At 38.8% G+C, this 115,343-nt stretch carries 99 protein-coding genes and 1 tRNA gene (1 of these 100 running past the window's edge); 42 read left to right on the forward strand and 58 right to left on the reverse strand.

Annotated elements, in window-relative coordinates; all coding sequences use genetic code 11:
* Both EFY79_RS12955 and EFY79_RS12960 read right to left on the reverse strand, forming a co-directional pair.
* Window positions 1–3,610, reverse strand: a 3,610-nt coding sequence (locus EFY79_RS12955) for a beta strand repeat-containing protein (RefSeq protein ID WP_148041920.1), incomplete at its 3' end; no start/stop codon positions are given.
* A gap of 380 nt (window positions 3,611–3,990) precedes the next feature.
* Window positions 3,991–4,440 (reverse strand): hypothetical protein, encoded by a 450-nt coding sequence (locus tag EFY79_RS12960; RefSeq protein WP_123121153.1) that lies wholly within the window; start codon window positions 4,438–4,440, stop codon window positions 3,991–3,993.
* A gap of 16 nt (window positions 4,441–4,456) precedes the next feature.
* Between EFY79_RS12960 and EFY79_RS12965 the strand changes: the two genes are divergently transcribed.
* Window positions 4,457–6,676: a M28 family metallopeptidase gene (locus tag EFY79_RS12965; RefSeq protein ID WP_123121154.1), complete on the forward strand. Its 2,220-nt coding sequence runs from the start codon at window positions 4,457–4,459 to the stop codon at window positions 6,674–6,676.
* Window positions 6,677–6,786: 110 nt separating this feature from the next.
* Here the strand turns inward: EFY79_RS12965 and EFY79_RS12970 are convergent, their stop codons facing one another.
* The 3 genes from EFY79_RS12970 to EFY79_RS12980 form a co-directional block, all read right to left on the reverse strand.
* A complete protein-coding gene (locus EFY79_RS12970) occupies window positions 6,787–7,068 on the reverse strand; it encodes a helix-turn-helix domain-containing protein (protein WP_233577999.1) in 282 nt (93 codons plus the stop codon).
* 82 nt (window positions 7,069–7,150) lie between these two features.
* Window positions 7,151–7,417, reverse strand: a complete 267-nt coding sequence (locus tag EFY79_RS12975; protein ID WP_233578006.1) for a type II toxin-antitoxin system RelE/ParE family toxin — start codon at window positions 7,415–7,417, stop codon at window positions 7,151–7,153.
* A gap of 35 nt (window positions 7,418–7,452) precedes the next feature.
* Window positions 7,453–8,655, reverse strand: a complete 1,203-nt coding sequence (locus EFY79_RS12980) for a thiolase family protein (protein ID WP_123121156.1) — start codon at window positions 8,653–8,655, stop codon at window positions 7,453–7,455.
* 210 nt (window positions 8,656–8,865) lie between these two features.
* On the opposite strand from EFY79_RS12980, the gene rlmN reads away from it, so the two are divergent.
* The 5 genes from rlmN (at window position 8,866) to EFY79_RS13005 (ending at window position 13,181) form a co-directional block, all read left to right on the forward strand.
* Window positions 8,866–9,960: a 23S rRNA (adenine(2503)-C(2))-methyltransferase RlmN gene (rlmN, locus tag EFY79_RS12985; protein WP_233578000.1), complete on the forward strand. Its 1,095-nt coding sequence runs from the start codon at window positions 8,866–8,868 to the stop codon at window positions 9,958–9,960.
* Window positions 9,961–10,101: 141 nt separating this feature from the next.
* Window positions 10,102–10,398 carry a type II toxin-antitoxin system HigB family toxin gene (locus EFY79_RS12990; protein WP_123121158.1) on the forward strand — a complete coding sequence of 99 codons (297 nt, stop codon included), beginning with the start codon at window positions 10,102–10,104 and terminating at the stop codon, window positions 10,396–10,398.
* 5 nt (window positions 10,399–10,403) lie between these two features.
* The gene (locus EFY79_RS12995; RefSeq protein WP_123121159.1) at window positions 10,404–10,772 is read left to right on the forward strand and encodes a helix-turn-helix domain-containing protein; all 369 of its coding nucleotides are present in this window, start codon (window positions 10,404–10,406) and stop codon (window positions 10,770–10,772) included.
* Between the two features lie 70 nt (window positions 10,773–10,842).
* The gene (locus EFY79_RS13000) at window positions 10,843–12,111 is read left to right on the forward strand and encodes an aspartate kinase (protein WP_123121160.1); all 1,269 of its coding nucleotides are present in this window, start codon (window positions 10,843–10,845) and stop codon (window positions 12,109–12,111) included.
* Between the two features lie 227 nt (window positions 12,112–12,338).
* Window positions 12,339–13,181, forward strand: a complete 843-nt coding sequence (locus EFY79_RS13005) for a hypothetical protein (protein ID WP_123121161.1) — start codon at window positions 12,339–12,341, stop codon at window positions 13,179–13,181.
* Here the strand turns inward: EFY79_RS13005 and EFY79_RS13010 are convergent.
* On the reverse strand, window positions 13,175–13,525 hold the full coding sequence (locus tag EFY79_RS13010; RefSeq protein ID WP_123121162.1) for a hypothetical protein: 351 nt from the start codon (window positions 13,523–13,525) through the stop codon (window positions 13,175–13,177). The genes EFY79_RS13005 and EFY79_RS13010 overlap by 7 nt on opposite strands.
* A 326-nt stretch (window positions 13,526–13,851) precedes the next feature.
* On the opposite strand from EFY79_RS13010, the gene EFY79_RS13020 reads away from it, so the two are divergent.
* Window positions 13,852–14,823: a hypothetical protein gene (locus EFY79_RS13020; protein ID WP_123121164.1), complete on the forward strand. Its 972-nt coding sequence runs from the start codon at window positions 13,852–13,854 to the stop codon at window positions 14,821–14,823.
* A 159-nt stretch (window positions 14,824–14,982) separates the two neighbouring features.
* Window positions 14,983–15,879, forward strand: a complete 897-nt coding sequence (locus EFY79_RS13025; RefSeq protein ID WP_123121165.1) for a serine hydrolase — start codon at window positions 14,983–14,985, stop codon at window positions 15,877–15,879.
* 146 nt (window positions 15,880–16,025) lie between these two features.
* Here EFY79_RS13025 and EFY79_RS13030 read toward each other — a convergent pair whose 3' ends face one another.
* A complete protein-coding gene (locus EFY79_RS13030; RefSeq protein ID WP_123121166.1) occupies window positions 16,026–18,131 on the reverse strand; it encodes a T9SS type A sorting domain-containing protein in 2,106 nt (701 codons plus the stop codon).
* Window positions 18,132–18,495: 364 nt separating this feature from the next.
* Here EFY79_RS13030 and EFY79_RS13035 point away from each other — a divergent pair, with 364 nt between their 5' ends.
* The 3 genes from EFY79_RS13035 to EFY79_RS13050 all read left to right on the forward strand — a co-directional run bounded on the left by EFY79_RS13035 (window position 18,496) and on the right by EFY79_RS13050 (window position 21,719).
* Window positions 18,496–19,680 carry a DUF6600 domain-containing protein gene (locus EFY79_RS13035; RefSeq protein WP_148041921.1) on the forward strand — a complete coding sequence of 395 codons (1,185 nt, stop codon included), beginning with the start codon at window positions 18,496–18,498 and terminating at the stop codon, window positions 19,678–19,680.
* Window positions 19,681–19,880: 200 nt separating this feature from the next.
* Entirely contained in the window at window positions 19,881–20,894 is a 1,014-nt protein-coding gene (gene tsaD / locus EFY79_RS13045) for a tRNA (adenosine(37)-N6)-threonylcarbamoyltransferase complex transferase subunit TsaD (protein ID WP_123121169.1), read from the forward strand.
* A gap of 108 nt (window positions 20,895–21,002) precedes the next feature.
* Complete coding sequence (locus EFY79_RS13050) at window positions 21,003–21,719, forward strand: tRNA1(Val) (adenine(37)-N6)-methyltransferase (RefSeq protein ID WP_123121170.1); 717 nt, start codon at window positions 21,003–21,005, stop codon at window positions 21,717–21,719.
* On the opposite strand, the gene EFY79_RS13055 is transcribed toward EFY79_RS13050, so the two are convergent.
* Window positions 21,714–22,910, reverse strand: a complete 1,197-nt coding sequence (locus tag EFY79_RS13055; RefSeq protein ID WP_123121171.1) for an NAD(P)-dependent oxidoreductase — start codon at window positions 22,908–22,910, stop codon at window positions 21,714–21,716. The genes EFY79_RS13050 and EFY79_RS13055 overlap by 6 nt on opposite strands.
* Before the next feature lie 195 nt (window positions 22,911–23,105).
* Here EFY79_RS13055 and EFY79_RS13060 point away from each other — a divergent pair.
* Window positions 23,106–23,189: transfer RNA gene (locus EFY79_RS13060), tRNA-Leu, on the forward strand.
* Window positions 23,190–23,437: 248 nt separating this feature from the next.
* Here EFY79_RS13060 and EFY79_RS13065 read toward each other — a convergent pair.
* From EFY79_RS13065 to EFY79_RS13085, 5 genes are all read right to left on the reverse strand, one after another.
* Window positions 23,438–24,568 carry a glycoside hydrolase family 26 protein gene (locus EFY79_RS13065; RefSeq protein ID WP_233578001.1) on the reverse strand — a complete coding sequence of 377 codons (1,131 nt, stop codon included), beginning with the start codon at window positions 24,566–24,568 and terminating at the stop codon, window positions 23,438–23,440.
* 139 nt (window positions 24,569–24,707) lie between these two features.
* Window positions 24,708–26,258, reverse strand: coding sequence for an IPT/TIG domain-containing protein (locus EFY79_RS13070; protein ID WP_148041923.1), 1,551 nt, complete (start codon window positions 26,256–26,258; stop codon window positions 24,708–24,710).
* A gap of 27 nt (window positions 26,259–26,285) precedes the next feature.
* Complete coding sequence (locus EFY79_RS13075) at window positions 26,286–27,434, reverse strand: glycan-binding surface protein (RefSeq protein WP_123121173.1); 1,149 nt, start codon at window positions 27,432–27,434, stop codon at window positions 26,286–26,288.
* Between the two features lie 54 nt (window positions 27,435–27,488).
* Window positions 27,489–29,177, reverse strand: coding sequence for a RagB/SusD family nutrient uptake outer membrane protein (locus EFY79_RS13080; RefSeq protein ID WP_158605215.1), 1,689 nt, complete (start codon window positions 29,175–29,177; stop codon window positions 27,489–27,491).
* Between the two features lie 19 nt (window positions 29,178–29,196).
* Window positions 29,197–32,403 carry a SusC/RagA family TonB-linked outer membrane protein gene (locus EFY79_RS13085; RefSeq protein ID WP_123121317.1) on the reverse strand — a complete coding sequence of 1,069 codons (3,207 nt, stop codon included), beginning with the start codon at window positions 32,401–32,403 and terminating at the stop codon, window positions 29,197–29,199.
* A gap of 535 nt (window positions 32,404–32,938) precedes the next feature.
* Here EFY79_RS13085 and EFY79_RS13090 point away from each other — a divergent pair.
* Window positions 32,939–33,169, forward strand: coding sequence for an SGNH/GDSL hydrolase family protein (locus EFY79_RS13090; RefSeq protein ID WP_148041924.1), 231 nt, complete (start codon window positions 32,939–32,941; stop codon window positions 33,167–33,169).
* A gap of 61 nt (window positions 33,170–33,230) precedes the next feature.
* Here EFY79_RS13090 and EFY79_RS13095 read toward each other — a convergent pair whose 3' ends face one another.
* Entirely contained in the window at window positions 33,231–33,998 is a 768-nt protein-coding gene (locus EFY79_RS13095; protein WP_199727531.1) for a L,D-transpeptidase family protein, read from the reverse strand.
* 229 nt (window positions 33,999–34,227) lie between these two features.
* Window positions 34,228–34,656 carry an FKBP-type peptidyl-prolyl cis-trans isomerase gene (locus tag EFY79_RS13100; RefSeq protein WP_123121176.1) on the reverse strand — a complete coding sequence of 143 codons (429 nt, stop codon included), beginning with the start codon at window positions 34,654–34,656 and terminating at the stop codon, window positions 34,228–34,230.
* Window positions 34,657–34,849: 193 nt separating this feature from the next.
* Between EFY79_RS13100 and EFY79_RS13105 the strand changes: the two genes are divergently transcribed.
* The 4 genes from EFY79_RS13105 to fmt are packed head-to-tail and all read left to right on the forward strand — an operon-like array spanning window position 34,850 to window position 37,761.
* Window positions 34,850–36,100, forward strand: coding sequence for an exo-beta-N-acetylmuramidase NamZ family protein (locus EFY79_RS13105; RefSeq protein ID WP_123121177.1), 1,251 nt, complete (start codon window positions 34,850–34,852; stop codon window positions 36,098–36,100).
* Between the two features lie 15 nt (window positions 36,101–36,115).
* Window positions 36,116–36,511, forward strand: a complete 396-nt coding sequence (locus EFY79_RS13110; protein WP_123121178.1) for a nucleotidyltransferase substrate binding protein — start codon at window positions 36,116–36,118, stop codon at window positions 36,509–36,511.
* A complete protein-coding gene (locus EFY79_RS13115) occupies window positions 36,504–36,839 on the forward strand; it encodes a nucleotidyltransferase domain-containing protein (RefSeq protein WP_123121179.1) in 336 nt (111 codons plus the stop codon). Before EFY79_RS13110 ends, EFY79_RS13115 begins: the two co-directional genes overlap by 8 nt.
* A 4-nt stretch (window positions 36,840–36,843) precedes the next feature.
* Window positions 36,844–37,761 (forward strand): methionyl-tRNA formyltransferase, encoded by a 918-nt coding sequence (fmt, locus tag EFY79_RS13120; RefSeq protein WP_233578002.1) that lies wholly within the window; start codon window positions 36,844–36,846, stop codon window positions 37,759–37,761.
* Between the two features lie 53 nt (window positions 37,762–37,814).
* Here fmt and EFY79_RS13125 read toward each other — a convergent pair whose 3' ends face one another.
* The 35 genes from EFY79_RS13125 to EFY79_RS13290 all read right to left on the reverse strand — a co-directional run bounded on the left by EFY79_RS13125 (window position 37,815) and on the right by EFY79_RS13290 (window position 76,420).
* Window positions 37,815–38,654, reverse strand: a complete 840-nt coding sequence (locus tag EFY79_RS13125; protein ID WP_123121180.1) for a DUF6089 family protein — start codon at window positions 38,652–38,654, stop codon at window positions 37,815–37,817.
* Between the two features lie 155 nt (window positions 38,655–38,809).
* A complete protein-coding gene (locus tag EFY79_RS13130) occupies window positions 38,810–40,720 on the reverse strand; it encodes a polysaccharide biosynthesis protein (protein ID WP_123121181.1) in 1,911 nt (636 codons plus the stop codon).
* Window positions 40,721–41,014: 294 nt separating this feature from the next.
* Window positions 41,015–42,148, reverse strand: a complete 1,134-nt coding sequence (gene wecB / locus EFY79_RS13135) for a non-hydrolyzing UDP-N-acetylglucosamine 2-epimerase (protein ID WP_123121182.1) — start codon at window positions 42,146–42,148, stop codon at window positions 41,015–41,017.
* A gap of 73 nt (window positions 42,149–42,221) precedes the next feature.
* On the reverse strand, window positions 42,222–42,593 hold the full coding sequence (locus EFY79_RS13140) for a four helix bundle protein (protein WP_123121183.1): 372 nt from the start codon (window positions 42,591–42,593) through the stop codon (window positions 42,222–42,224).
* A gap of 188 nt (window positions 42,594–42,781) precedes the next feature.
* Window positions 42,782–43,912: a polysaccharide biosynthesis C-terminal domain-containing protein gene (locus tag EFY79_RS13145; RefSeq protein WP_123121184.1), complete on the reverse strand. Its 1,131-nt coding sequence runs from the start codon at window positions 43,910–43,912 to the stop codon at window positions 42,782–42,784.
* Window positions 43,913–43,967: 55 nt separating this feature from the next.
* A complete protein-coding gene (locus EFY79_RS13150) occupies window positions 43,968–44,432 on the reverse strand; it encodes a WxcM-like domain-containing protein (RefSeq protein WP_123121185.1) in 465 nt (154 codons plus the stop codon).
* Window positions 44,433–44,469: 37 nt separating this feature from the next.
* The gene (locus EFY79_RS13155) at window positions 44,470–44,829 is read right to left on the reverse strand and encodes a four helix bundle protein (RefSeq protein WP_123121186.1); all 360 of its coding nucleotides are present in this window, start codon (window positions 44,827–44,829) and stop codon (window positions 44,470–44,472) included.
* 147 nt (window positions 44,830–44,976) lie between these two features.
* On the reverse strand, window positions 44,977–46,014 hold the full coding sequence (locus tag EFY79_RS13160) for a polysaccharide biosynthesis protein (RefSeq protein ID WP_123121187.1): 1,038 nt from the start codon (window positions 46,012–46,014) through the stop codon (window positions 44,977–44,979).
* Between the two features lie 110 nt (window positions 46,015–46,124).
* A complete protein-coding gene (locus tag EFY79_RS13165; RefSeq protein ID WP_123121188.1) occupies window positions 46,125–46,745 on the reverse strand; it encodes a nucleotidyl transferase AbiEii/AbiGii toxin family protein in 621 nt (206 codons plus the stop codon).
* Window positions 46,700–47,008, reverse strand: a complete 309-nt coding sequence (locus EFY79_RS21450; protein WP_158605216.1) for a DUF6922 domain-containing protein — start codon at window positions 47,006–47,008, stop codon at window positions 46,700–46,702. Before EFY79_RS21450 ends, EFY79_RS13165 begins: the two co-directional genes overlap by 46 nt.
* Window positions 47,009–47,117: 109 nt before the next feature.
* On the reverse strand, window positions 47,118–48,206 hold the full coding sequence (gene wecB / locus EFY79_RS13170; RefSeq protein ID WP_123121189.1) for a non-hydrolyzing UDP-N-acetylglucosamine 2-epimerase: 1,089 nt from the start codon (window positions 48,204–48,206) through the stop codon (window positions 47,118–47,120).
* 161 nt (window positions 48,207–48,367) lie between these two features.
* Window positions 48,368–48,961, reverse strand: a complete 594-nt coding sequence (locus tag EFY79_RS13175) for a sugar transferase (RefSeq protein WP_123121190.1) — start codon at window positions 48,959–48,961, stop codon at window positions 48,368–48,370.
* On the reverse strand, window positions 48,958–50,178 hold the full coding sequence (locus tag EFY79_RS13180; protein ID WP_123121191.1) for a DegT/DnrJ/EryC1/StrS family aminotransferase: 1,221 nt from the start codon (window positions 50,176–50,178) through the stop codon (window positions 48,958–48,960). The genes EFY79_RS13175 and EFY79_RS13180 overlap by 4 nt, the downstream gene beginning before the upstream one ends.
* 4 nt (window positions 50,179–50,182) lie before the next feature.
* Window positions 50,183–50,782 (reverse strand): GNAT family N-acetyltransferase, encoded by a 600-nt coding sequence (locus EFY79_RS13185; RefSeq protein ID WP_123121192.1) that lies wholly within the window; start codon window positions 50,780–50,782, stop codon window positions 50,183–50,185.
* Window positions 50,782–51,969, reverse strand: a complete 1,188-nt coding sequence (locus EFY79_RS13190; RefSeq protein ID WP_148041925.1) for a glycosyltransferase family 4 protein — start codon at window positions 51,967–51,969, stop codon at window positions 50,782–50,784. The genes EFY79_RS13185 and EFY79_RS13190 overlap by 1 nt, the downstream gene beginning before the upstream one ends.
* A gap of 79 nt (window positions 51,970–52,048) precedes the next feature.
* Complete coding sequence (locus tag EFY79_RS13195; protein ID WP_123121194.1) at window positions 52,049–53,011, reverse strand: Gfo/Idh/MocA family protein; 963 nt, start codon at window positions 53,009–53,011, stop codon at window positions 52,049–52,051.
* Window positions 53,008–54,123 carry a non-hydrolyzing UDP-N-acetylglucosamine 2-epimerase gene (gene wecB / locus EFY79_RS13200; RefSeq protein WP_123121195.1) on the reverse strand — a complete coding sequence of 372 codons (1,116 nt, stop codon included), beginning with the start codon at window positions 54,121–54,123 and terminating at the stop codon, window positions 53,008–53,010. The genes EFY79_RS13195 and wecB (EFY79_RS13200) overlap by 4 nt, the downstream gene beginning before the upstream one ends.
* A 112-nt stretch (window positions 54,124–54,235) precedes the next feature.
* The gene (locus EFY79_RS13205) at window positions 54,236–56,440 is read right to left on the reverse strand and encodes a discoidin domain-containing protein (RefSeq protein WP_123121196.1); all 2,205 of its coding nucleotides are present in this window, start codon (window positions 56,438–56,440) and stop codon (window positions 54,236–54,238) included.
* 3 nt (window positions 56,441–56,443) lie between these two features.
* Entirely contained in the window at window positions 56,444–57,082 is a 639-nt protein-coding gene (locus tag EFY79_RS13210) for a CatB-related O-acetyltransferase (protein ID WP_123121197.1), read from the reverse strand.
* A gap of 13 nt (window positions 57,083–57,095) precedes the next feature.
* The gene (locus EFY79_RS13215) at window positions 57,096–58,220 is read right to left on the reverse strand and encodes a glycosyltransferase (RefSeq protein ID WP_123121198.1); all 1,125 of its coding nucleotides are present in this window, start codon (window positions 58,218–58,220) and stop codon (window positions 57,096–57,098) included.
* An 8-nt stretch (window positions 58,221–58,228) separates the two neighbouring features.
* A complete protein-coding gene (locus tag EFY79_RS13220; RefSeq protein ID WP_123121199.1) occupies window positions 58,229–59,341 on the reverse strand; it encodes an N-acetyl sugar amidotransferase in 1,113 nt (370 codons plus the stop codon).
* The gene (locus EFY79_RS13225; RefSeq protein ID WP_123121200.1) at window positions 59,334–60,104 is read right to left on the reverse strand and encodes an AglZ/HisF2 family acetamidino modification protein; all 771 of its coding nucleotides are present in this window, start codon (window positions 60,102–60,104) and stop codon (window positions 59,334–59,336) included. Before EFY79_RS13225 ends, EFY79_RS13220 begins: the two co-directional genes overlap by 8 nt.
* A complete protein-coding gene (hisH, locus tag EFY79_RS13230; RefSeq protein ID WP_123121201.1) occupies window positions 60,101–60,727 on the reverse strand; it encodes an imidazole glycerol phosphate synthase subunit HisH in 627 nt (208 codons plus the stop codon). Before hisH ends, EFY79_RS13225 begins: the two co-directional genes overlap by 4 nt.
* Window positions 60,724–62,103, reverse strand: coding sequence for a glycosyltransferase (locus tag EFY79_RS13235; RefSeq protein ID WP_123121202.1), 1,380 nt, complete (start codon window positions 62,101–62,103; stop codon window positions 60,724–60,726). Before EFY79_RS13235 ends, hisH begins: the two co-directional genes overlap by 4 nt.
* Window positions 62,081–63,145, reverse strand: a complete 1,065-nt coding sequence (locus tag EFY79_RS13240; RefSeq protein WP_158605217.1) for an O-antigen ligase family protein — start codon at window positions 63,143–63,145, stop codon at window positions 62,081–62,083. Before EFY79_RS13240 ends, EFY79_RS13235 begins: the two co-directional genes overlap by 23 nt.
* 152 nt (window positions 63,146–63,297) lie before the next feature.
* Window positions 63,298–64,518: a glycosyltransferase gene (locus tag EFY79_RS13245; RefSeq protein ID WP_123121204.1), complete on the reverse strand. Its 1,221-nt coding sequence runs from the start codon at window positions 64,516–64,518 to the stop codon at window positions 63,298–63,300.
* A gap of 86 nt (window positions 64,519–64,604) precedes the next feature.
* A complete protein-coding gene (locus tag EFY79_RS13250) occupies window positions 64,605–66,053 on the reverse strand; it encodes an MOP flippase family protein (RefSeq protein ID WP_123121205.1) in 1,449 nt (482 codons plus the stop codon).
* Entirely contained in the window at window positions 66,050–67,123 is a 1,074-nt protein-coding gene (locus EFY79_RS13255) for a nucleotidyltransferase family protein (protein ID WP_123121206.1), read from the reverse strand. Before EFY79_RS13255 ends, EFY79_RS13250 begins: the two co-directional genes overlap by 4 nt.
* Window positions 67,124–67,181: 58 nt before the next feature.
* A complete protein-coding gene (locus EFY79_RS13260; protein ID WP_123121207.1) occupies window positions 67,182–68,921 on the reverse strand; it encodes an asparagine synthetase B family protein in 1,740 nt (579 codons plus the stop codon).
* An 84-nt stretch (window positions 68,922–69,005) separates the two neighbouring features.
* On the reverse strand, window positions 69,006–70,160 hold the full coding sequence (locus EFY79_RS13265; RefSeq protein ID WP_123121208.1) for a glycosyltransferase family protein: 1,155 nt from the start codon (window positions 70,158–70,160) through the stop codon (window positions 69,006–69,008).
* The gene (locus EFY79_RS13270; protein ID WP_123121209.1) at window positions 70,157–70,798 is read right to left on the reverse strand and encodes an acetyltransferase; all 642 of its coding nucleotides are present in this window, start codon (window positions 70,796–70,798) and stop codon (window positions 70,157–70,159) included. Before EFY79_RS13270 ends, EFY79_RS13265 begins: the two co-directional genes overlap by 4 nt.
* Window positions 70,791–71,951 (reverse strand): LegC family aminotransferase, encoded by a 1,161-nt coding sequence (locus EFY79_RS13275; protein WP_199727533.1) that lies wholly within the window; start codon window positions 71,949–71,951, stop codon window positions 70,791–70,793. Before EFY79_RS13275 ends, EFY79_RS13270 begins: the two co-directional genes overlap by 8 nt.
* A 1-nt stretch (window position 71,952) precedes the next feature.
* On the reverse strand, window positions 71,953–73,263 hold the full coding sequence (locus tag EFY79_RS13280; RefSeq protein WP_199727534.1) for a UDP-N-acetylglucosamine 4,6-dehydratase: 1,311 nt from the start codon (window positions 73,261–73,263) through the stop codon (window positions 71,953–71,955).
* Window positions 73,145–75,550, reverse strand: coding sequence for a GumC family protein (locus EFY79_RS13285; protein ID WP_123121210.1), 2,406 nt, complete (start codon window positions 75,548–75,550; stop codon window positions 73,145–73,147). The genes EFY79_RS13280 and EFY79_RS13285 overlap by 119 nt, the downstream gene beginning before the upstream one ends.
* Window positions 75,551–75,613: 63 nt before the next feature.
* Window positions 75,614–76,420 (reverse strand): polysaccharide biosynthesis/export family protein, encoded by an 807-nt coding sequence (locus tag EFY79_RS13290; protein ID WP_123121211.1) that lies wholly within the window; start codon window positions 76,418–76,420, stop codon window positions 75,614–75,616.
* A 1,696-nt stretch (window positions 76,421–78,116) separates the two neighbouring features.
* Here EFY79_RS13290 and EFY79_RS13305 point away from each other — a divergent pair.
* From EFY79_RS13305 to EFY79_RS13315, 3 genes are all read left to right on the forward strand, one after another.
* On the forward strand, window positions 78,117–79,505 hold the full coding sequence (locus tag EFY79_RS13305) for a DUF6089 family protein (RefSeq protein ID WP_123121214.1): 1,389 nt from the start codon (window positions 78,117–78,119) through the stop codon (window positions 79,503–79,505).
* 490 nt (window positions 79,506–79,995) lie between these two features.
* Window positions 79,996–80,865: a transglutaminase-like domain-containing protein gene (locus tag EFY79_RS13310; protein WP_123121215.1), complete on the forward strand. Its 870-nt coding sequence runs from the start codon at window positions 79,996–79,998 to the stop codon at window positions 80,863–80,865.
* 183 nt (window positions 80,866–81,048) lie between these two features.
* Window positions 81,049–81,747 (forward strand): VIT1/CCC1 transporter family protein, encoded by a 699-nt coding sequence (locus EFY79_RS13315; RefSeq protein WP_123121216.1) that lies wholly within the window; start codon window positions 81,049–81,051, stop codon window positions 81,745–81,747.
* Window positions 81,748–82,070: 323 nt separating this feature from the next.
* Here EFY79_RS13315 and EFY79_RS13320 read toward each other — a convergent pair whose 3' ends face one another.
* Window positions 82,071–83,063, reverse strand: a complete 993-nt coding sequence (locus EFY79_RS13320) for a cation diffusion facilitator family transporter (RefSeq protein ID WP_123121217.1) — start codon at window positions 83,061–83,063, stop codon at window positions 82,071–82,073.
* A 136-nt stretch (window positions 83,064–83,199) separates the two neighbouring features.
* On the opposite strand from EFY79_RS13320, the gene EFY79_RS13325 reads away from it, so the two are divergent.
* From EFY79_RS13325 to EFY79_RS13385, 13 genes are all read left to right on the forward strand, one after another.
* Window positions 83,200–84,447 (forward strand): ABC transporter permease, encoded by a 1,248-nt coding sequence (locus tag EFY79_RS13325; RefSeq protein WP_123121218.1) that lies wholly within the window; start codon window positions 83,200–83,202, stop codon window positions 84,445–84,447.
* 140 nt (window positions 84,448–84,587) lie between these two features.
* Entirely contained in the window at window positions 84,588–85,844 is a 1,257-nt protein-coding gene (locus EFY79_RS13330) for a dihydroorotase (protein WP_123121219.1), read from the forward strand.
* A 9-nt stretch (window positions 85,845–85,853) separates the two neighbouring features.
* Window positions 85,854–86,366 carry a DUF4199 domain-containing protein gene (locus EFY79_RS13335; RefSeq protein WP_123121220.1) on the forward strand — a complete coding sequence of 171 codons (513 nt, stop codon included), beginning with the start codon at window positions 85,854–85,856 and terminating at the stop codon, window positions 86,364–86,366.
* A gap of 16 nt (window positions 86,367–86,382) precedes the next feature.
* A complete protein-coding gene (locus EFY79_RS13340) occupies window positions 86,383–87,321 on the forward strand; it encodes a glycosyltransferase family 2 protein (protein ID WP_123121221.1) in 939 nt (312 codons plus the stop codon).
* Window positions 87,322–87,400: 79 nt separating this feature from the next.
* Window positions 87,401–88,540: a glycosyltransferase family 4 protein gene (locus EFY79_RS13345; RefSeq protein WP_123121222.1), complete on the forward strand. Its 1,140-nt coding sequence runs from the start codon at window positions 87,401–87,403 to the stop codon at window positions 88,538–88,540.
* 43 nt (window positions 88,541–88,583) lie between these two features.
* The gene (locus EFY79_RS13350) at window positions 88,584–88,853 is read left to right on the forward strand and encodes a DUF6364 family protein (protein ID WP_123121223.1); all 270 of its coding nucleotides are present in this window, start codon (window positions 88,584–88,586) and stop codon (window positions 88,851–88,853) included.
* Window positions 88,843–89,271 (forward strand): type II toxin-antitoxin system VapC family toxin, encoded by a 429-nt coding sequence (locus EFY79_RS13355; protein ID WP_123121224.1) that lies wholly within the window; start codon window positions 88,843–88,845, stop codon window positions 89,269–89,271. Before EFY79_RS13350 ends, EFY79_RS13355 begins: the two co-directional genes overlap by 11 nt.
* The gene (locus EFY79_RS13360) at window positions 89,258–90,280 is read left to right on the forward strand and encodes a GHMP family kinase ATP-binding protein (protein ID WP_123121225.1); all 1,023 of its coding nucleotides are present in this window, start codon (window positions 89,258–89,260) and stop codon (window positions 90,278–90,280) included. The genes EFY79_RS13355 and EFY79_RS13360 overlap by 14 nt, the downstream gene beginning before the upstream one ends.
* Window positions 90,281–90,320: 40 nt before the next feature.
* Window positions 90,321–90,905 carry a D-sedoheptulose-7-phosphate isomerase gene (locus EFY79_RS13365; RefSeq protein WP_123121226.1) on the forward strand — a complete coding sequence of 195 codons (585 nt, stop codon included), beginning with the start codon at window positions 90,321–90,323 and terminating at the stop codon, window positions 90,903–90,905.
* Window positions 90,898–91,614: a nucleotidyltransferase family protein gene (locus tag EFY79_RS13370; RefSeq protein WP_123121227.1), complete on the forward strand. Its 717-nt coding sequence runs from the start codon at window positions 90,898–90,900 to the stop codon at window positions 91,612–91,614. Before EFY79_RS13365 ends, EFY79_RS13370 begins: the two co-directional genes overlap by 8 nt.
* 24 nt (window positions 91,615–91,638) lie before the next feature.
* Window positions 91,639–92,190 (forward strand): D-glycero-alpha-D-manno-heptose-1,7-bisphosphate 7-phosphatase, encoded by a 552-nt coding sequence (locus tag EFY79_RS13375; RefSeq protein WP_199727535.1) that lies wholly within the window; start codon window positions 91,639–91,641, stop codon window positions 92,188–92,190.
* A 64-nt stretch (window positions 92,191–92,254) separates the two neighbouring features.
* Window positions 92,255–93,253, forward strand: a complete 999-nt coding sequence (locus EFY79_RS13380) for a hypothetical protein (protein WP_123121228.1) — start codon at window positions 92,255–92,257, stop codon at window positions 93,251–93,253.
* A 303-nt stretch (window positions 93,254–93,556) separates the two neighbouring features.
* Window positions 93,557–94,417: a BON domain-containing protein gene (locus tag EFY79_RS13385; protein WP_199727536.1), complete on the forward strand. Its 861-nt coding sequence runs from the start codon at window positions 93,557–93,559 to the stop codon at window positions 94,415–94,417.
* 157 nt (window positions 94,418–94,574) lie between these two features.
* Here EFY79_RS13385 and EFY79_RS13390 read toward each other — a convergent pair whose 3' ends face one another.
* From EFY79_RS13390 to EFY79_RS13405, 4 genes are all read right to left on the reverse strand, one after another.
* Entirely contained in the window at window positions 94,575–97,088 is a 2,514-nt protein-coding gene (locus tag EFY79_RS13390) for a DNA gyrase/topoisomerase IV subunit A (RefSeq protein WP_123121229.1), read from the reverse strand.
* Between the two features lie 26 nt (window positions 97,089–97,114).
* Window positions 97,115–97,501 (reverse strand): SMU1112c/YaeR family gloxylase I-like metalloprotein, encoded by a 387-nt coding sequence (gene gloA2 / locus EFY79_RS13395; protein WP_123121230.1) that lies wholly within the window; start codon window positions 97,499–97,501, stop codon window positions 97,115–97,117.
* 8 nt (window positions 97,502–97,509) lie between these two features.
* The gene (locus EFY79_RS13400) at window positions 97,510–98,319 is read right to left on the reverse strand and encodes a DUF1835 domain-containing protein (RefSeq protein ID WP_123121231.1); all 810 of its coding nucleotides are present in this window, start codon (window positions 98,317–98,319) and stop codon (window positions 97,510–97,512) included.
* A 68-nt stretch (window positions 98,320–98,387) separates the two neighbouring features.
* Window positions 98,388–100,295 (reverse strand): DNA topoisomerase IV subunit B, encoded by a 1,908-nt coding sequence (locus EFY79_RS13405; protein WP_123121232.1) that lies wholly within the window; start codon window positions 100,293–100,295, stop codon window positions 98,388–98,390.
* A gap of 445 nt (window positions 100,296–100,740) precedes the next feature.
* Between EFY79_RS13405 and EFY79_RS13410 the strand changes: the two genes are divergently transcribed.
* On the forward strand, window positions 100,741–100,950 hold the full coding sequence (locus EFY79_RS13410; protein ID WP_123121233.1) for a hypothetical protein: 210 nt from the start codon (window positions 100,741–100,743) through the stop codon (window positions 100,948–100,950).
* A gap of 33 nt (window positions 100,951–100,983) precedes the next feature.
* On the opposite strand, the gene smc is transcribed toward EFY79_RS13410, so the two are convergent.
* On the reverse strand, window positions 100,984–104,523 hold the full coding sequence (smc, locus tag EFY79_RS13415) for a chromosome segregation protein SMC (RefSeq protein WP_123121234.1): 3,540 nt from the start codon (window positions 104,521–104,523) through the stop codon (window positions 100,984–100,986).
* 238 nt (window positions 104,524–104,761) lie between these two features.
* On the opposite strand from smc, the gene EFY79_RS13420 reads away from it, so the two are divergent.
* Window positions 104,762–105,571, forward strand: a complete 810-nt coding sequence (locus EFY79_RS13420; protein WP_123121235.1) for a universal stress protein — start codon at window positions 104,762–104,764, stop codon at window positions 105,569–105,571.
* A gap of 155 nt (window positions 105,572–105,726) precedes the next feature.
* On the opposite strand, the gene EFY79_RS13425 is transcribed toward EFY79_RS13420, so the two are convergent.
* Window positions 105,727–107,121 carry a DUF4270 family protein gene (locus tag EFY79_RS13425; protein WP_148041926.1) on the reverse strand — a complete coding sequence of 465 codons (1,395 nt, stop codon included), beginning with the start codon at window positions 107,119–107,121 and terminating at the stop codon, window positions 105,727–105,729.
* Window positions 107,122–107,201: 80 nt separating this feature from the next.
* Window positions 107,202–108,017 (reverse strand): glycogen/starch synthase, encoded by an 816-nt coding sequence (locus EFY79_RS13430; RefSeq protein WP_123121237.1) that lies wholly within the window; start codon window positions 108,015–108,017, stop codon window positions 107,202–107,204.
* Window positions 108,018–108,122: 105 nt separating this feature from the next.
* Between EFY79_RS13430 and panC the strand changes: the two genes are divergently transcribed.
* The 7 genes from panC to amaB form a co-directional block, all read left to right on the forward strand.
* Window positions 108,123–108,974: a pantoate--beta-alanine ligase gene (panC, locus tag EFY79_RS13435; RefSeq protein WP_123121324.1), complete on the forward strand. Its 852-nt coding sequence runs from the start codon at window positions 108,123–108,125 to the stop codon at window positions 108,972–108,974.
* A 27-nt stretch (window positions 108,975–109,001) separates the two neighbouring features.
* Window positions 109,002–110,003 carry a lysylphosphatidylglycerol synthase transmembrane domain-containing protein gene (locus EFY79_RS13440; RefSeq protein ID WP_123121238.1) on the forward strand — a complete coding sequence of 334 codons (1,002 nt, stop codon included), beginning with the start codon at window positions 109,002–109,004 and terminating at the stop codon, window positions 110,001–110,003.
* Complete coding sequence (gene rfaE2 / locus EFY79_RS13445) at window positions 109,990–110,484, forward strand: D-glycero-beta-D-manno-heptose 1-phosphate adenylyltransferase (protein ID WP_123121239.1); 495 nt, start codon at window positions 109,990–109,992, stop codon at window positions 110,482–110,484. Before EFY79_RS13440 ends, rfaE2 begins: the two co-directional genes overlap by 14 nt.
* A gap of 10 nt (window positions 110,485–110,494) precedes the next feature.
* On the forward strand, window positions 110,495–112,555 hold the full coding sequence (gene ppk1 / locus EFY79_RS13450) for a polyphosphate kinase 1 (RefSeq protein ID WP_199727537.1): 2,061 nt from the start codon (window positions 110,495–110,497) through the stop codon (window positions 112,553–112,555).
* A 3-nt stretch (window positions 112,556–112,558) separates the two neighbouring features.
* A complete protein-coding gene (locus tag EFY79_RS13455) occupies window positions 112,559–113,446 on the forward strand; it encodes a Ppx/GppA phosphatase family protein (RefSeq protein ID WP_123121240.1) in 888 nt (295 codons plus the stop codon).
* 142 nt (window positions 113,447–113,588) lie between these two features.
* Complete coding sequence (gene panB / locus EFY79_RS13460; protein WP_123121241.1) at window positions 113,589–114,404, forward strand: 3-methyl-2-oxobutanoate hydroxymethyltransferase; 816 nt, start codon at window positions 113,589–113,591, stop codon at window positions 114,402–114,404.
* 121 nt (window positions 114,405–114,525) lie between these two features.
* Window positions 114,526–115,343, forward strand: partial view of an L-piperidine-6-carboxylate dehydrogenase gene (amaB, locus tag EFY79_RS13465; RefSeq protein WP_123121242.1) — the 5' portion only. Its footprint extends 709 nt past the window's final position; the window shows 818 of its 1,527 coding nt (coding positions 1–818); its start codon is at window positions 114,526–114,528; its stop codon lies off the right edge, out of view.

Consider the following 115,343-nt stretch of genomic DNA (forward strand, 5'->3'; position numbering starts at 1 on the left):
TTGTATAAGTTGAATTGGTATACCATTTCCATACTGCTCCTGTTCCTAAAACGCCCCCCGTTTGTGTTAATGTAGTACTGCTTCCACTACAAATGGTAACAGGACTACTTAAAGAGGTGGGTGCTGCTGATGGTTGATTTACCGTTACCGTTACGCTTCCCGTTGCCGCTACCTCAGTTGCACAAGGCGTTCCTGTGCTACTTTCTGCCCTTAAATAATATGTTGTAGTGGCAGTTGGGCTAACCGACAAACTACCATTAGCGGCAACTGTACCCGGAGCTAGTGTATTATATCCTGCATCTGTGTACCATTTCCATGTGGCGCCTGTTCCTAAAACCCCTCCTGTTTGGGTTAATGTAGTGCTGCTGCCATTGCAAATTGTGACGTCTGCACTCAACGATGTTGGCGCTACTGAAGGTTGGCTTACTGTTATCGTTACATTTCCGCCAGCTACATATTGACTACATGGTCCGTTTGTAGCAGTTTCTGCTCTTAAATAATAAGTAGTAGTCGTTGCTGGGCTTACTGTTAAACTACCATTCGCTGCCACTGTTCCCGGAGCAAGAGTTGTATAAGTTGAATTCGTATACCATTTCCATACTGCTCCTGTCCCTAAAACGCCTCCCGTTTGTGTTAATGTAGTACTGCTTCCATTACAAATGGTAGTGGGACTACTTAAAGAGGTGGGCGCTGATGAAGGTTGATTTATAGTAACTGCAACAGTAGCTGTACCAGCCACATTCGGACATCCATTTCCCGTAGGAGTATTTGTGGTAATTGTGAGAGTGACGTTACCATTTGTAATTGCGGGTACTGTCGCTGGTGTGTAGGTAGCAGAAACTATCGAACCAGACTGCGTTATATTAGAAAAGCCGCCAAACGGTGCGGACCATGTCCCTGAATTGGCATTTCCTGTCAATGTTGCCGCAACTGATATCGATCCATCAGAACATACAGATTGAGAAGTAGGAGAAACAGTCACCCCATTGAAAGAGTTTACATTAAAAGCATTCTTACCATTTGAGGGTGACAAAAGACTAATGCTTCCGCATGAGTTTTTGGCTAATACAGTTACTACTTGATTACCAATAGCGGCTCCTGGGGTCACATTTACAGTAACGGAGTTTGTTGAATCACCAGAACTTATTACCCATCCCGAAGGCAATTGCCAATCATAATATTGTGCATTTGTTGCTGCAGGAACAGATAGTGTTATTGTTGCTGGGGGGCAAATAGAAGTACTCGGTGAAATAGTAATACTCTTACCATTCCAGCCGCCCGGACTTCCTACAAATACTTTTATAGTGCCGGACGCAGATGCATTTGTGCAAGACCCGATTGTATTTATTATATAATTATAACTGGTAGTTGAACTTATGGTAATATTGGGCGTTCCGCTAATTGTTAAAACTCCAGCTGATAAATTAGCTGATACTCCAGGAGGCAAGCCATTTACATTAAAAGTTGTAGCGCCTACCACATTATAAGTAATATTATTAATAGCTGATAACCTACAAACACTTTGAGAGGTAGTTGAAGTAGCCGAAGTTAATGATATGGAAGCATTTGGATTTACTAATACAGTTGCTGTTATGGGTGTTCCCGGACAACCATTGGCTGTCGGTGTTATAGTGAATGTAACAGTTATAGGTGCATTTGTTGTATTGGTTAAAGTGCCGGAAATGTTTCCACTGCCGCTTCCTACTACCCCTGTTACTCCGACTGTGTTATTTCTTGTCCAGTTATATGTTGCACCTGCAACATTACCGGAAATAACCATAGTGTTAATAGCACTTCCTGAACAAATCGTTTGACTGGAATTGGTCGCTGTTGCTGTTGGTGTTGGATTTACCAATACTGTTGCTGTAATCGCCTCTCCAGGGCAACTATTGGCTGTCGGTGTTATAGTGAATGTAACAGTTATAGGTGCATTTGTTGTATTGGTCAAGATGCCGGAAATATTTCCACTGCCGCTTCCTGCTATCCCTGTTACTCCAGTTGTATTATCTCTTGTCCAGTTATATGTTGCACCTGCAACATTACCGGAAATGACCATAGTGTTAATAGCACTTCCTGAACAAATCGTTTGACTGGAATTGGTCGCTGTTGCAGTGGGCGTTGGATTTACCAATACAGTTGCTGTTATGGGTGTTCCCGGACAACCATTGGCTGTCGGTGTTATAGTGAATGTAACAGTTACAGGCGCATTTGTTGTATTGGTTAAGGTTCCGGAAATATTTCCGCTGCCGCTTCCTGCTATCCCTGTTACTCCGGCTGTATTATTTCTTGTCCAGCTATACGTGGTACCTGCAACACTGCCAGACATAGCCATAGTCGTAATAGCACTTCCTGAACAAATCGTTTGACTTGAATTGGTCGCTGTTGCTGTTGGTGTTGGATTTACCAATACTGTTGCTGTAATCGCCTCTCCAGGGCAACTATTGGCTGTCGGTGTTATAGTGAATGTAACAGTTATAGGTGCATTTGTTGTATTGGTCAAGATGCCTGAAATATTTCCACTGCCGCTTCCTGCTATCCCTGTTACTCCAGTTGTATTATCTCTTGTCCAGTTATATGTTGCACCTGCAACATTACCGGAAATGACCATAGTGTTAATAGCACTTCCTGAACAAATCGTTTGACTGTAATTGTTCGCTGTTGCAGTGGGCGTTGGATTTACCAATACAGTTGCTGTTATGGGTGTTCCCGGACAACCATTGGCTGTCGGTGTTATAGTGAATGTAACAGTTATAGGTGCATTTGTTGTATTGGTTAAAGTGCCGGAAATGTTTCCACTGCCGCTTCCTGCTATCCCGGTTACTCCAGTTGTATTATCTCTTGTCCAGTTATAAGTTGCACCTGCAACATTACCAGAAATGGCCATAGTGGTAATCGCATTACCCGAACAAATTGTTTGACTTGAATTGGTCGCTGTTGCTGTGGGCATTGGATTTACCTTCATAACAACAATATTGCTGGTGGCTGGATTTCCCGTTGCACAAGCAGTATTAGAGGTTAATATTACCTTTACATCTTTTCCATCAGTAAGAGTTGAAGTCGTGTATGTACCGCTATTTAATCCAACATTCACTCCCCCCACTTGCCATTGATAAACAGGTGATGCTCCTTCATTTATAGGTGTCGCAGTAAAGGTTACAGAAGTACCGGCACATATAGTATTCCCTGGTGCATCAGAAACAATACTTACACTAACCGGCTGAGTAGCCAAGCCTGTACCTGTAACACTTACATTTATCGTTGATGCTCCTCCACCGCTAATCGGAATTAGCCCATTATAAGATTGGCCAGATATAGGAGAAAACTTTACATAAATCGACTGACTATAAGTCCCCCCACTTTGATTTAAAGAGAGTGAGGGTGTATATGTTCCTCCTGAAGTTGTAGAAAAAGTAAATCCATTAAGTGGTCCGACAGTAATATTAGCAGAAGTTAAGTTAGTTCCAGATATTGTAAATGGATTAGGACCTGCCACAGTACCAACGCATACATTGCCAAAATCCGCAATTGTATTGGAACTTAAAGTTGCTTGCCCATTACTATTTGCAGTAAAACCTAAAACAATAAAAATTAAAACGTAAAATTTCCTCATAAAATAATTTAAACTTATGGGTTTATAAAAGGTAATGAGGTAATTGCAGAGGATGGTCAGTATCAATGAAAGCCAACAGGATTAAGCTTCTTGGTATTTAAAAGGGCTGGATAATAAGGAAAAAAGCAGTAAATCGCAGAGAGTGGATCTTGAAAATAAAGCGTTGATTGGGGGTATCAAACGGTTATTTAGGGGTAAAGATAGAAATCTTTTTAGTTTTTTCTAATTTTTTCGGATAAAAATTTCGGCAAAACAAAATTTGTTAGCAGGTAGTGTAAAGCAGCCGGCAGGATGCAGCTACAATCCTCATTACTGCCAGTCCGGAGAATAAAAATCTGCTTTAATTATCGGTTTACCGGAGGCACGCCCATTCATTCATCTTATATGATTCCGTTTTTCAGCTTAGGCGCCCGGCTTAGACAACGACATGGAAAGCAGAGCGTGGCGGTTGTAAAAAACCGCGACCTGACCCGGGGGTGATGACCGTTACTAAAGTTACCCGCGGTCTGACCTGCGGTGCTGACCGCTACGATGGTCTGACCTGCGGTGCTGACCGCTACGATGGTCTGACCTGCAGTGCTGATCGCTACGATGGTCTGACCTGCAGTGCTGATCGCTACGATGGTCTGACCTGCAGTGCTGATCGCTACGATGGTCTGACCTGCGGTGCTGACCGCTACGATGGTCTGACCTGCGGTGCTGACCGCTACGATGGTCTGACCTGCAGTGCTGATCGCTACGATGGTCTGACCTGCAGTGCTGACCACAATAAATATAATTGTATCAGGAATTTTTAGATACCTTAGTTTTTGGTATTCTATAATTTTCAATTCAATAATTATCGTTATGACAAGGCTCTACCTTACCTTTTTACTGCTTTCAACTTGCGGCATTTCTTTTGGCCAAAACAGCAGCATCGCGGGCTTCAACAAGAAAAATACTGAAGCGCAATTAGCGCTTGAATCAAAATTTGAACAAAACCTGAGCGCTGAAAATATCGGTGCAGTGATGCAAAAACTTTCGTCCGTTCCACACTACCTGAGTTCAGAAGCCGGTAGAAAAAATGCAGAATATATTTTAAGTCTTTATAAAAAGTGGGGCTGGGATGCGCAAATAGAAACATTTCATGTGTTGTTTCCTACGCCAAAAACGAGGAAGCTTGAAATGCTGTCTCCGACGAAATACCAGGCCATCCTGAAAGAACCGGCGATAAAGGAAGACCCGACGAGCGGGCAGGAAGGGCAACTACCCACTTTTAATGCCTACAGCGCGGATGGGGATGTGACCGGCGAATTGGTTTTTGTGAATTACGGATTGCCCGATGATTACAAGATTCTTGACCAAATGGGTATTTCGGTAAAAGGAAAAATTGTAATAGCCAAATATGGCCATAGCTGGAGGGGAACGAAGCCCAAAGTGGCGCAGGAGCACGGAGCCATAGGCTGTATTATCTACAGCGACCCGATGGACGACGGCTATTTTAACGGCGATGTATATCCCAAAGGAGCTTTCAAAAATGAATATGGTGTGCAGAGGGGTTCTGTGATGGACATGGTAATCTATCCGGGCGATCCGTTGACGCCGGGCGTGGGCGCCACAGAAGATGCAAAGCGGCTCGACAAATCAGAAGCGACTAACCTGTTGAAAATTCCGGTGCTTCCTATAAGTTACCACGACGCAACACCTCTTTTGCAGGCGCTGGAAGGGCCCGTGGTTCCCCGAAGCTGGCATGGCGGTCTGCCTTTTGCGTATCATACCGGCCCTGGCAAAACAACTGTTCACCTGAAGGTGGAATTCAATTGGAATATTGTTCCGTGTTATGATGTGATCGCAAAAATTGAGGGAGCCAAATATCCTGATGAATGGGTGATAAGGGGCAACCACCAGGATGCATGGGTAAATGGTGCAGCAGACCCAATAAGCGGGCTGGCTGCGATGATGGAAGAAGCAAAGTCAATAGGTGAAATGCTGAAAACCGGCTGGAAGCCTTCACGCACGCTGGTGTATTGCTCGTGGGACGGAGAAGAGCCTGGTTTGCTCGGGTCAACTGAGTGGCTCGAGGCTCATGAAAAAGAATTGCAGCAAAAGGCCGTGGTGTATATTAATTCAGATAATAACGGCCGGGGATTTTTGTTCGCCGAAGGCTCGCATGCATTGGAGCCCTTGATGGACGGCGTTGCCAAAAGTGTGATGGACCCTCAAACCAATGTGAACGTATTTGAACGAAAAAAAGCCTACATGGCCATCAATACAGATAACGCTGAGCAAAGGGAAAAAATATTGAATGAGAAAGAATTGAAATTGGGCGCGATGGGGTCAGGATCAGACTATTCGTCTTTTATCCAGCATGCGGGTATACCTTCTTTAAACCTTGGCTATGGTGGCGAAGATGCCGGTGGTGAATACCATTCTATTTATGATTCCTATTACGATTTTACCCATTTTAAAGATCCTGGGTTTCATTATGAAGTGGCACTCGCACAGACTGCAGGACTGGCGGTTTTGAGAATCGCCAATGCCGACGTTTTGCCGTTTGATTTTACCCATTTATACCGTACGATTGACGGCTATGTAAATGAATTGCAAAACCTTTTAGAGACTTCACGAAAAAATACCGCTTTAAAAAATCAACTCATCCGTTCACACTATTACGCCATTGGCGAAGACCCACAAAAGAAGCTGGAAACCCCTTCCGTGCAGGATGAAGTTCCGTTTATTGATTTTTCGCCCTTGCAAAATGCGCTTCGCAACTTAAAAAACAGCGCAGACAGTGTGCAGACAATTTTCGCCAAAAAAGTAGCTGCAGGAAATGCAGATGAAGAATTTAACCGATCACTTTACCAGGCAGAGCAAGAGCTGCTTTCCCAGACCGGGCTGCCACGCCGGGCATGGTATAAGCACACGCTTTATGCACCCGGTTTTTATACGGGATATGGAGTAAAAACAATGCCGGGCATTCGTGAAGCCATTGAGCAGCGTCACTGGGATGAAGCGCAGCAGCAAATTAAAATTTCGGCAATGGCAGTTGAAAAGCTTGCCAATTATTTAAATAATCTTGCAAAATAGCTTGAAAGGCAAAAGACGAGTACTCATTGCTGAAACTTGTTCGTTTTTTTGACGTCAGCCATGCCTGCATACATAAGAAATGTTACAGGCGACAAGTTCGTGATTTTTTGTCAAAGTTTAATTGAGAGTTGCAATTGCCCTCCAAAACCTACTTCCACTATTTTTTGAAGTGTGGAAATCCTCGCTTCTTTTATATTGTTCTCAATTTTTGAAATATAGGATTTTGTCGTTCCTACTTTTTCAGCGAGTTGCTCTTGTGTCAATCCTTTTTCAAGTCTGGCTTCCTGAATTAATGCGCCAATTTTAAAATTCTGATAACCAGCTTCAAGTTGGTCCCGCTTGCTAGTTCCACGGACACCGTAATGTTTATCCTTAAACTGTTCAAGTGTCATAATGTTACTTTTTTTCGTCTTCATATTCTTTCTTAATTTTAAGTGCTTTTTCAATTTCCTTTCTGGGTGTTTTTTGAGTTTTCTACTGAAAGCCATTCGCTAACACGATTAATTTCTCTTCGTCAAAAAAGCAAAATATCCGAAAAATATTACTGGCTAGTTGGACGCGGATTTCAAATAACCCGTCTTCCATATACTTAAGATAAGTTTCCGGAATTCTGTCAATTTCTTCAATCAAATCAAAAGTCCAAATGATTTTATCTTTCACTTTTGGTCTTTGTTTTACAAAGAAATTTTCAAAATATTCTTTGTAAGTAATGATAGATCTGAATTTTTCCTTTTTGTCCACCAAACAAAGGTAGGAATAGTTGCCTAAAAGTGAAACTACTTTTCATACCGCTCAAATATCATCGCCGCTCCCTGCCCTACCCCAACGCACATGGTGGCTAACCCGTACCGGGCTTCTTTTCTTCTCATCTCGTATAATAAGGTAGTTGCGATTCGTGCGCCGCTGCAGCCCAAAGGATGGCCGATAGAGATGGAGCCTCCGTTGACGTTCACTTTTTGAAGGTCTAATCCAAGCTCGTGAATACAGGCAATAGATTGCGAAGCAAATGCTTCATTCAGCTCAATTAAATCAAGGTCAGCTACTTTAATGCCTGCACGCTGCAATGCTTTTTGTGTAGCAGCTACCGGCCCTATTCCCATCACGGCAGGGTCCACTCCCGCTACCGCCATACTTATTATTTTGGCCATTGGCTTTAGATCATACTTTTCAACCATTTTTTCATTGGCGAGCAGTAGCATTGCAGCGCCATCATTTATCCCGGACGAGTTTCCGGCCGTTACTGTTCCATCTTTGACAAATGCAGGCCGAAGCTGTGACAATTTTTCCAGAGAGCTTTTGCGCGGATGCTCATCAGTGTTGAATACAATTTTGTCTGTTTTATTGGGAGTGATTTCTACCGGCACAATTTCATCATTCCATTTATCAGCAGCGAGCGCCGCAAAATATTTCTGCTGACTTTCAAAAGCAAACTCGTCCTGGGCGCGGCGCGATATTTTCCATTGCCGGGCTACATTTTCTGCCGTTTCGCCCATTGAGTACGGATAGTATTTATCAGTTAATTTTTTGTTGGGAAAACGCCAACCAATGGTACTATCATACATTTCTCTTTTCCTGCTAAAGGCGCCATCTGCTTTTCCCATTACAAATGGCGCGCGCGTCATGCTTTCAACACCACCCGCTAAAAACACATTTCCATCGCCACACATGATGGCGCGTGAAGCATCCATTATTGACTGGAGCCCGCTGGCACACAAGCGGTTTACCGTATTGCCTGCAACAGTTACAGGCAGGCCCGCCAGCAAGGCGGCCATGCGCGCCACATTCCGGTTGTCTTCGCCTGCCTGGTTGGCATCCCCGGCAATTACATCTTCTATCTCTGTTGGGTCGATTTTGCCATTTCTTTTTACCAGCGCTTCTATGACGCCTGCCAGCAGATCGTCTGGCCGGATAGAGCTTAAAGCGCCACCATAGCGGCCTACAGCAGTTCGCAACGCATCAATAACATAAACGGTTTCCATCTTCAATTATTTGAAATGGGTTGCAAGATAAATAATCCTTCGACAGGCTCAGGATGACACCCTTCGACACCCTTCGACAAGCTCAGGATGACACCCTTCGACGCCCTTCGATAAACTCAGGATGACACCCTTCGACGCCCTTCGATAAACTCAGGATGACAGCCCTTCGACAGGCTCAGGATGACACATGGATTTAACAAATAAAGCCTTTTGACAATTGAACAATTGATTGATCTTTGCAAAATGAGTGGTAAAATAAATATCAGGACGCTTACGCAGGAGGAGCTAATCGAATATTTTTTATCTATTGGAGACAAAAAATTCCGCGCAAAGCAGGTATGGGAATGGATTTGGAAAAAACATGCGCGAAGCTTCGAGGCCATGACTAACCTGAGCAAAGAGCTGCGCGACAAGCTTGCTGAAAATTTTTTACTTCCTGCTCTTTCCTTTAACCATACACAATACAGCAATGACGGCACGGTAAAAACACGGTTTAAAACTGCCGATGGACATCTTGTGGAAGGCGTATTAATTCCGGTGGATGAAAGGCAGACGGCATGTGTTTCCTCGCAGGTGGGATGCAGCCTGAGCTGCACATTCTGTGCTACGGGCTTCATGGAAAGAAAAAGAAATCTTCATTACGATGAAATTTATGATGAAGTGGCCATGCTCAATGAAATAGCCCAAAAAACCTATGGCAAAAAATTAAGCAACGTGGTATTTATGGGAATGGGCGAGCCTTTGCTGAATTATAAAAATGTGCTGAAAGCTATTGAACGCATCACTGCGCCGGATGGGCTGGGAATGGGTTCAAGGAGAATTACCGTTTCTACTTCCGGCATTTCAAAAATGATCAGGCAACTCGGCGATGATGGTGTAAAATTCAACCTGGCATTATCTCTTCACGCGGCAAATGATAAGAAACGAAGTGAGCTGATGCCGATCAACGAGACGAATAATATCAAATCACTGATAGAGGCGCTGAATTATTTTTATGACAAGACGAAAAACGACATCACTTTTGAATACATTTTATTTAAGAATGAAAATGATTCACTGCAGGACGCCGATGACCTGATAAAAATCTACAGGCAGGTGCCGGTTCATTTGATAAACATTATCGAATACAACCCGATTGACAAAGCCGGTTACCAAAAGCCGGATAAAGAAGCCACACAAAAATTTATGGATTACCTGGCCGCGCACAGGGTAAATGTAAGGCTGCGCGTGAGCCGCGGAAAAGATATTGATGCGGCCTGTGGACAGTTGGCCAATAAGGACCTGGAAGGAAGTTTAGTGAAATAGGAATCGGAGGAATTTGTTTGTTTACTGTTTTCACGGACGAGACTTTTTGGTAGCGCTTAACGATTTCCATATCTGACTCCTCATAAAACCCAATTTTCGTAGTTCTTTATTGGAGAACTATCGTATTTTTGTCTATGATTAATGAAGAGAATAATTGCAAAAAGTACGCTTCGAAAGTTTTGGGAAAACCACGCCGATTCAGAACAGTATTTGAAAACCTGGTATGATACGGCAAAAAACTCAAAATGGAGTTCTCCCAATGACATAAAAAAGGCATATATCAATGCAAGTATTTTAAAAAATAACCGGGTAGTTTTTAATATCAAAGGAAACTCGTACCGCTTGATTGTTCAGTTCAATTATGAAAGACAATGGGCTTTTATCAGGTTTATCGGTACGCATGCAGATTATGATAAAATTGATGCTAATACAATCTAAAAAAAATGGAACTAAAACCAATCAAAACAGAGAATGATTATCAAACAGCGCTCAGGCGCCTTGAAGTAATTTTCGATGCACCTTCTAATACTAAAGAAGGCGATGAAGCAGAAATCTTGTCGATGCTTATTGACAATTATGAAAACGAATTCTATCACATAGAAGCTCCGGATCCAATTGAAGCAATAAAAATCCGGATGGAAGAACTGAATTTACAACAAAAGGATTTAGTTGGAGTGATTGGCGGAAAAAGCCGCGTGTCAGAAATCCTCAATAAAAAAAAGCGCTTGACCCTGGAGATGGTCAGAAAATTAGAGAATTTGCTTCATATTCCTGCTTCCGTTTTGGTATCCAGTTATACACTTACGAAATAATGAAAAAGGCCGGTATTTTCGAATTACCAAAAAATGTATGATACCGGATTTTGATAATTGCCACACATAAATGAAAATTTTTAAATTTGGCGGAGCAAGCACCAACAGCTTCGACCGCATACAGAACCTCGGATATATTCTCCAAAACCATACTGATGAAAAAATTCTGATTGTTATTTCAGCGATGGGAAAGATGACCAATTCGCTAGAGAAAGTAGTGGAAGAATTTTATGAAGGGAAAAACGAGGAAGCCCTGCGGCTTTTTCAAAAGGTAAAAGACTATCACCTTAACCAGCTAAAATATCTTGTAACCTTTCAATGGCAGAAAGCCACGAACCAGCTTACTGATTTTTTTACGGAAGTAGAGTGGCTGCTGCATGACAAGCCCGTGAAGGATTATGATTATTATTATGACCAAATCGTTTGCTCGGGCGAACTGCTTTCCTCCACGCTCATTTCTTATTATCTAAATGAAAATAGAATTCCCAATAAATGGATAGATGTGCGCGATGTTTTACGAACAGACGACACGTTCAGGCAGGCCAAAGTAGATTGGGATGTTTCACGAAAACAGGCGCGTGAAAAATTGATGCCTCTTTTTGACAATACCAACTTCGTGATTACACAGGGGTTTATCGGCAGCACGGATGAAAATGAAAGCACCACGCTGGGCCGCGAAGGAAGCGATTTTACTGCAGCGATTTTTGCAGAACTAATGAATGCAGAAAGCGTAACCATCTGGAAAGACGTAAACGGTGTAATGAATGCAGATCCCAAAGATTTCCAGGAAGCAGTTACCATAGATGAGTTAAGCTACAAAGAAGTGATTGAGATGGCGTATTACGGCGCGCAGGTGATTCATCCAAAAACGATAAAGCCGCTGCAAAATAAAGATATCCCGTTGTTTGTACGGTCATTTTTTGATCTTCGTTTAACCGGCACCGTTATCACCCAAAAATCGGCGATGCTGCTTCCGCCGATGATCGTTTACAAACGCCGCCAGGTATTGCTGATGCTGCAATCGGTAGATTTTTCTTTTGTGGAAGGCAAGCCCACCACTTTTTTATACGAGGTTTTAAGAAAACTAAATATCAGGCCTAACCTAACGCAGAACACAGCGATCAGCTTAATCATTTGCATGGACGATGCCGACCAAAAAATACAGGAGGTGTCACAGGAAGTTTCCGAAATATTTGATGTTTCTGTTCAGAAAAATCTGACCCTTCTTACCGTACGGCATTACTCTGATGCAATAATAGAACAGCTTTCAGCAAACAAAGAAATCATTTTACAACAAAAAACAAAAGATACCATCCAGTTGCTGATGAATCTTTCCTGACTGAATAAAAATCAGTGTATTTGTTCGTTTTACTGCCAGGTGATGGATTGATATAAGGCCACAAATATTTAAATTTTTTGCAGCAGCATCCGCAATTTACTGAAGCCTTAAACGTTTCGTTGTTATAATTTCCGGTTAAATATTTATGTTCTCAATCTTTAAAAAAGAATATTGAATTATTTTACATTCGAAAAAAATCTGAACCCGGCAATATCCCTTTACAAACAATGAATAAATTTTCATTCCTTTCTTTTATTATCCTGGCAATAGCCTCTTTATTTTTTTCTCCTTTGCAAGCTCAATATTATTATAAAGATTTGCTCAGCACCAAAAAAGATAATAATGAATTTTCTGTTTTAAAAAATAATAAAATCAACCTGGTTAAAATATCAAGCTTCGATGATCATGACCAACCCAGTGATGGTTTTTTTTGTGAAAAAAGAATCAACAAAGATTTTTCGCAATCCAAATTGATGACCAATTCAAACATCACCGGCGAGTCGCTATTGGTAACTGATTATAACAATAATGGCGATATGGTAAAAACCATTACCACTACGCCGCACTCTACCAATACTGTGCAGTACACATACGATGCAGAAGGAAAAATAATATCTATCCAAACACGTACCAGCGCCGATGGCGATTCAAATGCGATTACAGAAAGCCACGAATACACTTATGAAAATGGCAGGCCTGTAAAAATGCTGCGCAAAAAAAATAATACGCTCATTGCTACCATTATATTTGTTGCAGATGACAAAGGAAATATTATAGAAGAAAACCCAAGCGGAACGAGTATCGACAAAAAATATTTCTATTACTATGACGACAGCAACAGGCTGACGGATGTAGTACACTTTAACCCTGTTGCCAACAGGCTTTTACCGGACTATATGTTTGAATATACGAATGGCAACAAACCGGAAAAAATAATTTCAGTTGATGAAACGGGAAGAAATTATTTTATCTGGAGATATGCATATGATGATAAAAAACTGCCGGAGATTCAAAAATGCTATTCCAAAGAAAAGCAATTGCTTGGCACCATTCAATATGAATATCAATAAGCCTTCCTGGCTAATTGGGAAACATCAAATAAAATTATAAAAATAGCCACCAATACTGTTATCAGCATTATGATCCTGAGTGGCAGCAACCGCTTCCGGAAACTCCCGGATGCGAAGATGATGGAGATAAGGCACAATATAATTGACACGATATTCACTACATGAATGTTATTAAACAAGCCCGAAAAATAATTCAAAAAAGTTTCCTGCCTGTCTACATCGCTCACATCCGGAACCCTTATCCCGATTGATGTCCATATCATAAACATCACTAAAGCCGGCAGTAAAAAAAGGATTGAATTTACAGCAGTTACTTTTTTCTTCAGATGATTATTAGTGGACATTGGTAAATAGTTTGGTTGTTTAAAAGTAGACGAAAAAATAGGAACTTCAAAAAAGCAATTGCTCCGTGGCCGACAAAAACGATTTTTTAAGACTAAGCATTTCATGTTTTTTGTGGCTAAAAAAGTGTTTTTAACAAAGCAAATTATACCTGATTATCTTCCTGAAAATCATATCGAAAGCGCGTTATGTGTTATCTTAAAAACGAAGAGTAAAAAGCTTGTATTTAAGAATGGCACGGTTTTAGAATTATTAGTAGCATTACAGAAATATTCTATAAGCCTATTTCAAAATTTAAAATTTCCAACTTAATTTAAAAACTACAATCATGAATGAGTACACAGAACAAACTGGTACTACCAGTAAAAGTACGCGCGATTCAAAATCCCTGATCATCGGTTTGCTTATAGCAGCCATCGTGATCCTTGCCGGATTTTTTATTTTTGATCACAGCAAATCCACTCAAAATTTAAAAGAACAACAGACTGAAGTTGCAAAAGTGACGACAGAGAAAAGTGATATCCAGTCAAGCTTTGATGCATCCCTGGCCCGGCTTGATTCAATGCAGACCAGTAATACCGATCTAAACGGCAAGCTGACAGCGAGCAATGAAGAGATTGCAAAAATGAAGTCTGAGATTCGCGGCATCCTTCACAAAAGAAATGTCACTTCTTCCGAACTGGCAAAGGCAAGAACACTGATTGCACAGCTCAATGGACAAATTTCAGATTTACAGGCCCAGGTAGCTATGCTATCACAGCAGAACGACAGCCTTAAACAAAATGTGGTAGTGCTCACCACGCAGAACCAGACATTGTCGCACAATCTTGATTCTACCAGCGTTGTGTCACAAAATTTAGCGAAGAAGGTGGATGTTGCTTCTACTTTAAATGCTTCCAATATTTCCATTACGCCGGTGAAAGTGAAAAATAATGGGAAAGAAAAAGTTTCTTCCGTTGCCAAAAGAGTTGATAAATTACTCGTAAGCTTTGATGTCAACAACAGGATTATTGAAAGTGGCGAAACTGATTTGTATGTAGTGGTAACAGGCCCCGACGGGAAACCGGTAACCACGCCAAATACTGAGGGAAATACTTTTACTACCCGCGACAGCAGCAGCAAAACTTTCACTGCGAAGCTGCCTGTTGATCTTGAAACTGCTAAATCAAAAAATGTACAGTTTGCCTTTTCGCCCTCCGGGCATTTTAAAGAAGGGAATTATACTATCCAGATATATCAAAATGGATTCCTGATAGGTGAAAAAACCCGCGAGTTGAGAAAGGGCGGCCTTTTTAGCTAAACGGCGAAAATAATTTTCTTTTGTATCCTTGAAACCTATAGGCAAGCCGGAATTTACCGGCTTGTCTTTTTTATGCAAAAAACGTGTACCCATAAACGTTAGCTACATCAAACGGATTTTAAAAAATTATGTCTATTTTCATTTTTAAACGAATTGAAAATGAAAATCCTGTTTGCCTTTGCTTTTCTTTTATCAGCTACAAGAATATCCGCACAAAAAACTGACATGCGCCTGCAGGCGATGCTCACTAGATTAGTTGATGGATTTCATGGTGATGTTGGGATTTTTGTTTACGACCTGGCAAAAAATAAAATTGCATCCGTACATGGAGATACAATTTTCCCAACAGCAAGTATGGTAAAAGTTCCTATCCTGACAGGACTGATGCATAAAATTCATAACGGGGATTTCACTTACCACCAGGAAATGCTTTTTACCGATTCTGTCCGGTATTCCGAAGGCCAGGAGATTCTTGCCTCATTCCGGGATAGTACTAAAATCCCCTTAAACGAGTTAGTGATGCTGATGATGAGCATGAGCGATAACGGTGCCAGCCTTTGGCTACAGGGACTTTCAGGCGGTGGTGCTCAAATTAATTCTTATATGGACAGCCTTGGGCTGAAATATACGCGGGTAAACAGCCGCACTGCCGGAAGAAAAGAAAATTACAACCTGTATGGCTGGGGGCAAACCACACCCAAAGAAATGGCCACACTGATGAAGATGATTGCGGAGAATAAAATTATCAATCAACAAATCAGTGAAAGAATGCTAAGAATGATGAGCCGCCAGTTTTGGGATGAAGACGCCATTTCGCAAATCCCTCCGAATGTTTTCGTAGCTGATAAAAGCGGCGCTGTAGATGCCACAAGGGATGAAGTGTTATACGTAAATGGAAATCATCCTTATATTTTTTGCGTCTGCACCAAAAACAACAGAGACACAAGTTGGGAACATGATAACGAGGCATGGGTACTTACACGAAAATTATCAGCATTATTATGGAATTATTTTAATCCAAAATCCGCATGGACACCTCCTGCCTTTTTGAAATAAAACTATCCTAAAATAAAAATAAGGCTTATTTGTTGTTTCACTAAAAACAGCGCAGATAAACCAATCATTATATTCGATGGTATTACTCATATAAACAAACAGCCGGCTTTAATTTCACCGGCTGCTGTGCAAATAATTGTTATCGTTTATTGTTTTACAAATTTCGCAAGGCTGCTGCCTTTTTCAGTAATCAGTTGAATAAGATAAGTGCCTTTTGCCAATCCGCAGACATTGATATTTTGTAAACGGATAGCTTCTATTTTTCCAAAATCCTGCCTGTATAGCTCGTGGCCTTTTAGGTCAGAAATTTTAAGAGTAGCAGTTTTTGAGCTTGCTGTGCCAAACAAAATACTTAATTGTGTATGAACAGGATTAGGATAGGTTTTCAGGCTTAATGTTGGTGCATCCAATTTAACCGTCAGCACATTTGAATATTTTATATTGCCGTCAAGGTCGTTCAATTGAAGGCGGTAATAAAGCAGGTTGGAACCGGCTTCCAGATATTGATTGTCATTAAATCCATAAGATTTTTCTGTTGTGCTGTTCACGGAAGCAGCTACTGTACCGATATCTGAAAAATTCAAGCCATCGGTGCTTCTTTGAATTCCAAAATCGCGGCTGTTAATTTCCGTTGCCGTTTTCCAGGTTAATTGAACTGCGTTTGGCTGAAGCATTGCCTTAAAATCCATTAGCTGAACAGGCAAAGGAGAAGCGGTGGCATCAATCCGGTACAAATCCAATATATCTGATGAGGCGCCATTTCCGTTATCTGCGGTTCCAAATAACTTACTATTGAATACAAATTCAAAATCAGGATCCGAAGAGCCCGCGCCCGGATTAATATCCTGCACCATGTTAGCAGTTGTTCCGTTTGTAAACCAGGGCTCAGCGCCATGTGCGCCATCATTAGCTGTAAAATACAGGCCCGTTTTGGTATAGAAATAATCATCTCCCACTCCGTAATTGGGCCCCCCTATCGCCTGCACCATTTTTGTTCCACCGGCGGTGCCGTCAGTCTTCCATAGTTGCGTTCCATTAGTGCCATCATTAGCCGCAAAAAAGATGGAGCCATTAAATAAAGTGCCACGGTCATAAAAATCAAAAATACCAGCACCTTCCAGTAATTTGCTAAAATTAATCACCGGGAAAAGTACAGGATCTGCCCCTTCCTCGCCGGCATTGATGTCTTTAATCATTTGGGTGTTGGCCGCTGTGCCATCAGAAGACCACAGTTCAGTCCCTTTATCAGTAGCGGCTGTAAAAAGAAATTTTCCTTTTATAAAAACTGAATTAAATAATTGAGGAGTTGAACTGTTTGGTATTCCTGAGCTGCTACCCGGAAAGATGTCGGCAACCATAGAGGCGGAATTGCCATCCGTGCTCCATAGCTCGGTGCCATGAGCCACATCCGTGCCGGCGAAGTAAATTTTCTTATTAAAAACCATTAAGCCAAAAGCGCCATATGCAAAAGAGGGAACATTAAACGAATGAATTAAAGAAGTATTTGTTCCATCGGTTTTCCAAAGATCCATTGAATAGGTGGCTGTCACCACGATGAATATTAGCTGGTTGCCAAGAGTAATAAATTGGAAAAAAGAAGTAGAGGCGTTGCCATCAGAAATATCTTTCAACAATTTGGTGCCTGAAGAGGTTCCATTAGAAACCCAAAGTTCTTTACCGGAAGTTCCATTGTCTGCCACAAAATAAAGCAAGCCGTTACTGATTTGAAAATCAGCGCTATTTCTATCAAACGCACCCGGAATTCCGGGATTAATATCTTTTAATATAGATATAGTTCCGTTGGTGCCGCTAAGTTTATAAATCTCCCTTCCAGAAGAAGATGAATCAGTAAAATACAGATCACCTTTGTATTGAATAAAATCGGCGGGCGAAGAACTTTTTGTTCCGGCTATAAAATCCTGCACCAATTTAGTGCCTGCCTGTGTTCCATCAGTTACCCAAAGCTCCGTTCCGTGAGTAGCATCCACACCCGCAAAATAGATTTTGTTATTTAAAATCCCATTGCCAAGGTCCTGGTCAATTTTGACATTAAAGGCATATTGCTTAGTGCCTGTTCCTGACGTTCCATCGCTTGTCCAGAGCGTGCTGTCCACATCGCTGACTAAGAAAATAGCACCATTAAAAATCGGGTAACCGCCCAGGCTATGATTATCATTTATGATAGTGGCCTGGGCATTGGCATGATGATAAAATGCAATAAACAACAGCAACACGACGTAATTTTTTTTCATTATGGCAAATTTTTAACTATTAACAAAAAAATATTTGAACATCAATATTTACCAGGGCCCGCCCGGAAATATGCGGCATCAAAAAAAATTTTGCGCCATTTACAATCAATAAACTGATGTTGGATTTTAAACTTACCGTAAGATTAGCGGGAGATGGTTATGCAGGAATTATTGGAAAAATAAAATTAGGAAATACCCTCAAATAAAAAAAAATTTATATTAATCTATTTGTACATTACAATCCATTAATAAAGTTTATTGGAATGAAAATTGAAATCTTATGAAATAGTTAAAAGACCAGAATGTGGAATTTAAGAATTAACTTTTTTAACGGTTACACGTCTTATATATAAAATCAATAATCATGAAATATCTATATACTATATTTTCAATTTCGGTTATAATACTGATGTCTTCCTGCTCGTCATCCAGGTATTATCAATCCGATACGGGCGAATATTACCAGGGACAGCCTGAAACGACTTACCAGCAATTCTATAATGATTTAAGTCCTTACGGCGATTGGATAGATTACGGAAATTACGGCTATGCCTGGATTCCATCCATGGCCAACTTCAGGCCTTATTATACCAATGGGCACTGGGTATATACCAATTATGGATGGACCTGGGTTTCAAATTACTCGTGGGGATGGGCTCCTTTCCATTATGGAAGATGGATGAATGATATGAGGTACGGATGGGTATGGATTCCCGGAACTGAATGGGCGCCTGCCTGGGTAACCTGGAGAGGCGGGGGAAGCTATTACGGATGGGCGCCGCTAGGGCCTGGCATGGGCTTGAATAGCAGCTTTAGCTCCATTCCCTATAGCGACTGGACTTTTGTTCCGCAAAATTATATTACCAGCAGAAACATTCAGAATTACTACGTTAGCCGTTCAAGAAATGTGACGATAATTAATAACACCACAATTATTAATAACACAAACGCAGGCAGTGGAAGACCGCGTAGCGCAAACTATAATCCAGGGCCTCCGGTAAGAGAAATTGAACGCAACACCGGAACCAGGATAAGGCAATACAATTTAGAGACAGCAACTAAACCAGGAGAAACCCAGGTCGGAAATAATACAGTCAGGGTATTCCGGCCGGCTATAAGTTCCTCTTCCAGTGCGCCAACCACAAGGCCTGAGAGAAATGCAAACGGCGGGCAGCAAAGCCCATCTACTTCAGCGCCGATAAGGGAATTCCCTAAAAACCAAACGCCGCAAATTAGAAGGGATGAACCGCCTGTGAATCAAAACAGGCCTTCGATAGCTCCGCAGGAAAACAGGACTCCTTCGCGCACTTTCCCTGAAAGAAATACAGGTTCGCAGCCAGAGAACAATCCTCCGGCAACCAATGCGCCGACCCGCGAAAGCAGACCTGCCATCACAAGGCCCCCGGAAAATAACACGTCAAACCAGGCTCCGGTCAGGAGTTTTCCTAACACGCAGAGTGCACCCAGCCAGGCTCCGGTAACAAGAGAGTCGAATTCATCTACACAGCAAAACAACCCGCCTGTAAACCGGCCGGTAAGAAGAATGTAAACCATCAAAATCAAATAAGATAACTTTTAATTGCCGGGTGATCCGATTGTCGGATCGCCCTTTTTTTTGAATAACCTGTTGCAGAATAAAAATGTGTCTTATTTATTTTTTTACTGGAAATAGAATCGTGTCCCAATGCCATCTGCAGAAATTCGTTTAAACTCGCCCGATATTTTTGCGAAGCCCTACCTTTGCAAACTATGATTACCATTCTTGCCATTGAATCATCCTGCGACGAAACTGCCGCCTCGGTGTGCAGAGATAAACTTATTTTAAGCAACATAATTTCAAGCCAGAAAATCCATGAAAAATATGGTGGCGTAGTTCCTGAATTGGCTTCCAGGGCGCATCTTCAGGCGATTGTTCCTGTAGTGAATGAAGCGCTTAACGTAGCGGGGGTGCAATTAAAAGACATTGATGCTTTTGCTTTTACCCAATCACCGGGGCTCATCGGCGCGCTGCTCGTGGGGACGGAATTTGCGAAATCTCTTTCACTGGCGTTCGACAAACCCCTGATTGCGGTGCATCACATGCAGGCGCATGTTTTGGCAAATTTAATTCAGCCAAAAGAAAGTGAAAGTAAAATACCGTCTTTCCCATTTCTATGCCTTACGGTTAGCGGCGGCCACACGCAAATTGTCGTGTGTGCATCACCGTTAGAACAGAAAATTATCGGACAAACGTTAGATGATGCGGCGGGAGAAGCATTTGATAAATCTGCAAAAATTTTGGGACTACCCTATCCCGGCGGCCCGTTAATTGATAAATATGCTAAGATGGGCGACTCAACGAAATATCATTTTCCCGAGCCGAAAATAGATAGATTGGATTTTAGCTTCAGCGGTTTAAAAACAGCGTTCTTATATTTTATCCGCGATGGCAAACTGGAAAATGAAAATTTTGTGGAAGAAAATATGAATGACATTTGCGCCTCGTTGCAATCAAGAATTGTTTCCATTTTATTGAATAAATTAAAAAAGGCTTCGGAAGAAACCGGCATCCGTGATGTTTGTATTGCAGGCGGCGTAAGCGCTAACAGCGGCCTGCGGTCTGCGTTTGAAAAAATGGGCAAGGAGCTCGGATGGAAGACGTTCATTCCTAAGTTTGAGTATTGCACCGATAACGCAGCAATGATTGCCATCACTGCGTACTACAAATATCTTAACTCGCAATTTGAAGATTTATCAGTAGTACCTTCAGCAAGAACAGCATAAGCTAATTACGCACAGTAAAAGAATCAATGTTCAATTTTTTTATTCCGTCTTTACCAGCAAGCTTTCTTATTTTTTATTTGAGGATTTCTTTTCAATAAATACAACCCCTTGCGCAATAATTATTTTCAATTCAAACAATTTACGATTCAGCAGGAAAAAAGCAGTATGAAAATCTGTACCGACTCCTGTTTGTTTGGCGCCTGGGTGGCGGAAAAAATGGAAAGAAAATTTATTGAACCCCAAAGCATCCTTGATATTGGGACAGGTACCGGGTTGTTAAGCCTGATGGCTGCACAAAAATGTGAGGCGAAAATAGATGCAATAGAAATTGATAAAGATTCTTATTTGCAGGCGAAAGGAAATTTTTCAGCAAGCAAATGGTCGCCGCGCCTGCAGATACTTCATGCGGATGCTACCATGCAAGTTGATGAGAAGAAATATGACCTTATAATTTGCAATCCGCCATTTTATGAAAACGATTTAACATCATCCGATAGAAGAAAAAATATTGCAAAGCACCATGAGGCACTTACTTTAGAGGATTTGATTGCGATTATTCAAAACAAGCTCTCTGAAAATGGAGGCTTCGCGGTATTGCTTCCCTTCCATCGTGTTGAATACTTTAAACAACTCGCCACCAGGAATAATTTTTTTGTGGCAGATGAAGTACAGGTAAAGCAAACGCCGCAACACCCCTGCTTCCGCGGATTTTTATCTTTCACAGCGAAAAAAGTACCGCATATAATTCACGAATTAATTATTAAAGACAAAGAAGGAAAGTACACCGCGGAGTTTAATTATTTCTTACAAGATTATTATTTATAATCCCGCGTAGGCTTTCATGTAGGAAAAATTATCAGTAAGTTTTCCGCAGTTAGTTATGGTTGCATCTTCAATAATTTTTGACCCTCCGCTTATAAGATCATCAAGAATAAATTTTATCAATTGTTCGCCAAAATATCTTGAAGCATCACGCGGCAATTCATTGGGTAAATTGCCCACCGCCATCACATCCACCGAGCCATGCAAATAAGGAGCAGTGCGCGCTCCGCTGATTTTATCCACTCCATAAACAGGATCTTCCATGGTATTTTCACCCAGGTTGCAGGGGACAGAACCCAATTTATCATCCGAAATATCGGCGATAGTTTGAATCCTGAAATCCGGCTTTTTCATGTCGTCCATTTCAAACAAGCGCGGAACTTTATCATACCAGTACACGCCATTCAGCAAAATATCGGTATCGGCAATGTAGTTGCTAAAAAGGCACCGGTAATATTCAGGATGCTCATGAAATTCTTTTCGTGTATACGTGCCCGTTAGTTTATTTACATAAAGATCTGCACCTTTTAAATGGACATACACCGGGTAAGTAAATTCAGTGGATTTAAATTCATCCGGGTCGGTTTCATGAATTTCCATCAGGTTCATAATTTCCAGTATGCCATGCGCCACCCGCCCGCTTCCCGTGACAGCCACTTTAATATTGGGAAGCTTTAAGCCAAAATAAGTATGTATCAGTTCCTGGAAATTTTTCTTCTTATAAACCCTGTTAAGCGAAAAAGCGCCTGTGCGGTTTCCGTAGGCCATCATTCCATTATGAGCGCCTACCACACCGGCAAAAAAGCCAAAGCCTATCAGCCTTGTACCGTCTTCATGCTCCAGGCATTCATAATCTATCAGCGTAATTTCTTTTTTTATGATAGCCTGCAAAAGCTTTTGATTGTAAGATTGCAGCTTTCTTGTGTGAGAGAAAAAAAAATACGTTTTTCCAGCAATAAGCATATCCACGGGAACCTCTTTTATTCCGAATAAAATATCACATTCATCCACGTCATCCTTTACTTCAATGCCCGCTTTTATATATTCATCATCAGTATAGCATCTTGTCGGTGAACGCTGCACCACAACAGAAATACTTTTATTTTGCTGAATCCAGCGGCATTGAGCCGGCGTGAGCGCCACCCGGTTATCCGCAGGTATTTTTCCTTCTTTTATCAACCCGATTGTCACCATCAATTATAGGTTCAGAAAGGCAATTTACAATTTCTGTGATTTAGGCGATTGGCGGTTTCTTAAAAAGCAGTAAAAAAGGTTTTACGACCTATTTTTATTTTGCGAAAACGAAAAAAATAGTCAACCGGATTTTGGACAGATTGGACGGAATGCGTAATATTGCCTCCCGAAATAAAAAGGCAAAAGACCTGGAAAGCCCGGGTGGCGGAATTGGTAGACGCAGCAGACTCAAAATCTGCCATTCGCAAGGATGTGCTGGTTCGATTCCAGTCCCGGGCACAACGAAAGAGGCCGTCTCAAATAAGCTTGAGACGGTCTTCTTATTTCAGTTTGTCCGCTAAATGCTATCCTTTAACTTTGATAACCGGGTGCTTAATAAACAACTTTTTATCATTCTTTTACGTCGCCACAATCTCTGTTAGATAAAATTCTGCCGATTCTTTCTGCTGAATGAAAAGATTACCAGGTCTCGGATGCCTTGGCCAATTGCATTTGCTTTTTATTTTTTTAAAATGTTCAATTGAATGTTATTTATAAACTTTCTCAAAACTTAAGTTTTTCTGAAAAAGAATACCCGGTTGGTTAGAAAATTTTTTAAAATCCTTTTCAGAAATCTGACCCTTATACGGCACATAAAAATCTACATCGCCTGCTTTATTAAAACCCGCATTTCTCCAGGCTAACGCATAAGAAATTTTGTGATGGCTGAGGGCTTTGTAAAATACATTTGTCCACCAGGTGCTATCAGGAACCTGTGCATAGCCGAATTCAGTAAGAGCGGGAATTTTCTTTTTTTCAGCAGCAATATTTTCAAGCATGGTCAGCATGTGATCCATATCTTTTACAAACTGCGCATTTCCTGTAGCGCCACCTTCGCGCTGATAAATATCAAAGCCAATAACATCCACCCATTTATCACCGGGATATTTTAATAAATAGTCTTCTTTGGAATTAAACCGATCAGTATTATAGGCGTACAAACATTGATGAATATTTTTTGTATCTCTTAAATAAGAAACCGTAAACCGCCAAAGCTGTTTAAATTCCTCAGGGGTACAATGATTGCCGCCCCACCAAAACCAGTTGCCATTCAATTCATGATAAAGACGTAGTATAACGGGGATGGGCACACTATTTTCATCTTTCAGATTTGCAATAAAACCGCCCACTTTATCCAGCCAGCTTTTATACAAATCATTCTTTTCGCCGCCTGGTAAAATTGATGCAACGGTTCCCGGTGCGGAATCCCATGCGGTTTTGCCGGTTAAGGGATTATTTAAATGCCAGCTTAAAGTTATAACACCACCACGTTTGTAAATAGTTCGTATATAATTTCGCATCGAATCAAAAGGAACGCTGTCAATATTCACCTCGTGATCCAATTCTAATCTTCCTAATTCAAATCCATACACAGCAGGATAATCGCCCGTTACTTCTTTCACGTCACTTTTTCCGGGAACATATTTCCATCCAACTCCATAGGCAAGATCATCCTGGTGACCAAACATGATTCCCTTATTTTTCAATTTCATTAAATTAAAAAACAGGTTTTTTGTTTCTTTACCGGCAAGAGAATCAATAGGATTTTGTGCTTGCAAACAAAGACCGTCAAGAATTAAAAAGCCAACGATAAACAGGATCGAAAAAGTTTTTTTCATGTCGAAGTTCTTCCTAAGTGATGGTAAATAAAACCTTCGGAAGTTTTGCCGAATCAGGTTTATCATATTTCTCAATCCCTTTTATGACTATCACGCTTAATGACGGTGAAACAAAAATACCGGGAGATCCTTATGGTCATTAATTCAGCCCCATGTCATCCACGTAAATGGAGAATGCTCCGGTTCCACTAAATTCCTGAACCCATATTTCCTTTAAAGTGGCGTCGCTTGTCAGCGTTGAAACAGGAATGGCGTAATCTGTCCATTTGCCTTCCACTACATTCAGATTATATTTTCCGTTTACACCGTTGAATGCTATCGTAACCGTTTTTCCATTACTTCCCGGGGCGCCATAAATTGAAATTTTAAAAGTAGTGTAGCCGGACAAATTAATATTTGCGCCGCCGATCTGCATTGGTGAACCATATCCACCTACATAATCAATTTTGATTGATTTATCTCCTTCTCTGACCGGGCTCGTGTTGCTATAATTTGCAGTACCGCCCCATCCGCCACCAATCCATCCGTTCCAGTTTGAAGTGACAGCATCAGTATAAAAAGGGAACGCAATTACCGGAGGAGGAATAGCACCGGTAATTTTCAAAATATCGCCTGATTGAACAGTCAAAATCGAGTTGAGCACGCCCAATGTGATTTTTCCTTCAGTAACCCCTTTCGGAACTTTTACGACAATTTGAGTAGCAGATTGACTTACGAATTTCGTAACGGGATCTGCATTTTGGAAAAGAATGGACGACACCAGGTTGAGATTAATACCGGTAATTGTGAGGTTAGTTTCCGGGTCAACCGGATTAGGATCCATTTTAGTAACAGAGGGCATCAGCACATTCAGATCCACAGAGGACATTGTTTGTACACCTGAAGCCGCTTCTAATGTCACTTTACCATTAATAGTTTCGCCGGGCACTTTTACTACAATTTTTGTTGCACTTTGGCTTATAAATGTAGTCACTGCAGCGGCTACGCCGTTAAAATAGACCTTTGTTGCCAGGTCAAGATTAGTTCCTGTAATAGTCAATTCATCTGCATGCTTCACGGGATTAGGAGAAAGCATTGTAGCCATTGGCAGCGTTACATGCAACGTGTCTGTTGTTTCCACGAAACTTGAATCTGTGCCGCCATAAGCCAGTACCAATGTGCCGGTTTGAGCATCAATTGGAACTGTTACCTGCAATTCGTTTTTGGTCTGGCTTACAAAACTGGTTACTATTTTTCCGTCGTTGAAAGTGACGCCTGTAACCCAATTGAGATAGTCGCCCTTAATGCTGATGTTTTCTCCCGGACGCGCCTCATTGGTTATTGAAGAAACTGTAGCAGTTACACCAATATTAAATTGTGTCTTTGAAGTGATATCGCCGGATGGCGTTTTTAAAGTAACATATCCTTTTTCTGTTTCCGTTGGCACAATAACATGTATTTCTGTTTTGGATTGCGAAAGAAAATTGCTGCCGGCTACGCTTGCATTGGTAAAATCTATTTGAGTTACCTTGTCGAGGTTAGTGCCATAAAAACGAATGGTGTCGCCCGGTTCTGCACCCGTGGGGCCAAAGCTCAACAATTCCGTAGCAGAGGATACTGGATTTTCATTATCCTTTTTACATCCAAAAAAAGAAAGGCAGGCAACGATAAAAGTTATCATTAACAAGCGCACGTTATAAATTATTTTCATCCTTTACGTTGTTAGATTGGTGAATATTTATTGATCAACTTTTGGAACAACTCTGAAATTGTCAAAGCTCAAATCTGCATCGAGATCGCCGGGGCCCTGCAATAAGACCATAGCCCAATAGCCATTCGGGTTTACTACGGGTGGCTTTGAATAGCTTGCTACAACTTCATCATAAGGAATAACAACGGTTCGCCACAAGCCTTTGCTGTCAAACGGTGGCGCCCATTTATATCCCTTTGTATCCTGAACCACAGACCCGCCGGCATTAATAGTTATCATGCTGGCGTTGTATGGCTTCATGGTATTTATCTCAAACTTCAGGTAATATTTTTCCGGATGAAGGATGGCATCGTCAGGAATCTTTTTGCTGTAACTTGGCATAGAGCCAGCGTCTCCATCGGCAAGTTCATTCCATGCCCAACTACCAATCAAGCCTTTTATCCGGAAATAGTTGCCGTTGATTTTGGGTGGATCATCCGGCCCTGGGTTAGTAACAACAAGAGAGGCGTTGTTCCACCCTTCAAACGGATCGCTGGCGATAAAAATATTCCGGTTATCATCAAACCAGAAATCAGATTTTGTTACGCCAAAATTGGTAGTTATAGTCACCGGCCCGGGCTGGGCACCCGCAGGTACTGTAATTTTAAGAAGCTGGTTGTCTGTTGATATTTCTGTTACCTCTCCTTCCACACCGCCGGTAAATTCGACTTTGACAGGCGCATAAAAATAATTACCATGAATCACCAATGTGCCTCCTTCGGGCACGTATTCACAATCAGCACCGCTGATGAGCGGCTTGCTAATAGAAATCGTAAAATCGTACAATAAAGAATCGCCATTTTTAAATAACAGCTTTACTTTATTATTTATGTCCATTGGTATCTGCGAGGGAATACTTACCAATATAGATCTGTTAGTAATATAAGTAGGCGTAAGAACGGCTTTTTGATCATTAAACCATATTTGCCGGGTGCCGCCGAGGTTTTCACCCATAATGGCTATTAGCTGACCCTGGCCTGCTGCTACCAAAAGGGAGTCAGAAGATGCCGGATCGGTTATCCGCACATAATGAATTACCGGTGTGCCGGTTGCATCATCTTTTTTGCAGGAAGCCAGCATGCTTATTGTGCCGATTGCGATTAGGGCGATGAACAGAATTTTATTTAAAGATTTCATATTCGATCAATTTCATTTTAAGATTGCATTTACCAATTCCGTCTGATATATTATTTAAGGATAATCTACCGGCGGCTTTGAAAGGTTTGGCGCCTGGCTAAGTTCAGTATTCGGTATAGGCAGGTAAAAATTTCCACTGTTTACAGTTGCTTGTCTTTCCGTAAACCAGGCGGTTTTAGTAAACGTCCACTGTGAAGGGTTAGGCATCACATCCGGAGCTGCCAGGAATAGTCCCCTGTCCTGCCCATTAAGTATGCTGTAGGCTTTTTCAGGGTCCCAATACTGAAGCCTGATAATATCGTACCAGGCCATTCCTTCCATTGCAAATTCTTTAAACCTTTCTGAATATACTTTATCCAGTGTGAGCGGCCCTTGTGCGCCCTGCCCTGTTACTTCATAAGGAGGTAAGCCTGCACGGGTATGAACCGCATTAAAATATTGAATAGCTGTGGCGTCAGTTGTTGAAGCATTATTGCCAATTTCCGCTTCTGCATAAATGAGGTACATTTCTGCAAGGCGCATCATATAAGTATCTTGTGGATAATTTTGCGTAGCTGCCTGGCCGGCAAGATTTGAAACTCCCACCATGTATTTCTTAATATTAGCTGCATTGTAATCACTGCCTGTGGTAGCAGGAGCAACAAATGGCTTCCCGGTAGATTTGACTAATATTTCCGGATATTCAAAACCCGGCAACAAGAAAGTAGCTTTCAATCGCTGGTCTGTAGTTCTGCCTTTTAATGTGCCATCAGGTTGTAGGGTAAATCCATCGTATTGGCTCAACAACCACCAGGTAGCACTGTACCCTCCGCCCCAGTTATTGAGTGCCAGATCGGTATTTGGAGACATCTGATCGATAACACTATTGCCTAACCCGTAAGTACCAGTACCCCCTGTGAACACCCATTCTAATTCAAAGAGAGACTCTTTGTTGTTATCATAGGGAAACTTGAATAAGTCTGCATAATTCGGCAGAAGGCTTTTACCGCTTTGTTGAATAACATCTTGTGCGTAATATTTAGCGCTGTCCAGAAATTGCTGGTTCCTGGTGCCGCCGTTAGATTCTACACCAGCGCGAGCCAGGTAAAATCTTGCCAGCATTCCTTCTGCACTCCATTTTGTAAGCCTTCCCTCCATAGAAGAAGTTGTGGGCAAATCTTCTGCAGCCGCTTTCATTTCCCTGGTAACAAAACGCCAAACGCTTGGAATCGTATTTCGGGTAATTGTAGTATCATACAAATCTTCAAAGTTATTTTCAATAATCGGAACGGGACCCCAGTTCATTACTAAATACCGGTAGGCCAAAGCCCTCATAAACCTTGCTTCGGCAATAGCCTGTTTTTTTACTGCCGGGCTAACTTCAGATCCACCAAATCTTTCTATATTGTATAAAAACAAGTTGGCTTGTGCAACCACTGTATAAAAAGCGTTCCAGGATGCGGTAACCTGCCCGTTATTGCCTGTGGCCGTAAACAAAACCTGGTCTCTGAATTCTCCTCCCCAGGGGTAAAAGAGCGTGCCGCCCCGTATATCGCCTAATGCAAAACTGGCTTTGTCATTATAACTGAACCACACTTTACTGTACAAAAGGCTCGTGGCAGACAATACCTGTTGGTCAGTTTTATAGAAGTTGGCATCAGTTATTGAATCTATTGGCGGCTTTTCAAGAAATTCTTTTTTACAGCCGGTCATTGCCGCAAACACCAGTAGTGAACCGATAAAAAGTTGAGATTTATATTTCATTTTCATAAAGAAGTTAAGTTTAGAAATTTACACTAACATTTACATTGTACATGGGTGTAATAGGATAACGGCCATAATCAAGGCCTATAGCCTGGTTGGTAGAGCTTGCACCGGACCCGGTATAAGCTCCTACCTCCGGATCATATCCCTTATATTTGGTTAATGTGAGCAAATTTTGAACGCCTATGCCCACCTTGAAGCCTCTTATAATTTTGGTATGTTCAAGAAATCCAGCGGGCACGTTATATGATAAAGTAATATTCTTTAAGCGCAGGTAAGAGCCGTCCTCAACAAAACGGGTAGAAACCATTTCCTGGTTATTTGAGCTGGCCACACCGGAAGTGGTTATTCTCGGAATTGTGGTTGATGGATTTTGCAGGGTCGGATTTGCCGCATCATCTGAAAGCTTTGCAAAGTGGAACATTTCTGTAAGGAAGTTGCGGCTCAGGTTTACATTATTCGGATTGAGGCTTAGCTGCCTGATAGCATTATAGATATCATTGCCATAAACACCGGTAATTAATACGCTTAGCTCAAATTCTTTATAAGCAAATGTATTACTAAAACCGCCGCTCAATTTTGGCCACGGGTTACCAATGTTGGTCTGGTCCGCTTCGGTAATCACGCCATCACCGTTTAAGTCCTTATATTTTACATCTCCCACCCAAATTCCATTATTTGAATTTTCCGCAGGTACTCTTTTTCCATCACCATCAACCGGAACAGGGCTATTTTCAATATCCTTTACAGATTGGAAAAGGCCATCTGCTACATAGCCCCTGAACTGCCATGGCTCGCTGCCAATTGAAGCGCGTTGAACCCAGGCAAAAGTGCCGCTATAACCAAAAATCCAATCTGAACGCCGGTCTATAAAGGCATCTTTTGAATTCAGAGAAGTAACCTCTGTTTTAAAATGAGACAGGTTGAGATTGGCATCCCACCTGAAATCTTTGTTTTGTATGATAGTAGAATTTATAGTAAAATTCCATCCGTCTGTTTTCAATGAACCAGTGTTTACCAACGGTGCACCAACAGCGCCTATCGCATCGTTTATACCTAAATATTGAGGAAGGCTTGCGTTTAATATAAGGTTGTCTGTCTTCTTCACATAATAATCGGCTGTGAGGGAAAGCCTGTTTTGCCATAAGCCGAGGTTAAGCCCGACATTATTAGTATTTGTTTCTTCCCATTGCAGGTCAGGATTTGTAAAAGTAGAGGGCAAAAACCCTGTTCCCCAAATTGTAGCGCCGGAAGCCATGGGCGCATAAATTCCTGAGCCTGTACCCTGGTTACCAGTTAAGCCGGTTTCAAATCTTAATTTTAATTCGCTGATAGCATCTAAGTTGAAGAATTTCTCCTGGCTTACGCGCCACGCCGCAGATACAGAAGGGAAAGAACCCCATCTTTTATCAGGGCCAAAATAGGGAGAACCATCTCTTCTGAAAGTGGCAGTTACAAGATAACGGTTATCATAATTATAGTTGAATCTTCCCAAATAAGATTCCATAGACCATTCTCCTGAACCACCGTTATTTGTTGCCGAAAGCGGGTCACCGGCATTGAGATCGAAAACATCGTTAGTAAGAAATCCGGTGCGGGTACCAGAAACATTTTTCCATTCAGACTCCTGTGCTTCATGGCTCACCATCAGGCCAACATTATGTTTACCAAATGCCCTGTTGTATTCTGCCAATTCATTCCAGTTCCAGTACCAGCTTGAGTTCGTGCCCTGGTTCAGTGAATTAATTGGTTGCTTGTGCCATTGGTCAATTTCATAAGTGGGCGTATAATAAGTTGACAGGCCGTTTCCAATGCTTCCATTCAATGAACTCCTGATGGTAAGTCCCCGTATGGGTGTGATGGCAACATTAAAACCACCCAAAAATTGCCGTTTAAGATTCTTGTTGGTTACAAGATTGGCTATGGCTATCGGGTTTACAGGCGCAAACTGGTTTGCACCATTAACAGGATCACTGCCTCCCCATGAACCATCCAGATTTTTCACCGGAATCTGCGGCGTAAGTCTTAGTGCATTGGCAATTAAAGGATCAGATGCACTATAATTTGTAGCTGTCAATACTTCGTTAGTCTGGTTAAAATTCAGATTTGCACCCAAGGTTAGCCACTTACGTGCTTTATTATCTAAGTTGAGCCGAAAGCCATACCGGTCAAACCCGGAACCCTCAGCTACCCCGTTTTGATTTAAATACTCGCCGGAAAGATAATACGTAGTATTGTTGCTTCCACCGCTCACATTTACCTGGTGCTTATTCATCGCAGCGTTATTAAAAAGCGCATGTTGCCAATCAGTTCCTTTTCCTAAAATAGAGGGGTCTAAAAAGTTTTCAGGAATATTCTGAGGAGTGCCCAGGGTGTATTGATAATCATTCACCATTTGTGCATATTGGCTCAGATTCATCACATCCAAACTTTTGGGAGGAGTTTGCTGGTTGTACAGAAAGGAATAATTTATTTTAAAGTCACCAGCCTTTCCGCGCTTTGTAGTTATAAGTATTACGCCATTAGTTCCACGGGAACCATAAATTGCAGTAGCCGACGGGCCTTGTAAAATTTGCATATCCTCAATATCAGCAGGGTTTAAGCCCGCCAAAGGATTTGAAGAGCTTTGATCGCCATACGATACATCTTCCGCGGCCTGTATCTGCACCCCGTCAATTACATAGAGCGGCTGAGTCCGGTTTAAGGAACTTACACCGCGAATATTCACCGACAATCCACCTCCGGGCTGACCCGAGTTTTGAGTAACATATACACCAGCGGCGCGGCCCTGCAAAGCCTGCTCAACGGTTGTATTTATAGTCTCATCGATCTGCTTTGCGCTCACAGAAGTCTGGGCAGTAGTGAGGTTAGCTCTTGTAGACTTTCCATAGCCAACAACTACCACATCAGTCAATGATTTCAGGTTGGTAAATAAAGTAACATCTACCTGATTTCTATCTTTAACAGACACTTCCGTGGTTCCCTTGCCAATAAAACTTATGACCAGGGTTTCGGCATTTTGGGGAACGCTTATCCGGAAATTTCCGGACGCATCTGTAGAGGTGCTTACTGAAGAATTTTTAACCGTAATTGTAGCTCCAATGAGCGGCTCACCATTTTCATCTTTCACATTACCAGTAACAGTTTTTGTTTGAGCTATGGAAAAAGAAACGGAAAAAATCAGGAAAAAAAGCACGGAGATTGTTCTCAAAATATTTATTCTCATGGCAATCATTTGAAGGTCAAAAATAGGTGAAAGAACTTTATAAAATAAATACTATTTTATCTAATACTGATATTATTTTTAATTGTGTCGAAACCAAGTTGTATCAAAAAACCAAATACAATTCAGTGAATTTATTTAAGTAATGCCTTGGGGCTTTTTTGCCAAGTAGAAGCAAAATAGTTGTACCCCAATTCATCGCAATTCAAAGGAAAAAATATTATTGGAAGATAGTAAACGTGCATTTATCACACATTTTTATTTTGACCAGGTGGTGCCGTGTATGTTGCATCCACAAAGGATATCCTGATTTCATCAATTCAAATTTATTTCTGTAATATGGAATTAGCTGAGTCGGAGCGCATTTAAAAATCCTACTCACAATATTGGTAAATTTTAGAAAAACCGGGGATAACAAATAAGTTTTACCTGGCTTGCCTGGGGCAAAATGATGGGATACAGGATTCAACTGCATTTTGTTCGGCTTATGTTGATTTTATAAAACGATGAGAAGTAAATAACCTCGTGCAAAAATTCTTTGTCAAGCAGCCCTATGGCAGATGCGAATTTGAGGCAGTCGCTAAAAAAATATATTTCATCTGTCGTAGATTATTTCCATGAAAATAGAGACAACGTAGTCTATCAATTCTTTTATGAAAAACAATATAATAAGGGCTGCGATACGCATCCGGATTTAAAAGAACACCATGAAATTGCGGCGCTGCTTATTCAATTTTTTAAAGATAAAAAGCTGCTTGGTACTTTATAAGAAAGCAAATTTTTCCTGAAAAGAAATGTAACTTATTTGTTCTTTTACTGAAAAAGGAAGTTTAATTAATCACATAGTCGCCTTTTCTATCTACCATTACGATGGGCACTTCTTTAGTGGCTTCAAATTTATCATAAGCTTCTTTTAGCTGAAGCTCGAAGCGGGCAAGTGAATTTTTATTTTTGGTATAATTGTCAAAATATTCAAAAGACTTTTTTCTATTGTACCTCACCGGAAAAATATGCACAGGAATAAAATCCTGTCCATTCAATTTTGCAGAGCTGGCAATAAGATAAATTTCTTCAATGTCGCTGTCAGTAACGGGAATACAACCTACAGAAACACAGCTACCATGAATATAAATTCCGTCGCCTGGCCGTAAAGAATCGCTCAGGATTTTATCAGATGCATTTGGATAATTGAGGCCCAAAGCCAAATGATAAGCGCTGCGGGGATTAAATTCAGTGATGTAATAAAATCCTTCAGGCACCTGGAAATCGCCCTGCATTCTTTTTGGCCCCATAGCCCCGCTAAGCAAGCAAACTTTGTAGGTTTTAAACAATTTGTATTTATCCTTCTCATGAGCTTTTACCCACACTTCCAATTGCCCGTCGTATTTAAAACTCCTGATAAACATGTATTTTACCGGCCAATCCAAACCCTTTGCTGCAAACTCTTTTTGCAGAGAATCTTCTCTTGCTGCAAGGCCGCCGGGAAATTTATAGGATACGTTCCATTTTGGAGCATACGAATTTTGAGCAATTACATGTGTTTTACCAAATGATAGAATAAGCAGAAGAAAAAAATACCTGAATATTTTTACGAACATTATTAAAAACAGTTGTTGGAATTCAAAAAAGTAAAATTATAATTTTTATACAAAACATAAAGATTCATTTCCCGATCTTAACGAACAATTATTTCAATTGTTATACAAAAAGTATTTCATTAACTATTTCAGTAGAAAAAAAGAAAGATGCTTTCAATAAATGTATAAAACTGAAAATCCCCGGTAAGCTTTACGCGGGGATCTTTTTTAATTCCATTCTTTTAAAATCTTAAGAAATTTCTACTAATTCGATATCAAAAATTAACTCCTTTCCTGCCAGTTCATGATTGGCATCCAATACTACCACATCGTCCTTAACTTCTGTAACGGTAACCGGAATCGGTTGCCCCGCCTGGTTTTGCAATTGGAGCTTCATGCCGGGTTCAAGCGTCATATCTTCCGGAATGTTTGATTTTGGAAATTCTATAATTGCCTCGTTATTTTTTTCACCATAAGCATTTTCTGGTGCTATTGTAATAGTCTTTTTTTCGCCGGGCTCCATTCCGGGAATCGCATCATCAAATCCCTTTATCATTTGCCCTGCGCCCACGGTAAAAGCAAGAGGTTCTCTCCCTTCGCTGGAGTCAAACTGTTCCCCACTGGTTAATTTGCCTTTGTAATGCACCTTCACGTGGTCGCCTTTTTTTGCTTTGTTCATAGTTATTTGTTTTATTTTTTTGAAATAGAAACACTTATTATAAAAAAGTATCTCGTGTGTGGTAAAGTTGGCAATAAAATTTTATTTACCCGCATCAATTTCACAAAAGATTATTTTTTATAATAATTTTATCAGGTTTTGAAAAGCCTGGTAACTATTTTCGCCATATTAATACCTGATGAACTTTTTTCAAATGACAAAACAAAAAACTTTATTATTTGTTGCTTTACTGGCCTTTTCGTTTACAGCGGTTGCACAAAAAAAAATTATTCCCGGTGCTGAGCGCATGGACCAATATCTCCCGTTTTTAAAAGGGAAAAATGTAGCGATTTTTGCCAATCCTACGTCAATGGTTGGTAAGGTGCATTTAGTAGATACTTTGCTCAAAAGAGGCATAAAAATTACTAAGATATTCGGGCCTGAGCATGGGTTCAGGGGCAAAGCCGATGCAGGAGAAAAAGTAGGGAACGCCATAGACAAAGAAACAGGTATTGAAGTAATAAGCCTGTATGGCAAGCATCATAAGCCTTCGCCTGAGGATTTAAAAAATGTAGATGTGATGATTTATGATATCCAGGATGTGGGTGTCAGGTTTTACACGTTTATATCTTCTATGCAGGAATATATGGAAGCCGCGTTGGAAAATTCAATTCCGTTGCTCATTTTAGACAGGCCAAACCCCAATGGATTCTATGTTGATGGCCCTGTGCTGGAAAAAAAATATAAAAGTTTTGTTGGGATGCAGCCTGTTCCCATAGTGTATGGGCTCACTATTGGCGAATACGCCCTAATGATAGCCGGCGAAAAATGGCTAAGCGATGAAGCCAATAAAAAATACGTTTATTATCAGCATGCAAAGCCAACAGCGGATACTCCTTTTCATTTGCTGGTCATTAAATGCTTGAATTATGATCACAACAGCAAGTATGTTTTACCCGTAAAGCCGTCTCCCAATTTACCGGATATCCAATCGATATATTTGTATCCTTCCACTTGTTTTTTTGAAGGAACCACATTAAGCGAGGGCCGAGGCACTGCGCATCCTTTCCAGGTTTTTGGCGCACCATCGTTGCCAAAAAATTTATATTCATTTACCCCAAACCCTACTGAGGGCGCTAAAAGCAGTAAACATTACGGAGAAGTTTGTTATGGTTGGAATTTATCCGGTTCGCCAAAAGAAGTTTTAAAAAAGGTGGATAATAAGGTTCAGCTACAATGGCTGATAGAGGCGTATAAGCTTTTTCCGGAAAAAGACAATTTCTTCATTGTTCCAAAATCAGGAAACATGGAAAATTCATTTTTTGATAAGCTGGCCGGGAATAATGAATTGTGGCAGCAAATAAAAAATGGTATTTCAGAAAAAGATATAAGAAAAAGCTGGGAACCCGCGCTGAGCCAATATAAAGAGGTAAGGAAGAAATATTTGTTGTACAAAGATTATTAAATAAAGCGGACATTCATGGAAAAGATCGAAAGGTGGAAAGAAAGACTTAAAAGTTATAGTAAAGCACTTTTACAGCTAGAATCTGCATTACAACAAAAGCAATTTTCGGTTTTGGAAAAGGATGGTGTAATTAAACGCTTTGAATTCACTTTTGAATTAGCCTGGAAAACTTTGCAGGATAAGCTATATGATCAAGGATATCTATCAACCAAAGGCCCTAAGCCAGTGATAAAACAGGCCTTTAATAATGGAATTATAACGGACGGGCAAGCCTGGATTGACATGTTAACAGATCGAAATAATCCAACTCATTTGTATGATGAATCTGCAGCAGTTTCTATATTTGACAGGATTCAAATTACTTATTTCGCATTATTACAAGAGCTAAAATCAAAATTGGAAAATGAATGATTCAGCACCTACACAATTTGGTTTAAGTAAGATGCAGCTTCAACTAATCTTGGGTGTGATAAATAATTTTGAAGAGATTGAAAAAGCGCTGATTTTCGGTTCAAGAGCAACAGAAAAATATAAGCCGGGCTCTGATATCGACCTGGCGCTGATTGGCGACAAATTGACTTCACTTTTAATAAACAGAGTTTCCTCCGCATTAGACGATCTTCCTTTACCTTTTATGTTTGATGTAATTAATTATCATGAATTAAATAATCAACTTCTTAAAAAAAAGATTGATGATGAAGGAAAGCTTTTGTATGAACGAAAATTAAATACTGTTTAACCGAATGAAAAATCTCAGGATAATTTTTATGGGAACACCTGAATTTGCCGTGCCTTCGTTAGACTTACTTTATAAAGAGGGTTATGATATTGTTGGCGTAGTTACCGCACCGGACAAGCCCGCAGGAAGGGGAATGAAATTATCTGAGAGTGAAGTAAAAAAATATGCTGTCGCAAACAATCTGAAAGTATTTCAGCCTGAGAAATTAAAACATCCGGATTTTATTGAACAACTCAGGGAATTAAATGCTGATCTGCAAGTGGTAGTTGCGTTTAGAATGTTGCCTGAGCTTGTGTGGAACATGCCTCCGTTAGGAACGATTAATTTACACGCGTCATTATTACCTCAATATCGTGGCGCCGCGCCGATTAATTGGGCCATCATCAATGGTGAAAAAGAAACGGGAGTTACCACCTTTAAATTGCAACACGAAATTGACACGGGCAATATTTTGTTGCGGGAAAAAATAAAGATAACCGATGATGAAACCGCCGGTAGCCTTCACGATAAGATGAAGGCCCTCGGTGCAAAAGTTCTTTTAAGAACCGTACAGCAATTGCATAATGGAACCTTTCAGGAACATCCTCAGCGCCATTCATCGAAGTTGTGTCCTGCGCCAAAGATTTTTCCGGAAGACTGTAAAATAAACTGGAATCAGGAAGTTGCTGAGATCAATAATTTCATAAGGGGCCTTTCTCCCTACCCCACCGCTTTTACTTTTTTAAATGGAAAAAAATTAAAGATTTTTTCTGCTGAAATAGAACAATTTTCAGGTTTGGACATACCCGGAAATTTCATAACTGATCGAAAATCTTATTTAAAATTTGCTGCAAGAGATGGATATATTTCTGTAAAGGAATTGCAGCTAGAAGGAAAAAAAAGAATGCGTGTAGTGGATTTTTTACGCGGCTGGAGAGAATGAACAAAAGTTCATGAATAGTGAACTGGAGAGAAGACGTTTTGTAGCAACATATCTTACAATACCTTGGGCGGACAATCCCATTTATTTTTCCCCTTTCCAAAAACGTTATCACCGAGCCTGAACGATAGGGTTAATCCTGTAAAATAGTACCAATCTTTTGAGGAAGGATTTCCGCGTTGCACTCCTGCAGCAGGATAGGTCTGTACGCCATCTTTCAACTCATCGCCGCGGTATGAAAGTTCCACGGCCTTTACTCCGCGATTAGCCAGGAGCACATTTTCATCTACAAAATCTTTACTTACATCATCAACATAATCATTAAATAATTTTCTATAGCCGATTTCAAATCCCACATTCATATTTTCACTTAAAGGCATTTTCACACCTACGCCAAATGGAATTGAAAACTGGGTGAGGCTATAAGTATTTCTTCCGGAAACAAATCCTTCACCTTCTGTGCTAAGCGGCTTCAAATAATATTTGGTTCCTGCGCTGTCGAAAGTATAGGGATCATAATGATAAAGGGCAACACCTGCAAAAATATATGGCGTAAATACATGCTGATCTAACGGTGTAATAAGGTATTGAACATCTAAACTACCCTCAGACAATTGTGATGCGAAATTCAGGTTTCGAATTTTATTTCTGCCGAATTTGTCATTTGCTGACACTTTACCCAATTTGAAAGAAGCTCTTATTGAAAAATGTTTACTTAACTCATATCCAAGGCCTATGCCTCCGGCCAGGTGTGCCTGGCTAAATGTAAATTGCTTATCCTGCAAATCGCCGGAATAGTTGGAAGTACCAAGAAAAAAATTGACATTAAGATTATTCTGAGCTTTAGATAAAAGTGCTATCGAAAGAAATAAAAAACCCAACACAAATTTTTTCATACAACTAAGATAAATTATTCTGAGATGGACAAAAATAATACCACGATATAATTAATCGTTCACCTAATCAAATAATTATGAAGTTATAATGATAATTGTTACCATCCGCGGGATAGTAAAGGAACAAATATCGAAGAAAATTATTCAGGAGGAATTTAATTTTTCAAACTTTCCAGCTCCTTTTCGCTTACCACTTTGCTCAATGCACCTGTAGAAGAGGTAAATTCAGGAACCATTTTGCGAAGTATAAAAGGAATCATTTCATTATTGTGCATAAGGGCAACTTCCCTTAATTCATTCATCAAATTATTGAATTCTCCATTAACATTCGGGCTCTTCTTAGCCCTTAATATACGGGGATGATATGTTTCCGCAAACTCTTCTGAATCCTTAAATAATTCTTCATACATTTTTTCACCCGGCCGCAGGCCTGTCTGCACAATTGCAATATCTGTGGGTTTCAAACCTGCTAATTGTATCATTCTTTTGGCAAGATCCATAATCTTAACCGGCTCACCCATATCGAACAACAAAATATCGCCTGATTCACCAATCTTACCCGCTTCCAATACTAATTTGGAGGCCTCAGGAATTGTCATAAAATACCTGGTAATTTCGGGATGAGTAATAGTAATCGGCCCGCCGGCTTTGATTTGCTTATTAAAAGTCCTCACGACGCTTCCTGCTGAACCCAATACATTTCCGAATCTCGTTGTAATGAAAGCGGTTTGTGAATCCGGGCGATCACTTAGCGATTGAATGTATATTTCCGAAATCCTTTTAGTGGTTCCCATCACGTTTGAAGGGTTCACAGCCTTGTCGGTAGAAACCATCACAAACTTTTTAACTTTAAAAGCCATCGCCAAGTCTGCAACTATCTTCGTTCCAAAAATATTAGTCAATACTGCTTCACTGGTAAAAGTTTCCATTAAAGGCACATGCTTATAAGCTGCCGCATGAAAAACAAAGTCAGGCTTGTGCATAGTAAACACCTTTTTCAGCTTAGCTGCATCCCGGATAGAAGCTACTTCTACCCTTAGCTGTTGCCTGTTTTTGCTTGTTCTTAATTCATATTCAAGATCAAACAATCCGGATTCTGACTGGTCAAGCAGCACTAATTTTTTAAATGTAAATTTCGCTAATTGGCGGCAAATTTCGCTTCCAATGGAACCGGCAGCTCCTGTAACCAAAATAGTTGACTCTTTGTAAGCATCCTGCACCATTTCGTAAGGAAGACTGATTTCATCCCTTTCCAGCAAATCTTCGATATTCAGCTCCTTCACTTGCTTTTTCTCAAAAAATCCACCACGCCATTCGCTTACATGAGGAATCACATTAATTTTTATATTCAGCGGTGAACAAACATCAGTAATAGCAATCTTCTTTTCTACAGATAATTTATCAATAGCGATATAAACATCTGTTACTTGTTTTTGCTTTAAAAGCGCTGAAAGCCGTGCGCCTGAGGCTTTATAAATTGGAAGGCCTCCAAGGTTTTTTCCAATTTTAGAGGGGCTGTCTTCGATAAAACCCAGCACCACCGTTTTATTTTTTAAGTCCTGTTCAAGAATTTGCTTGGTAACCTGCCCCATTTCGCCTGCGCCGTATATAATTGCTCTTGACACTATCAAAGACTTTGACAAAGCAGCTTTAGAATATACTTCTTTTATCATTAATCTGAAAAGGACGAGTATAAAAATAACGCTGAAGAAATTAGTGATAAGGAAGGGAACATGTAATGAATCCGATATTACAGTTTGCACTCCGAAAGCAAAAACGGCCAGCCATAAAACGAGTTGCAGAGAAGCAAATTTTACAATCCGAAAAATGTCGTTAATTTCAGAGTAGCGGATAATTCCTTTATAAATCGGGAAAAATAAAACACAGATACCAAATATAAGGGTATTCAGCAGTGCGGCCGGAACAATTGCCGTGAGGCCTTTAATATCTAAAAATAAATGTCTTAAAAAATAGGAGAAAATAAACGCAGAAGTAACTAAAATAAGGTCGAAGCAAAAGATTATCCATCTTGGAGCATACTTATTTTTAAAAAATTTTTCAAGCATAAGAACTTATTAGGGGCGTTTTAAATTAACGATCTTGCATTGAAGTCCAGTTTAAAAAACCAGGAATGAGGAAATCTCAAAACAATAAACGTACCATGTTTTAAAACTTCTTTAATGTAAAAATCGGTGCAAATGTAAGATCTCTAGGCGAATTTTAGATGAAGATTCTTAGTTATATTTCCCTTTTCGAAAGTCTGTTAATAGAAAAAATTCTTTATTAACAAAAACATAATAAAACAAATAGCCCTGCAAGCATGAGACTTGCAGGGCCATTACCAGCAAATTGATTAAAATTTATTGTTCCCAGACTACCCTTTTAATATAATCCACGTAGCTTATAATAATCCGGACAACTTTTTCAGATACATTCGGCATAGAGTAATCTGCCACCTGCCTAAAGTTTCTGGCCTCCCCCCTTTGTTGGGTTTTAAGTTGAAGCAAACCCTGCATAATTCGCCCGGGATGTAACCCTACCATCATTACAGATGCCTCTTCCATGGCCTCCGGGCGCTCATGTGCCTCACGAATATTTAAGGCGGGGAAATTCAATATTGAGGACTCTTCGGAAATGGTTCCGCTGTCTGATAAAACAGCATACGAATTCATTTGTAATGCATTATAGTCATTAAAGCCTAATGGCTTCAGAAATTGTATTTCCGGCCGTACGTCCACCTTTTTTTCTTCGATCATTTTTCGCGTCCGCGGATGCGTGCTCACAATGATGGGAAAATGATAGGTGTCAGCAATTAGATTAAGACTCTCTATCAATCCTTTGAAATTTTTTTCGCTGTTTATATTTTCTTCCCGATGGGAAGAGACTACAAAGAATTTTTCCTTTTCCAGGCTCAATCTTTTCACCACATCAGAAGACTGAATAGCATCACGATAATAATTGAGCACTTCGAACATCGGCGAACCGGTTTTGATTATACGGTCTGCGGAAAGGCCTTCTCTTAAAAGATACTCCCGCGCAATGTCGCTATATGTGAGATTCATATCCGATATATGATCTACAATTTTTCTATTCGTTTCTTCCGGAACCCGTTGATCAAAACAACGGTTTCCAGCTTCCATGTGGAAAATAGGGATGTGCTTTTTCTTTGCAGGAATAGCGCAAAGGCAACTATTGGTATCGCCCAAAACGAGAAATGCCTGTGGCTGAATATTTTCCAACAATGGGTCGATATTGATCAAAATCTGCCCGATAGTAGCTGTTGCATTTGCTCCTGCAGCATTCAAAAAATGATCAGGCTTGCGGATTTTCAGGTCTTCAAAAAAAATCTGGTTCAGCTCATAATCATAATTCTGGCCTGTGTGAACTAGCACATGATCAATAGCTTCCGAGGCATCCAGCGCCGCAATCACACGCGAGAGCCTGATAATTTCGGGGCGTGTGCCCACTACGGTCATTACTTTTAATTTTTCCATTAGTTGATTGTAGTTGGTAGTTTGTAGTTTGTGATTAGTAGATTGAAGGGGTAGTTATGCTGAAGCTTCTATTTTAAGATTGATCTGCCATCTTTAACTTCACAGCTTTTATTAAACCACTTAACATCCTACCGACAATTTCAATTTCTGTCTGCGTTTCCTTGAAAACATTTTCAGTGATATAATTTAGATTCTTAGCAATTATAAATTGTGTTTCCAACTCCTGTTGGCTTCCTAATGAAATATATAGAAACCGGATGTATTCTTTTTGATGGCCCCGAGCTGAGCCTTCTGCTATATTGCTTGGAATCGAAACCGCACATCTTCTGATTTGATTAGTGAGACCAAACATTTCCTCTTTTGGAAACGTACTTGAAATCTGATATATTTTTGTTATAAGAGCAATACTTTTCTTCCAAACGTCGAGATCTTTATGAGTTCGCATTGGTAGTTGGTTGTTTGTAGTTTGCGATTGTTGTTTATTGTTTGTTGTTTGTAACTTGTAGTTGGTATTTGTGATTCGTTTGTTATATTAACTAAAATTAATGTTTTGATTTTATTGATATTTGAAAATTGATGAGAAACTAACCACCAATCACTAACCACCAACTACAAACCACTAACCACTAACCACTAACCACCAACCACAACATCCTCAAAAAACGTATCCGGATCTTTTGGATCATAAAATTCATTAATCCAGAAAATCGTATATAACTCTTCTTCTCCTGTGTTTTTAATATTATGCGTAAACCAAACAGGCATATCCACATAAGCCGGCTCATTTCCATCGAGATGAAAATCTAATACTTGATCCGTTCCAATCCGGCGAAGCTGAATCAACGCTTTTCCTTTTATCACTGCAAACCTTTCTATTTTTCTTGTATGAAAATGGTTGCCTCTGGTAATTCCAGGGACCGTAGTTGAAAAAGAAACCTGGCCACCAACGTTCAATCGAATCACTTCCACAAAGGCGCCGCGCGGGTCAATGTTTTGTTTAAATTTCCTGGGAAAATAATTTTCAATATTCATATAACACCGGAACGTATTGAAAAGATTCACTTCAAAACGGTTATGCAAAGCGGGTATAACGCCCTTCTCCTGGTATTCATTTTTATAAAGCTCCAGTAAACGAAGAATTTCCGACACTTTGTATTCTGCCGTATGCGGAACTATTATTCCATCATTGCTTTTTTCATCTCTGACCTCTTTCAAAATCGAATCAACCAGTTCACCGACATAAATCAATTTTACCTCTCCATCCATGTCAACCTTAGGTGTTTCACCATGTGACAACTGATGGCAAAATGTAGCGACAAATGAATTGTAGTACGGATGCCCGAACGGCCCAAACACATTCGGAATCACCATTCCGGAAAACTTTCCGCCCGATTGTTTTGCCCACGCGCTCATCAGTTCACGTCCTTCTTTCTTCGATTTTCCATACAGATTGTCTCTTTCCTCCTGCGTGGAAGATGAAAAAATCACGTGTGCACGACTATTGGTTTTTTTCAGCGCGGCAATCAGTTTTCTTACAAGAGAAACATTGGTATCATAAATCACCTGCGGATCATTGTGGCGATTCTTTGCAGCAAGATGAACAATTACATCACACTTGGCAACAAAATCAGCCATTTGATTTTCATCATCAAAAAATTCTTTCTGAAAATTTACTCTTTCAAATTCTTCGGGGAATAATCCAATCGTATTGTAAAGATGTTTCCCGATAAATCCGTTCTGCCCGGTGATACCTACTTTTTTCATGAATTTATTATATTAAACAAGGGCTAAACAATTAGTGTGTGGTGTGAAAAACGATTTACCACTTATACCACAAACTCTTGTCATACCTGAAATCGTCTTCCATCGATTCTTTCACAGTAAACGAAGAAAAAACCATGATTTTTGATTTGGGCTCCAACGATTGAAATCCGTTTGCATACCCCCCGGGAACATACAATATTTGCGCTTGGGAAGCTGTTAAAATATATTCCTCAAATGGTAAATGTGAAGAAGGATTTTTCCAGTCGTCAGGCTTCGTCAGCACGATTTTAAAACTCCCTTCAATTACATAAAACCATTTTTCTTCGCGCTGATGCGCCTGCCATGCGCGAACCACTTCAATGCCGGCGGGCTCAATGACATAAAATCTTTTTGCTTTAGAAAGGTCGCAGTCATTGATAAAAGATATTTTTCCACGTGCGTCTGAATGCTGAGATCCGGTTATTAAAGACGCCCGATCAGAAGTGACTAGTAACTGGTAATTGGTAATTGGTTCGGCCATTGTTAATAGTTGCAGACGTGACTGGTAAATATTCAGTTCAATTTTTTTCTTTTAAATATTTAATCAATCCATTGAGCATCTTGCCTATTTTATCAGCATCTGTTATTAAATTCTGGAATCGCTGTAAAGTAAGGAACCCGAGATTTTTCGCTATTAAAAGTTGCGTATCCGCCTCCTGCAGGCTTCCAAGTGCTATATACAGAAATTGAATAAATTCCTTGGCCGTTTGTCTTGCCGCACCCTCAGCTATATTGCTTGGCACAGAAACCGCCGCCCTTCTCAATTGATTAGATAAACCAAATAATTCTTCTTTGGGAAAATTCCGGGTGATTTTATAAACTTCCGTCACAAACTCTACGCTTAATTTCCATGCGTCAAGATCCTTGTGCGTTCTCATAACTCAAAATTTAATTAGATCTTAAAATTTTCTAACTGAATCATGAAATTAAAAAACCACCAATCCCCAATCCCCAATCCCCAATCACCAATCACCAATCACTAATCACTAATCACCAGTCACCAATCACCAGTCACCACTCACCAATCACCCCGGCATCTGCGGCACATCTTCTCCAAAAACCTCCTTCCGTATCAAGGGCAATGTCAGCAACAATTTCTTCACCCCTTCTACATCCAGTCTTTTTGTGTTGTGCGAATGATAGTCTTCTACTTTTGAAACATCCGTTTCGCCTTCAGAAAAATAAAGATTGTAGTTGAGATTGCGATGGTCGGCGGGTACTCTGTAAAACTCACCCATGTCGTCCGCCTTCGCCATTTCTTCGCGCGTGCAAAGCGTTTCGTACAATTTTTCACCGTGGCGCGTACCGATGACTTTTATTTCAGTATCGGCTTTGCAAATTTCTTTGATTGCCTGTGCCAAATCGCCGATAGTAGCCGCAGGGGCTTTATTTACAAATAAATCGCCCTGGTGCCCGTTTTCAAATGCAAACAGAACGAGCTCTACAGCATCCGTAAGCGACATGAGAAAACGCGTCATTTTCGGGTCGGTAACGGTAATCGGGTTTCCCTCTTTTATCTGCCGCAGAAACAAAGGAATTACCGAACCGCGCGACGCCATTACGTTTCCGTAACGCGTAAGGCAAATTGTTGTTTCATTTTCAGGAACATTTCGTGAAGTAGCAATGGAGACTTTTTCCATCATCGCCTTGGAAATTCCCATCGCATTTATCGGATAAGCCGCTTTGTCGGTGCTGAGGCAAATTACTTTTTTTACATTGTTGGCAATAGCTGCGCGCAAAGTATTTTGCGTTCCTATCACGTTGGTGCGAACAGCTTCCATCGGGAAAAATTCACAGGAAGGAACTTGCTTTAATGCTGCAGCATTAAACACATAATCCACGCCGTGCATGGCACCTTCGATACTGTTGTAATCGCGCACATCGCCGATATAAAATTTCAATTTCGGATTCTTCAGTTGATTGCGCATGTCGTCCTGCTTTTTTTCATCGCGGCTGAAAATGCGTATTTCTTTAAAATGATCAGTGTGAAGAAAACGGTGAAGTACTGCGTTACCAAAAGAACCCGTACCGCCGGTAATGAGAAGTGTTTTTTGTGTAAACATTTTTGTTTTAAGGTAAAAGTGAAAAGTTTAAAGGTAAAAGTTATAAGATATGGGAGTTACCAAATTGAAGAAGCTGAATTTAAACAAAAGGGGAAAGGACCGTCAATGTTTTACATAAGCGCCAGTACTTCATTTCTGATTTTTTGTTTTACTGTCTCCCATTTTAAATGTGACTCTCTGATAAGTACAGGCCAATCTTCCAAGTCAACATCATCAAAATAAATCAGGCTTTTTATTAAATGGACTGTATTTGATTGCTTATACTTTTTTGCATAAAACGAAATCATTTCTTTTATTGAGAAATGATTTAAGGCAAAATAAATATCAATAAAATCTTTTGAACGCTGGCCACTGATTGAAATAGCATTTAGTTTCATTGCTATTATGTCTTGTGCAGATGTCAATCGAAATTCATTCTCATGGAAAAAAGGTCCGATATACGGATAAGTATGAGTTATGAAATCCACTTTTACTCCTGAAATTATTCTCTTCAAAGTTTGATTAGCAGTATATGTCAACTGAAATGAAAAATCGTTTATCAGTTTTTCTAATAAAACGTCAGCATCAAATTGCACATTGGTAAAAAGATCAACATCAATTGATTTTCGATGGCCATAATAAAGTGCAAGCGCCGTTCCTCCCACCAAAAAAAACTCCCTAATGTAAGGCTGAGGTTGTAGCGATTTTATGAGTTCCAAAGTTGAGGGCTCGATAGCCTCTTTGAATAGCATCGGAATTCATTTTTAGGTTTATCAAAAAGGAGAGAGACGAAATTTAAAGTTTTAGGATCAAGATAAGCCAGGTTCTCCAAAATATTCACTACCCTATTTTTTCCATAATATCTAATGGTCACCTTAATTTCATCTATTGTGCCTAAAGAAAATACCCGCTCAATTATCAAACGACTGTTTTTCTCTGGATCCAGCGAGGAAAAATCAACATCCCAAAAAAGTGTAGCATTAAAAAGGTTATTTATTTCATTTTTCTTACCCATTTCAGTAAATTTTACATAATCTGTTGGAGCATCAATTTACAATTTCTCTTTTTGATGAATAAAATTATGTGATATTTTACGAAAGATAAAAATACAAGAAACTCATAATTCATACCTCCAGTAACGCTTCCACAATTCGCTCTGCCGTCTTTCCATCCCATAACTCCGGAATCTCACCTTTTTTCCATTCGCCTGAAAACAATTTTTCCATCGCTGGTTTAATAGCTTTGGGGTCAGTGCCTAATAATTCATTAGTGCCAATGTCGATAGTTTCAGGCCTTTCTGTATTATCACGAAGCGTCATACACGGAATACCCATAACGGTTGTTTCTTCGGTAATGCCGCCGGAATCGGTGATAACGGCTTTTGCATGCTGAACAAGAAAATTAAATTCAAGATACCCGAGCGGTTCAATGGTATGAAGATTAGGCGATTTTATTTCAAGATGGTCCAGGATTTTTGCGGTTCTCGGATGAACAGGAAAAACCAAGGGCAGGCCATGACTATTATCAATAATTTCGTTCAACAAATATTTTAGTTTTTGTTCTTCGTCCACATTCGCAGGGCGATGGAGCGTCATGACGAGGTATTGGCCTTCCTGCAGATTCAGTTCATCCCAAACCGGTGGTTTTGTAAAACGGGATTTATTTTTTAACAACGTATCAATCATTGTGTTTCCAACAAAAAAGATTTGCTCTTCTTTTATCCCGCCCTTACGCAAATTATCGTTAGCCGTTTGTGACGTCGTAAAAAAATAGTCGGTAATGGCATCTGTAACCATGCGATTAATTTCTTCGGGCATAGTAAGGTCGCCAGAGCGAATACCCCCTTCAACATGAGCTACTTTAATATTGTTCAATTTTTTTGCTGCAATCGAGCAAGCCATAGTGGAAGTAACATCTCCCACTACCATCACCAAATCGGGGCGATTTTCCATCAGCACTTTTTCATACCGCGTCATGATGGTAGCAGTTTGTTCTGCCTGGGTGCCACTCCCCGCTTCAAGGTTGATATCCGGTTCGGGAATTCCAAGCTCTTCAAAGAAACTGCCGCTCATTTTTTTGTCGTAATGCTGTCCGGTATGAATCAGGCGGTAACTAATTTTCTTCCTCTCATCTTGTGCCTTTTTGATGGCTTCAATGATGGGAGCAATCTTCATAAAGTTGGGCCGGGCGCCGGCGATGAGATCTATTTGCATGGGGGAGAATAATGTAAAAAGTAAAAAGTAGAAAGTAAAAAGTAAAAAGTAGAAAGTAGAAAGTAAAAAGTAGAAAGTAGAAAGGGATTCTATTAATCCATAGTGAACGAAAAAATAAGACGAATTCTTATTTAAATGAGTAAACTATTTTTGTTTGCCGCTTATTTCTTATTAAATATCTGGAAAATTGTGAGAAAAATTACCTTGAAATATTCCTTCAAGCTTCGATTTTGAATGTACTTCATATTGAGTTGTATTTTGTGGGGCATAATTTGTTCCACATATACTTTTTCAGGATTAACAGCGCTGCCTAAGATTTTATTTTCTTCAGCATACTCTATAGATGCATAATCGGTTATGCCTGGACGAACACTCAACACCTTTAATTGTTCTGTGTTATATAAATTCACATACCGGCGTACTTCAGGGCGTGGTCCCACTACGCTCATTTCGCCCTTTAATACATTAAAAAGCTGAGGCAGTTCATCAATTTTAAATTTTCGAATAAACATTCCCATCTTAGTTGCTCTCGGATCTTTTTCACCAACGGTTATCAGCCCTTTTTTATCGGAGCCGATTCTCATGCTTCGAAATTTGATTAAGTTAAAATCCACTCCGTTTCTCCCAACTCTCTGTTGCGTGAAAAATCCACCGCCTTTGCTCTCAATAATAATTAATAAGTAAATGATAACGAAAAAAGGCAATAACACAACCAGGCCGACAAAAGAAAACACTACGTCAAAGAAACGGATCATCTGTCGCCTGTGACTTTCAGATAAGACTCGATCACTGTTTCAATTATAAAGCGCACTTGCTCGTCAGTCAATTGGGGATAAATTGGCAGAGATATTTCGCAGGAAAAATTTTGATATGCCTGGGGATAATTTGCAATATCATACCCCTGGTTTTTAAAAAAGCTTAGCATAGGCATTGGGATAAAATGGACATTTACGGCAACTTCTTTTTTTGAAATTTCATCGATAATTGCATCCCTCTCTTCTTCGGTGAGATTTTTAAAACGCAAAGCATAAATATGATAGGAACTTTCTTTTCCATTCATTTCTGATGGTGGTAAAATTGCCCAATCATATTTGGCGAAAGCATTGTTATAAGCCTGAAATACCTTTTTTCGGTGCTCTAAGAGCTGGGGATATTTTCGAATTTGAGCAAGCCCTATTGCAGCATTTACATCAGCCATATTAATTTTCATCCCAAAACCGGTAATATCATACCGCCAGCCGCCAGCCTTGCTTTTAGAAAATGCGTCTTTGGTTTGGCAATTTAAAGTCATGGTGCGCAACTCTTTATACAATTCGCTATTATCAAATGGATCTGGCAGATTCAGGCAAATAGCCCCCCCTTCTGCAGTAGTGATATTCTTTACGGCATGAAGTGAAAATATCGATACATCGGTTTCACCACCCGTTCTAATACCGGGTTGGTAAAAAGCACCCAGCGAATGAGCTGCATCATTTAGCACCAGGATTCTTCCTAATTTTTCCTGCACGGGCGAAGTGGCACGAAAAGTCTTTTTTATTTTCTCGTCTTTTACAATTCTCATTATCTCATCATAATCGCAGGGGAAACCTGCAATATCCACGGGTATAATTGCTTTTGTTTTTGGAGTAATTGCTTTTTTGATTGCTTCCACTGAGATATTAAAATCTTCATTAGAATCAACCATGATGGGTATGGCACCGGCATGTAAGACAGCCAGCGCCGTTGCGCTGTAAGTGTAAGCCGGCACAATTACCTCATCTCCAGCTTGAACGCCCAACCATTTCAGCATCATAATAGCACCGGACGTCCACGAGTTTACACACAACACTTCCTGTGCACCGGAAAAATCTTTTATTTCCTGCTCCAATGCTTTAACTTTTGGTCCTGTTGTTATCCAACCCGATTTTAATGAATCAACTACTTCGTTGATTACACTATCGTCAATATAGGGAGGAGCAAAATTAATTTTCATCTTATTAATTTAATTTCTTTATCATCCGATACATCTTTCTATTTGGATACGCAATAAAATCGTAAAACACTTCATAGGCTAAACTTTTATAAAAACCTATTGCCTTTTCATTATCATAAAAATCAGTAGTGAGGGAAAGCTGGGCACAACCTTTGGCTTTCAAGGTTTCCTCAAGTTCAAGTAATAATTTTTTTCCTATGCCCTTACCCTGTCTTTTATCAGAAACACCTATTGATAAAAGTTCTGCATATTCGCCTTTGTCATTAGCAGATGCGTTTGTTTTCGAAAAATTTTTAAATAGTCTGATTAATGCAGAGGTCTTTGTAAAAAGCAACTCGATTCCGATAAATGAGAATTTAAAAAAGTTTTCTAAAATAAGATTCCTGTTAAAACTTTTTGATAAGGTAGTAGCAGCAGCAAAACCATATAATTCTTCATCCTCATAAAATCCTATTAGGAGCCCTCTCTTATCTCTACGGACACAATCATAATATACTTTCAGAAAATGATCTCCAAGTTCAGTTAAGAAAAAATCCCGGAAGGAAGCTTTGTGAACTTTTACAAGTTCATTTATATCTTTTTCAGGCACAGTTTTTATATTCATCAGATCACCTCCTCAATTGTAGTTATTATCCTGCCAAGATTTGCTTTTTTAGAAAGATTTGAAATAGCATACTTCTTTCCTCTCTCTCCCATTAATTCTAAGTCGGCTTTTGCCATCTGATACATTCGTTTCATAGCTATCTCCATATCGTCGACACTTTCAGGTTCGGTTACAAAACCACAATTCGAATTTGTCAAAATATTTGCCACATCGCTTTCTTTCTCCACACAAGCTATAATGGGTTTAGCAGAAAATAAATAGGCGGTCAATTTTGAAGGTGTCGCGGTAAGAGAAATGCCTTTTTTTAATGGCAACAAAAGAACGTCAGCCCGGGATTGGATAGATGGAACATCTGATGGGACAACCTCCAAAAATTGGATATGTTGATTGTTTAATTCCTTCGCAATTCTAATACATTCGTCTTTTTCATTTCCGTTGCCAACGATTACTAAACGGCTATCGGGTAAAGACGCTTTATCGAAAGCATAAAGTAGTAATTCCACTCCGGCACTTGCGCTAACGCTGCCCACGTACATGAATGTAAACACAAATTGCTGCCTCTTCGCAGCTTCAAACTTTAAAAAGACCTCATCATCCTGCCAGTTTCTGACTACTGTAAATTTTGACTTGTGTATTCCCCTGGTTTTAGATAAGTAAGAAACCATATTCTCCGAAATACCCAAAATTTTTGTTGAGTGTCGCAAGATGTACTTATCCAATGGCAAAAGAAATCTGTAAAAAAAACTTCTAAAAAATTTAGGTAATTTTCCGACGAGCGATTCCGGGTAAACATCCTGGATATGGAGAACGGTTGGGATATTTATTTTTTTTGCTTCTTTGATTATTAAATATTGCGACGCCAACGGCCAGGAATTTATGTAAATACAATCGATTCCTTTACCGTTCTTTTTAATATATTCTGCGCTGCGTTTTCCGAAACTATAACTTTCCCTAAATCGTCCGATAATTGTTGAAGCCGGTGACACAAACGACTGCAGCCGGATTACGTTATAATTTACAGGATCCTTCAAATTTTCAAATTGATACCCTTTTGGCCGGCTAGGTACCGGGCAAAGCACCACAACATTATTTTTTTTAGATAGCTCAAGAGCAATATCATTTGAGAGGCGGGCAGAAACTACCGGCTCAGGAGGAAAAATTGAAGAAATAATAAAGATTTCTGGCAAAATTGTGAACGCTGATGCTAAACCCTGCAATGCTATGTAAGAATAATTGCATTGATACTTACAGGTAGCCTTGTTTAAACTAAGAAAAAGGATGTGTGGAAGCAGGTATTTTTGCAAATGGATGGTATTCCCCTTTAAGACCTATTGGTGTAGCGTGTCTGATATCGTGTACTATTTGAATCGCCTGTTTCGTTTCTCCAATCCGAAAGCCATTTCCGGAAAGGATCGCTTTGTACGAATCTGTGTGAAGATCCGTAAAGCCATCGCTAAATTCAAGTTCATCTCCTCCTATCTGTATCGATCTGTAGGTGCGTTTCCCCTGTGCTTTTATTTCGTCCGGTATTGTATCGTAACTGATGCTCAGAAACCATCTTACCCGCGCCTTCTCGAGTTCAAGATATCCGGCAGCCCTGTCGTGAGTGTGCACATTCACTGTGTTGCTTATTACCGGACCGAAGATCCAGGTAAGCATATCATAAAAGTGAACACCAATGTTTGTCGCGATACCACCCGACTTACTAATATCACCTTTCCACGAGGTGTAATACCAATGACCACGTGACGTAAGATAGGTGAGATCAACATCATATATTTTGTTTTCAGGGCCGTTCATTACTTTTTCCTTCAACGCGATTATCGCCTGGTGAAGCCTCAATTGAAGTATTGAAAAAATGTGTTTGCCTGACTCTCTTTCTATTTCCTCAAGTGCATCAATATTCCACGGATTTAATACTATTGGCTTTTCACAAATTACATCAGCATTGTTTCTCAAACCAAAACGAATGTGGCTGTCATGCAGATAATTGGGCGAGCAAACAGAAACGAAATCAATAGGATGATCTTTTCTTTTTTGTTTATCAATATGCCTGTCAAACCGTTCAAACTCTACAAAAAAGTCAGCTTCAGGAAAATAACTGTCCATAATACCCACACTGTCAAAAGGATCATAAGCAGCTAACAAATTGTTACCTGTATTTTTTATTGCCTTTAAATGTCGCGGAGCAATGTATCCGGCAGCTCCAATTAATGCAAATTCTTTCATATGTTTTCTTTTAGATTATTTTTTTCTGATTGCGACGACATTATTTCGTCGCAGATTCGTTCTGCCGCGTTACCACCGCCGTATAACTCACTTGATTTTACAAATTCTTTGTTGGAGATCGATTTAACTGCCGCCAGAATTTTTTCGGAAGATGCTCCCACAAGTTGGTTGTAGCCATTAGCGACAAGTTCAATCCACTCAGTTTCGTTGCGCAGTGTAATGCAGTATTTATTGAAAAAATACGCTTCTTTTTGTACCCCGCCACTGTCAGTCAGCACAAATTTTGAATGTGATAATAATTGCACCATGTCGAAATAGCCTACCGGTTCTATGATCTTAAATTCCGGGATAATATGAGAGGTTGCAAGTATTTTGCCTGTTCTTGGGTGAAGCGGAACCACTACAGGAATTGTGGTGTTTACTTTGTTCAAGGCAGTAACAATTTCCCTTAACCTGTCAATATTATCTGTATTTTCTGCACGATGAATGGTTGCCAGAGCGTATGCGCCGTCTTGCAATCCATTATCCTGCAAGGTTTTTGATTCCTGATCTGATTTCGCTTTGTAATATAACGCTGCATCTTGCATCACATCGCCTGAAAGAATAATTTTTGATTGGATGTTTGCAAATCCTTCGTTCATTAAATTATTTACTGCAGTTTCAGTAGGGCAAAATAAAATATCACTGATCCTGTCGGTAAGAATCCGGTTAATTTCTTCAGGCATATCATTGTTGTAACTTCTTAGCCCCGCCTCTACGTGTATTACCTTTATGTGGAATTTCTTTGCGGCCAGGGCGCCAGCTAAAGTTGAATTGGTATCGCCATACACCAGCAAGTAATCAGGCTTTTCCTTCAGTAAAATTTCTTCTATCCCTTCGAGCATTTGGCCGGTCATCGCGCCATGAGAAAGCCCGTGGATGTCTAAATTATAGTCAGGCACCGGGATTTCCATTTCGTCAAAGAATATCTGGGACATATTTTGATCGAAGTGCTGGCCGGTATGAATAATTACTTCACTTACTTCTGTAGGATATTTGCTAAATGCACGCGATACCGTTGCCGCTTTTACAAATTGGGGACGGGCACCTATCACGGTAACTACTTTTATCATTTGAATAGTTGTAAAAAAAGGTTGAAAAAATTATCCGGATACAAAAAGACAGTAAACGAACAAATAACCGGAATTTATGTTTTGTAAAATTGGAAATAGTATGTCTAGCAAATTATTGCTTTTGTAATGCAGCAATTATGATTTTCCTGGCACTGTCTGCCTTCGTTTCAATCAAAGGATTTTGTATTACATCCTCTGCGAGCGCTTTTGCCTTTTCTGCGCCAACCTGGTTTGCATACGCCCGCAGCAAACTATAATCTTCAATTCCTAATTTAAATGCTTCCCACCGCCTGGTTGAAATTATTTCCTTTCCCGGACCATCATAAATAACAGAGTAGCTGTTAGTAGGATAAATCAAAGGATCTGTGAAAGAATTTAAGGTTTTATTGATTCCCTCATCAGCGTAATTCCAAAACCCGATGCCGGTATATCCGTCTGCAAATGCTGTCCAGGACATTAAGCGATAGAAACGGTAAGGAGATAAATTTCGTGCAGGCGCACTTCCGCTATATGTCCAAACCTGGCAACTGTGGGATGGTAAATTTTGAATACCCACGAAATTAGATTGAATTTGAGCGACGTCTAATAATGTCAATAATTCGTTCACTGCCGTTTGATTCGCTAACGTAGCATAAAATTTAATATTTGGAATGGCTTTCTTAGCCCATAACATGAACGCTTTAAAATCAGAGACATTACTTCCATACACTTCATCGTAGGGATATACATAAATCATTGCATTGCTAAATCCGTGTTGTTGAATGTCATCTATTATCGCATTGTACCATTTGACAAATTTCGCCTTCCAGTCATCTGACATAAATTGTCCGTCGCTATATCCACTTCTGATTCGTGGTTCAGCGTAATTCATAAACAATAGGATGTTTTTCACACCTTTAAAATTGCTTAGGTAGTTATTAAAAGCGGTATAATTGCTGGTAACGAAATTCGGAATAACCGCCGCTGGAATAACCATCGTATTAATGTTATGGTCCAACAGGTCATTCATCGCTTCCTCCTTCCGGTCAGATAAAATAGGTCGTGTAAAATACGCCCATACATTGGCATTCAACCGATTATTGCTAACTGCAGCATCAAATACATTTACTTTTATATTAATAACTTTCTTTTCAGATCCGCATTGAAATACCAAATTGATGTTTGTGCTCCCGGTGGTATTTGCCCTCACTTTAAAAAAGAACATTTTTGTGTAACCGCCATCTATTTTAACAGCCCCGTCAACATTTACAAGCGGATCCGGCACCTCATCACCATTTGTGGTCGGTACAAAAGGAACCGTAAATAAATCAATTCCGGCAGAGTATCCTTTCTGATTTAATTTAAATTGAAAGTTTTTTGCTGAGGTAGTAGTATTCGTTATCACAAAGGAACCATAGTCTGACAAACCTTTAGGTATAGAATAATTAAATGCAATTGGCAAAGATGAAGAATTATCCGGAAGATAAAACTGGCTCAACGTGTCCCAGGGGTTGTATCGTTGAACTAAAAAAGAACTCTTACTTACTGTTTGAGCATATCGTGCGTTCATCACCCCTACCCGGCGTTTGAGATCCTGCAGCTCAGTACCCGAAATATTTTGCCTGCCTAAGCTTTTTACAATTTGATCAATCGTTGCATCACGCCTAAAATTGACATTTCCGTGGGACCTTTCTAAGCCATTAACCGTTCTCCTTAAGTTTTGTTTCAAAAATTCTATATTTTTTATTGAATCTTCTGCCTGTCTCAAATTATTTTTCAAAATTGGATAGGTCTGCTTTAGCGAAACCTGTGCTCCCTTCCACACTTCTATTTCATCACAAAACACAAAAGTACCATTGGGAATGACAGAAATTCTTACATACCGGCCAGTTGCCTTAATACTGCTTAAAACAAATTTTTTTACAAGATAAGGTCCGGGCACATTGCCTGTATCATCAGCGACATCACCGACATATTGATAATTTTCATCGTCTTTGCTGACAAAGACAAATATGTTTTTTGGAAAATTTACAAACTGGTCTTGACGTCTGACTGTATTGAAAGTAACCGATGAAATCGGTTGCGACTGTTCTAACTCAATAGTAATAGTTACCGGAACATGCTCCCATCCTACTGTGGTGGCTGCAGCCCAAAAATATCCCTTTGTGTAAACGCCATCTGTCAACGAGGTTTTGTCAGAGGAAGGTGCAGTATTAGGATAATTTGGGGAAACGGACAACGTGTAACTTTTATGTAAAGCTATATTTTGTGCTACTCCTGAAATTTCCGTCAGAAATAAAACTATTAAAAAAAGACATGCGCTTACTCCGTATCTCATTTACTACTGTTGTCTATTTAAGCTTAGAAAATCTTCTATGCTTTGAAAATGCGTGGCTCTTTGTTGTAGTTTTTCATCAGAGTATTCCCACCATTTTGTTGCTTCAAGTTCTTTAATAACATCATCATCAAATCGTTTCCTGATTACTCTCGCCGGATTACCTGCAACAATTGAATAGGGCTCTACGTCCTTTGTGACAACGGAATGGGCTCCAATTATCGCACCATTTCCAATGGTTATCCCACCTTTAACAAAAGCATTAGAACCAATCCAAACGTCGTTGCCGATAACGGTTTTTACATATTCCTGAAATTGCACTTCTGCAAAACATTTATTTAAAATATTGTTCCTGGAATAAAAGACCGGAGAAGTGGAAACAAAGTTTACAGGATGACTTCCTCCGCCTATCATTACATTACTGGCAATTGAACAAAAATTTCCAATTTCGGCTTTAATTATCCAGCAATGATCAGCTACATATGAATATCTTCCAACAACGGACCAATATATACGGCTTTTTGTTAGAACAGCCACTGTTGGATCTATGTGACTCTCTGTTATGAAGACGAAAAGAGAGCTTTTGGAAAAAAGCCGTGCAGGCAATTGAAAAAGCTGACCGATAACAATTTTAATTTTCCTCATTATTCCTGTGCTATCAATTTAATTGCATAAAATGAATAAGAGGAGCAACTTCATGTTCCCAATTATGCCGCTGAAGAAAAGCGCTTCTTCCTCTTTCAGCCATTTCGCAGGCTTCAACGGGTCTGTTTATTAAAAGCTCAAACGATTCTGCTATTTTTTCAGGATTTTCCGTATCGGTTAACAATCCGCATTTTTCCTGATTTACAATTTTTACCATTTCCACAGAGAAGGAAGGAACGATTACGGGAATACCGGTAGCCATATACTCAAAAAAACGATTGGGAAGGCTATCAATTCCCAGATCTTTGCCGTAAGCGATAAGGCCTCCATGGCAAGCAGACATCTCATTTTGCATTTCAGCGAATGGCAATCCATGATGTAACTCGACATAATTTTCTAATCCAAGCTGCTTCAGCTTATCTTTGAAAGAATGATTATCCAAACCTTGCTGTTCAATCATTAGTACCCTACATTCTATATTTTTTTTCTTTAAAATTACCAATGCATCTAAAACTTGTTTTGTTCCTCTTGCTGGATGATTTTTCCCGTGAACAATAGTGAAAACACTTTTCTTTCTTATTTCACCACTTGGCTTTGCATAGCTCTGGGGTAAACAACTCCTTACTATCATAAAAGGACGGGCTGGTGAAACATAAAAATCCAAAACATTGTTGTTCACCCCGATTGTCAGATCAAAGTCGCGAACAACTCTTCTGATTAGTTTTAATACAAAATTGCTAACCACAGGATAAAGCTTTCCCTTTATTTTTCGGTTAAGCAGGTCTTTGTGAAAAACCTCGTGAATATCAAAAATCGCTTTCGCTTTTCTCCGATTTCTAATGAGTGAATAAAAAAAAGCCAATTCCGGATCCGGAATATACACGTATGCAATGTCCTTTTGCTTTAAAAACTTTTTCAAAACTAAACGGTTCACAGCAAGCCTTCCAACCATCCCTTTCTTTTCAGGGATTAGGATTCTTTCGATATTATCATTTCCCAGCTCATTTTCAAAATAGAAACTTTCAGGACCAATCCAAATTACCTCAAATGTTTGATTCAGCGAAAGAGCTATTTTATGGTAAACGCGTACGTCGTCAATTGGGTGAACACTTGTTAATATGCAAACTCTTTTTTTCATTTTTCAATTCATTTTTTTCTTACAGAGTTGTACATCCTCATAAAAAAATTAAAAGTTGAATCAATTGAGGGATATTCACTGTGTTCCACTTTCGGAAGATTCAGAAATGAATCTAACTCACTTTCATCTATTTCAAGTTTGTTGCAGATATATTCTTTATCCAGTTTTAACTGCTTGCTGTCGTAGAGAGGCTCTTGCAGTTCTTCCAATGCCTCAGGCCTCGAAATGAATCCGGATATTATCACGCTGGAGAGATGTGCTTTTCGTTTATCATATCCATATCTTTCCGGCAACCAGTAATGTTGGAAAAACCTGGTAAAAACTGATTCACCATGCTTTACTCCATAGTCTTGCCAACCGAATTCCGATTTCAGAAAATCCTTTGCTTTTTGTTTATCATAAACAACATAATCAAGCGGCTTAAAAACTTTCTGTTTTAGTACGATTGTAAAATAGATCTTCTCGAAAAGTGAAATTGTAGTATATGATTTCAGTTTTGCACCTCCGAAGTTTTTATTAATGTACTTCAATTGCTTTGAATCCATTGCATTGTAGCCCCACGACTTTGGCATAATGGATTCCGTTGCAAGGTTGTGGCCAGTAAGGATATAGCCTATTTTTTCTTTTGCCGCTCTTTTATATAATTGAGCAAAAAATACATGATCCTGGGGAATATCCTGGTTGACGACCCCTGACCTTAAATAAGCGAGTTGCAGTTTTCGTACTTCTTCCCAATCCACAACATAAGTATACAAGTCAACATTCAGCGCTTTTACTAATTTTTCAATGTTCGATTCAGCAATCTCTGAATTCCAACCTGCATTCACGTGAACGGCCAAAACCCGCAAATTCCAAACTCTCGTGGCAAGATGGATCAAATAGGAACTATCAACTCCGCCACTCAACCCGATTACACAATCATAGTTTTTGTTTTTACCGGCCTCCCTGATACGGGAAAGAAGCGTTTCAAGTTTCTTTGCGCCAATTTCGTTGGGATGCCATCTTTCTTCTAACAAAAGCTCGGCGCCGCAACAATGGTTACAAAAGCCTCTTTCATCAAAGTGAATATACTTGTCGCTTTCATCCATTACACACCGGGCACAAATGCGCCAATTATTCATTTATTATTTTTTTTATTGTTAAACGATCAGGATAACTTATCAGCACCGCCTTTCGCGGTCCGTTGAAAACAAAGATACTTCCTGCCGCGGCTGCACCTGCACCTCCATTAAAAATCACATCTTTTATATCCCCGTAACTACCACAGCCACCACAAGCTATCACCGGCACATCTACTTTTGAGGTTATAGAACTAATTAATTCGACGTCATAACCTTTCATTGTGCCATCTCTGTTCACATCATTTATCAAAATTTCACCGGCGCCCAATTCCTCAAAGGCCTTCATCTCGCTGGAAATAGAATCTGTTTTCATTGGAATCTTTTCCATAGAATTTGTGACAATATGCCTTTTGCCCCAAAAATCTTTATTGATGTTTACGGATACAACAACACTCTGATTACCATATTTGGCGGCAAGTTTTGAAATGAGTTCCGGGTTTTTGAACGCCGTTGAATTCAGGCTGATCTTCTCAATACCAATGCTAAATAATTTCTCTGCATCTTCTAAACTTGTCACTCCCCCACCGTAAGTAAGTGGTGAAAAACAAACGGTCGAAATTCTTTGAATCAACTCAAAATTGGGCTTTCTTCCCACTTTGGACGCTTCAATATCCAAAATAATTATTTCATCAACCATTTTTTTGTTGAAAATGTTAATCGTGTTAAGAGGGTCGCCAAGGTAAACCGGATTGGCAAACTTGATAGTTTTGACCAATCCTTTTCCTTTCAAAAGCAAACAAGGTATGATTCTCGATCGGATCAATCAGCAGTACAGTATTTGGCAAAAGCCATGAGAAAATTCATGCCAAATTGATGGCTTTTTTCCGGGTGAAATTGTGCACCAAAAATGTTGTCCTGGTGGAACGCCACCGGGAACTCATAACCATATTTACAGGTAGCCGTTACAATATCATTGTTGCAAATTAAATGATACGAATGAGCAAAATAAAACTGCAGTTCGTTGTTGATCATGGGGAAAAATGAATCGTTATCCTTTTGAACGTGTATGTCATTCCATCCCATATGCGGAATTCTAATATTTTTCAGGTCATCGTCAAATTTAAATTTGATACAATTTCCATTAATCCAATTTAATCCACTTAAGGTTCCCTCTTCGCTTCCCCTTGTCATCATTTGCATGCCAAGACAAATTCCAAGAACCGGTAAATTGTCTGCAATTACTTTTTTGTCCACAACTTCTCTTAATCCTGATTCATTAAGCAGAGTCATTCCATAATCAAACGATCCTACTCCTGGTAAGATCAGTTTTGTAGCCTTTTCAATGTCTGAAGGAGTTTTTGCTAAAAAAGCATCAACACTAATATGCTTCAGCATATTTAGGATAGATCCCACATTTCCTACTCCATAATCGATAATTCCAATCATATTTCATTTTTCGCCATAATCCTACCTGGCAAATGCGTTTGTCCTGTTATCAGATTAAGACAAATTTTTTCCATTTTACGTACAATGTTTTTATAGTAGAACTGGCTGATTTTTGCCAGGTCGGGATGAAAATCTCCACCTACTCCACATATTACCTTCTCATATTCTGAATGTAAAAACCTTTTCAACCTTGGCAGATCTGTCTTTTCAGAAATGTGTTCACAATCTATTCCAACCTGAAGTTCTTTAACCATTTCGGAAAGCTCAGCATGTGGCACATTTCCATTTACGATCGAAATAATCGGTTTGAAAGCCTGAACATATTCGTAAAACTTTCCCGAGAGAATTCCTTGCTCTTTTTCTGTATTCCAGCTCAAAACAACGAGAATGTCTGCCGATTGCTGTAGTTTCATTGAATTCACCCTTGAGAGATATCCATGATCAATTATTATTTCCTGCATTTGATATCGTTCTGCCTGTTCGTATAGATGTAAACTGTTTTTACCCGCATAATGAACCTCAACATTACTTACAAGGATCTTTTGCTCGGAAGATAACTCAGCAAGTGCCTTGAATAACATCGACATGTCTCGCCTTCCGTTGTATAAAGCGCCGGTGTAAACGATTTTAAATTTTCGAGAGCGTTCGTTGTTTTGTTCAGGTATGTACGACAGTTCTTTTTCAAATCCATTATAAACAACGTGAACTTGTTGATTGAGAAAACTTTTTTCGCCCACCAGCTTTCTTAACATTTCCCGTTGTCCTATTGACACTACGGTTATGGCGCTGGCTTTTTTCATCATATCGTTTTCATAATACTTGTAAATACGATTTATTATCTGGGGATAATCATCTGTTTCCATTTGGTCACGCAAATCAGAAATCCAGTGTGTTGCTTTTTTCTGTTCTACAATATAGCGCGCGGTTAAGTAGGAAGACAGCGGTCCGTAGGATGAAATGACAATATCAAAATGTGTCTTTTGCAATTTGTCATTAATTATTCTTTTAGCCTGACGATGCCAGTCGTACTGCAACAGCAGTGTATAAAGCTGCAACCTCAAACTCCGCAATGACGAAATTGTTTTCCCAAATCTATCCCTTTTTATTATTTTTTGTACTTTATTCGGGGATACCGGTAGACGCGTGCTAACAGATCTTTCAACACCTGACATCAACTTTAATGCTCTCTTTGAATTATTTACCCTCACGATTCGAAGGGATTGCTCAATATCGGAATCTCCAAACCGGTTAGACACACTGGTCAAAACGGTAATAGCGTGTCCCATTTCGTGTAGATATTTAGCGAAATTGGTTACCCGCACAGCACCAATGTCGTTATTCGGATAAAATAATTTACTGCAGATTAGAATATTCATATTTTTCAATAGAAACTTGTGGCTTTTTGCGGAGCCTACAGGTGTGGTACCTCAGAATGATTATTGATATTAAAACCGCGTTCCAAAGGAACTTTTTATTGTAAGAATCAAGAAAAAAAATTACCACCATTGTTGCAATCAAAATGGCAGCAAGCAAGCCCAACTTATTTTTCAATGTTTTTCGCAGAAGTATTACCAGCGACCCGGTAAACAAAATAAAACCGACAATTCCCGTTTCAACCAGCACAATCAGAAACTGATTGTGTACACCTTTTTGAGTAATTGCCTGGAAGCTGCCGAGTCCGATTCCGAAAAGAGGCGCTTTAAAGAATTCAGAAATGGCCATTCCCCAGATCACCAATCGGTTACTTCCTTTATCCTCCTCCATTCTGCTGATGGTAAAACGCTGCAAAATGTCCGCATCAATATAGGGAATCACGATTACAATCACCGCAGCTATAATTATCAACGTTTTAAAAATGGTAAGCGTTTTAAAAGAAGTTTGTGAACCCTGCGAATATTGGTTATTGAACAAAAGCAAAAACAACGTGCCTGCCATTGCAGAAATAAGCGCTCCTCTTGAGCCTAACATCAACATAGCAGTGACTGGCAAACCCAAAAGAACAAAATTTAATAAAACAATCCGAGTGCTGAACAGCTTAATCCCTTCGTTATTCAAAATCTTCCATACTGAAATAATGGTAGGAATGAGAAGCATTGCAGCCATATTGTTTGGATCTTCCATTGTACCACCGATCGATAAGGTAGCTCTGCTAAAACTTCCAAAAGTTTCCCCTTGAACAACAATAATGAGAGAGAAAATACCGGCAGCAAATTGAAAAAAAGTCAACAGCTGATCCATATCTTTTTTATTCCAAGACAGTGTGGAGGCAATGATAACAATAAAAACCATGTTTGCCATTGCAAGAAAATAATAGGAGCCCATTTCAACGTCGACAGACCATAAAAGAGTAGCAAGTGAACAACCAAGGAAAGCGATCATATATAATAATGCCTTGTTCTTTTTAAGGTTCGGTATCATTCCCTTCTTTAACAGAATCCACAAGAAAATCAACACATATCCGAAGATCTTCAATAAGGAACCTCCCAATGCCGTCAAACCGTACTCTACTAATGTCAGACAAATGTAAATAATAATCGATTTTTTAAGAACGTTTTCGAGCATTAAGTTTCCTAATTCAATATGTAATTCGAAAATGTGAGATAATTTTTTTCCGCATCGAAATACGATAACCAAAAGTTGAAGGTCGATTTCTGTAAGCTCATATATGTATCCGGATCGCTCTGTTTAACCAAATAAAAATCTTTCAATGCAGCAGCAATGTCAGTAACGCTCGCTTCCCTGGGAACGAGTGTTCCTGAAATCCCATTTTTTACAATTTCACTATTTCCACCTACGTTCCTGGCAAGACAAGGAATTCCAAAGGACATTGCCTCCATAATTGACACAGGTACTCCTTCAAAGTCGCTGGTATTCATAAACAATTCCACTCGATTTTCAATGTAGAATTTTAATATTTCAGAATTCGGTAATTGACCTTTGAACTCAAAGGAAACATTCTGCCCGGTAAGTTTGATCTTGGCGAGATTAATAATACGGTCGTAATCGGCTCCACTGCCAAAGTGAACCCATTTGCAATGGATGTCATGCTGAATTTCTGCTAATGAATTTATTATTAAATCCAAACGCTTCAATTGATAAATGCCGGAGCAGGAAACGAGAGTAAAGCAGCTACTTTCACTTTCTTGTGAGCTAAGATTGCTTTGTCGCTGAGTGCCAAGATAAATTACTTTTTGTTCAGCCCTTTTTTTTGCCGCCCTCCTACTCATTATCTGGTTATACTCGTCCTGTGTGTGTACCGAAATAAAGACAATTTTATCTAGGCAACTATCGATCGTTTTACGAAACGGAATATAACTGTGAAAATCCCGAATCTCGAACCCATGAGCCCTGGAAACAGCCTTGATCTGGGGAAATGCTTTCTTTGCTTTTGCAACAAAATAAGCATACGTATTAAGCCAGTAAGAATACAAGACAATTTGCTCGCCTTTCCAGATTCTAAAAAAATAGCCTCTTAAACGTCGTTCGATCATCCACGAAACAATGCAGCTTAAAATAATCGTTTTGAAAGAGGGCTTCACCCTCATTTTCTTCCTTTGCCGCAGTTCCTCAAAAAATTCTTTTGAAAACAGCTTTCGCAGAGCGTAAATGGCAGAGGCAACAAAAAAATCTTTTTTTCGGGAAACTATAATACTATATGGCCTCGAATGTAATCGGAGCTCTTTTTCGGTTGTAATAACAAACACCTTTTCGAAATTGTCAGCAATAACATCCAACTCGTTTATCAAGAAAGATTCATTTTCAATTTCATGAGTAACAACTATCAAATTCATATTTGGAGAAAAAAGAAAATCAGCGATAAAACAAAAATTGGTTTGTTCGTGCTGTAGTAAACAAATAAATAAAGGCGATTTTTCTTTTATCGCGCTTTAGTTTTCACATAGATGGCGAAGAAGGGTTTGTAAATTTCATTATTAAATATTAAATAAGAGCCGCCGAATAAACTGCCGAACAATATAATATTGATCATAATTGAATTCTTATAATCCCCTAAGAACTGCTTGAAAACATGGCATAGGATAAACAACACGATTGCACTCACTAACGATTTCAGCGATGCATGTACATATTCTAAGTACTTTACATTACCTAGCACTTTTTGGATTACCACTTTCCAATAAACGGTATAAAAGGTAAGAGCATACAAGGCTTGCCCAACCACAATTCCTAATAATCCAAACCGGTACCCAACGATAATAAACACGGGATTTGCTATAACACGAATAACCGTCCATTTGAACCCGACCTCCGTTTTCCCGGTTATAACTATTATTGAGCTGGCAATACTCATAATTGAAATAAGGCCACCCCACACACACAAAATTTGAAGGAGTAGGTATGATGCAGCATAGGACTGACCGTAAAACACAGTTATTAATTCGCGGGCAAGCACAGCAGTTACACCGTAGGCAGCCAGGGTTACAAATGAAGATAATTTGATTATTTGCAGGTATTTATCTTTTAGTAATTCATAATTGTCATTCAGTGTAGATAAAATAGGAATTGACACCTTCGAAATGATCGGATTGATAAGTCCATTAATTTTCAAAACCAACTGCTTAATCAGGTTATACACTCCAAGATCTGCGGCAGCCATTATTTTACCAATAATTAGTATATCAAGTTGGGATGCGATGTAATCCAGAATTTGAGATCCGGTTTGATAAATGCCTATTTTGTAAAACGAACTGCCTTGTTTCAGATTGATGTATAGCAAAAGAGGATGAGTTTTCCACCCGGTGGCGATCAGAGCTACTGATGATATAAAAGAGGCAGAAAGCGCGGAAAAAATAATGCTCCATATTCCTCCGCCTTTCACTGCAACCAATACCGCCACAATAATTGATAATAAAGAGGCAATCATGTCAATGAATGCGAGCGTTTTAAATTCTAATGCCTTCTCCTTAAAAATTCTAAATTGCCTTCCTGCGTTTACGATTAGTAAATCGAGGCTCATAACTGGGATTAGCAGCTTTAACTCACGCATCCCGTAAAAAGAAGCGATGAATGGAGCAAACAGGCAAAGGAGCAAATAAAGACCCGCCCCCAATAGCAATGCTACCCAATACAGGCTGCTGTATTCCTTTTTTGTTATATCCTGCCTGGAATATAAAGAGACAGAAACACCAAGATCAGCGAAAATATGGGTAAATCCGAGTACGAGCGTAACGATGGCAACCAAACCAAAATCTGATTTTTCCAAAAAACGAGTCAGAATCGACAGGCGCAAAATCTGAATTACAGACTGGGTACCAAACGATACGGTCGTCCAAAAGCTACCGGAAATTGCTTGCTTTCTAAGGCTCATTCAACAGAGTGATCGAATAGGATTTTAGAATAAGAAGCCCATTCTCCTATATCGACCCATGATTTTTCACTTATTGGAAAAACCCCCACTCGCCCACTTCGATTCCGTATTTTCTCAATCAGGTCTGTAAGATGAAAAAATGTATTAACGGGGATTTCATCAAGCAGATGCGGCTCTAAAATGTACATTCCGCAATTGATCATAAAATCAAGTTGCGGTTTTTCGGTGAGGGAAGTAAGTTGTCCATCCTCTGCGCTTTCAATTGTGCCATAAGGAATGTGGTAACTCTTTAAAGATGCAACAATGGTCAACTCATTTTTATTTTCTACGTGATATTTATGAATCGCAGAATAATCTTCGTCAATTAATATATCGCAATTGGAAACAAAAAAAGTGCTTTTCAATTTGTTTTTCAACAAGTATAAACTTCCTGCAGTGCCTAGTGGTTCGTTTTCTAGAAAAAAGTTTATTTGATAATCTTTTTTAGCAATGCTATCAAAATAAAATTTAATAAGTTTTGCTTTATAATTAACTGAAATCTCAAAATTACAACAGCTATATTTTTTAAACCGATCGATTATATTTTCCAAGATTGTGGATTCTCCAAAAGGGAACAATGGTTTCGGAAGAACATTAGTTAAGGGTTTTAATCGTGTACCATAGCCTCCGGCCATAATAACGACCGGAAGATTTAATGTAGGAAAAATTTGGTTTTCCTCCTCCTTAATAATGTCTTCCCAAAAAATAATATCAAGAATGTCATCCTCTTGATTAATGATTGGCATATAAACCAGCCGGTATTTGAGCATGATATGCTTAGTCTTTTCTATAGGATCGCCAATTTTTGCAATTAGAAAATCCTTTCGTATAATTTCCGAAATTTTCTTATCCAAAGAGCAATTGTCAATGATTGCTCTTTGAATATCACCTATAGTAAGTAATCCTATAAATTTATGGCTTTGCTCTTCTGTAACTATTAACAGCTTGAACCCAATTTTATCCATCTGTTGTAAAGCCCTCACAATAGTAGAATTTCGTGGAATCAATAACTGACTAATCTTAGGAGACATTATACATTTTTTGTTCTTATATCAGGAAGGAATATAGGTATTGAATGAAGTTTCTGTCTTATTTGCCAAAAAAGAGATTGATTGCAGAAAGTACAGACAATACCTGAGTTTTTTCAAATGTCGTGCCTTTATATAGCTCTCGCAAGTCTTTGTACAAGTCATCAGAGATAGAAAGTATCTCCGGCATATGGTTATGAAAATAACTATCTAAATAGGATTTTAACTCCTCGTTCTCGTTATACCAATAATCAAAAGGATTCATATGATTTCGAGTACTAAGAACAGGAACCGAAAATCCTAACTTTAATTTTAATAAGCCATATAACCTTTCGATTGGAATCTTTTGTCCTTTATACATTATATTTACTTTAGATTGATAGGATACGGGCTTTTTTGTCTTTTCCCATACATATTTACCAGCCTTCAAGTACTTCTGCAAAATCCATTTCTTATATAAATAATGATTAGCTCGTAATTTAATTGGCAAAGAAAAGCAGTATTCCATAAAGTCTATATCGTAAAAAGGCGAAAGTGTTTCAGTGTATTGTTGTATTATAGATAGGCCACTGTTTATACCATTTATACCTCTTTCATACATCAAAAATAATTCTTGATTTGTATAGTTTTCTACATAATTAAATTCTATTTTATTTAAAAACTTGCTAGAGTAGAATCCGGCTGCTTTTATTTCATTTAAATTTTCTCTTGTATCAGAAATATATGAACTTACTATTACATCACCAAGTTGTCCGGTATGTAATAGGCTTAAGCGATTGAAATTAATATATTTTAAAATACTGTTACTATGCGCTGGCCCCGAATATATTAAATTACCACCTGTAATTTTAGTAATAGCATCAATGTCATGCAAGTACAATCCGTTATCTAATGATTTAAAGATCCACTCGTGTTTTAAATCCGCAGCAATTTGTTTTGCCACTGTTTCATCCAAATAATCACTTTGAGAAAAAGTGATATTCAGTTGATTCCCATATCCCATTTCATCTGCGACCCAACAAGTCATTCTGGAGTCTAAACCACCACTTAATGATACGAGATGTTTATAATCATAAATTTTGTCTTTCTCAAATTGTCGACTGATGGCATTTCGAAATCGATCATCTAACTCATTAATTACTTCGTTTTCGTTTATCTCGTCTTTCTCCATAAAACTTTTAGGAAGCGAATAATAAACATGAAAACTTACTTTTTGATTTCTAATTAATAAATAATTCCCAGGTAACAATTTTTTGACTTGTGCAGATAAAGTGACATCATCAAGCATGAATCCATAACTTAATAACATATAGACCGCATTTAAGTCTAAATCATAGGGAATGTTATTTATTTTTAAAAAATCATATAAAAAGGCTAACTCACTTGATATACATATGAATCCTGCCATTTTAAAATAGTACAGAGGTTTGGTAGCAAGGTGATCATTAAAAATTATGAACTTATTTAATCCCTTGTCCAAAAACAAACCAGAGAAAGTGCCTCTGAAATCGTTAAAAAAACTATCTCCCTTAGTTTTATATAAATCTAAAATGCAATTCAACCAGTCCTTAGATCGGTACTGTTTTCTTAATTCTGCTTGATTAGAAATTACCCCGTCTAAAAGAATCGTAAAATCATCATTATCTATAAACAATTTATCATCAGAATATTGATTCAGTACAAATCTCTGAATTGCATATTTTTCGTCCTTTATTTCACCACTTAATAAATTGCACTCTAATTTTAAAGGAGTTAAATTTATATTTTTGTCGTCATGTAATACAAAAAAAAAGCCGGGCATTAATTTATTTTTTTACAATTTTTGTTGCTGTTTTGGTAATGTCTCCATGGTTAATTCTTACATCTAAATACATATACTCTACTGTCAATGGCTGAACTGTCTTAAGGAATAATGCCACTCTTTTATACATTCACTCCATAGTGAAGATTTAAATTTGTCGGCAGTGTTCGAACTGACCGCTTTCTCTTGTAACTGAGTAAAATTTTGAAGAACATATTTTAGTTTATCTTTCAATTGAGAAACATCACGAATGGTTTCATAATAAATTTCCCGATCCTGTAGCGATTGATATGGTAACCAGCTTCCGGCAATAACAACATTTTGGGCAAATAAATGCTCCTGAAATGAACCGGAAAAGGCATCAGAAATGGGAACTTGAATCATAATATCGGCTGCTTTCCTCAGATACGCAATTTGTTCATCTGATAAAAATCTTTCATAAAGTACATATTGTAAACCGCTGTCAATTAACGCCGCTTTAATTGCTTCTTTATATTTTGCTGTGCCGCCGTAAGTAACCGGGATAATAATTTTGGTTTGTTTTGGCAAACTATTTTTCAATTCGGTTAAACTGGCGATCACTTTAAGATGCTGATTATTTTCAGATCCGCTATATCCACAAACAATTATAAAGTCATCCGGCAACAAGCCTAACTTTTTCCTCGATTCGGTTTTTGAAACACATTGAAGGTCAAATAATTTTTGAAGCGGTTCCAGGCCAAATAAACAATTCCTGATCTTATTTCTACTGACAGCTTTCTCGTTCACTATATTATCAACGATTTGAGGTGTCGAAACAGTCACCAAATCACATTGGTCAAAGGTGTCAAAAAACAAGGAACTGCTTTTCTTCTTATAAAAATCGGAGCCCCAAACAGACCCAATAGTAAAAATACTTTTTCGGTGTATTTTCGATAAAATGAGACAGTTTAATTCCCAAAATCCTTGCATCAATATAACATCATATTTAGCAATATCGTGATTGAGATTTTTTATTACATTTTTTAGCTTTCTCATAAATATCACTCCTCTTAGCTTCGGTATACGAGCTACCAAAGGTGATAAAGGAGTGAAACTATAAACCTTGCTGTACCATTGCCATTCGCTTTCGTTTTTACCCCTTTTAATTGGCTCTGAAGAGAAAATATCTATTGTCAATTGCGGATCAAATTGGGTTATTGCCCGCGAAAAACCGATTAAAAACTGGCTATGGATATTTCCAATCATTAGAACTTTCATTTTCCAAGTCGTTTTACAGGATTTCCTTTATAAATCCCGGCAACGTCAATGTCCTTTGAAACCACAGATCCCGCACTCACTACTGTCAGATCTTGAATTTGAACTCCATTATAAATTACAGTACCGCTGCCGATGAAAACTTCATTTCCGATCGTACATCCACCATTTACTACTGCTTTTGTTGATATATGACAGTGGTTACCGATGCTACAATCATGCTCTATGAGAGCGCCCGTGTTAATAATATTGTTCATTCCAAGTTTCACCCCCGCGTTGATATTTGCGTGATGCATCACTATAGTTCCCTTATCCACTAGGGAATATTTGGAAACATATGCAAGCGGTGAAATGACGGTGGCCATTGGAACATTTAAATAAGCAAGTTTTTCGAATAAGCTTTTTCGAATCAATGCTGATTTTATTTGACCGATAGTGATCAAAAATGAATATTTACGTCGTGAAAGTTCATGAATTTGTTGATCTGTTCCAATCACTTTATACCCGAGAACTGAGTTCCCGAAGTTCTCCTCTTTATCGAGAATGCCTTCAATTTGAAATTTACCTTCCTGTTCAATTACATCAATACACGATTTGCAGTGCCCTCCGCCTCCAATCAATATTAATTTTGTTTTATTCATCTGAGAAGTTGGTAACACTGCTAGGTATGTTCACAACCCGATCGACAAGCCAACGACTGTTTTTAAGTCCGTCATTCTCACAATTCTGATACATGGGTAAAGTACTCATGAGATCCCAAATTGGACGAGTCATTACTTTTTGCCGGTTTGTTTCCAAAAGGAATTCCTCTAATGCACTTCGGTTATCCAGTATGAGAGCATTGAGCCAATAGTTCGATTTCGTATCAATCATTTCTTTTGCAATTGATACACCCATACCTTCAAAAAAAGCCTGATATGAATGCGCTAACTTCCTTTTTTTTGTCAGAAAGTCTGGTAATTGTTCTAATTGAGCACATGCCAACGCTGCATTTAAATTAGGCATACGATAATTGTAGCCTAATTCATCGTGATAAAACCTCCATGCATGTGGCAGTTTGGCTTGAGTGGTAAGATGTTTAGCTTTCTGAGCTATTTCAGGATCACTCGTAACCACCGCGCCTCCGCCGCCACAAGTGATTATTTTGTTGCCGTTAAAGCTAAAAACTCCAACTTTTCCAAAGGTGCCAGTGTGTTTACCTTCGTAATATGTTCCCAAAGATTCCGCGGCATCTTCTATTAATGAGATATTCCAATGGTCGCAAACCTCTTTTATTTCTTCTATTCTTGATGCCAGCCCGAAGGTATGCATGGGAACACAAGCTGAAATTTTTCTACCGGTATTCCGGTTGTACGTATAACCGTTTTGCTTCTTCTCTGCATTTTTTTCAAGAAATGAACTTAGAGCCGACGGCGACATGCTGAAAGTATCTATATCCACATCTATAAAGACTGGCTTTGCCGCAATATAATTAATGGCGTTCGCTGTCGCAACAAAAGTTATTGCTTGAGTCAGAACTTCATCATCCTTCTCTACATCGCAAACAAGAAGTGCAGTATGAAGTGCGCTTGTGCCGTTAGAGGTAGCTACAGCATAATCCGCTTTGAGGAAACGACTCAATTCATTTTCAAACCTATTAACAAATTCGCCTACCGATGAAACAAAGGTTGAGTCAATTGTTTCATTAAGATATTGCTTTTCATTTCCCAGGAAAATTGGCGAATGCAGAGGAATGAATTCTGTATTTGGAAATTTTGAACGGATGAATTTGACAATCTTACTAATGTCCAACATGTTACATTTTTGAATCCAAATACCTGCCGGTCTCAAGATGAGAAAAATTTGGAATTAGTGTTTTAAATAAATCTACAATTTCAGTTTTCTCCCAGCTTCCACGTTTTTTCATCTCAGATATTTTTTGTTTAAAGTCTAGTGTCTTTTCATCAATTACTGGTAATTGATTTTTTATTATTCCAATATTTTGAAAACGAGTAAAGTCTATTTCCTCGTCATCTGTGAAAAATTCTTCAAATGATTTTTCACCGGTCGTGTCGCTATTCGAAAAGTAGCAGGGCCACTTGCCTTCCTGTGGGAGTGAATCGGAAAGATCGCGCGCCTCGCTTTCGGAGTGACACAAAAATGGTTCATACCCCCGGGCCTCCAAGTACTTAACCGCAATGTCTGAAAACGATACCAAATTTAAATCGGCTGTTAGTTTTGGAAAAAAAATGTCGCGATTGTCACCAAAAATGCAGGACATAAGACATAATTCACCGGATTCCCGCGGTGTCACGAAATATCGTTTTACATCATTGGGAGCAACAATGGGTTGTCGCTTCTGTATCCTTTGATTAAAGCCATGCAACAGAGATCCATCTGAAAACGCGACGTTGGCAAATCGTGCTGTAGAAATATTGATGTCGTTGCTTTTTGCCATCAGAAACATCTCCATGATCCTTTTGGAGGCGCCCATCATATTGACCGGATTAGCTGCTTTGTCGGTAGAAACACAAAAATATTTTTTTGCATTCATATCAATAGCGTAATCTACGGTTGACTCAGTATTGAGAATGTTCACGTCAATCATACGCATCAGCGTAAAAACGTCTTTTTCACTTCGCACATGCTTCAAAGCGGAAAGATTCAACACATAATCGTAATTCTTATTTACTGTCTTAAAATAAGAAAATTCTAATGAATCTGCGTCCAGAGCAAAAGTTTGGAAGTCTCCTGAAATATATCCAAAGCTACTTCGGAGATCACGCACCAATTCTACCAGGTTGTTTTCGCTAATGTCAACAACGTGAATTTGTTTTGGACCACGCTTGAAAATTTCTTTCGTCACCGCCTGGCCGATTGTGCCTGCACCACCTATTACAAGGAAACGGGCATTGCTGATAATATCATGTAGTGCCGCTTCATAATCCGCAACGTCCTGTTTAAATAACTCGTTCTTTCGTCCAATTAATGTTAATATATCCACTTCATTATTTTTTCCAAAATTGCCACCAACGCTTGTTTTGATCATCAGTATACCCATAGCCGTATCCATAACCATAACCATATCCATAACCGTAGCTTGTAAATCCCTTGCCCTTAATTCCATTGTAAACGATTGCCGGATTTTTGAGGCTTTTTGTTTTCAGTCGTTCAGCAAGTTTTTTAAGGAAAATTTTAGGTGTATATGAATCCCTTACAACATATAATGATACATCACACATTGGTGAAATCAGGAAGGCATCGGTAACGGGATTTACAGGTGCAGTATCAATAAGAATATAATCAAACCGCGAGTACAGGTGTTCTAAAAGTACCGGCAATCTACCATTCGAGATCAGTTCTGACGGATTAGGAGGAATTGGACCAGAAGAAATGACAGATAGATTTGCATAGCCTGTTTCTTTAATAATATCCTCTGAGTTTGCTTTTCCGATCAAATAAGTAGAAAGCCCAATCTGGCGCGAGATGTTGAATTGCTCACTCACTTTAGGTTTTCGCAAATCTAATTCGATCAGTACAACCTTTTTACTCATCAAAGATAAACTCATACCCAAATTGATAGCGATAAAACTCTTTCCTTCACCGCTAATACTCGATGTTATCATTATTTTTTTGTGCGATTCATCTATTCCCATATATATGAGGGAAGTACGCAATTGCCTGAATTGCTCTGCTATAAAACTGCGTTTTCCCTCTGAAATTACGATAGCCTCTTTAGAGCGGTCGTAAACTACCTCTCCAAGAACCGGAATGTCGGTTGCTTTTGCAATATCTTTCGTATCCTGAACCGTCCTGGTAAATATGTCCTTAATATAAATGAGTACTACCCCCAGAACAAGTGCCAACACGATAGCGGCCAGGTAAACCATCTTTCGTTTAGGACTAACCGGGGCATCAGTAGACTGGGCATGGTCGATTACACGGCTGTCGGCCACCGCCGAAGCAAATGATAAGGCTGTTTCTTCCCTTTTCTGTAACAAAAAAGTGTAAATGTTATTCTTAATTGCTTGTTGTCTTGTTATTTCCAACAATTCGCGCTCCTTTTCAGGAACTGTTTTCAACATTCTGTTATATTGCTCGTTAGTTGAAAGGATATTGCCGCGACCTGCTTCCAAATTGCGACGCTGGCTTTTGATATTTTCCAGGATTTGAGGCCTTAATCTATTAATTGCATCTGTCAAACTAACAACAGAAGGATTATTTTCAGGAACTATTTTTTTTATCTGAGTATATTGCAGTTGCAAATCTGATAGCTTTTGAAGAAGCCCGGACAGTACAGGATCAGCGACTCCCACTGTTGCCGGTGTAACGGGTGAACCCGAAATAACTGTAGGAGACTCAATATTAGAAGAAACAATTCCTCCAATATCTTCCTTGCTTTTTATATAATTTTCCACCTGGTCGAGCATTGCCAACTGAACGTTCATATCACTAATCCGTTGATCGTTTGTTGCCACGGTTTGCAGGTAAATTTGTCCTTGGGTACTAATATCAGTTATTTTATTACGTGACTTGAATTGCTGTAGTACTGCTTCGACAGAATCCAGGTCGCTTTCAACGTACTTTAATCTTTCATTTACGAACTTTAGTGTATTTGCCGCAAGAAGGTTTTTGTCCATTATCGCTGCCTCGTTATATACTTTAAGGAGGTCGTTGAGAATATCTTCACCTTGTTGTGGAACGGGGCCTTTGAAAGTTAAATCAATTACCGTTGACTGTTTGCTGGATGGCGTAATGTTTATCTGGGAAAAGAGCCTGTTAGCCGCAGTTTTTACAGTAACAAGTGAAAAATAAAATTCGTATCCGGTTCCTTGTTCTCTATTTTCAACCGGCTTATAATATTTGTTTGGAATAAACCTTAGCGTTCCATATTTTGTATTCATCCACTCATTTAATGGGTAGTCTTCTCGCCCTATTTTTACTGATGAAACTTTCTCATTATATGTAAACAAAACCTTTGAGACACTTTTAATGGAGTCGGGAGTTTTTGCCTCTACTACAATAGGCGAAAACATATATCCCGACTGATTCGACACTCGTCCCTGGACGAAAACCGGCGCATACAAGTGCAAATCCGTAGCTACTTGCTGCATCAGCGTTTTTGACTGAAGAACTTCCACTTCATTCTCCACATTTTTTTTTGATCCAAACATGTCGAAAGCCTGCATCATATCGTTTGAGTTAGGCGGAGTGTTTTTATCGTCTTTGATAAGTAAGGTTGCAGTTGTTTGATATATTGGGGTGGTGTAGCGAAGGTAGAGCCACGCCCCAAATAAACATATAATCAACAATAAAATAAAGACAGGCCAGTATGCAAGAAACTTGATTAATATATCACTCAGGGATACTTCATCCTCGTCTTTAAAATCAAATTCGTTTGTATTGGGTTGCATCAAAGTATTTGTCAGTTTTTAGAAAATTAAAAGAATGTCGATCGCCGTAGAATGAAACTTTTTCTATTTAAAGACATTCGTCAATAAAATAATAATAAGTGAAAGTCCACTCAATATAATTGGCAGCCGCTGTTGAAACAAACTGGTACTTGCAATCTTATCTTTCGCAGGCTCAACATAAATCACGTCATTTGATTTCAAGTAATAATAAGGAGATTGGAATATTTTTGATGAGTTTAAATCTAAGCGGGTAATCAGTTTATCGGATCCCTCTTGCCTTATTAATATAACGTTATCGCGCAAACCATAAATACTAAGATCGCCAGCCTGCCCAATGGCTTCTAAAACACTGATCTGTTCACTTGGCACCGTAATGACACCAGGGTGATTTACTTCCCCGAGTACCGTAACCCGGAAGTTTAAAAATCTTATCGATACAACCGGATCAAACAATAATTTCTTTTTTATCAACTGGTTAGTAATCTCACTTTCCAATTGTTTTTGGGTAAGCCCAGCCGCCTGTAAATCGCCCAAAATTGGAAATTTAATAGTACCCTCATCACTCACAAGATAGCCAGCAGTCTGCGGCATATTTGGTGACGAGGCAGCATTTGGTGTCATCGGCTGATTCGGCATGTTAAAGATAATAGTTGCTTCATTGCTTAAACTACTGACCGTAATACTTAAGATATCCTTTTTCTGAATTACCGGCTCAATTCCTGCCTTTGATACGATTCTTAGGGAATCCTGCACATCACTAAAATACGCCACTTTACGTGTTGACGCGCAGGAGGCAGCAATAAGCATGATAAAAAGTAAAAACCCACTTACAAAAAAAGTGGTAACCCGGGAAGTCTTATACGTATTCATTTATTAAAATTAAGATTATCAGAAGATCATTCTCCTCAGTAAAGCAACAAAAAGAAGATTTTCCATTTTACACGGCTTCGCCACTCTCAGTCACAACAGAATTGAGATAGTTTGTTGCTCTTTAAAATATTAATACTACTCATATAAGCAATTTGTTCAGGACTAAAAAACCGGCGCGAAATTAAATCATTCTCTTTAATGAGTTGATAAAAATCAGTAACATCAAAATACTGCAACTGCTTTTTAAGGATTATTTTTAAGAATTGCCGTCGTATTTTTTGATAAAAGCCTCTCCCCCCAAACCAGGAATTATAAATCAGCTCTCCCAACGCGACAAATATCAAACAAGGCTTTTGCCGCGCGCTGGCCCGGAAAAACGCGCGAGCAATCGGATCCTGCCCGCCGACCGGCGGATTTTTCTTGAACTTTTGGTTACTTTTTCTTTCAAAAGAAAAAGACTAGTCAATAACAAATATCGATTCTTAGTTTATTTTAGAAAATTCCCCCTTTATCCGTATTAAAAAAATCGTTGTAAAACCGTATTTAATAATAACAAAAAGACAGACAAAATGATCAGGAATTAAGCTCCATGTTAACAAGCAAAACCACGAATAAATACAACACCTGTAACGCCAGTACAGGATAAAAAATGACGGTGTAATGTTGTATCAGAAATAACGAAAAAACTTGATAAGCTGAATTAAAATTAACCTCAAAATGTGTCAAGTGATTTTAGGAGGGTTCAGTATGGTTGATGTATGAGTTAATGACCGCGGTCGCACCAACCGTATCTCCGGATAGAGTATACCAAAGGCATAGTAAAGGCATGGATAGAGTATGAGAAGAGTATGAGGAGTGTATGGGCAATGTATCAAGAGTGTATGACGAGTGTATGAGGAAAGTATGGGGAGAGTATGGGAAAGGTATAGGAAAGGCATAGGAAGGTTATGACAACAACTTCATAGGACTGGTACATTTTAACACGCCACCACGCAAAACCACTAATTTTAAAAAATTAAACCCAGACTCACCACGACGGGGGAATCCGCTTGCTGGCAAGCGAAACAGGAATTACAATCACTTAACAGTAATTTAACAACTTCTATTTCTAAGAAAAAAGTTCGGGCCGATCGAAAAAAAGTGCACCGGGCGTCTTTAGACTCAATCCGGATAAGTTACCCCTCGGTCAGTGTAAAAAAATACATGGAACGTAAGCATTACAAATAACAGTCAAGCATCGTATGAACAATGTCGACATAAAAGTGGCGCCTTTTCCGCCAATTTCTCAAAGGAAGCAATCGTTATCGACAATTGGGCAAAAGATTACACGACAGCCACGATACAGCCAAAACAAAAACAAGATCAATTTTAAAAAGAAATTTATTCCCCCGCCATCTTCAATAAAACAGCCTCATTTAATGTGTCGAGGGAATAATTTTAAAAGCTTTTTCTTTTCAATTGAGCAGCCATAAAAACTGGAATGCAATGCCAGCATACATTTCATGGCCACACTGCACTGCATGCAAGTTTTGTCATCTAAAAAAATATCATACCGAATTAAATGGCTTATTTTTTGCTAAACACATTTCAAAAATTGTTAAAACAGAAAAAAATTTGTGTTACAACTTGTTTATGAATAGCTTTACACTTTTAAAATTTGTTTTTTATACTTTGATTAAACCCTAATTACTAAATTATGTTACACATTAAGAAAATTGTACTCCTACTTTTATTCTCCGGATTTGTATCCGCAGTTTCGGCCCAATCCGGCACCAACGCGAGTGATAACATGGGCATGGATAATACTATTCAGCCTTTTTCAGGCACAAGCCCTTTCCGGAAATTCTCTATTGGAGTAAACGCCGGGGTGATGACTCCTTCCGTATTATTCGGCGGTTCAAATGATTTTGCCAAGAATAAGGCTACGCTTGGATATGGCGCAAACCTTCGTTACCAACTTAACCATTACCTGGCCATCCATGCTGATTATCTGGGAGGCAAAGTACAAGGAACTCAGGATGACAAGAGTTTTGCACAAGACAGGCCGGTTTATTCATTTGAAACAAAATTAAAGTCCGCGCTTAGCATCGGTGGCGAAATTGACTTCGATAATATCAACTGGCTAAAGCAAAAGACGCATGTGGTACCATACGTAACCGTGGGTGTTGGAGTTCTTAGTTATTCAGTAGATACTACCTCAAAAGGCGGTACCACCGCAGCTTATACTAATTTTTCTAAAAAGCATCCACTATTTGTGCCTGTAGGACTGGGCTTGAAATTCAATCTTTCTGATTTAATCAATCTTGATCTCGGATATAGGATGAACTTTGTAGATGGTGATGAGTTTGATGGCTCACCGTATTGGCTTCCCGGCTCTGGTTCAAGTAAAACTCACTTTGATAAATTCAGCTATGGCTTCCTGGGAATTGAATTTGCTTTAGGCAAAAAAACACAACCACAATTATTATTTGATAACCCTGTTGCCCGGTTGAGTAATAATCTGCAAACCCAGATAGATACTGTTAAACAACAAGTTCAAAAATTATCAAATGATGCTGACGGGGATGGTGTAGCAGACATGTTTGATAAAGAACCTAACACTCCTGCTGGTTGCCCTGTTGATTCTCATGGTGTTAGCCGCGATACTGATGGTGACGGTGTTCCTGATTGTAAAGATAAAGAATTGATTACCCCAACACAATGTCAGCCGGTAGATGCAGACGGTGTAGGTAAATGTCCTGAACCAGATTGTTGTAAAGCTATCCGCGATACATTGGCAGCTATGAACGCTTGTAACTTAAATTTACCGAGCATTAACTTCCGTGGCAACAGAAGCACACTTACCACCGATGCAAAAGCTATGTTAGCAAATGTTGCTTCACAAATGAAGAATAGCGCTAATTGTTCAATAGTTGTAACAGGTTATCCTGCAGCTACCAAAGCTTCCCAGTCTATGGCTAACAGAAGAGTAGCAGCTATCAAAGCTTATCTTACTGAAACAGAAGGTATCAGCGCCGATCGTATTGATACAAATGTGATGGTAGGCGGCGGAGATGTGAATACTATTGATATTCAAACCAAGTAGATTTTAAATCCTTTATAAAAAGAGGTTGCCAAAAAAGGCAACCTCTTTTTATTTTTTGCTTATCCCGTAAGGCTTTTGCAGAAGCCTATTTTAAATGTTACCAGCATATGCCTGTTCGTGCAATTTTCGCTTTGATTTACAGTTCAATGTGGATCATTTTCCACATTTAAAAATTCATTACTATTCACTATTACGGAAGCATTTTCTGCACTTTATCAAAAACAGATTTTATATTGGCGAAAAAGCATAAGAATAAAAGTCGCAGATCAGGGTGGCAAAATTGTTTTAAATAGTTTTTAGCAGCCGCCCTTACTTTGGCCAATAAACCTTATTTTTATCAACAGGAAAAGTAGAAGATTAATTCAGTTGTTCCTATTTAGATTTTAGAAATAATTAATATGGCGAAACTGAATAATTGCTTTTGGGAAGTGCTGATTTTATTGTATTTTTCAAAACTTCTTATTTATCACATACCTGACTATATTTACGTATGCTTGAAAACAAAGAAATATCTGCTCTTTTTCACCTGATCGACGATCCTGACGACGAAGTTTTCAGCACTGTTACTGAGCGCATTATTTCACATGGGCGTGCTATCATCCCAAATCTTGAAAATCTATGGGAAAACAGCCCCGATGAAAATGTGCAAGGCCGTATAGAGCTTATCATCCATAAATTACATTTCAGGGATTTGGTGCAGGAGTTTATAGAATGGAAAAATGGCAGTTGTGAATTATTACATGGCTCATTATTGGCTGCTAAATATTGCTATCCTGAAATGGTGGCCACCTCTGCCTTGCAGGAAATTGAAAAAATACGTAGAAATATCTGGCTTGAGCTTAACAGCTACCTTACCCCATTGGAGCAGGTAAATGTGATTTCCGGGATATTGTATAGTTATTATAAATTGAAGGGAAATGAAGTGAGCTACGATATCAAAGACGATTTTTTAATTACCAAACTGATAGAAAATAAAAAAGGTAATTCAATCACAAACGGGATTTTATACCTCATTCTTTGTGAACTACTGGATATCCCGGCAAAAGCAATTAACATTCCCAGGCAATTTATTCTTGGCTATTTTGATATAGACTATAAATTTCCCGATCCTGCCCAACAACACTCAGAGAAGATAAATTTTTTTATTGATCCCCTGAACGGACAGGTCTATTCACACAAAGACGTTGAAAATTATTTTAAGAGAATTTCGGTGCCTCCTGTGCCGTCTTACTTTAAGCCTCTTTCCGGTAAAAGAATTATACAACATCTTCTGGAAGAATTCAGCAAATGCTTTAACGACTCTACACAGCTTCATAAAAAAAATGAGCTTCTCTTTCTCGCTAAACTGCTGGACGATTAATTTCAAAACAAAAATTCACGCTATTTGTTTGCCTGCTCTCCTGGAAGAACATTTGCAATTACTATTTGATGATTAAATTGCAGGCCTTTTAATTTATTCCACAGTAATAAAAATTGAGCAGTCGTTTTTAAATTATTACCTGAGCTTAATATTTACGCCTAAACGGAATTTAAATATCACAGTATGCACAGTAAGCATCAACATACAGAAGAACATTTGAGGAGTTCTGATTTTTTGAGAGACGTTGTGATTGGAATGAGCGATGGCCTAACGGTTCCTTTTGCCTTAGCTGCCGGGCTTACCGGAGCCATTACTAACAGTTCTATTATTGTTATAGCCGGTATAGCTGAAATAGTTGCGGGCAGCATAGCCATGGGACTGGGGGGCTACCTGGCCGGAAAAACTGAAACAGACCATTATAACAGCGAGCTCAAAAGAGAATATGAGGAAGTAGAGCGCATTCCTGAAATGGAAAAAAAGGAAGTAAAAGATTTTTTTCAAAATCTTGGTTTGAGTGAAGAAATCCAGGAAAAAGCTACTGAAGAAATTGCGAAAGACAAGAAGCAATGGGTTGATTTTATGATGAAATTCGAATTAGGGCTTGACAAACCCGATCCAAAAAGAGCTACCAAAAGCGCTTTAAACATCGGCCTTTCCTATGCCGTGGGTGGCATTATTCCGCTGAGTCCTTATTTTTTTATTTTAAACTCGCGCGAGGCTTTAAAAATATCTGCGGTAGCCACGCTTGTATGCCTGTTTTTTTTCGGGTATTTCAAAAGTAAAATTACGGGCATTCCGGTACTGGCTGGTGCCCTAAAAGTGATGTTAATAGGCGCGGCTGCGGCCGCGGCTGCGTTTGGCGTAGCATTACTTTTTAAATAAAATAGTCAATCGTAAATTTTCTTCGCTTTTTTACGAGGGCGCGGGCACTTCTACTCAATTTTTTATAGTGATAAAATATTTGAAAGCCATGCTCGTTTTTAGTTCTGTAATCCGTTGCTAACCTATATTTTAAAACCGAATGCTCAATTCAAATCTGTTGAATCCATTTCCAACTTACATGATGCGATCGACAATTAAAAGATAACCCAAAGATGCGTTATAAACCACTGGTTTGTAACGATTGAAAGGAAAATTCTTAATGGATAATCAGTTTTTGAATTTTGGAGTCCCTTCATATCTATGAAGGGACATTTTTTTTATAATTATTTTGTGTTGATATTATGGCGTGCGTCTTTCCGGATATTTGAGATGGTCCAGGTGATTGTTTTTTCGTAATCATGTTTACGGACCAAGCAATTTTTTTTCGAACATATCTGGCAGGACGATTCATAGCAATCATCTGAGTGCACAAATAATTCAACCGTCTCCCCGAATTCGCTTTTAATTAACGCACTCAAAGATTCTATTTCAGCGTGCGCTTCTCTTACCGTCAGGTACCAGGGCACGGTAAGGTGGCAATCGCAATGCAGGGTGCTTCCATATTTTATAATTCTGGTATTGTGTAAATCAATCCAGTTTTCTTTACGGTGCTTATTCAGCATGTCAACCATGTCCTTTAATAATTGTTCATCCGCTTCATCCATTATACCGGCAATGGATACACGTACAATCTTATAGCCATTGTAAATAATAATTAGGGCAACAATAAAGGCAATGATTGTATCTATAAAAATATACCCGGTTAAATAAATCAAAAACAGGCCAGCCAATATGGAGATTGTTGACCAGGTATCTGTTACCAGATGCTTTCCACCGGCGATCAATTGAAGCGATTTATTTTTTTTACCAGTCGCAATACAGATTCTGCCAATAATATAATTAACGACTGCAGTCGCTGCTACCAGGATAATTCCGGTATTTAATTTTTGAAGCTCATTTGGATAAAAATAACTTTCAACGGTTTTATAGATAATGTAAAAACCTGCGATAATGACCATGCTCCCCTCCACGCCCGCCGATAAAAATTCTACTTTCCCATGGCCGTAAGGATGATCTGCATCTTTTGGTTTGGCAGATACGCTAAGGCTATAAAGGCCCAGGAAACCTGCCACCACATTCACAATGCTTTCCAGCGCATCTGTAAGTATAGCCAATGAGCCCGTAAGAAACCAGGCTACTAACTTTACAATAAAAATTATGATTGCTGCGAACACGAGAATTCTCTGCAGGCGAAGATTTTCCTTTGCTGATTTCAAAAGTTAGAATTTAGAAAATTGCAAATTACCAATTAAGATTGAATGAACCGAAGCAAATCGCTTAGGTTTATAATACAGTTTTACCTTTCACCATAATTTTAACCGGAAAAATCTTCTTAATATTACATTTGTATTCATGCGCAAAACCATTAATATACTCGCCAGTTCTCTTCGGCTTACCATGCAGGAATTGTTGGTAAATAAATTGCGCACCTCACTTTCGCTCATCGGAATTTCGTTTGGAATCTTTTGCATTATCGGGGTACTGGCAACGGTGAATAGTCTTAAAACTAATGTTCAGAACCAGATTAACAGCCTTGGTTCAAATACAATTTATATTGATAAATGGGAATATTTTCACAACGGATCTGATTACCCATGGTGGAAATTTGTGAACAGGCCCGTACCGCTTTTTGACGAGGTAAAGTTGATAAAAGAACGAAGTGCGCTGGCCAAAAATGTGGCTTTTATGATCAACAGGTCGGTAAATATCGAATATAATAGTATAGCGCTTGAAGGTGTACAAATGAATGGAATTTCTGAAGAAGAAAATGATATTCAGCCGGTGACCATCCAATATGGGCGTTTTATTTCTGACGCTGAATTTGCAAACGGAAATGCAGTATTGGTGATGGGAAATATGAATGCGGAAAATCTGTTCGGCAACCCCGCCGCTGCCGTTGGTAAAGAAGTGAGTGTAAAAAATCACAAAGCTGTTATCATCGGCGTTATTGAAAAAACCGGTAGATCTATGACGGGCTTAGACTACGATCAGAGCATTTTTGTACCCTTCAGGTTTGCAAGAAAGCTTATAAATGAAAGAGAAAGTTCGCCAAGGATAATTGTAACGGGCAAAGACAATGTGAGCTCACAGGCGCTGGCCGATGACCTCGAAGGTGTAATGCGATCTATAAGAAAGCTAAGCCCTAAACAAGATGATAATTTTGCCATTAACCAGATTTCCGGAGCCAGCGAACGGGTGAGCTCAGTATTTGCCAACATCAACATCGGAGGCTGGGCTATTGGTGTGTTGAGCCTGGTGGTAGGCGCATTCGGAATTGCCAATATTATGTTTGTAACGGTAAAAGAAAGAACGCCCATCATCGGCTTAAAGAAAGCCATCGGGGCTAAAAAAAGAAGTATTCTTTCAGAATTTCTTTTGGAATCAGCCATCATTTGTATTCTCGGAGGTTTGATAGGTTTAATCCTGGTGTATTTACTTACACTCATTCTCACCAGCGTATTCAACTTTCCGGTTTTCATTTCAGGAGGCATTCTTTTCCTGGCTATTTCACTTTGTATCATCATAGGCATTCTTGCAGGCATCATTCCGGCCTTAAGTGCATCACGCCTTGATCCTGTTGTAGCCATTCGTTCGAAATAAAAAAATAAAAGTCTATTATTTATTGGTTTACTGCGTTAGCAAGTGCAAAACATCCTGTAATCCTGCTAAAGAAAACGGAAGAACATTATTTTATAAATTTTCCTCTAAATTTGCCGCAACAAAATTTTACGGTCAACCTAATGAAGGTTTTAATAAAAAATGCGACCATACTTTCTCCCTCCTCTCCTTTTCACGGACAAACCAAGAATATTTTAATTGAAAACGGCATCATCTCCGCTATCAGTAATGAAGAGGCAGAAGCTGATGAAATCATTGACATTCCACATTTGCATATTTCCTCAGGGTGGATGGATTGTTTTGCTAACTTCTGCGATCCCGGGCAGGAATTTAAAGAAACGCTTGAAAGCGGTGCCAATGCTGCGGCAGCGGGTGGGTTCACTGAAGTAATGTTGATTCCGAATACCCAACCGGTTGTTTATAATAAAAGCCAGGTAGAATACCTGGTTCAGAAAAGTAAATCTTTACCGGTCGCGGTTCATCCTATTGGTGCAATAACTAAAAATGCGGAAGGAAGGGAATTGAGCGAAATGATTGACATGTTTAACACCGGCGCCATTTCTTTTTCCGATGGAACAAAACCTGTACAATCGTCCGGAATTCTACAAAAAGCGCTTGAATATATTTTAGCAATTGACGCCACTATCATTCAATTGCCCGATGATAAAACCATCGGCACCCATGGACTGATGAACGAAGGAGAAACTTCTGTGAAGCTGGGCTTGCAGGGAAAACCTGCTTTATCAGAAGAATTGATGATTGCACGCGACATTGAGTTGGCAAGATATACAGGTTCAAAAATTCATTTCACCGGAATTTCTACAAAAAAGTCTTTGCAGCTTATTGCAGCCGCCAAGAAAGAAGGACTGAATGTAACGTGTTCTGTTACGCCCTATCATTTATTTTTTTGTGATGAAGACATTAATGACTATGATACCAACTTAAAAGTAAATCCGCCACTTCGCGGCAAAAGGGATCGGGATGCCTTAAGGGAAGGAGTTAAAAAAGGAACAATTGATTTTATCGCCTCTCATCATCAGCCGCAGGATTGGGACCATAAAGTTTGCGAATTCCAAAATGCAGAATTCGGAATGGAAACTTTGGAATGTGTTTTTGGCGTTGCGGAAATTTGTGGTATCCCCACCGAAACCTTTATTAAAATGCAAACTGAAAATATCCGTAAAATTTTTAATCAGCCATTACCCTTGTTTAAAGAAGAAGAAAAAGCCAATATAAGTTTGTTTGTACCTGGTGATGAATTTCTTTTTACAGAATCTCAGATTTTTTCCAGGAGCAAAAACAACAGTTTTGTTGGCAAAATGCTCAAAGGAAAAGTGATTGGGATATTCAATAAAGACAGGCTATTTTTGAATAAATAAAAATTTTATATGGAACAAAAAATTACCACCCCCAGTACCAAAGGCCTTGTCATTTCATTAATCCTGATTGTGCTCGCGTTGGTTATTTATTTTCTTGATCTAAATACCACCCGGGGCGTTGAATATATCAGTTTTGGTGTTTTGGTAATTGGCATTATATGGTCTGTAAATAATTATGGACAACAAATTGACCACAATGCTACTTTTGGAAATTACTTTGCCCATGGTTTTAAAATTGCCGCTTTAGTTACAGCGATAATGATTATTTACGTGGTCATTTTTATATATCTTTTTCCGGACGTAAAAGAAAAAGGAATGGAGGCAGCCCGCAAAAGCATTGAGGCGAAAGGAAATTTAAGCCAGGAACAAATTAACCAGTCTATGGAATTTACCAAAAAATTCTTTATGGTATTTATTATCGCCGGAACATTAATTGGATACCTTGTTTTCGGTGCCATTGGCGCACTTATAGGCGCAGGAATCACTAAAAAAAATCCGCGGCCAATAGAAATTGACCGTTAAAACCTCAAGCCTTGCCATGGATATTTCTGTTATTATTCCACTTTTCAACGAAGAAGAATCTTTGCCTGAACTGGAAGCATGGGTAAGGCGTGTGATGGAGCAAAATAATTACTCCTATGAAGTAATTATGATTGATGACGGAAGCACCGATAATTCTTGGGAAATTATTCAGCAAATGCATTCTTTAAATCCATTGGTTAAGGGGATTAAATTTCAACGTAATTATGGTAAGAGCGCTGCATTAAACGAAGGTTTTAAAGCAGCAAAGGGCGAAGTAATTATTACGATGGATGCAGACTTGCAGGATAGCCCCGATGAAATACCGGAACTTCGCCGCATGGTGCTTGAAGATAATTTTGACATTGTAAGTGGCTGGAAAAAAAAGCGCTACGACAGCACCTTATCTAAAAATATTCCTTCCAAATTTTTTAATGCAGCAACCCGGCGCGCAAGCGGTATCTATCTTCATGATTTTAATTGTGGCTTAAAAGCCTATAAACGAAAAGTGGTAAAGAGTATTGAGGTGTATGGCGAAATGCATCGCTATATTCCCTTAATCGCCAAATGGTCTGGCTTTAAAAACTTTGGCGAAAAAGTGGTGGAACACAGGCCCAGGAAATATGGCGTAACAAAATTTGGCTGGAATCGTTTCATCAACGGATTTTTAGATCTGGCTTCCATTATGTTTGTCGGAAAATTTGGCAAAAACCCAATGCACTTTTTTGGACTGTGGGGTACGCTTTGTTTTCTGTTTGGTTTCCTCGTTTCTTTCTATTTAGCCATTACTAAATTCTTTTTTGATAAAACAGGAATGACCCAAAGGCCTTTATTTTTTGTTGCCCTGGTAGCTATGATCATCGGTGTGCAGCTTTTCCTGTCCGGATTTTTAGGCGAAATAATTTCCCGTAATGGATCTGAAAGAAATCATTATTTAATCGAAGACAAAATTGGTTAATTAGCAAGTGTCAAGTTGGCTAATTAGCGAAGTATAAATTCCAGCTTTTTATTCGTTTACTGTAAATCATTCCCTTGCCTTGTCTCAAAAAATTATCATTATCGGCCCGGCTTATCCTTTAAGAGGCGGAGGTATCGCCACTTTTAATGAGAGATTAGCAAAAGAATTTATTGATGAAGGATTTGATTTAACGATTTATACATTTTCATATCAATATCCATCTTTTCTTTTCCCCGGTAAAACACAATATTCCACAGAACCAGCGCCGGAAGGGATTCCTATAAAAATAAAAATCAATTCCATAAATCCATTTAACTGGATCAAGGTTGGAAATGAATTGCGAAGATTAAAACCCGATGTGATCGTTGTAAGATTTTGGTTGCCATTTATGGGGCCATGCCTGGGCACGATTTTAAGAAGAGTAAAAAAGAATCATCACACAAAAATTATTTGTATCGCTGATAATGTTTTGCCGCACGAAAAAAGGCCGGGCGACAAATGGCTTACGAAATATTTTCTAAAACCTGTGGATGCTTTTATTACAATGAGTGAAAAAGTTTTTGCCGATTTGAAAACATTCGTAAAAAATAAGCCGGTCAGGCTAATCGCTCATCCTCTATATGATAATTTTGGCGACATAATCAGTAAGGAAACCGCCAGGAAAAAACTGGCCATCAGAATGGATGATAAAGTCGTTTTGTTTTTTGGATTTATAAGAAAATACAAAGGCCTGGATATTTTATTGGAGGCTTTTAAAATTTTGAATCATCAACATTCCCTGGATAACATAAAGCTTTTGATTGCAGGTGAATTTTATGATAATGAAAAAAATTATATCGAGCTTTTGAATGCTCCATCCATAAAGGATAACCTGATTTTGCATACTCATTTTATTGACAACAGCGAGGTGAAATATTTTTTGTGCGCTGCCGATTGTGTCATACAACCTTATCGCAGCGCAACGCAAAGTGGCGTTACGCCTCTTGCTTATCATTTTGAAGTGCCAATGATAGTCACAAATGTTGGAGGATTGCCTTCTATGGTGCCCGATAAAAAAGTGGGCCTTGTTGCGTCTCCTGATCCGCAAAGCATTGCAGAAAAAATTGTGGAATACTTTAATTTGGGCGAAGATTATTTCTTATCAAACCTGAGAGAAGAAAAGAAAAAATATAGCTGGAAAAATTTAGTAGAAGCAATTTTAAAACTTCAGATTTCATAATATTACGTAAATTTAAGAATATACGTAACTTTATAAAAAAGCAATGAAAACTAAACTGACCTTAAATATAGACGATAAAATTGTTGCAAGGGCAAAGAAAGAAAGTTCTAAGCGGAAAGTAAGCCTGTCCTCAGTTGTAGAGGATTATCTGGATCGTTTTTCGAAAAATAATTCTCATAATAAAACGGAGAATTCCGGTCCTTCACTTCTTGAAAGAATAAGAAAATATACAAAAAATGCAAATCCACCGAAAAAAGACATGGATTACAAAAAGGCCTGGCATGAACATTTAGACGAAAAATATGGGGTATAAATTATTCTTAGATACAAATATCATCATTGACTATGTCCAGGGGAGGCCAAACGAACTTGATACAATAAAAGAGATTATTCATCTTGCAGAACTTAGTAAGCTTGAATTATTTATTTCTGAAACTGTTATAACTACGGGGTTCTATGTTTTACAAAAGGAAAAAGTGCAGGCTTTACCGGTATTCAGAGAAATATGTAAAGTTGTAAACATAATTCCTTTTTCAAAAGAAATCATTTACTTCCCGGTCGAGAAGTTTAAAGATATTGAAGACGGGTTATTATATTTTTTAGCCCTGCGGGGTAAAATGAATTATTTCATTACCCGAAATGTAAAAGATTTTTCTTTTCAATTTCCTTCTTTACCCGTAATCAGTCCAACCAATTTTATTAAAGAAATTTTCATGAATGATATATCGTAGTAAAGCTCCTTTGCGCATCGGGCTTGCAGGTGGCGGAACTGATGTAAGCCCTTACAGCGACCAGTTTGGTGGCGCAATTTTAAATGCAACAGTTTCACTTTTTGCTTATGCAAATATTGAGCCTTTGCAGGAAAAGAAAATAATTGTAGAAGCACTGGACAGAAATGAGCACCAGGAATTTGAATGGACAGGCAACCTGCCCATAAACGGGGAGATTGACCTTTTGAAAGGAGTTTTCAACCGCGTTTTTGCAGATTATAATTTACCCATTTCCGGTTTCAGGTTATCTACTTTTGTGGATGCGCCCGCGGGCTCAGGCCTTGGAACTTCTTCTACTCTTGTAGTAGCTATTCTCGGCGCTTTTGTGGAATGGCTCAAACTTCCATTGGGAGATTACGACATAGCTCACTATGCTTACCAGATAGAAAGAAATGATTTGAAATTAACCGGCGGCAAGCAAGACCAATATGCTGCTATGTTTGGTGGCGTAAACTTTATGGAATTTTATGAAGATGATAAAGTAATAGTGAATCCTCTACGCATCAGGCCCGAATATCTTCACGAATTGGAAAATAACCTTGTTCTGTTTTTTACCTCTACCAGTCGCGAAAGTGCTACTATTATTGACGAGCAGGTCAAAAATGTAAACAATAAAAATGAAAAAAGTATTGAGGCCATGCACCAGTTGAAAGAACAAGCCAGGATGATGAAAGAAGCTTTACTAAAGGGAAGATTGGATGAATTTGGGGCAATTCTCGATTTTGGTTTTCTCCAAAAGCGCCGCATGGCTTCCAAAATAAGCAACAGCAAAATTGAAGAAATTTATGAAGCAGCAAAAAAGGCCGGTGCTACGGGTGGAAAAATCAGTGGCGCCGGTGGCGGTGGCTTCATGATATTCTACTGCCCTGGCAATACGCGGTATCATGTGATATCAGAGCTAAAAAAATTTGGTGGTGAAGTTAAAAATTACACGTTCACCAAATACGGCCTTTCGTCATGGAGTGTATAATACTTAAAATATTGGCTTTAGATTTGAACAATAAAGAATTATGGAAAAAATAAAAAAAATAATCCAGGCATCTATAGAAGTGAAGCAAAAAATTCTCACAGACGATAGGCTATTGCTTGCCGTAAATGATTCGGTAAATGCCATTGTTTCCGCATTTGAAAAAGGGAATAAAGTTTTGTTTTGTGGCAACGGTGGCAGCGCTTCGGATGCACAACACCTTGCAGCCGAATTCAGCGGAAGATTTTATATAGATAGAAAGGCGCTTCCGGCAGAAGCTTTGCACTGCAATACCTCGTATCTCACCGCTGTGGCCAATGATTATAATTTCGATGTTATTTATTCAAGATTGATAAAAGGAATTGGCAATGCAGGTGATATCCTGGTGGGATTAAGCACTTCAGGCAACAGTAAAAATATTGTCAGCGCATTTGAACAGGCTAAAGAAAATAAAATGTTTACCATTGGATTTACAGGATCAACCGGGGGAAAAATGAAAAAGTATTCAGACATTTTAATAAACGTTCCTTCTGATGATACGCCCCGTATCCAGGAAAGCCATATCACTCTTGGCCATATCATCTGCCAGTTTGTGGAAGAAATATATTTCAAACCAAAGAATGATTAAGGAAACTATAATTCTTGCCGGCGGCATGGGAACAAGGTTGCGGCCTGTGGTTTCTGATGTTCCAAAATGCATGGCAATAGTAGGTGATAAACCTTTCCTATATTATCTAATTGAGTTTTTGAAAAAAAGCGGTATCGAGCATTTTATTTTTAGTGTCGGCTATTTGCATGAAGCCATCGAAGAATATCTGTCATCAAATTATAAAGAACTCAATTATTCAATCTCGTTGGAAACAGAGCCGTTGGGCACTGGGGGTGCTATTCAACTCGCCATAAACAAAACCATCGAGAGAAATATTTTAGTTTGCAACGGCGATACGTTTTATAATGTGGATATTAACCGGCTTTCCGAATTTCATTTTCAAAAAAATGCAGCTTGTACGCTCAGTTTAAAAAGAATGGAAAATTTTGATCGCTACGGAGTTGTTGAGTTAAATGATGATTCCTCAATAAAATCTTTCAAAGAAAAACAATTTTACAAACAAGGATTAATTAATGGTGGAATGTATGCGCTCAACACACAGGAGTTTTTACATGAACCTTTGCCGCAGAAATTTTCATTTGAAAAAGATTATCTGGAAAAAAAAGTACACTCACCAAACCACCGGATTTTTGGAATAGAACAGGATTGCTATTTTATTGACATTGGTATTCCGGAAGATTATGAAAAAGCACAAAAGGAATTGCCGGCAGTTCAAAATAATTTTTAAGCATATTTATTCATTTACTGCAGATTGAAAAACTTAAAGCATATTGATTCATCATGGACACTCTTTATTGACAGAGATGGAGTGGTGAATGAAGAAAAAAAAGACGACTATATTCATAAGTGGGAAGAGTTTAAATTTTATGAAGGCGCAAAAGAAGCCTTTGAAATTTTCAGTAAAAAATTTGGTGTGATTGTAATGATTACCAACCAGCGTGGCGTTGCAAAAGGGCTAACTCAAATAGGCGATCTGAATCATATTCACAAAAACATGAAAGAAGAAATTGTGGCGGCTGGCGGAAGGATTGATAATATTTATGTGTGCACAGAAATGGAAAGTGAAAACCGAAAACCAAATCCAGGTATGGGTTTGCAGGCTATTAAAGATTTTCCCGCCATATCGCTTGCAAAAAGTATAATGATTGGCAATACCTTAAGCGATATGAAGTTTGGGAGAAACCTTGGAGTTGCTATCAATATTTTTCTTACTACTACTCAAAAGGAAATTGTGCTACCGGATCAGAATATTGACGTCGTTTTCAGTGATTTGATCTCAGTGGCAAGAAGCATTAGTAGTTAGTTAAAAGTTGGCCGGTTAACAATATCTTGTATGAATTAAAGTTTATTTTGCCTAAACAAGAAAAATGAACAAAGCACTATATTTTTTTTGCGTTTTATTTTTGCTTTCAGGCGCTTCTTATGGCCAACGGATATCGCAGAAGGATAATAAACTTTTGCAAAAAAAAGAAGATTCATTAAAAAAATCCGCCCACGAGATTTTATATGGAAGAAATGCAGAAGATCGTTTTTCCGCAGACAGCCAGTTTACGAAAACGCTCGTACGTGCCTTGCAAATTAAAAACTCATTTTATTATCCATTTGATTCATTGGTGAGCATCGCTAAGGTGGTTCCCCCGGATAGCTCGTTTAAAATTTTTACCTGGCAACTGGCGGTTAACGGCGATGTAATCCGGAAGCATGGCGCTATCCAGATGAACACAAAGGACGGACAGTTGAAATTATTTCCGTTGATTGATAAAACAGATTTAATCAAAAACCAGGAGGATACTGTTACCAGTAATCATGCGTGGATTGGTGCTTTGTATTATAAAGTAATAGAAGAAAAAGCATTTGGCAAGACCTTTTATACCTTGCTTGGGTTTGATGACAACAGCATGGTGAGCGATCGGAAAATTATCGACGTATTAACTTTCAAAGATGGGCAGCCTGTTTTTGGAGGGCCTTATTTTAGCTTTAAAAACAGCGGCGCTACCAGTAAGCCAAAAGACCGGTACATTATGGAGTTCAGGAAAAATGCCAGCCCAAAATTATCTTATGATGAAGAAATGGGCATTATCATTTTTGAGCATCTTGTTTCGGAGACAGGCGAGCCAAAGAAAAAATATACCTATATCCCTGACGGCGATTATGAGGGATTAGAGTGGAAAGATGGCAAATGGGTTTACATCGAAAAGATATTTAACCAAAAAACCCCCGAAGGCCAGGAGCCTGTGCCCCATCCTATCCTGGATGCAAAAGGAAATATTGACGAATCCAAATTAAGCCAGCGCAAACCAGAAGATCAGGATAGTGGCGAGACTATAAACAATGAAAACCTGCAACTCCAAAATCAAAAAAAATAGTTTATAAATTTTCTCTGTTTTCTTCCGTGACATCATTATGCTATAAAATTGGCATGAAAAATATTTCAATTCAGAAAATTTCTTAGGCTTTATTTGTAGAATGATATCAACAAAAATCTCGCACGCAAACATACTTAGCCACCTTAAAAAATTAAGATAGTTGAAAGTGTAATTTATAGGGTTTTCATTTTCATACGTTAATAATCTTTATATTCTCACTCGCTGTAATCTTATTAGCAGAATCAAATATTGGAACAAAGTTTTCTTTTATAAGCTTATTTAATACTATAAAAATTAAGTATCATGGAAGACTATAATAGAAATGAAAAAAGATATCAGCCGGATAATTACACTTCTCAAAATGAAAGAAATTTTGAAATGAATTGGGACAGAAACCCGGCAAACCCTAATCGACAAAACCGCGAAGGACGAAACGTTTATTCGAGCGACAGAGAAAATGAATATTGGAATGCAAGAAATAGATGGAGAAGCTCCTCTCCTGAAAATAATTACGAAAACAGGCATTACCATAGCTCATATAATGACAGAGACAGCGACTATCGGAATAATCGGTCTAACGATTACAGAAATCAATATTATTCCGACAGGTACAACAACTATCAGGATATAAATGATTATCACAGCGGCTATTATTTGAATTATCCTGATGCAAACTTTTCGCGTAATCGCGATAGTCAATGGCGGGACAATGAAAGAGGATGGTGGGATAAAACCAAGGACGAAGTGGCTTCATGGTTTGGAGATGATGATGCTGAGCGCCGACGCCGCAGGGACGAGATGAGATCAGGGCCACACAGGGGCAAAGGTCCGAAAAATTATACCCGTTCTGAAGAGAGAATCCGCGAAGATGTTTCAGATAAACTAAGCGAAGATTCATTTTTGGATGCATCCGCAATCCAGGTAAGTGTAAAAGACGGCGAAGTAACTTTAAGCGGGTCGGTCGAATCGAGATATTCAAAACACAGGGCTGAAGACCTTGCTGAAGATGTGACCGGAGTTAAGGAAGTTCAAAATAATCTACGGGTAATAAGAAACGAAGAAAATACCATTTATAAAAATTCGGTGAATAATGGTGACATGCCCATCACTTCCAACACGAAATATACCACTACCAAGAATCAGGATCATTCCATTCACGGATAACACGTTTGACCATCTCAACATCAAAAATAAACGCAGCGATCATAAATCACTGCGTTTATTTTTTTACACTATAGTAAAGCCATAAATTCCCGGAATTTTTATTCTGTTGCAGATGAAAATCTTTTAATAAATCGCAACCGCGGAGTCACGATAAAATTTATCGAAATAATTCCGCTTGCGTGCCGGGCTTTTCAGGGAGAGCCCATTCCATCTGGTCCGATTTAGAATAATCCGTTAGCTTATTTCCGACAGCTTTCCATCCCATCACATCTACCACTTTATGTAATTTAATTTTTGCCTTCCTTACCTGTGTGCCTCTGCCCGTCTGCATTTGAAGTATAGGCTCCTCAGCGGTAGTCGCTTTTATGAGGCGGTTGTCTTTTCCTTCTTTTATAAAAACAAATTTGTTGTTGAGGGTATGCGTTTCAATTTTGAATCGCTTTACGTTGTATTGCAATTTTTCGTTGTCAAGGTATACGGCTGTAATAATTCTTTCAGGGTCAAATTTTTCAATAAGCTCAATTTCATCTACCTCAAATCTCTGTGTTACTTCCTGGCTTGTGATTTCATAACTGCCATCTTTATATATCACAAGAATTTTATCATCGCCTTCAAAATCTCCAAGCAGCAAACCTTTTTGCTCGGTGTTAAGCCTGCCGAATGTTTCATCAAACCAAAGCTGCCGCTGATCAAGAGTGGATTTTCCTTTTTCGACCAGCTTAACAGACTTGATTGGATATTTGGTTACCTGGTTGCCAATGCTGGTGCGGCTGCGGATTTCAAGCGTTTCAAAATAAAAATCAAATTCTTTATTCCGCGCACTGCAGCCGGGCGTAAGAAGAATATGAACCACTTCCGCCTCACCATTAGGATTAACGCTGAAATAATGAACTTTACTTTTTTCATCGCCTTTGGTAAGATCATATTCTTTATCGCGCGTGATGGAGGTTACATTAAACCGCTTGGCATAGCTGATTCCTTTTTTACCATCTGCATAAATCATGTTGTAGGTCGTGCGGTCATCGTCTCTTCTGAATACCGCCACATGGATGATATCTTTTCCAATAAAAACTTTATCTGCCACTTTCACCACCTTCATTTTGCCCGACCTTGTAAAGGCGATAATGTCATCAAGGTCGCTGCAATCCTCCACAAACTCATCCTTTCTGAGGCTGGTGCCTATAAAGCCTTCTGAACGGTTTACATAAATTTTTGTGTTGGCAATCGCCACAGCCTTCGCTTGTATCGTATCAAAGAGTTTGATTTCTGTTTTTCGTTCGCGGCCCTTCCCAAATTTTTTTAATAATTCTTCATAATACGAAATGGCATATTCCGTAAGAAATTCAAGGTGATGCCTTACTTCATCAATCTGGTCTTCCAACGATTTAATCTGCGCAATAAGATCATCAATATCTAATTTATAAATTCTTCGTACAGGTTTCTCCGTTAGTCTCAGAATATCTTCCCTGGTAACATCACGTTGCAATAATTTTTTAAACGGAACAAAAGCTTTATCAATTGCGGCGATTACTTTGTCCCATGTTTCATGTTTTTTTTCTAACTCTTTATAGATTTTTTCTTCGAAAAATATTTTTTCGAGCGAAGTATAATGCCATTTATCCTGGAGCTCTCTCAGCTTAATTTCCAACTCAAGCTTTAGCAGATTCCGGGTGTGGTCTGCAGAAAATTTTAATAGCTGCGATGCACCTGCAAAAACCGGCTTTTGATCTTCGATGACACATGCATTCGGAGAAATTGACACCTCGCAATCGGTAAATGCATAGAGCGCGTCAATTGTAATATCAGGTGAAATTCCTGCAGCCAGGTCTACTGCGATTTCAACTTCTGCAGCGGTATTATCAGTTACTTTTTTAATTTTTATTTTACCATTATCATTTGCCTTGATGATGCTATCGATGAGCTGCGTAGTCGTGGTTCCGAACGGAACATCTTTGATCACAAGCGTCTTTTTATCCACCTCTTCTATCCTTGCGCGCACTCTCACTTTTCCACCCCGCAAGCCATCGTTATAGTTTGAGATGTCAATCATTCCGCCAGTAGAGAAATCCGGAAACAATTCAAATTTTTTTCCTTTATAATACTTGATGGTGGCCTCAATAAGCTCGCAAAAATTGTGGGGAAGAATTTTAGTAGCAAGGCCTACTGCGATACCTTCAGCTCCCTGGGCCAGCAATAACGGAAACTTCATTGGCAACGTCACCGGCTCATTTTTTCTTCCGTCATAACTCAATTGCCAATTGGTAGTTTTATTATTGAAAGCCACCTCCAATGCAAATTTACTTGGCCGCGCTTCGATGTATCTTGGGGCAGCGGCTTCATCGCCCGTACGCACATCGCCCCAATTTCCCTGGGTTTCTATGAGCAAATCTTTTTGTCCCAGATTTACAATAGCATCACCAATACTCGCGTCACCATGCGGATGATATTGCATGCTTTGGCCGATAATATTAGCAACCTTATTAAACCTGCCATCATCCATTTCTTTCATTGCATGCAGAATGCGCCGCTGCACAGGCTTTAATCCATCTTCAATTGCCGGCACGGCGCGTTCCAAAATAACGTAGCTCGCATAATCAAGAAACCAGGTTTTATACTGGCCTGAAATTCCTGAGTCACTGTGTTTGTATTCCTGCTTTTCTTTTTTTGCCATTTTTATTTTCGTTGCTACTTCTTATTTTAAATTTCATATAATTCCAGTGGCTGACCATTGGGATCAAAGAAAAAACAAAATCTTTTATTCGTTAACTCATCAGTTCTGATTTCCTCTACAATAACATTCTTAGATATAAGTTCGTTTACTGCTTCATCCAGGTTGTCAACAGCAAAAGCCAGGTGCCGCAGGCCTTTGGCTTCAGGAAAAGATTGCCGCTCCTTAAAATCAGGAAATGAAAATAATTCAATTTGATAAATATTATTGATAGCAAGATCCAGTTTAAATGATTTTTTTTCGGCCCTGTAATTTTCGGCTATAATTGTAAAGCCCAAAATTTTTGTATAAAAATGTTTGCTTTTTTCATAGTCTCCGGTTAAAATGGCCACATGATGAATTCTCTTTATCTGCATATAATTGTTTATTGCACTTTCTTTTTTATCTCAAAATCCTTCATGTTTTTTAGTTCGCCCTGCGAATCTATATCACCTGCAGCCACCAACTCTTTTATGCGCCAAAGAAGAAAAGCATCGCCTGTAACTTGCTTGGCTTTTGATAAAACCTGGTTAATCACTTTTCCTGCTTTCTGCCAGTCAGGTGTAATGTATTCCACAATAAACTTGTCAAAAAAATCAACATTATGCTGTGAAAGCTTTTTTGCTCCTTCCAATATGCGCACCATTTTATTTTCGTTAGCAATCTTTTCCCATTCATCCGGGTCAATCTCAAATTCTGATTTTGTGATTTGGCGCGCAAGCTTTTTGGCTTTTAAAAATTCGCGCGGTGGAATTTCGTATAAATTCTGAGGATAAAAAATGGTTCCTTTTTCATTGATGAAAGGAAGATTGTTTAGCATAAGAACATACACCCTTCCTTCGAATCGTTTTAATTGCGCCATTAACCAATAATAGCCGCAAACGTCATGTTTATTAGGCGCGACCCAAATCCAGGCGTTTTCATTTTCGTTTTCTGTTAACTGTTTCTTTATATTATCCACCGTAGACTGATCATTCACCTGTCCTGTGTCTACATGCCCATTGAGGTCGCCGCCCGATAACACCTTACGCCACCAAGCTTTTCTGTTTTCAATTCCTTCATCTGAATAAATATTTTGCAATGGCCCTACTGCAAAGTCATCTTTTATTTCAAAAATTTGGCTTTGCAACGATTCGTCCAATTCAAAAGCTTTGGAAAGTGTTTTTACATCTTCCTGTTGAAAAACGATATGCATTTATTAATTTAAAATTTAGAATTATTTTTTGATTTTACTCTACATTGGCCAATTAGCAGATTAGCACATTAACTGACTGTTTCTTCCACCAAATCCATTTCCACTTTCAAATTTTCGATAATAAAATCCTGGCGCGATGGCGTGTTTTTTCCCATGTAATATTCCAGCAATTGCTGCACGTGCATTTCAGGCAAAAGCATTACAGGCTGCAATCTTATATTTTCACCAATAAAATTTCCAAATTCTTCAGGAGATATTTCACCCAAACCCTTGAATCTTGTAATTTCAGGCTTGCCTCCTAATTTCAAAACAGCCTTTTCTTTTTCCTGCTCACTATAACAATAAATAGTTTCCTGCTTTTCTTTATTTTTTCCCGGCATGGTGCGTACACGAAATAATGGGGTTTCCAAAATATATACGTGCCCATTTTTAACCAAATCAGGAAAAAACTGCAGGAAAAAAGTCATCAGCAAAAGACGGATATGCATTCCATCCACGTCGGCATCAGTGGCAATCACAATATTATTATAACGAAGATCTTCATAACCACTTTCGATATTCAGCGCATGTTGCAAAAGATTGAATTCTTCGTTTTCATACACTATTTTTTTTGTGAGCCCAAAACTGTTCAAAGGCTTTCCCCGCAAGCTGAAAACTGCCTGCGTTTCTACATTTCGCGATTTGGTAATAGAGCCACTCGCACTGTCACCTTCCGTTATGAAAAGTGTACTTTCCATTTTTTTTGCGTTGATTTCCTCTTTGTTTTTTCCTTCTGCTTCATCATTAAAATGATACCGGCAATCGCGCAATTTTTTATTATGCAGGTTTGCTTTTTTTGCACGTTCGTTGGCCAGCTTTTTTATTCCGGCCATGTCCTTGCGCTCTCTTTCATTTTGTTCAATTCTTTTTTTCAGGTCATCAGCAACTGAAGGATTTTTATGAAGAAAATTATTCAATTCCCTTCCAAGAAAATCAGAAATAAATGTTTTTACTGCTGGTCCTTTTTCAAACATCAGAGTTGAGCCAAGTTTTGTTTTTGTCTGGCTTTCAAAAACCGGTTCCTGCACACGAATACTGATGGCAGCGCAGATACTTCCTCTTATGTCTGAAGCATCATAATCTTTCTTGTAAAACTCCCTGACCGTTTTTACGATTCCTTCCCTGAAACCTGAAAGATGCGTCCCGCCCTGCGTTGTAAATTGCCCGTTTACGAAGCTGTAATATTCCTCTCCATACTGGTTATTATGAGTGATGGCTACTTCAATATCTTCGGCTTTTAAATGTATAATCGGATAGCGTATTTCATCAACGTTCGTTTTGCGTTCCAACAGATCCAGCAATCCATTTTTACTCACGTATCTTTTTCCATTGAAGTTGATTACCAATCCTGCGTTGAGGAAACAATAATTCCAAAATTGGTTATCTAAAAATTCGCGTGTGAAATGATAATTCTTAAAAATCTTTTCGTCAGCAACAAATGTTATCTCTGTTCCATTTTCTTCAGTGGTTTTCGCTTCCTTTTTGTCACTGATTAATTTTCCTCTTTCAAACTCTGCCGTTTTTTGTTTTCCATCGCGTATAGAGGTTACTTTAAAATATTCGCTCAAAGCGTTTACAGCCTTGGTTCCTACGCCATTCAGGCCCACGCTTTTTTGAAATGCTTTGCTGTCATATTTTGCGCCCGTGTTGATTTTACTCACCACATCCACAACTTTCCCCAACGGAATTCCCCTTCCATAATCCCTGACAGTGACAGTCTTGTCATCAATAGTGATATCCACATGCTTGCCAAAACCCATCGTGTGTTCATCAATGCTATTGTCAATCACTTCTTTCAACAAAACGTATATGCCATCGTCGGGACTGTTACCATCGCCTAATTTCCCGATATACATGCCGGGGCGCAGTCGAATGTGCTCTTTCCAATCTAAACTTTTTATGGATTCTTCGTTATAATCAAACAAGTTATCAGCCATGAATTTTTAATAAATTTTTTGGGCAAAAAGAACAGCAAACTTCTTTTCACCATTGTTTAAATATAGATCCATAAGCGCTTTCAGGCTTCAGATCAATTCTTTCAAATATAAGTAAAGGACAAACCAAACACGAAGGAATGTTGTAAACACCATGTGAAAAAATAAATTAAACGTCCGGCTGCCGATCACAACAGAATTAAAAAAATAATTATTTCCTGCTTTACTAACAGGTATATTTTTAAAAACATTTTTTTCGGCCTTGGTGGCAGGATTGTACTCATCAAAATCATTATTATTCTCTTTATCACAAATTATTAAAGACTCTTTATAGCCTCCGGTTAAGAAATCGTTGCTTTTGCTAAATCAAAATATCGTGCTTATGTGAATCGGCACTTTAATTGTTATAGCATAAATTAAATTTTATAATAATCTTAAAAATTAAGCTATGAAAGTTGTTGGATGGATTTTAATCGCCGTTGGTATTATAATGATCATCGTGAGAGGAGTTTCAATTCCGGAGGAGAAAAATATCGTTGATGCAGGTCCAATACAAATTTCCAAAACAGAAAACCACTGGTACGGCTGGCCTACCTATGCAGGCGGCATTATTGCGGTAATCGGTGTAGTTTTAGTAGTTTCTAAAAAGCGAACATGAAGTTAGGAATGATTGATTCTGTATCAAAGCAATTTAGTTTACGAACTGGTGATCCAATCCCCGGAAATCCACTGGCACTAATTTACTGACGCCGGGCTCCTGCATAGTGACGCCATAAATTACATCAACAGAAGCCATCGTCATTTTATTGTGAGTAACAATAATAAATTGTGAATCCTTACTAAACTTCCTAATCATCTGGGTGAACTTCCCCACGTTGGCATCATCGAGCGGCGCATCCACTTCATCAAGAATACAAAAAGGAGCGGGCTTGATAAGATAAATTGCAAATAACAAAGCAGTAGCCGTTAAAGTTTTTTCTCCTCCACTCAGTTGTGTAATGCTTGTTGGCCTTTTGCCTTTCGGTTTAGCTATAATGTCAATTCCGGTGTCGGCAAGGTTTTCCGGGTTTTCAAGCACCATATCAGCCGTATCATCATCAGTAAACAAAGCTTTAAACACATTTTGAAAATTCTCCCTTACCTGGTTAAACGTTTCCAAAAACTTTTGATTGGCTGTCGTTTCAACTTCCTGGATGGTTTGCATTAATGATTCTTTGGCGTTAACGAGATCATTTTTTTGTTCCCCAATAAAATCAAAACGCTTTTTCATTTCAGTAAACGCCTCAATTGCCGTGGGATTAATTTCGCCCATATTTTCCAGCCTCTTTTTCATTCTGTCACATTTTTCCTGCAGATCTTCCAATGCCATATTCGTGTTTCTTTCTTCATCAAGAATGGTATCAAGGTCAACCTTAAATTCAACGCTCAATCTTTCTTTCATGCCTGCCACCTGCAGCTTCAATTCATTAAGCTTATCCTTTATTTCGTTCAGCAAGTGGTCGGAAAGTTCTTTCGCTTTTTGCTTATGCCTTAGTTCTGTTTCCTTTTCGCTTAATTCATTTCTGAGATTATAATATGCCTGGTCGGCTTCGTTTAATTGCTGTTCGGCTGTTTGCCTGCTCTTCATTGAAGACATCAATTCCTCTTCCAGTCTTTTAAGCTGTGCAGATGTATCTGAAATATTTTTTAGGGCTTCAGTTAATTGCAGGTCACTATTTTCAGATTGTATGTTCAGATCATTTAACTGCTTCTGTTTGAATTCTAATTCCTGCCGGATAGAATTGACTTTGCTTTGCTGGCGAGTTAGCTGAAGGTTCTGCTCATTGAAAAAACTATTGGCTAAATTATATTCCTGTTCCGCTTTAATAAATTCATCATTTACCAACTTCATTTTATCTTCATGTTCTTTCACTTTTTCAGAAAGATCAAGCAGAGAAAACCGTGTATCCTCAATATCGTTTTGATAATTTTCGAGTTGTTCTTTCATTTGATCCATCCTGTTTTCGGACAGACTTTTTTGATGCAGGAGGTTTTCAATTTTATTTTGAATGGCAAACGAGGTATTTATAAGATCATTTATCGCTTGCTGCGTCTCCTGGATAGCGGTTTCTTTCAGTTGCTGATTAAACGCAATCACCTCATTTGATTTTTGGCTGATAACGGATTTCAGTCGCAGCACAATCTGTTGTTGTTTTGCTATTTTTTCAGATAATTTTTCAAGGTTTTTAGCGCGGCCGATTTTCTTGCCTTCAAACAGGCCAACACTTCCACCCGTTAAAGAATATTTTCCTTTCACATACTTTCCTGATTTTTCCAATATAACATGGCCATTGCTGTTTTGCAGCGCTTCCTCATTTTCAGCAATAAAAACATTCCCTAAAAGGAAGTTCACAAGATGATTGTATTTATTATCAATTTCAATCACCTTAAGAGCAGGAATTGTATTGGGCAATTGTTCAATTACATTTTTATTTTCCAGCGCATTTAGCTGATCCAGCAAAAAGAAATTGGCTTTTCCCTTTTTATGTTCATCTAATAAATGAACAGCAGTTAATCCTTGCTGCAGGTTATCTACAACATAATAATTTAAATAAGGCTCAAGCACATTTTCAACAGCCGCACGGTATTCTTCTTTTACATAAATTAAATCTGAAAGAACCGGCGCTTTATAATTCCATGATTGATTATTGTGAAGAAATTTTACGCTTTCAGGATATCCTTCCATGTTATCGATAAGGCTTTTCAAGAGGTCGTGCTCATTTTGCCTTGCGTCAAGCTCGCGGTTTTCTTCTGCTAGCTCTGTTCTTAATTTTTCAAGCTCGGACTGAGTTTCCAGGATTTGTTCTTTTGTATGTTCCTGGTGTTTTTTTAATTCGTCAAGAAGTATTCGTTTTTCATCAAGCTCTTCTTCTTTTTCTTTTTTATTTTTCTGAAGTGTTTCGAAGTTTATTTCACGGGATCTTTGTTCCTCTTCCAGTTGTGCTATCGTTCTTTGCAAATTAAAGATTGAAGTATCAGCTACGGCCACCTTTTTTTCTGCCTCAAAATGACTTCGTTGCAGTTGCATCTGCGCTTGCCTTAGAGCATCTACAGCATTTCTCTTTTCATCATAAATACTTCTTTTTTCTTCAACACTATCTTTCAACTGAACCAGCTTTTCTTTCTGGTCAGACAGTTTTATATCTTCATCTTCTATTTGCTGTTTGGAAAACAGGATGCTTTCTTCAATTCCTTTCAATTGCTCTTTGGCCTTAAGTAGAAAATCTTTAAGGCTGGTTTCTCTTTCGCGCAGGTATTGCAACCGTTGCGCGCTTAAATTCTTCTGATTTTCTTTTTCCTTTACCGCGCTGTTCAGTTCATTAAATGCATGTTGCTGCTGCTGAAGTGATTTTTCTTTTTCTATAAATCCGGCTTTTTCTTTTTCCAACTGTGCTTCTTCTGTGGCTATTTTGGCTTCCAGCTCAAAACGTTTGTCAGTTTCAGCCTTTTGCTGGTCATTCAAATCTTTATAGGAAATATTAAATCCCTCAAGAACAGCTTTTGCCAGCTCAATATTGAGCGAGCGGTAATCTTTTTTTATCTCAAAATATTTTTCTGCTTTTTTAGCCTGGCTCTCAAGTGTTTTTAATTGGTTGTTAATTTCAAAAAGTAAATCTTCAATACGGGCAAGGTCTTGTTCGGTTGCATCGAGTTTAAGTTTTGCTTCTTTTTTCCGTGTTTTATAAATTGAAATCCCCGCTGCCTGTTCCAGCATCCTGCGCCTGCTATAATCTTTATCTTTTATAATGTCGTCCACCATTCCAAGCTCGATGATAGCATAACTGTCGGTACTTACGCCGGTATCCATAAACAGGTTATGAATATCCTTCAAACGACAGGACACATCATTGAGACGATATTCGCTTTCACCGTTTTTGTAATATTTACGTGTAACCGTAACCGTTTGAAATTCTGTAGGCAGCAGATTTCTCGTATTCTCAAAAGTGAGGCTCACCTCCGCAAGGCCACTGGCACTGCGGTTTTTAGAACCATTAAAGACAAGACTTTCCAGGTTTTCACTTCGTAGCTGGCTTATCTTTTGCTCACCTATTACCCACCTGATGCTATCGACTATATTGCTTTTTCCACATCCATTAGGTCCTATGACACCGGTGATGCCCTGGTCAAAATTGACTATCGTTTTATCAGCAAAACTTTTGAAGCCTTTTATTTCTAAATTCTTTAATCTCACTTTTCGGATTATTTAACAGGGCATATTGTATAGCCTAAGAGCCCTTACCCGCAAATATATTTGTTATACAAGAAAGAAAATTTAAGGAAAGCCTAATGTCATTTTTAGTTATACACAGATTTTTCACAGGCCATTCTACTCAATGGATTTGTTTACATTTTAATTGACGTTTTTTACAAATATGATTATGTAAATTTGCGGCTATTTTAATTTGATTACTAATCACAAAAAATCAAAAATGAAAAAATTTTTAGTACCTATTGATTTTTCGGATGCTTCAATTAATGCGGCAAAATACGCTGTGGCGCTCACTTCGCAAGTTTCGGAGGCAGAAATAACTTTTTACAATGTTTATAGTAGTATCAGTCTTCCTACCTTGAGTTCGAAAGAAGAAGGATCGAGGGAACAGATTTCTTTAAACGAACTAAATGAAATCAGAACACAAATAGGGGAAGGAAGAAATATTTCTCTTGCCGTTGAAGAAGGGTCTTTTGTGGATATGCTTTATGAATATGTATTGGGCCATGGTATTGAAATGGTGATTATGGGTATCACCGGCAGTTCAAGAATTAGGCAGGTTTTTATGGGAACAAGCACATTAAATATTATCCGCAAAATTGATTGCCCGGTAATGATTATTCCTGCGGAAGCAGAATTTAAAGGATTAAAAAAAGTAGTATTTACTTCTGATTTTACGGATGTGGCCCGAACCACGCCTTTTGTAACACTGAAAGAGATTATCAACACCTTCAAACCATCACTTGAGATATTGAATGTAGATAGCGAGCATTTTGTTGAATTAACTCCTGAGTATAAAATTGAAAAAGAAGCGATGGAAGAAAAATTAGGCGAATACCACCCTGAATTTTCTTTCCTGCGCGCCTATGATTTTTTGGAGGGCATCAGCAGCTTTGTGGAAAGCAGGGAAATGGATGCAATTATTACGGTTCCGAGGAAGCACAGTTTCTTAAGCCAACTTTTTAAAACAAGTCACACCAAAAAATTGGCCTATCATAGCCGGGTACCGATTATTACTTTGCCCGCATAAAACCGGCAAGTATTAATTTGTTTTGTTTTTGATTTTACATTTTTAAGCCTTTATCCAAAGGCTTTTTTATTGGCACACAGTAAATGAATAAAAAGCAGGAATTTTTATTCTGTGACTGAAGCATTAAAAGAAGCTTGCTAAACTATTGCAGGGAATTACAGTTTGGAATATACTACATGCAATCTTGCTCTGGTGCTCGTTCCGTTGGTTCCATTTAATACTACCCTTCCGTCGGCGGAATAATTCCTTAATACGGAAAAAGGTGCAATTCCCTGCCCACACCAATCTATATAAGTGCTTTTGTTGGTAATATAATCGGGTGCGCTGAGCCTGAATGTAAGATTTTGTTTTCCTTTGGTAACCATCGCCTGGAGATACCGTGAAATATTCAGCCTGTATTCAGCAATGGTATTGCCGGATGAGTCTTTCGTAAAAGTTCTTTGCCCGCCAAGATACTGGAAGCCATTATTTATCTCGCTGGAACTGAAATCGCAAGGTATGGGAATGTATTGGCTGGAGCTGATGGAAGAATCTTTAACTTCAAGATATAAATTTAAGGGCGGTGAAAAAATATCATTTAAAGCATTTGGCGCATAAACCTGGTCAAGAATTATTTCGGCACGGTTGATAACTCTGTTAGATAATCCAGTAATGGAAGGAACATGTAAGAGTGCGAAGGTGCCGGGCGATGTTTGAATGAAAAGGAGGCTGTCGCCATTTTCAGGCTGCGAAAGATGTTGGGTGATTTCTGAAGTTCCGTAATTTCTGACGATAGAGTTTGATAAACCACTGTAGCCAGACAACCCAAAATTGATAACCGTTGTATCAGTAGTAGTGCCGCTTTTATAACGTATGTAAAATGACAAACGTGATTGTGTTACGTCAAAATAATTTAATCCCTGCCCTCCTGTTGCCTCGTCTGCTATCACAGCAAAGCCCTTAAAATAATTGACGAAATCCTTATCGCTCCGGAATATCTGGGCCGAATCATCAATAAATTTCTGGGCAAATGAAGCAGACAGCGGAATCCTTAACTGGTTAGCTGCATTTTCATTGTAAGCATGCACAGAATCTTTTAACCGGGTTGGGATAAACATTTTTTCTCCTAATAAAACAGAATTGTCATAATCGAGCACCCTGCAGGTAGTATAGTTTTGAGTAACATTAAATGAATCCGCAAGCTGGTAAACTGTTACTTTTTGCACTTGGTTAGTATCTCCATAAGAGTAGGAATAATCGAGAACCATTACGGCAGAATCTATCTGGATGCTATTGGCATCAGCTACAGGAAAATTATAAGGGTATGCAGAAGGCTTAAATTCAACGTAAATGTTAGCAGAAGTGCTGCCAAACAGAGGATCGTTCTGTATGATTCCCAGCGCCTGCAAACTTGTACGATGAATGGTATCACATTCAGTGCTGTCGTAGTTTATCCCAATTACCTGGAAGGTCGTATCAAAAGTGTGGATATTATCTATTGCCGGAATAAGATTTTGTCCGAGAGAAGTAGTATCGATTTTAGTACAGCCAAAAGAAAAAACGAAGAACATTAAAATTCCAGTAACTGAAAATTTGAATTGGTTTTTAAACACCTAAAAAAAGATTTGAATAGAGTAAATAAGGGATGAAATTATTTGGCGGCAAGGTCGTGATACAATTGTAAATAGTCTGTTAAATCTGACTGTTCGTCATACTTAATAACCTTTTTACCACGCGCCTTATTAAATTCTTCGGTCAATTTTTTATCCACTTTATCTGCGCCAAACGTAATTGCATCGGCAAAGTGAGCCCCGCCTCTGAACATTGCAGAATTGCTTCCTTCATTAAATAATTCAATATCCTTCTCTTTAATATTTGAATTAATGGTAGCAATTTCTGCAAAATTAGCACCCATCTTTTCTTTATAGGTATTTTGTCCAATAGTGAAAACAACTTTGCAATTACTGAACACGGGTTCTTTTTTATAAGCAGTTTTGATATACATAGGAATCAATCCTGTCATCCAGCCACTGCAATGGATAATATCCGGGGGCCAGCCAAACTTTTTAACAGTTTCCAAAGCGCCTTTACAAAACAAAACGGTTCTGAGGCCATTGTCTGAAAACCATTTGTCATTTTCATCATTAAATATAGATTTTCTTTTAAAGAGATCCTCATTGTCAAGAAAATATATCTGCAAACGTGCATTGGGTAAGGAAGCCACCTTTATAACCAAAGGATAATCATCGCCATCCACTGAAACATTTATCCCTGATAAGCGAACCACTTCATGAAGACGGTGCCTGCGCTCATTAATAATTCCGAAGCGCGGCATTATGCAACGCACTTCCATCCCAGATTCATTAGATTTTACGGCAAGTCTATTAACAATTTCGGCAAATTCTGTCATTTCAAGGTAAGGAGACATTTCACTTGCTATGAATAAAATTCTTTTCTTTGTCGACATTTATTAATGGTTAATTGGCTTTTTGTTTTTTACAGGCGGCAAAGTTACCTTTTTTTTCGTTTATGCAATGCTAAACCCACTGTCACAATCACCTTAAATGTAATTATGATCATATTTAAACGAATAACAAACATTCAAAAATGGCTGCAAACTGCTAGGTCGGGTAAGGCTGCCGTCGGATTTGTGCCAACAATGGGCGCATTGCACGAAGGCCACTTATCTCTTTTACAACAATCAAAAAAACAAGCTGATATTTCGATCGTCAGCATTTTCATAAACCCTGCTCAATTTGATAACAAAGCTGATTTGGAAAAATATCCATCAACGGTTGCAAAGGATATTAAACTACTTGAAGAAAATGGTTGCGATATTTTATTTCTTCCTTCAGAAAGTGAAATATATCCTGATGAAAAATCAAAACGAAAGCATTATGATTTAGGAAATCTTGAAACTGTTTTGGAAGGGAAATTCAGGCCGGGGCATTTCCAGGGCGTTTGCCTGGTGGTAGAAAGATTATTAACCATTATAACTCCCGATGTTCTCTTTTTGGGCAGGAAAGATTTTCAGCAATGCCTTGTTATCAAGAGATTAATAAGCTTGATGAAATATGAAACCGATGTAATCATTTGCCCTATAGCCCGCGAGCAAAGCGGCCTCGCGATGAGCAGCAGGAATCAGCGATTAAATGAAGATGAACGGGAAATTGCTGCAGAATTATTTAAGGCGCTTAAGGAAATAAAAGAAAATCGCGATCACAGCCAATTCTCAATACTTAAAAAGAACGCAATAAAAAAGTTAGAACTCAAAGGGTTTAAAATTGATTACCTGGAACTAGCTAAAGAAAAAGATTTGCAAACTGTTTCAGAATTGATCCCCGGGCAAAAGTTAGTTATTTTAATTGCCGCATTTTTACAGAATGTCCGGCTTATTGATAATATTATATTATCTGAATATTAATTTTCGTTTATTACCTTGTAAAACCATATGAAAAAAACTATTTTTTCAATTCTTAAATATCTTTTTTTTCTCGGAATTGGTGTGTTTCTGACCTGGTGGCAAATTTCAAAAATGACGCCGCTTCAAAAAGTGCAGTTTAAGGACTCTTTAATACACGCTCATTACATTTACATTTTACCTGTTTTTGTTTTAACCATTCTGTCGCACATTAGCCGTGCAGTTCGATGGAAAATACTCATCGAACCGATGGGTTATAAGCCAAAAACTTCCAACACTTTTTATGCTGTGATGGGAGGGTATTTTGCAAATACTTTCCTGCCCAGAGCTGGTGAAATATTAAGATGTACGCTCTTAAGCAAGTATGACAAAATTCCGGTTTCAAAATTATTTGGAACTATCCTTGTAGAGCGGGTTTTCGATCTTTTATGCTATTTTCTGTTCTTGGTTATCACGCTCGTTATCCAGATCGAAACGGTGAGTGATTTTGTAGCTGGTAAGTTGAGCAAGATCTCTGATATGAGTAAATCCATATCGCTATGGAGTATTTTACTCGTGATTATAATATTATTAGCGGTTATATTTTTTATTAGCAGGCACATTCTAATAAAATATAAAGATCACCATTTGGTTGTAAAGCTTAAAGGAATCCATCTTGGATTAAAGGAAGGATTTACAACCATATTGCGCCTGAAAAAAAGGAAAAAATTTATTGCGCATTCCGTGTTTATATGGGCCTGTTATTTATCTGAGGTATATATAGGCTTTTCTGCGCTCGACGCCACTTCTTCGCTGGGAATTACTGCTGCGTTTAGTGTACTTTCACTGGCTACGCTTGCGATGATAGTTTCGCCTGGAGGCCTTGGCGCATTTCCTATCGCTGTTCAGCAGGTATTGCTAATTTATAATGTCGATAATATCTCCTTTGGCTGGCTGATGTGGGGGGTAACAACTGTTATCATCATTGTTGTAGGAATTTTAAGTTTTGGATTATTAATTTATCAAAATAGAAGTAAAAATGAAAAAGACTGACACTATAAAAACCCGTATCCTTGATCGGCAGCAACTGATCCAGGAAGTGGTGAGATTAAGGTTAAAAAGCAAAACCATTGCTTTCACAAACGGCGTTTTTGATATTTTGCATGAAGGGCATATCGCTGTTTTGTCGAAAGCTGCATCTTTTGCAGATATTTTAATCGTTGGGATCAACAGTGATGCATCCGTAAAAAAAATAAAAGGAGAAGATCGGCCGGTAAATAACGAAAACTCACGGGCCCTTATCCTTGCGTCTTTAATTATGGTGGATAACGTAGTGATTTTCGAAGAAGAAACACCCCTTGAAATTATTAAGCTTATTCAGCCCGACGTTTTATTAAAAGGCGGAGATTACACTTTAGACACAATAGTAGGTGCAAAGGAAGTGATAGCTCATGGCGGCAGGGTAGAGATTGTGCCATTGCTGGAAGGCTTCTCCACTACGAATATTATTAAAAAATTCGGTAACAGCAAATAATGGAGTAACGGTGACGGATAAACGAAAAATTATTACCCGGGATATCAGTTGGCTTGCTTTCAACGAACGTGTGTTGCAGGAAGCTGCTGATGAATCGGTGCCCTTAAATGAGCGCATAAAATTTTTAGGTATTTTTTCCAGTAATCTGGATGAATTTTTTAGGGTTCGCGTTGCGGCCTTAAAAAGAATGGTAAGGTATGGCAGCAAAGCGAATATGCATTTGGAACATTCGCCTGAGGCAATTTTGGAGGAAATTAATTTCACGGTCTCCGGCCAGCAAAATCAATTTAATAATACGTGGAAAATAATTTTAAATGAGCTGAAAAAACAAAGAATTTTTTTGTTGAACGACAGGCAACTCAACAGTGAACAAATCGAATACGTTGTTTCTTATTTCAACGATAATGTAAGAAGCTACATAGTTCCGCTGATGATTGAAAACCTAAAGGCTTTTCCTACGTTAAACGATAAATCAATCTATCTCGCCTGCAAGCTTTCAAAGGCCGACAATTCAATCCCACAGCGATACGCACTGGTTTCCATTCCGGCGCGGCTGCCACGGTTTATCATCCTTCCCGCCATTCAAAATAACAAATATATCATCCTGCTGGAAGATATTATACGGTTTTGCCTGCCCCAGATATTTTCCTATTTTAATTATGACACCTTTAGCTCAAATATTGTGAAGGTGACGCGCGATGCTGAAATGGATATAGATAGTGACCTTTCAACGTCGCTGATTCAAAAAATTGAGAAAGGATTAAGAAACCGAAAAAAAGGCAAACCCGTACGTTTTATTTTTGATAAAGAAATTGACAACGGCCTTCTTAACTATCTTATCCAGCGGCTTGAATTATCTACAAAAGATAATATCCAATCAGGCGAACGCATTCACAATTTTAAAGATTTTATCAATTTTCCGGAATCTGTTTTTAAAACCAAAAGCGCAAGGAAAACGCCTTTCATTCATCCGCTTTTAAAAAATGCAAATAATATAAGTGAGATTATTCTTCAAAGAGATATTCTGCTCAATTTTCCGTATCATTCATTCGATTCGGTAATCGATATTTTGCGCGAAGCTGCAATTGCCCCTGATGTGGTAAGCATCAAAGTAACGTGTTACCGTCTGGCTACGAACTCAAATATTATCAATGCATTGACAAACGCAGTAAGGAATGGTAAATCAGTAACTGTCATTCTTGAATTAAGAGCCCGGTTTGATGAAGAGGCCAATCTTGAATGGAAACAAACGCTGGAGGAAGCGGGTGTAAAAGTTTTTATGGGTTTGCCCAACCTGAAGATCCATGCCAAGCTTTGCCTTATCAAAAAAAGAGTCAATAAACGATCAAGGCTTTATGGTTTTGTAAGCACAGGAAATCTAAATGAAAAAACGAGCCGTGTTTATGGCGACCATTGTCTTCTTACAAGTAATCATAAAATCATGACCGACCTCGATCGTGTTTTCTCCTATCTTGAAAATTCAAAAAATACACAAATATTAAAATTATGCGACACGCTTTTTGTGAGCCCCTTAAATATGAGAAAACATTTTGAGTCGCTGATAAATAAAGAAATAAAGCACGCCAGGGCAAATGAGCCCGCTTCTATTATTCTAAAATTAAATTCTTTAAGCGACGAGGAATTGATTTTGAAGCTTTATGAAGCGGCACGCGCAGGAGTAAAAATCAAAATGATAATCCGCGGTATCTGTTGCATGTATACAGAGAATAAAAAATTTAAGAAAAAAGTAAAAGCGATAAGTATAGTGGATGAATATCTTGAACATGCACGGGTTATTATTTTTCATAACGGTGGCAAAGAAAAATATTTTATTTCTTCTGCTGATTGGATGGTTCGAAATTTTGATCACCGCATAGAGGTAGCCTGTCCCGTATTTGAAAAAAGTATACAGGAAGAATTGAAAGAAATTATCGAAATACAATTAGAAGACAATGTGAAAGCCAGGATTCTTGATAATGATCTTTCCAATGAATACGTGACAGAGCCGGGCGAAAAACAGATCAGATCTCAAATAGAAATCTTCAATACTTTATTACAGAAAACATATTAAAATTTGAAACTTGCAGCAATAGATATTGGAAGCAACGCAGCCAGGATATTGATTTCAAATGTAGTTACGGATAAAAAAAATGCGCCCTCTTTTACTAAATTAAGTTTTGTAAGAGTGCCATTGCGACTGGGTTTTGACGTGTTTGATTCGGGAAACATTTCTCAAAAAAAAATTGAGTTGTTATTACTGACTTTGCAAGGTTTTATAAACATTGCAAAAGCGTATGAAGTAGTAGCTTTGAAAGCTTGTGCTACGTCTGCGATGCGTGATGCGAAAAACAGTCCTGAAATTATCAGGCTGATAAAAGAAAAAACGGATCTTGATATAGAAATTATTTCAGGAAGTGAGGAGGCATTATTGGTGTTTGAAAATCACATTGCCGAAAATCTTGATAAAGACAGTTCATACCTGTATATTGACGTAGGCGGCGGCAGCACAGAGCTAACCTTTTTTAATAACAATGAATTAATATTTAAAGATTCATTCCAAATAGGCACCATCCGTTTGTTAAAAGAACAGGTGATGGATCAGACATGGGATGAAATGAAAAATGCTATAAAGTCCCAGGCAAAAAATTTCAAAGCAATAAAAGCTATTGGCTCAGGTGGAAACATTAATAAAGTTTTTTCTCTCAGCAAAAAGAAAGACGGCAAGCCTTTGCCCTACGAGCTTCTGAGAGATTATTATAAAGAGCTTAGCAATGTTTCTATGGAAGATAGAGTCAATATCTATAAATTAAAAGAAGACAGGGCCGACGTAATCGTTCCGGCGTTAAAAATCTATTTAAGCGTGATGCGCTGGGCAGGCGCAGACCAGATTTATGTTCCAAATATTGGGCTGGTGGATGGAATAGTACACCACTTGTATAGCCGGCAGGTAAACGCCAAATAATTTGAAAATAGAATAAGCCCTATTTATTGCTTTACCGGTCACAATTCGGATTAGTAAAAAAAGTAATTTTACAAGGCAAAATATCAGGGAATTTTTTATTCTGATGCAAAGCGTTTCAGGTAGTCGCCTTTAAAAAAAAATCATGTCAGTTAATAAAGAAGTAAAAAGAATAACCACTCATACCCTGCAAAAAATGAAACAGGCGGGGGAAAAAATTTCGATGATCACCGCGTATGATTTTTCTTTCGCAAAAATTTTTGATGCCGCCGGCATTGATATTATTCTCGTCGGAGACAGCGCCAGCAACGTGATGGCAGGCCATGAAACTACTTTGCCTATTACACTTGATCAAATGATCTATCACGCCAGTTCAGTGGTTCGCGGCTGCAGCCGCGCTTTAATTATTGTTGATCTTCCGTTTGGAAGTTACCAGGGAAACAGTAAAGAGGCGCTGAATTCTACAATACGTATTATGAAAGAAACAGGCGCACATGCCATTAAACTGGAAGGCGGCGAAGAAATCATTGATTCAGTAAAAAGAATTGTAAGCGCCGGAATTCCCGTGATGGGGCATTTGGGTTTGACGCCGCAATCTATTTACAAATTCGGTACTTACACGGTAAGAGCAAGGGAGGAAGAAGAAGCCGAAAAATTAAAAAGTGACGCGATGCTTTTGCAGGAAGCAGGATGCTTTGGAATTGTGCTGGAAAAAATTCCTGCCTCTTTGGCCACAGAAGTTTCTAAAAGCCTTGCCGTACCTACGATTGGAATAGGCGCCGGTAACGGTTGTGATGGCCAGGTATTGGTCATGCACGACATGCTTGGAATTAATACAGAATTTAAACCGCGTTTTTTAAGAACTTATTTGAACCTCCATGAACAAATTACCAGCGCTGTTCAACAATACATCAGGGATGTGAAAGCCCACGATTTCCCGAATGAGAAGGAACAATATTGAGATGAAAATTGAAGATTGAAGTATTGTCTTATGCAGAGAGTAAACAAGCAAATACCTTCACTTTCTATTTTGCAAAGGCCTAAAATCTCATACCTTATCTTTGTGTATAAAAGATATTTTCATGCAAAATTTTCTAAAAGAATTAAAAATATCTGAACTCAATAAAGGAGTCTCCACAGGCACAAAATGGTTTTCAGCCTCAGGTGAAAAAATTATTTCATCTTCCCCGGTGGATGGAAAACAAATTGCCTCTGTAAATTCCTGCGATAAAAGAAGTTTTGATTACGTAGTAGAAACCGCGCAAAATGCTTTTGTTGAATGGCGCACGTGGCCGGCTCCGAGGCGTGGCGAAATCATAAGGCAAATTGGAAATGAGCTACGCCGACACAAGGATATTCTCGGGAAATTAGTGAGCTATGAAATGGGCAAAAGCCTTCAGGAAGGTATGGGCGAAGTACAGGAAATGATTGACATAGCCGATTTTGCATTGGGCCTCTCCCGCCAGTTATATGGCTTTACCATGCACAGCGAAAGGCCCGGCCACCGCATGTACGACCAATACCATCCTTTAGGAATAGTGGGCATCATTTCAGCTTTCAATTTCCCCGTGGCAGTCTGGAGCTGGAATAGCTTTATAGCAATGGTTTGCGCAGATGTATGCATCTGGAAACCTTCAGAGAAAACGCCGCTGTGTGCTATTGCCTGCCAGCATATTATTTCTAAAGTTTTTAAGGAAAATAAAGTGCCCGAAGGAGTATGTAATTTGGTGTCAGGCGGCCGCGAAGTTGGCGAATGGATTGCAAATGAACCCAAAATTGCCCTGGTTTCCGCAACAGGATCTACAAGGATGGGAAAAGCCGTAGGCGCTGCTGTGGGTGCGCGCCTTGGAAAAAGTTTGCTTGAACTTGGCGGAAACAATGCTATAATTATTTCCAAAGA

Source organism: Hanamia caeni (genome assembly GCF_003721595.1).
Lineage (GTDB): Bacteria > Bacteroidota > Bacteroidia > Chitinophagales > Chitinophagaceae > Ginsengibacter > Ginsengibacter caeni.

Coding starts and splice junctions, on each gene's coding strand:
- EFY79_RS12965 (WP_123121154.1), top strand. CDS start 4,457: ATGACAAGGCTCTACCTTACCTTTTTACTGCTTTCAACTTGCGGCATT.
- EFY79_RS12970 (WP_233577999.1), bottom strand. CDS start 7,068: ATGACACTTGAACAGTTTAAGGATAAACATTACGGTGTCCGTGGAACT.
- EFY79_RS12980 (WP_123121156.1), bottom strand. CDS start 8,655: ATGGAAACCGTTTATGTTATTGATGCGTTGCGAACTGCTGTAGGCCGC.
- EFY79_RS12990 (WP_123121158.1), top strand. CDS start 10,102: ATGAAGAGAATAATTGCAAAAAGTACGCTTCGAAAGTTTTGGGAAAAC.
- EFY79_RS12995 (WP_123121159.1), top strand. CDS start 10,404: ATGGAACTAAAACCAATCAAAACAGAGAATGATTATCAAACAGCGCTC.
- EFY79_RS13000 (WP_123121160.1), top strand. CDS start 10,843: ATGAAAATTTTTAAATTTGGCGGAGCAAGCACCAACAGCTTCGACCGC.
- EFY79_RS13005 (WP_123121161.1), top strand. CDS start 12,339: ATGAATAAATTTTCATTCCTTTCTTTTATTATCCTGGCAATAGCCTCT.
- EFY79_RS13010 (WP_123121162.1), bottom strand. CDS start 13,525: ATGTCCACTAATAATCATCTGAAGAAAAAAGTAACTGCTGTAAATTCA.
- EFY79_RS13020 (WP_123121164.1), top strand. CDS start 13,852: ATGAATGAGTACACAGAACAAACTGGTACTACCAGTAAAAGTACGCGC.
- EFY79_RS13025 (WP_123121165.1), top strand. CDS start 14,983: ATGAAAATCCTGTTTGCCTTTGCTTTTCTTTTATCAGCTACAAGAATA.
- EFY79_RS13030 (WP_123121166.1), bottom strand. CDS start 18,131: ATGAAAAAAAATTACGTCGTGTTGCTGTTGTTTATTGCATTTTATCAT.
- EFY79_RS13035 (WP_148041921.1), top strand. CDS start 18,496: ATGAAATATCTATATACTATATTTTCAATTTCGGTTATAATACTGATG.
- tsaD (WP_123121169.1), top strand. CDS start 19,881: ATGATTACCATTCTTGCCATTGAATCATCCTGCGACGAAACTGCCGCC.
- EFY79_RS13055 (WP_123121171.1), bottom strand. CDS start 22,910: ATGGTGACAATCGGGTTGATAAAAGAAGGAAAAATACCTGCGGATAAC.
- EFY79_RS13065 (WP_233578001.1), bottom strand. CDS start 24,568: ATGAAAAAAACTTTTTCGATCCTGTTTATCGTTGGCTTTTTAATTCTT.
- EFY79_RS13070 (WP_148041923.1), bottom strand. CDS start 26,258: ATGAAAATAATTTATAACGTGCGCTTGTTAATGATAACTTTTATCGTT.
- EFY79_RS13075 (WP_123121173.1), bottom strand. CDS start 27,434: ATGAAATCTTTAAATAAAATTCTGTTCATCGCCCTAATCGCAATCGGC.
- EFY79_RS13080 (WP_158605215.1), bottom strand. CDS start 29,177: ATGAAATATAAATCTCAACTTTTTATCGGTTCACTACTGGTGTTTGCG.
- EFY79_RS13085 (WP_123121317.1), bottom strand. CDS start 32,403: ATGAGAATAAATATTTTGAGAACAATCTCCGTGCTTTTTTTCCTGATT.
- EFY79_RS13095 (WP_199727531.1), bottom strand. CDS start 33,998: ATGTTCGTAAAAATATTCAGGTATTTTTTTCTTCTGCTTATTCTATCA.
- EFY79_RS13100 (WP_123121176.1), bottom strand. CDS start 34,656: ATGAACAAAGCAAAAAAAGGCGACCACGTGAAGGTGCATTACAAAGGC.
- EFY79_RS13105 (WP_123121177.1), top strand. CDS start 34,850: ATGACAAAACAAAAAACTTTATTATTTGTTGCTTTACTGGCCTTTTCG.
- EFY79_RS13110 (WP_123121178.1), top strand. CDS start 36,116: ATGGAAAAGATCGAAAGGTGGAAAGAAAGACTTAAAAGTTATAGTAAA.
- EFY79_RS13115 (WP_123121179.1), top strand. CDS start 36,504: ATGAATGATTCAGCACCTACACAATTTGGTTTAAGTAAGATGCAGCTT.
- fmt (WP_233578002.1), top strand. CDS start 36,844: ATGAAAAATCTCAGGATAATTTTTATGGGAACACCTGAATTTGCCGTG.
- EFY79_RS13125 (WP_123121180.1), bottom strand. CDS start 38,654: ATGAAAAAATTTGTGTTGGGTTTTTTATTTCTTTCGATAGCACTTTTA.
- EFY79_RS13130 (WP_123121181.1), bottom strand. CDS start 40,720: ATGCTTGAAAAATTTTTTAAAAATAAGTATGCTCCAAGATGGATAATC.
- wecB (WP_123121182.1), bottom strand. CDS start 42,148: ATGGAAAAATTAAAAGTAATGACCGTAGTGGGCACACGCCCCGAAATT.
- EFY79_RS13140 (WP_123121183.1), bottom strand. CDS start 42,593: ATGCGAACTCATAAAGATCTCGACGTTTGGAAGAAAAGTATTGCTCTT.
- EFY79_RS13145 (WP_123121184.1), bottom strand. CDS start 43,912: ATGAAAAAAGTAGGTATCACCGGGCAGAACGGATTTATCGGGAAACAT.
- EFY79_RS13150 (WP_123121185.1), bottom strand. CDS start 44,432: ATGGCCGAACCAATTACCAATTACCAGTTACTAGTCACTTCTGATCGG.
- EFY79_RS13155 (WP_123121186.1), bottom strand. CDS start 44,829: ATGAGAACGCACAAGGATCTTGACGCATGGAAATTAAGCGTAGAGTTT.
- EFY79_RS13160 (WP_123121187.1), bottom strand. CDS start 46,014: ATGTTTACACAAAAAACACTTCTCATTACCGGCGGTACGGGTTCTTTT.
- EFY79_RS13165 (WP_123121188.1), bottom strand. CDS start 46,745: ATGCTATTCAAAGAGGCTATCGAGCCCTCAACTTTGGAACTCATAAAA.
- EFY79_RS21450 (WP_158605216.1), bottom strand. CDS start 47,008: ATGGGTAAGAAAAATGAAATAAATAACCTTTTTAATGCTACACTTTTT.
- wecB (WP_123121189.1), bottom strand. CDS start 48,206: ATGCAAATAGATCTCATCGCCGGCGCCCGGCCCAACTTTATGAAGATT.
- EFY79_RS13175 (WP_123121190.1), bottom strand. CDS start 48,961: ATGATCCGTTTCTTTGACGTAGTGTTTTCTTTTGTCGGCCTGGTTGTG.
- EFY79_RS13180 (WP_123121191.1), bottom strand. CDS start 50,178: ATGAAAATTAATTTTGCTCCTCCCTATATTGACGATAGTGTAATCAAC.
- EFY79_RS13185 (WP_123121192.1), bottom strand. CDS start 50,782: ATGAATATAAAAACTGTGCCTGAAAAAGATATAAATGAACTTGTAAAA.
- EFY79_RS13195 (WP_123121194.1), bottom strand. CDS start 53,011: ATGAAAGAATTTGCATTAATTGGAGCTGCCGGATACATTGCTCCGCGA.
- wecB (WP_123121195.1), bottom strand. CDS start 54,123: ATGATAAAAGTAGTTACCGTGATAGGTGCCCGTCCCCAATTTGTAAAA.
- EFY79_RS13205 (WP_123121196.1), bottom strand. CDS start 56,440: ATGAGATACGGAGTAAGCGCATGTCTTTTTTTAATAGTTTTATTTCTG.
- EFY79_RS13210 (WP_123121197.1), bottom strand. CDS start 57,082: ATGAGGAAAATTAAAATTGTTATCGGTCAGCTTTTTCAATTGCCTGCA.
- EFY79_RS13215 (WP_123121198.1), bottom strand. CDS start 58,220: ATGAAAAAAAGAGTTTGCATATTAACAAGTGTTCACCCAATTGACGAC.
- EFY79_RS13220 (WP_123121199.1), bottom strand. CDS start 59,341: ATGAATAATTGGCGCATTTGTGCCCGGTGTGTAATGGATGAAAGCGAC.
- hisH (WP_123121201.1), bottom strand. CDS start 60,727: ATGATTGGAATTATCGATTATGGAGTAGGAAATGTGGGATCTATCCTA.
- EFY79_RS13235 (WP_123121202.1), bottom strand. CDS start 62,103: ATGAATATTCTAATCTGCAGTAAATTATTTTATCCGAATAACGACATT.
- EFY79_RS13240 (WP_158605217.1), bottom strand. CDS start 63,145: ATGATACCGAACCTTAAAAAGAACAAGGCATTATTATATATGATCGCT.
- EFY79_RS13245 (WP_123121204.1), bottom strand. CDS start 64,518: ATGAATTTGATAGTTGTTACTCATGAAATTGAAAATGAATCTTTCTTG.
- EFY79_RS13250 (WP_123121205.1), bottom strand. CDS start 66,053: ATGAGCCTTAGAAAGCAAGCAATTTCCGGTAGCTTTTGGACGACCGTA.
- EFY79_RS13255 (WP_123121206.1), bottom strand. CDS start 67,123: ATGTCTCCTAAGATTAGTCAGTTATTGATTCCACGAAATTCTACTATT.
- EFY79_RS13260 (WP_123121207.1), bottom strand. CDS start 68,921: ATGCCCGGCTTTTTTTTTGTATTACATGACGACAAAAATATAAATTTA.
- EFY79_RS13265 (WP_123121208.1), bottom strand. CDS start 70,160: ATGAAAGTTCTAATGATTGGAAATATCCATAGCCAGTTTTTAATCGGT.
- EFY79_RS13270 (WP_123121209.1), bottom strand. CDS start 70,798: ATGAATAAAACAAAATTAATATTGATTGGAGGCGGAGGGCACTGCAAA.
- EFY79_RS13275 (WP_199727533.1), bottom strand. CDS start 71,951: ATGTTGGACATTAGTAAGATTGTCAAATTCATCCGTTCAAAATTTCCA.
- EFY79_RS13280 (WP_199727534.1), bottom strand. CDS start 73,263: ATGGAATTAAGGGCAAGGGATTTACAAGCTACGGTTATGGATATGGTT.
- EFY79_RS13285 (WP_123121210.1), bottom strand. CDS start 75,550: ATGCAACCCAATACAAACGAATTTGATTTTAAAGACGAGGATGAAGTA.
- EFY79_RS13290 (WP_123121211.1), bottom strand. CDS start 76,420: ATGAATACGTATAAGACTTCCCGGGTTACCACTTTTTTTGTAAGTGGG.
- EFY79_RS13305 (WP_123121214.1), top strand. CDS start 78,117: ATGTTACACATTAAGAAAATTGTACTCCTACTTTTATTCTCCGGATTT.
- EFY79_RS13310 (WP_123121215.1), top strand. CDS start 79,996: ATGCTTGAAAACAAAGAAATATCTGCTCTTTTTCACCTGATCGACGAT.
- EFY79_RS13315 (WP_123121216.1), top strand. CDS start 81,049: ATGCACAGTAAGCATCAACATACAGAAGAACATTTGAGGAGTTCTGAT.
- EFY79_RS13325 (WP_123121218.1), top strand. CDS start 83,200: ATGCGCAAAACCATTAATATACTCGCCAGTTCTCTTCGGCTTACCATG.
- EFY79_RS13330 (WP_123121219.1), top strand. CDS start 84,588: ATGAAGGTTTTAATAAAAAATGCGACCATACTTTCTCCCTCCTCTCCT.
- EFY79_RS13335 (WP_123121220.1), top strand. CDS start 85,854: ATGGAACAAAAAATTACCACCCCCAGTACCAAAGGCCTTGTCATTTCA.
- EFY79_RS13340 (WP_123121221.1), top strand. CDS start 86,383: ATGGATATTTCTGTTATTATTCCACTTTTCAACGAAGAAGAATCTTTG.
- EFY79_RS13350 (WP_123121223.1), top strand. CDS start 88,584: ATGAAAACTAAACTGACCTTAAATATAGACGATAAAATTGTTGCAAGG.
- EFY79_RS13355 (WP_123121224.1), top strand. CDS start 88,843: ATGGGGTATAAATTATTCTTAGATACAAATATCATCATTGACTATGTC.
- EFY79_RS13360 (WP_123121225.1), top strand. CDS start 89,258: ATGATATATCGTAGTAAAGCTCCTTTGCGCATCGGGCTTGCAGGTGGC.
- EFY79_RS13365 (WP_123121226.1), top strand. CDS start 90,321: ATGGAAAAAATAAAAAAAATAATCCAGGCATCTATAGAAGTGAAGCAA.
- EFY79_RS13370 (WP_123121227.1), top strand. CDS start 90,898: ATGATTAAGGAAACTATAATTCTTGCCGGCGGCATGGGAACAAGGTTG.
- EFY79_RS13380 (WP_123121228.1), top strand. CDS start 92,255: ATGAACAAAGCACTATATTTTTTTTGCGTTTTATTTTTGCTTTCAGGC.
- EFY79_RS13385 (WP_199727536.1), top strand. CDS start 93,557: ATGGAAGACTATAATAGAAATGAAAAAAGATATCAGCCGGATAATTAC.
- EFY79_RS13390 (WP_123121229.1), bottom strand. CDS start 97,088: ATGGCAAAAAAAGAAAAGCAGGAATACAAACACAGTGACTCAGGAATT.
- gloA2 (WP_123121230.1), bottom strand. CDS start 97,501: ATGCAGATAAAGAGAATTCATCATGTGGCCATTTTAACCGGAGACTAT.
- EFY79_RS13400 (WP_123121231.1), bottom strand. CDS start 98,319: ATGCATATCGTTTTTCAACAGGAAGATGTAAAAACACTTTCCAAAGCT.
- EFY79_RS13405 (WP_123121232.1), bottom strand. CDS start 100,295: ATGGCTGATAACTTGTTTGATTATAACGAAGAATCCATAAAAAGTTTA.
- EFY79_RS13410 (WP_123121233.1), top strand. CDS start 100,741: ATGAAAGTTGTTGGATGGATTTTAATCGCCGTTGGTATTATAATGATC.
- EFY79_RS13420 (WP_123121235.1), top strand. CDS start 104,762: ATGAAAAAATTTTTAGTACCTATTGATTTTTCGGATGCTTCAATTAAT.
- EFY79_RS13425 (WP_148041926.1), bottom strand. CDS start 107,121: ATGTTCTTCGTTTTTTCTTTTGGCTGTACTAAAATCGATACTACTTCT.
- EFY79_RS13430 (WP_123121237.1), bottom strand. CDS start 108,017: ATGTCGACAAAGAAAAGAATTTTATTCATAGCAAGTGAAATGTCTCCT.
- panC (WP_123121324.1), top strand. CDS start 108,123: ATGATCATATTTAAACGAATAACAAACATTCAAAAATGGCTGCAAACT.
- EFY79_RS13440 (WP_123121238.1), top strand. CDS start 109,002: ATGAAAAAAACTATTTTTTCAATTCTTAAATATCTTTTTTTTCTCGGA.
- rfaE2 (WP_123121239.1), top strand. CDS start 109,990: ATGAAAAAGACTGACACTATAAAAACCCGTATCCTTGATCGGCAGCAA.
- panB (WP_123121241.1), top strand. CDS start 113,589: ATGTCAGTTAATAAAGAAGTAAAAAGAATAACCACTCATACCCTGCAA.